The organism is Chthoniobacter flavus Ellin428, from assembly GCF_000173075.1.
Taxonomy (GTDB): Bacteria; Verrucomicrobiota; Verrucomicrobiia; order Chthoniobacterales; family Chthoniobacteraceae; genus Chthoniobacter; species Chthoniobacter flavus.
Genome location: NZ_ABVL01000016.1, coordinates 57,672 through 171,299, shown reverse-complemented (window position 1 = coordinate 171,299; position 113,628 = coordinate 57,672). Strand labels below are relative to the sequence as shown.

The following is a 113,628-nucleotide window of genomic DNA, read 5'->3' as shown; positions in this document are numbered from 1 at the left end:
TCAGCGGCAGCGCCCCGCTGGTGTTGACCGGCTACGATCAAGTCAATCACGCCTACGGCACAGATGCGATCGCGCTGACCCTCGGAGGCAACAATGCGAGCGCGACTTACTCGGCGGCCATCAGCGGACTGGGCAGTCTGGCCAAGACGGGCGGCGGGACGCTGACGTTATCCGGCACGAGCACCTTTTCCGGAGCAACGACGATCAATAGCGGCTTCCTGAACATCACCGGCGTTCTCGGCGGTGCCGGGACCTTGACCGTCAATAGCGGCGGCACGCTGGCGGGAATGGGAACCGTGGCGCGCGCAACGACCGTGGCCAGCGGCGGCGCGATCGCTCCGGGTAACGGCGGCGCCGGCACGGCGGGCACGCTGACGGTCTCCGGCGGCCTCACGCTCAATAATGGAGCGGTCGTGAACATGGATCTCACCGGCACGGGGACCTCAGACAAGATCGCGGTGAGCGGCCCATTTTCCGCGAGCGGCACGACGACGATCAATCTCAATGCGCTCGCGGGCTTCGCCGGCTCGGGCACGTATTCGCTCATCACCGGCGCCAGCGGCATTAGCGCCAGCAGCTTCGCTCTCGGCTCGACGCCCTCGGGCTACGTTTGTACCCTCAGCGCAAGCGGCGGCACCCTCTCGCTGACCGTGATGACGCCGCAGGAGAGTTGGCGGCTCGCGAATTTCGGCAGCACGGCCAATAGCGGCAACGCGGCCGACGGCGCAGACCCCGATGGCGACGGCATGACGAACGCGCAGGAATACGCCGCAGGCACCGACCCAAACAACGCCGGCAGCGTGCTGCGGGTGAGTGGCATTACGTTCAGCGGCAATGACGTCGTCGTAAGTTTTCCGACCGTGATGGGAAAAACGTATCGCCTCGAACGCTCCAACACTTTGCAGAACGCCTCGTGGACCACCGTGCAGGCCAACATCGCCGGCACCGGCGGCGTCGTGCAACTCACCGACGCCGGCGCAGCGGCACAGAGCCAACGCTTTTACAGAATCGTTACCCCATGAGTCCCCTCGACTCTTATCCCGGTTTCAGGGGCTTCCTCCTCTATCCTGCTGCTCCTCTCGGCGCACCAGCAAACGCGAACTGATCGAGCCCCACAAAGGAGACAAGCGTTACCTGCGCCGCCAACCCCGGTGGAGAATTTGGCAAGCAGGTAATGTCGGCCGGTCACAAGAGGCCGCAGAAAAATTCTGGTGAACAAATTCGTCGGGCAGATTGTCACAGGAGAAAATTCATCAAATCCATCCAGCTAGAAAGGAACCTACCTGTATGAGACCCATTGAACGTCCCGCCGCCATTCGGTGGCACATTGTAAATCGGCACCTTCACCCTGGCGTGACGGTGCGGGAAAAACTCGCTGAAAAGATCGCAGCGCTTTCTCAACTGCTCGTCCACTTTCCGCCTGACTCGATTCACCTCCAGGTGGTCTTGGACAAAATGGCCAAGAAAGGCCTCTATGAGGTCCGGCTTACCTTGCGGCTTCCGTCCAATATCCTCCACGCGGAGAAAACAGGTACGGATCTGCTCGTGACCATCAATACCGCTGTCAATGCCCTGAAGCGCGAGGTGATGAGCCTAAAGGCGGACCTGCGGGGCGATTACCGTTGGAAGCGACCGGCACGGCGAGCGGCCTTGAGGACCGCAAAGGAAGCACGGTTCGCCTCGCCACCCCCTGCGGATGGCGTATTGGGAATCCATGTCGATCTTGCCGCCCAACTGTTTGCGGCCCATCACCCCTCGCTGCTCTCTCATGCCGTACGAGTCCTGCGTATGGCTGAACTCACCGGCGACATTCCAGTCGGGGCGCTGGATGCCGGTGATGTCGTAGACGAAGTCGCACGCATCGTCATTGACCCGATCGGCGGAACTCCGAAACCAGCCCCGGTCACTTATCAGCAATGGTTTTTCCGTTTGGTGCAGGAGGAAGTTGACCGGCAGGTGCGACGCTTCGCTGAGGAAATGCGCCTTCGCGTCATTCCCCCTGAGGGCATATCCTCACACGAAGCGCAGATCTGCGAAACCCAGCCAACCTGCGACCGCTCATCCGAAAGCTTCGAAGCCGAAGAGGAATCACTCCCAGAGGACCGGGTGGTCGATGGTCAAATGCTACCACCGGACTCTGCAATCGCGGGCCGAGAGCTTGTCGAACGCCTTCAGCAGGAGGTGAAAACATGGCCTTCGCTGGAACGACAGATATTTGAGCTTCATTATCTGGTCGGACTGGAAGTGGCAGATGTAGCGAAGATCACTCACCAGCCAGAGGCCGACATTCTGGCGTTCATCGAAAAGATTCAGCCTCGCCTCCGTGACTTCCTCCGCCGAACGGTTTGTGCCCCTCGCCCCGTCGACGAAGAGCTTGGGCTCCCTGAGAACTTGCGGTCCCGTTGAGTCCGGATTGCGACCGTGTAGGACACAAAAATTAGGAGACCTTCGCATGCCTTCTTCCAAGGTCTTAATCGTCAGTCCAAACGTGCAACTGGCTTTTACATTAGAGGTTCTCCTTCGCGAGCACGGGTTCGAAGTGCGCTCTGAAGGCAGTTCAAAGGAAGCAAGTGGGGCAATCAAAGAATTTGCTCCAGACGTCCTCCTTACGGCGTGTGAAGACACAGTGTTTGTCGGTCGACGAAATGCTTCAGAAATAGAGGAACTTTCCAGGCCCGTTGACACGGAGGCGTTGCTGCGTCTTCTCCGCGAATCATCCGTGGAGTAAGCGAAGCATATTCTCCGGTGATGCTCTGGCGGGTCGATGTAGTGGTGACTGAGCCGTTTTCGCGTGGCTCGCTCGCGGAAAGAGGCGTATTGCGTCTCGATGCCATCGGCGCTTCCGAAGTGATGACCGAGTTTTCGGGCTGCCCCTACCGCGCCACTGGCGAACTGTTTATAACTATAAACGGCCAAAATCCAGAAGGACACGCGGGCCCAATTGTGGAGCGACCACGCAACCTTGGACATTTCCTTCTCCGTCTCAAACGCGGGCCGTGGCTCGAGTAACGATCATAGGGGTCATCGAATTTCGTCAAACCTTCAAGCCATTCCCATCCCTGCAAACTCAGGTCCATTCGAACTGAAAGAAAGTGCCGGCGGAGGGGGTCGAACCCACACTCCCTTTCGGGAACAAGATTTTGAGTCTAGCGCGTCTGCCAATTTCGCCACGCCGGCTTTAGGGCCGCGAAAAGTAAGGACTGCTTGGCGGGAATGCAAGCGGCAAAGAGCTTAGGCTCTTTGAATATCCAGCATTGCCCCCAACGGCACCATGGGCGTCTCGCAAAGCCTCGACTCAACATCCAATGGCGCAAGCGTAGAACGGTGGCGCTTTCCTTCATTGGGAGTTGGGGGTTGGATGTTTCCTTACCGATCTTCCACTCCGTCGTGCACGTTCTTGCCGGTGAAGAAGTTTTGCATTTCGTGGCCGCGCCTTTCGAAGCGCTTGCCGAGGCGGTGGAAGAAATCCGGCACGCTCTTGAAGGGTTCGCCGGAATGGGAATAGCCCTCGTCGGTATCGCCCCGTGACGCCTGATATGGGGGCGGGGGTGGGTTATGGTTGTCGTCGAGATACGCGTGGTCATCCTGCACCGGGCGATTGCGATCGAAATCCTTGCGCAGCACCGAACCGCTGTCCGCGGCAATGTCCACGGATCCTACGTGACCATTTTGGCCATCGAGCAGATCCAATTGCCACACCGGCGCCCCACCACCGGTGCCGGCGCGGAGCCGATAGTCCACGTGATCAAACGGCACGTTGCCCTTCTGCGCTTCCTGGTTGGCGATGGTGAAGGCGCCCTCGGAATCGAGGTTGAGCTGGTTGAAATTCATCGAACTGCTCACGCCGTGGGAGGTCGGGGTGCGTTCGCCGACGATTTTGCCGTGCTGCACTTCCACTTCGCGCACGCCGCCGCGAGCCCGGGGGTCGTCGAGCACGATCTTCCACACCGCAGGCTGGGGCGTGCCATCGTGACCGCGCAGTTCGGTGACGTGATTGAGAACTTCCTGACCATCCCGCTTGCCGAGCACACGCAAGGCGGAATAAGCCGTGTCCGCCGCGTGCAACGCGCCGAGCGGAAACAAAACGAGTGCAACGAGAAATGCTACTTTCATCTCCGTAATGATGAAACAGGGTGGACCGATTTTCCAGCGAGAATGAGCAAGGGGCAGGCATTTGCACTTTCTTCGCGCGGCATCCTCATTCAATAATCCAGTGCGATGTCGCTTTCCCCAGTCTCGCTCGAGCGCCAGTTGAAACTCTACAAAGGCTTGGTAGAGGTGAGCGCCCTCATCAATGCGATCACCGAATCCAGCGAATTGCTCCCAGCCATCCTCGAGGTGGCGCGGCGCGTCATGGAAGTCGAGGCCGCCTCGCTTTTCCTGGTGAACGGCGACGGCGAACTGGAGCTGACCTACGCGAGCGGCGGGATCATGGCCGGCACCTCGGCGCCCGAGGCGCGGATCGTGGTGCCCCGAGGGCGGGGCATCGCCGGCTGGGTACTGGAACACGGCGAGGCGCTGCTCGTGCCCGATGCGTATGCCGACCCGCGCTTTTTCAAGGACACGGACCGGCAGACCGGCTTTCGCACCCGCTCGATCCTCTGTGCGCCGATGCAGCGAAAAGGAAAGGAAATCGGTGTCCTTCAAGTGCTCAACCCCATCGGCCGCGAGGCATTCGATGAGGACGATCTGGCTGCCTTTCGGGCCTACGGCGATCTCGCGGCTACGGCGATCGACAAGCTACGCACCATCGAGCGGCAGCAGGAGCAGCAGCGCGTGGCACAGGAGTTCGCCTTCGCGCGGGAGATCCAGGCAAGCTTCCTGCCGCAATCACTGCCCTCACTTTCCCACGTGCATTTCGCCGCCACCTATCGGCCGGCGCTGAATGTCGGTGGAGATTTTTACGACGTCATCGAGTCGGGACCCGACGAAATTTATTTCGTGGTCGGCGATGTCTCCGGCAAGGGCATGCCCGCGGCGCTGCTCATGGCGCAGGCGCTGAGCATTCTGCGCCTCATCGTGAAGCCGGGCATCTCGCCTGTCGCGGCCATGGCGCGGTGGAATGCGATGATCAGCGGGCACACCATTCGCGGGATGTTCATCACCGCCATGCTCGGCCGGCTCGTGCTTTCCACCCGGGAGGTGGAGCTTTGCAGCGCGGGGCACTGCCATCCCTTTACCACGGCGCAGAGCGGCGTGAAGGAGATCAAGATTCCCGGCTCGCCGCCGCTGGGGCTGTTGCCGGAGCTGCCCTCGCGCTCGCATACGCTCACCCTCGCGCAAAATGAATGGCTCGTGCTCTACACCGACGGCCTGGTGGAATCCTTTAATCGCGAGGATGTGCCGCTGGATGGCGTGGGCGTGCAACGCTTGCTCTCGCGGGAATTTGCCAGCGCCACCGATGTCGTGGACGGCCTGAACCGCGGTGAAATAAATCATCGGCAGGGAGCCGAGCCGCATGACGACCTGACCATTCTCGTTTTTGGTTTCCAATGAAGCGCGAAATCGAATTTGCCAGCCACCCCGCAAATCTCACGCTCGTCCGCGATTTCATCCGGCAGTTCCTCAAGCCATTCGACATCCCCGAAGCGGAGAAAGACCTGGTCGTCCTCGGCCTCGATGAGGCGTGCACGAATGTCATCCGTTACGCGTATCATCATGAGCCGAATCAGCTCATCTGCCTGGTCTGCGAAGAGACCGAGGCGGGCTTCCGCTTCCGCCTGCGCGACTACGGCACGCAATGCGATCCGAGCAAACTGCAGGGCCGTCCGCTCGATCTCGTGCAACCCGGCGGCCTGGGCATTCACCTGATTCGCCGCGCCTTCAATCAGGTGGACTACAATTTAAAGAAGGAGGGCACCGAGCTCGTGCTGGAGAAGCACCTGAACCACCATCACAAGGAGTAACGGGACAGGTTACACTTTCTGGCCGTCCCGCACTTCGTCCGATTCCGCGGAGCGCTCCCGCTCCCGCGCACGCGGTCGGGGGAGCGGCTTGTACCAACCGCACTGCTGGCAACGCCAGGGACGCAGCTTGTGGTAAAACGCAATCGACACCCAACTCACCAGCCAAAGCCCAAGCGTGATGATCGTCAGAAACAGATGCACGCCATGATGGATGTGGTTCTTTTCGAACAACTGATCATGGCCACATCTCGGGCAATATCCGCGAATCCGGTCTTTGGTCATACGGACTACTCCGCATATTGGCACATTTGCGGCCTTCTGACTACATCGCTTTTTGACGTTTTCGTCGCATTTCAGGGCGCGATCAGCCCATTTCGGATGGCGTAACGGACGAGATCGGCCACCGAATCGATGCCCAGCTTGGCCATGATGCGTGCCCGGTGCGTTTCCGCGGTTTTGACGCTGATGTTCAGGGCCTTGCCGACATCACGGTTTTTCCGCCCCTCGGCGAGCAATTGCAGGATCTCCCGTTCGCGCGGGGTCAGGCCCGCCTGCGATTTCGAACGGCGCCGACGGCCCATGCCGGCAAATTCCGCCGCGTAAATGGTCGCCGCGAGGCGCGAGGCAAAGAAGGTCTCCCCGCGGATGAGCGCGTCCACGGCATTGGCCAGGTCGCGACCGGCATCGGTCTTCAGAATGTAACCGCGTACCCCGGCCGCGAGGGCTTCGCGCACGAATTGCTCGGTTTCGTGCATGGTGAGCATCAGCATGCGGCTGCGCGGGCAGTGGGCGGCAATGCGGCGCGCGGCTTCGAGCCCGTTCAGTTCCGGCATGCTCAAATCCAGAATGACAATGTCCGGGGCCAAGTCCTCAGCAAACTGCACGGCGGCGCGCCCATCGGAGGCCTCGGCGCAGATTTCCCAATCGGAGCGCAGTTCCAGCAGAGTGCGAAGGCCACGCCGGACGATGTCGTGATCGTCCGCGAGTAGAATTCGGGTCTTGAGTTCGGTAGTCATAAAATGGGGAGACGGGCGCGGACGACGGAGCCGGTAGGCTGAAGGCAAATGGAGAGCGAACCGCCGACTTGCGCAAGTCGCTCACGCATGCCGCCGATCCCCACTCCAGGTTGCTCTTCGTTCGGGGCAGCTTCGCCGCCCCCTTCGTCGCGCACCTCAATGGTGATTTCGTCAAACTGCTGTTGCAGCTTGATTTGTGCCGAAGGGCTCTTCGTATGGCGATGCACGTTGGCCAGGCTTTCCTGCACCACGCGGAAGAGCGTCAATTCCCGCTCGGAATCGAAGCGCCCGAGGTTCGGCGGCAGATCCAGATCCACCGTGATGCCGCTACGTTTGGAAAATCCTTCGGCGAGCCAGCGCAGAGCGGCAGGCAGGCCGCACTCTTCCAGCAGCGGCGGGTGCAACAAGTAAGCGTGGGTGCGCAATGCGCGGCCCACTCCATCGGCCAGGGTGAGGCTGTCATTCAACAGGCTGGCCCGCTTTTCCAACGTCAGTTGATCGCCATGCTGGCTCAGCAAGGAAAGATTCACCGACAACGCGGCGAGCGTCTGCGCCGTGGAATCGTGCAACTCTCGCGCGAGGCGCCGCCGTTCCTCGTCCTGCACGCGCAGAAGTTGCCCGGAAAGCTGGCGCAACCGGCGTTCCGCGGCCTTCTGCTCGCGAATATCGCGGATCACCGCCGAGGTTCCCGTGACCACGCCGCTGGCGTCCTGCAGGGGAAAAATGGACATCGCCACGTCGATCAACTCACCGTTCCGCGCCAGTCGCAGGGTTTCGAAGTGATCGATTCGTTCCCCTTTCCGTACGCGATGCTGGATGGCCTCCGCTTCCTCTCGGCGGTCCTCCGGCGTAATTGCCATCGTCGTTTCCCCCATCATTTGCTCGGCGATATAACCGAAAATCCGTTCGGCGGCTAGATTCCAACTCACAATCCGCCCATTCATGTCGCAACTGATGATCGCATCGGCCGAAGCGGCCACGATCATGGCCATCTTTTCCCACTCGATGAGCCGCTCCCGGACCCGCGCCTCCAGCTCCGCGCTGCACCGCTGCACTTCCTCGCGCATCCGCCGCACTTCGGTGATCTCCGTCGCCGTGGCGAGATAGCCGTTGAGCCGCCCTTGTCCGTCGCGCAATTCCATCGCCTCGCTGCACACCCAGATCGCCCGGCCATCGGCGTGCATGTAGCGAAACTCCTGGCTGAACGGCACGCCGTACTCGTTCATCCGCGCCCAAGTCTCCCGCACCCCCTCCACGTCCTCCGGATGCACGACCTCCTCCCATTCGCGCCCGATCGCCCAATCTGGCGTGTAGCCTGTCATCTGGCACCAACGCGCGTTGACGTGGGCAAATCGCCCCTTCCTGTCCGTATGAATAATGCCGATCGGCGAAAGATCCGCGAGATGCCGCAACAACTCGTTCTCACTATTCACCGGTACGCTGCCTCGCTCACGGGGACGCACCCCGGCCACTCTCGTGAGGGAGAGATCATCGGCTCCACTATCCATAAAAGCTATAACCTACTGAGAAGCGAGTCTCTGACAATACCAATTGTAAGTCTGCCGAATGCCGTCTTTCAGGGAGATGCGCGGACGCCAGCCAAGCTGGGTTAATTTGCTCGTATCCAGCAATTTACGCGGCGTCCCATCTGGCTTCGTGGAGTCAAAAGCCAGCTCCCCTTTGAAGCCCACGACTTCACAGATCAGCTCGACCAATTCCCGGATCGTCACATCCGACCCGCAACCCACATTGACGAATTCCGGCTGGTCGTAATTCTCCAGCAGGAAACGGCAGGCATGCGCCAGGTCTTCGACATGGAGAAACTCCCGGCGTGGAGTTCCGGTGCCCCAGACCGAGACCGTGGCATCTCCCCGATCCTTCGCCTCATGCACCTTGCGCAGCAACGCCGGCAACACGTGCGAGGTATTGAGATCGAAATTGTCGCCCGGGCCGTAAAGATTCGTCGGCATGGCGCTGATGAAATTGCGCCCATATTCGCGCGCGTAAGCCTGGCACAACTTGATCCCCGCGATCTTGGCCAGCGCGTAGGGCTCGTTCGTCGGTTCCAGTGCGCCGGTCAGCAGCGCGCTCTCGGGAATCGGCTGCGGCGCGAATTTCGGATAAATGCACGAGCTGCCGAGAAAGAGCAGTTTCTCCGCACCGAAATCGTACGCCGCCTCGATGAGGTTGTTCTGGATGTTGAGATTCTCGAGCAGGAACTCGACGGGAAAATCGTTGTTCGCCTTGATCCCACCCACCTTCGCCGCCGCCACGACCACCACCTGCGGCCGTTCCTTTTCAAAAAAGGCGCGCACCTTTTCACGCTGGCTCAGATCGACTTCGGCCCGCGTCCGCGTCAACAGGTTCGCATAGCCCGCACTCTGCAGTTCACGAAAAATGGCGCCCCCCGCAAGGCCGCGGTGGCCGGCAACGAAAATGGTATCGGATTTCTTCAAGCGCCGCAGGCTAGCACAGAGGGGAAGAGTGCCAAGAGGGCAGTGTGGGAAATAGTAGTCAGTGATCACTGATCACTGATTACTGATTACTGCTCCTCGCACTTGGCTCTTGGCACTTCTCCGTACATCTTCCCGCCCGCCATGCGTGCTCTGCTTCTTGTCCTCGATAGTGTCGGCTGCGGTCCGGCTCCGGATTCCGCCGCCTACGGCGACAGCGGCGCCAATACGCTCGGCCACATTTTTGCCGCGCAACCCAGCCTCACGCTGCCCGCGCTTTCTCCCTCGGCTTGTGGAAAATTCTCACGGCCGATGTCTTCGATGCCCGTTCGCGCGGCACCATCGGCAGCTTTGGCCGCATGCGCGAGCGTTCCGCCGGCAAGGACAGCACCACTGGTCACTGGGAAATGGCCGGGGCCATCCTCGACCACCCCTTCGCCACCTTCACCGAATTCCCGGCTGATTTCGTCGCCGCCATCTCACGCGACGCCAAAGTCGAATTCCTCGGCAATTACGCGCGCAGCGGCACGACGATCCTCGAGGAGCTCGGCAGCGAGCATCTCCGCACGGGAAAACCCATCCTCTACACCTCAGCCGATTCCGTCCTGCAAATCGCCGCCCACGAGCAGGTCATTCCGCGCAAGCGCCTCTATGAAATCTGCCGCATCGCCCGGCGGCATGCGGATGCCCTGCGCATCGGCCGGGTCATCGCGCGCCCTTTCCTCGGCGAGCCGGGCAAATTCGAGCGCACCACTGGACGCCACGATTTCTCCATGGTCCCGCCGCGCACCGTGCTGCACGCCATCGCCGAGACCGGCATGCGCGTGGAGGGCGTCGGCAAGGTGAACGAGATTTTCGGGGGCAGCGGCATCACCCACTCCACCACCACGACTTCGAACATCGATGGCCTGCGAGTCATCGACGAACTGTGGTCGGACGGCGGGGACGGGCTCATCTTCGCCAACCTCGTCGATTTCGACATGCTCTACGGCCACCGCCGCGACGTCGCCGGCTACGCCAGGGCCCTGTGGGATTTCGACACCTGGCTGGCCGGTTTTCTTCTCCGTTGTGAAGAGGAAGACCTCGTCATCATTACCGCCGATCACGGCAACGACCCCACTTGGAAAGGCACCGACCACACCCGCGAGGAGGTCCCGCTCATGGTCCTCTACGGTGGCCTCAGTCTCGCCCTCGGCACGCGCCGGACCTTCGCCGATGTCGCCGCCACCCTCGCCGAATTTTTCCGCCTGCGTCATAAATGGCCGGTCGGCGAATCGTTCATCACCCTCCAGCAGAGACACGTGAAAACGTATTTTCACCGGCGCTAGCGCCGTCTTTTCTTAATCTTACTCTTAATCGTAATCTTAATCTGCCTTTCGACCGTTTCGGAGGGGATTAGGATTAAGATTACGATTAAGAGTAAGAAAACGATCCCCGCGGCGTAGACTTTTATTCGATGTTGGAGGTTGAGTGTTGGATGTTGGATGTTCCACATTGACTTCCCTGCCATGCCCAAGAAACCCAAGGCCCCTCTCAAAAAGGTGAATGAACCCGCTGCTCCGGCGAAGACCGGCAACGGGGCGCATTTGTTTGATCCCATCGAAGACATCATCAAGGACATTCGCGCAGGGAAGATGGTCATCGTGACGGATGATGCCGACCGGGAAAACGAGGGCGACCTCGTCATGGCCGCGGAAAAGATCACGCCGGATGCCGTCAATTTCATGGCCATGCATGGGCGCGGGCTCATCTGCGCGCCGATCACCGAGGAGCGCGCCGAAGAGCTCGGCCTGCAGCGCATGGTCCTCGAAAATCGCGAAAGCTATCGTACCGATTTCACCGTCTCCGTCGACGCGGCCAAGGGCGTCACCACCGGCATCAGTGCGCATGATCGCGCGCGGACCATTCAGATCCTGGTCGACCCGAAGGCCACGCCACAGGATCTCGTCCAACCCGGCCACGTCTTCCCACTGCGAGCCAAAGCCGGCGGCGCCCTGCGGCGCGCGGGCCACACCGAAGCCAGCGTCGATCTCGCCCGACTCGCCGGTCTGCAACCGGCCGGGGTCCTCTGCGAAATCCTCAATCCCGACGGCACCATGGCCCGCCTGCCGGAGCTCCTGAAGTTCCGCAAAAAGCACAAGCTGAAGATGTGCTCCATCGAGGACCTCATCGTCTACCGGCGCAGCCGCGAAAAACTCATCGAACGCGAGCAGGTCATCCAGTTGCCCACGGACTACGGCGATTTCGAGCTGCACATGTATCGCTCCATCGTCGATGGCGTGCACCATCTCGCCCTGGTCAAGGGCGCCATCTCGCCGAAGAAAGTGACGCTCGTGCGCGTGCACAGCGAATGCCTCACCGGCGACGTCTTCGGCTCCATGCGCTGCGATTGCGGCAACCAGCTCCACACCGCGCTCCAGCAGATCGAAGCCGCCGGCAACGGGGTGCTCCTCTACATGCGCCAGGAGGGCCGTGGCATCGGCCTTCCGGCCAAGATCCACGCCTACAAGCTGCAGGAGGAAGGCCTCGACACCGTGGAAGCCAATCTCAAGCTCGGCTTCCCCGCCGAATTGCGCGACTACGGCATGGGCGCCCAAATCCTTTCCGACCTTGGCGTGCGCAAAATGCGCTTCCTGACCAACAACCCGAAGAAAGTCATTGGCCTCGAAGGCTACGGACTGAAAATCGTCGAAGTCGTCCCGATCAAGGCCCCGCCGAACAAGCACAACGCCAAGTACCTGGAAACCAAGCGGCTCAAGATGGGGCACCTGCTGTAAAAATTCGGAATTCGGAATTCGGAATTCGGAACAAAGAGCGGCGTCTATTCCGCACTCCGCATTCCTGCTTCCGCATTCCTTCCTTTCCCTTGCACCGCGCCCGCCCCGCACTACCATCCACCCTCTCATGTCCACCGCCATCCCATCCCGCCCCCGCCAAATCGGCGCCCGGCGTTCCTTTGCCATCGTCGCCAGCGAGTACAATAGCGAATACGTGAGTGGGCTCGTGGATCATGCCCGGCGCGAACTCGAGGCGATCTCGCCAAGCTTTAATATCTCCACTTACGAAGTGCCGGGCGCTTTCGAAATTCCACTGATCGTCCAGGAAGTCGCCTCGCGGGGTAACGTGGATGCCATCATCGCCCTCGGAGTCATCATCGAAGGCGAAACCCAACATGCCGCGCTCATCGCCAAAACGGTGACTCATTCCCTGCAGCAGGTGAGCCTGGCGCAACGCCTGCCGGTCATTCACGAGGTCCTGCTGGTGAAAAACGAAGAGCAGGCCAGGGCGCGTTGCCTCGATGAAGAAATCAACCGCGGCACCGAGGCGGCCCGTTGCGCCGCCCGCATGGTGCAAACCATGAGCACTTTGCGCAACGTACGCTAAATTCCACCCATGGGTAAACGACGCGAAGGCCGTGAAGCGGCCGTCCAATATCTCTATCAAATCGACCTCAGCGGCGAAACGCCGGTGAACGCCGAGCAATTCTGGATGCTCCGCTCCGGGCCCGGAAAGGCTCCGGTGGCGCCCAAGACGCGCATCTTCGCCGAGCAGCTCGCGCTGGGCGTGCGGAAGCATCTCGAGGAGATCGACGGGTATATCAAAAAATATACCGCCAACTACGAACTCGACCGACTGGCCGTGGTGGATCGCAACATCCTGCGGGTCGCCATCTATGAGTTGCTGCATTCGCCCGACGTGGCCCCGGTCATCATCATCAACGAGGCTATCGAGGTGGCGAAGAAATTTGGCACCGACAAATCCGGCGGTTTCGTGAACGGTATTCTCGACCGCATCAAGGAAGAGGTGGGCCGCCCCGCTCGCGAAGCGCTATCGCCAGGAAATTCGTAGCCGACGATGGCGTTCGGGTTTTTCAAATCGCTGATCCAGAAGTTCTCCGGCAAACCGGTGGACTGGGATGAATTGGAGGAGAGCCTCATCCGCGCCGACCTCGGCGTGCCGATGATGACGCGGATCATGACGGCGCTGCAGGGTCGCGAGGACGCGGAAAAGCTGACGGCGGAGACCGTGGTCAAAGTCGCGCGTGAGGAAATCATCAAGGTGCTGCCGCGTGATAGCGTCACGCTCCGCCCGCTGGCTTCCAAGACGAAGGTGATTCTCGTCGTCGGCGTGAACGGCACCGGCAAGACGACCTCCACCGCCAAGCTCGCCTATTTTCTCCAACGCAAAGGCCATAGCGTGATGCTCGCCGCGGCAGATACTTTTCGTGCGGCGGCAATCGAGCAGCTCGGCGTGTGGGCCGAACGGCTCAATATCGACATCGTCAAAGGTCAGTACAATTCCGACCCAGCGGCGCTCTGTTACGAGGCGTATCAATCCGCCGATCGCAAGAACGTCGAGTTCCTGATCTGCGACACCGCGGGCCGTCTGCATACCAAGACCAATCTCATGGGTGAACTCGGCAAGGTGAAACGCGTGCTGGCCAAGGCCGACGCGCAAGCACCGCACGAGACCCTGCTCGTGGTCGATGCGACCACTGGTGGCAACGCGTTGCAACAAGCGAAGGAATTTCACGCCGCCACCGGTTTGACGGGTGTGATCGTCACCAAGCTCGATGGCAGCGGCAAAGGCGGTTGTGTGGTCGCCATCCAGAACGAGCTCGGCATCCCGACCCGTTTCATCGGTACGGGAGAAAAGATGGAAGATCTCGCCTTCTTCGAAAGCCGCCAGTTCGTGGAGCAGATGCTGTAGATCTGCCGGTTTTCAATCGGGGTCATTCTGAGCGGAGCGTCCCGATGGTGGAGTGGCGGGACGCGCAGTCGAAGAACCCGGCCGCTCTACTGGAAATACGAACGAAGGTGTGATCGTTGTAGCCGCGGCACTCCGTTGCCGCTTGGGGGGCGACTTTAATAGGAGGCTTTTCCCTGCGCCCCGGCGGAGCGGGGTGGCCACGTCACCGCGGACTTCGATTCAGTCTTCAGTAAAGCGACCGGGTTCTTCGACTGCGCGTCCCGCCATCTTGCCACCGGGACGCTCCGCTCAGAATGACACCGATTGATAACAGACCGATTTTACCATCTCCGACGGATGCCTTTCCTACGCCCCGCTTTCGCCGTGCACCACGGCGGTATCTTTCACAAACCGCCGGGAGCTCGCGCGAAACCCGAGTTGCTCGTAAAAGGCATGCGCATCCGTCCGATGCTCACCACTGGTCACCTCGATCCGGCTGCAGCCGTGCTCCCGGGCAAATTCCTCCGCCACGGAAACCAACAAACGCCCGACGCCCAACTTCCGATGCTCCGGTGCGACGACGAGACTCGTGATGCGACCGAGGAAGCCATCGACGTGAAAAAGCGGGATGCAATGGAACGACAGCACACCGATCACGCTCCCGGCAACCTCGGCAACAAAAACCGCTGTCCCGTCCGCATTCGTGCAGGCCAGGATGCGCCGCTCGGCCTGAATGGCCAGGGAAGGGTAACCGAGCGTCGTCAAAAGATCGGCCACGGCGAACGCATCCTCCGCCCGCGCAAGGCGAAAGATGGGAGTGACGTTTTTGAGGCGGGTTTCGGTGTCCATTGTTCGGAAACGCGAGGAATGCGGTAATTCTTACAGAAATTTGTGAATCAACGGGGCTGCCGGTCCTTCGAACAGGCACCGGCCAGCCAAACAAAAAGACCCGCCGGCTCACACCGGCGGGCCCTTGTTTGTACGCTCGCTTTAAATAGGTCGGGCGACGATTACTTCTTCGTCACCGGCACGAAGCCCACCTGCTCGGCGATCTTCTGGCCTTCTTCGCTCACCGCGAAGTCGACGAAGCTCTTCGTCTCACCAGCCGGCGCGCCGTTGGTGTAGAGATAGGTCTCACGCGAATAGGGATACTTGCCGCTGCGCACGTTGGCGTCGGTCAGCTCGGTGCCATCGATAACGATGACCTTCACGCCCGGGGCCTTGGTGTAGGCGAGGCCGACATAGCCGATGCCGTTCTCGTTCTTGCCCACTTCAGCGACGATCTGCTCGTTACCGGCCATCTTCTGGGAGCTCGGGGCGTAGTCGCGCTTCTTCATCGCCATGTTCTTGAAGTCCTTGAACGTGCCCGAGGACGTGTTGCGGGTATAGATGGAGACCGCGCCGCCTTTGCCACCCACCGCGCTCCAGTCAGTGACATCGCCGGTGAAGATCTGCTCGACCTGCTTCTTGGTGAGCTTGGTCACGGGATTCTTCTCATTGACCACCACGGCGATGCCGTCGTGCGCCAACCACCGTCGGGGAAAAATTTCACGCCTTTGGTTGCGGCGGCTGCTTCTTCCGGCAGCTCGACCTTGCGGCTCGACATGCCGATCTGCGCCGTGCCGTCGATGATCGCGGCATGCCCGTGGCCGAACCTTCCGCGGCGATGTTGAAGGTCGTGTCGGGATGCTTGGCTTTAAACGCTTCGGCAAGCTGCGGAACGAATTTGGGCGCCGAGCGTGTCGGAGCCCTTTGATCACGATGCTGCCCGCAAAGACAGGCGTCGCCATGGCAAGGGCGACGGGAATGCTGAGAAGAGTTTTCAGTTTCATCATAGGTAAATAGGAGTGGCCAGAGTTGAGCCCGCCGAAGCCTCGGAGCCAAGCTGTCACATGTTACAATTGAGTGACGGCATCTCTGTAAGGAATGACGCCACATCCTCGCATCACCTTTTCCTGGATCGCCACGATGATCTTCGCTCCGTCGGCCAGCACGCTCCGAAAATACGCGTATTACTCATGAGCAATTGACGAAACTTTGACAACGCATCGGTGCTTCATCCCCATGAAATTCTGTTTCCCCCTCCTCTTCGCTTTAGTTGCTCTGCCGCTGTTCGCCGCGGACGCTCCCTTTGATTGGCAGAAGGCGCGAGAAATCTTTCAACGCGCCCAAAATGGGGCGCAATTGACGCCTGACGACCAGAAGATCCTCGATGAAGCCAAACGCCGTCATGCCGCCGGCGAGAATCCAAATGGGCAACCACAGAACCCGCAAAATCCGCAAAAAAATCAGCAACCGCTCCCCCCGCCTCCCACCAATCTCGTTCCGCTGACGGAATTGACCGGCAAGTATCAGGACCAGGATGGCGGTCTTTACGGCGGCGGGAAGAATGATCCACCGGCCGCTCTTGCGGCCCACGCGAAACAGGCCCTCGTGCAGATCCGTCCCCTCAACGCCGAAGGCAAACCTGCGGCCGATGGGAAGATCGTGATGGTGTCTCTAGGGATGTCGAATACGACGATGGAATTTTCGGCTTTCAAGCGCATCGCCGACACCGATCCGCGCAAGGCACCCAACCTGGTGATCGTCGATTGCGCGCAGGGCGGCAAAACAGCCGCCGCCTGGGCGACCAATGACCAGCCTTGGGACACCGCAATCGACCGCATCAAACAGGCCGGCGTGAGCCCCGCGCAGGTGGAAGTAATGTGGCTGAAGGAGGCGAACGCGAATCCCTCAGGAGGCTATCCAGCAGCGACCGACCAATTGCGCGACGACGTCCGGACCGACATCAAGCGGGCTCGCGAGAAGTATCCGAACCTGCGCATGATCTTCCTCGCGAGCCGCATTTACGCGGGTTACGCCAGGACGCGCTTGAATCCGGAGCCGTACGCTTACGAGAGCGCCTTCGCCATGCGCGCGGTGATCAAGGATCAACCCGCCGATGGACCGGTGATCCTCTGGGGGCCGTATCTCTGGACCAACGGTGAAAAGGGCCGCACGATCGATGATCTCAAATGGCTGCCCACCGATTGCGGACAGGACGGCACGCATCCCTCGGCCAGCGGTCAGCAGAAAATCGCCCAGCTGCTGCTCGATTTCTTCACGAAGAACCCCTATGCCAAGCCGTGGTTCGTGAAGGGATCGTAGGCGCTGGACTTTCGCCGGGGGAATGGGAAGGAGGGGAGAAATAGACTCCTCTCACTCCCATCCTTGCGATTCCTCCCATGCCCTCGCACTCGCAGGCTGTCGCAGCCGCCAGCTATATGCCCCGGAGCGCAACTACTCGCCATCCACCTGCGTTTCTACTAACGTTTCCCTCCTGCGAAAGGTCTCCTCAACAACCCATCGCCGCTTCTCCCACATGAAAAAGAACACCCTCTCTTTCGTCCTCAGCGCGCTCTGCGCCGTCACGGTTTACGCCGATAATCCTGCCTTCAACTGGCCCCAGTTCCGCGGCCCAAATCGAGATGACATCTCGAAGGAAACCGGCCTTCTCAAGGAATGGCCGGCCGATGGCCCGAAGAAATTGTGGAACTACACCAACGCGGGCAGCGGCTACTCGGGCTTCTCCGTGGTGGACGGGCATCTTTACACCATGGGGACGCGCGATGGCGGCGAAATCCTCATCTGCCTCGACGCGGATAAAGGCAACGAGCTCTGGATCGCCAAGCTCGGCAACATCCTCGATAACAAATGGGGCAACGGCCCGCGCGGCACGCCGACGGTGGACGGGGACCGCGTCTACACGCTCAGCGGCACAGGCGATCTCGTCGCGGTGCAGGCCAAGGATGGCAAGGAACTCTGGCGCACCAGTATGGAATCGCTCGGCGGCAAACGCCCGGGCTGGGGCTACACGGAGAGCGTGCTCGTCGATGGCAACCAGGTCGTCTGCACTCCTGGCGGTCCCAAGGGCGCCATGGCCGCGCTCGACAAGATGACCGGCAAGGTGGTCTGGCAAAGCGACAAGTGGACCGATGGCGCGCAGTATTCCTCGATCGTCCCGGCGGATATCAATGGGCAGCGGCAGTACATCCAGCGCAGCATGACCAATATCGTAGGCATCGCCGCCAAGGATGGCGCGCTGCTCTGGGAGCAACCGTATCCCGGCAAGACGGCGATGATTCCCACGCCGATCGTGAAGGGCAACCAGGTCTATTTCGCCAGCGGTTACGGTGTCGGCTCGATGAGCTTCGACGTCGAACCCGGCAACCAGATCAAGATGCTCTATGACGAGACCGGCGCCACGCCGAACAAGGTGATGAAGAATCATCACGGCGGCGTGATCCTCCTCGGTGACAAGCTCTATGGCTACAGTGACGGCGTCGGCTGGACGTGCCAGGATTTCAAGACCGGCCAGCTGGTGTGGAGCGAGAAAGCCAAGCTCGGCAAGGGCGCGATCTCCTACGCTGACGGCCACTTCTACCTGCTCGAAGAAGGCAGCGGCAACGTGGTGCTCATCGATGCCACGCCGAATGGCTGGCATGAGATCAGCCGCTTCAAGCTCGACCCGCAGACGTCGATCCGCAGCCCGCAGGGACACATCTGGACGCACCCGGTGATTTCCAATGGCCGGATGTATCTCCGCGATCAGGATCTGATCTTCTGCTACGCGGTGAAATAAGGAATAGGCAGAACCAGGACGGCTTCGCCGCAACATCCAACACCCAACACTCAACATCCAATGAAGAGCACGTGATCGCACGTCGCTTGCGCCATTGAATGTTGGGTGTTTCTTTTTACGTCGCGTTTGGCGCGGTGAAACGGATAACGAGATTCTCCTCCTCGGAAGTTTGCCGGTACGTCACGCCCACGGTGAAGCGCGGCAATTTTTTCACCGGATTGTTCTGCGCGCGCGCGAACAGGTCGTAGAGTTGCTCGCTCTCTTCGCGCTGGAAAAGCGGGCTCTCGAAAAAGTCTCGCGCGAGGCTCAACCCGTAGTCGCCGCCCGCGGTGAATTCCACGATCACCGCTTTCCCCTCCGTGGAGATGGCGATGCGCCAACGATCGTCCGGGGATTTCACCTCGTGATTCTCGAAGACCATCGTATTCCCCTCTCCTTTCTCCGCGGAAGTTTCGAAGGTGGAGGAAAAATACTGCACCACGTCCGCCGCAGTGAATGGGAGCGCCTCGTTTTGCGGAGCCGTCTTCCTGGGTAGCGACGCCGGCACGCCCGCCTCGGACGCACTGGGAGCGACACTGCGATCGAAATCCGCCCTCCGCGGCGGGACCACGAGCAGGATGGCGCCGACGACCAACACCGCGAGGGTCCAAATTTCCACCCGTTGCCATTCCGGCTTATGAATTTGTGCATTCATGGCCGGGCCGCCCTCCTTTCATGGCAAAGAATAGGCGCACCGTGAGGGCGCCCAGCAACACATGGCACCTTTAAAGAGCACCCACGCGTTGCAGACCCGGGGGTAAGATCTGGCGCAATAGAGAGAGCAAAGTCGATCTTCATAACTCGTCCTCCATCCCTAAGATTCGTCCCCGCCCCGCCTTGCGTCCGCACTTTTCTTGCCGGGCTTCTCCTGCTTTACATCCCGTCCCTCAAAATATTCGAAATTCCACGCACGATTTCCCCCCGCGGCGGCGTTGATCGGTTAGCATGGCTTCCGATTTCCATCTTTTCCTGTCTCTCGACCGACATGGCGTCTGCGTGGAGAAGGATGGGGAGAGCCCCCGAATGGAATTCCCTTCGCTGCACGATGCCACCCGTCATCTACGCGCCAATGGAACGGGATTCGTGGTGATCCACGACATCGATGACCGCTTCGTCAACCGCATTCCCCTGCAGTGGTCGCTGCGGGATCAGCATTAAGGACTGAGAAACAGGCGTCAGCCCCGCCCTCCGAAACCTCAGGCCTGCATCTGCTCGTTGGGCGCACCTCCGGCGCTGCCCTGTTCGGACATTTCCCGGGCGAGTTTCACGCGGTCGGCAATCCACCGAATCCAAGCCGGATGCAGTTGCAGGAATTCCGAGAGTTCGCGGCGCTCCACATCGTCACACCTGCCGGCGATGAAACGTTCGATCATCGCCACCTGTTCGGCTTCGAGACCGTTGAGACCATGACCGCACACCTCCGGTCCACAGCGGTCGAGAAATTCCAAAAGCGGAGAAAGATCGTCGTTCATGTCTACTGGTTTAGATGCTCGTTTAACACCGTTTTGCAGAAAAAGCGCATTTTCTGCAGAAAAACCTGACGCCCGCAAAAATCTGCGCGGTAATACGAATTTTTCTGCAAGGCCTCGAAAACCCCGCGTCTTAGCCGGTGGAAGCGTATGGTGCTTCCAAATGATCAGCGAACCGGCGGGCATGCGGGCGTGATGGATAAGGAGAGCTGGCGAAGCGGGGAAACAGGGTCGGCGGTGGACGATGGGTGGGGCTGCGGTGCCGGGGCGCGGGTCATAGCGGCTTGTTGCGGGAGGATGGCGCGGCCATCGGGGGGTGGCCGCGCCTCTCCTTCCGCGATGGAAACCGGGTATCCCTTCCATCCTTCCCACCTTTGCGCTCGCCCCGCCGAAAATGATCGGGAAGGATTCCAGCATGCGTCTCCTCTTCGTCCTCCTGCTGGGCCTCGCCTTGTTGCCGGAACCGCATCTCCGCGCCGCGGACGCGAAACGCCTGACGATTGGAGATTATTTCGTGCAACTCCCGGGGAGCACCTTCGAAGCTCCCGCGAAGGATTGGCTGAAGTTTCTGCACCAGCCGAAGAGCGGCGTGTATGATTCGGCCAACGGCTATCTCAGCTGCACCGGCGACGGTGCGCAGGCACCATTTGAAGCCGCCTTGTTTCGCTACAAGGACGATCGCCCGCTCCTCGCCGTCTGCCAGGGCGAACTCGAGGGCAAGAACTCGAAGTATCTCGCCTTTTATGAGGCGGCGTCCGACGGCCGGATGCTCGAAGTGCCGCGTGACATCTTCCCCATTGCCAACGAAAAGGGCTACGTCTTCGAACTCCCGCGCAAAGGCCGCACCATCATCGTCCGCACCGAAAAAGGCGGAAAACTGAAAGGGAAATACACCTGGAACGGCGAGAAATTCGTAGAAGAACGCTAAATGAATTCGGAACAAACCTGGAGTGCCGTGGACGAATACCTGGGCGATTTGCTCGGGACCGATGATGCCGTCTTGAAAGACGCGCTGGCCGCCAGCGCCGAGGGCGGATTGCCGGAAATCCAGGTCTCGGCCACGCAAGGCAAGCTGCTCCATCTTCTCGCGCGCCTGCACGGCGCGCGGCACATCCTGGAGCTCGGCACGCTCGGCGGCTACAGCACCATCTGGCTCGCCCGCGCGTTGCCCACCGATGGCCAGCTTGTCACGCTCGAATACGAACCGAAGCACGCCGAGGTAGCGCGCCGGAATTTCCAGCGCGCGGGAGTCGCCTCGCTCATCGACCTGCGCGTCGGCGCGGCCCTGGACATCCTGCCTCAATTGGAAAAGGAAGGCCGCTGCCCCTTCGACCTCATCTTCATCGACGCCGACAAGGATAACTATCCCGACTACTTCCGCTGGGCGCTGCGGCTCTCGCGGCGCGGCACCGTCATCATCGCCGACAACGTGATCCGCAAGGGTGCGGTCATCGAGCCGGATCATAGCGACCCGCGTGTGCAAGGTGTCCGTCGCTTCCTCGATCTCGTGGCCGCCGAACCGCGCGTCAGCGCCACCGCCATTCAGACCGTCGGCGCCAAAGGCTACGACGGCTTCGCCTTTGCCCTCGTCAACGCCGACGCCTGAGGCGGATTTGGCACCGGCTGGCCAGCCAGGAACGCGAAGGCCTCTATTGCTGTCGCGAGCCGACAAAACATCGCTTCCCTCCTATTAACAGAGCGCCTTGGCAAATCCGCCGAGGCGTCGTCCGGTTCTTGCTCTACATCGCTGGACATCGATGAGAATCCTCAGCAAAAGCGTCCTGATTCCCATACTCGCCCTGCTTGTCGGGTTGGGCGGCGGATTCGTTTTGGGAGGTTACGGTGAGGCAAAAAAGACCGAACCGGAGTCGAACGAGATTTTTGAAGAACTGGTCCTGTCCCACTCGGCGCTGAGCACGACGGAGTTTACCCAGTATCTCAAACTCGTCCGCCAGGGTCACGCCGACCGCCTTCCCTTCCTGCTGGAGATCCGTCTCGACTCGTCGCTCCTGGACCTGGCCCGTACTTATACGCCGGAACGGGATTCGCAGGGCATCGCCGCCCGTGCGCTGGCCATGGCTCGCGACTATCGCGCCGCTTACCCCCACCAGTCGGATACGCCGTGGGTCGCAAAGGAGGTGCAAGCGGCGCTCGCGCTGAAGACCCAGCCGGCGGAATCGCCGGCAAAGAGCTCCACCACCTCGGAATAGAGCACACCGCTTCCGCGATCAGCTCATACACCGCACTCACTGCTCCGAGCGTTTCTTTTGCTTGTCACGCTTGCCGAGTGGGGCGCGACGGGGAAAGATGGACGGCTCATGATTTCGCTCGATCCCGATAACGCCGCGACCGCGTTCCCCGAACGTGTGCGCGAGATTTTTTCGGAGACCGGCATGCTGGCCAAGGCGAAGAATTTCGAATACCGGCGCGAGCAGCAGGAGATGGCCGTCTCCGTGGCCACGGCGCTCAGTGAGCAGCGGCATGTCGTCATCGAGGCGGGCACGGGGGTCGGCAAATCGCTCGCCTACCTGGTGCCCGCGGTGCTCTGGGCGTTGGAGCACAAGAAGAAGGCGGTCGTCTCCACCTACACGATCAATCTCCAGGAACAGCTCGTCTACAAGGACATCCCCATCGTGCAAAAAGTCCTGCCGGTGGAGTTCGAGGCGATGCTCTGGAAAGGACGGGCGAACTACATTTGTCCCCTGCGGCTGGAACGCGCGATCGCCCATGCCCAGGAGCTTTTCACTTCGCCCGAGCAGGCGGAACTGCAGCGCATCTGGGAATGGGCGCAGACCACCCAGGATGGCACGCTCTCGGATTTCTCGGTGGAACCGGACTCCAGCGTGTGGGCGCAGGTTTGCAGCGAGCAGCATATCTGCACCACGAAATCCTGCGGGAATAATCCGAAATGCTTCTACCAGCGCGCGCGCAAGCGGTTGCTCACCGCGGACGTGGTGGTGATGAATCACACGCTCTTTTTCTTGAACCTCGGCGGGATCGCGGAGCAGGAGGAAAACGAGAGCGGCTATCTCTTCGCCAATGATTTCGTCATCTTCGACGAAGCGCACACCGTGGAGCAAGTGGCCGCGAAGCAGATCGGGCTGGGCGTTTCGCAATATGGGCTACGCTATGCCCTGCAGCGGCTCTACAACCCGAAGACGAAAAAGGGTCTCTTCCAGGTGCACCGCAATCCCAACGCGGTGAAGGAAACCGCGACGCTCATCGAGGAGGTAGATTCGTTTTTCGACAAGCTCGGCGAGCGTGGCGATTTCAAAAAAGGCCGCGAGTATCGCGTCCGCCAGCCGGATATCGTGATGGACTCGCTCACTGCCCCGCTGGCCAAGCTGCAGCAGATGGTCGTGGAGACGCTCCGCGGGATCGAGGACGATCTCGGGAAAGCGGAGTTGCAGGATCTCGGCCGGCGCATCCGCGATGCGCGCAGCGCCATCGCCACGTTCCTCAAGCAGGAGGCAGAGGATCACGTTTACTGGATCGAGAAGACCGGCAAGACGCAGCAGTATCACGCGCTCCACGCCGCGCCCGTCGATGTCGCGGCGTATCTGCGTGCGTTGCTCTTCCCCGAGGGCAAGTGCTGCATCATGACCAGCGCGACCTTGAGCGTCGGCAACGAAGCGCTCACCTACTTCCGCAATCGCGTGGGCGCGGATGAAGTGGAGGCGCGGCAGATCGGCAGCCCGTTCGACTACGAGCGGCAGATGAAAATCTACGTCACGCGCAAGATGCCCGATCCGCGCGACTCGGGTTACGAGGCGGCGCTGGCCGAGCAGATCGAGCATTTCGTCGGCATGAGCAAGGGCCGGGCGTTTGTGCTCTTCACCAGCTACAAGGCGATGACCAACCTCGCCTCGGCGCTGCGCGAACGACTCGACGATCTCGACTACAAGCTGCTCGTGCAGGGCGAAGGGCTGCCGCGGCATCGGCTCATCTCGGAATTCAAAAAGGACGAGCGCCACGTGCTTTTCGGAACAGAGAGTTTTTGGAGCGGTGTCGATGTGCCGGGTGAGGCGTTGTCAAATGTCATCATCACCCGCCTGCCTTTCGCGGTGCCCGATCATCCGCTCATCGAAGCGCGTCTGGAATTGATCGAAGCCAATGGCGGCGACGCCTTCGCGGAGTATTCGCTCCCGGAAGCGATCCTGAAGCTGCGTCAGGGCGTCGGCCGCCTGATCCGTACGAAACAGGATCAGGGAATCGTCGTGATTTTGGACAATCGCGTGCTCACCAAAAGCTACGGCCAGGCTTTTATGCGGGCCCTGCCGAAGTGTCCGGTGGAAGTAGTGTAACTAAGGTGCCTTGCAAAGCTCGCGCAATGATCTCCTCCACCAACTCGCTCTTGGCGCGCGCATAGGCGTTCATGTCGGGCCAATCCTCTTTCGCGAGCTTCCGCTTGAGCGCCTCGTAGCGGAGCCGGTCTTCAGCGTGGCTTTGGAGACGGTTACGAAAAGTGAGGTGCCGCGCCACCTCCACGCAACCGAGGGAGAAGATGTGGATGTGGACGTCGAGTTCCGGCGTCCGGAACATCCGATGTTCATGCCAATCCGGCTCACGAACGCGGAGCATATAGCCGGCAGCCGCCAGATCTGAAAGGTAAGCGCCCTCGTTGCTGGAATCCTCGACGAGAACATCGATGTCGATGATCGGCTTTGCGGCCAGCCCGGGCACGGAAGTAGAACCGACGTGCTCAATGACGAGCGCCTTCGGACCCAAGGCTTGTGCGACAATGGCGGCGTGTTTCTGAAACTTCCCGGGCCAGCGTGGGTCATAATCCACGATCACAACCTCCCGCTTCTCGATTCCACCAATCAATACTTCACTCATGGCATGTGGCTTCACGGTCTCAATCCCACCGTGACAGGAGACTGCAGAGGGCGGCATGACTGCTCCGCTTGAAGTTCATGTAGTCGTGCTCCTCGCCGGTGATCTCGATCCCAGCGGAGCCCAACAATAAAACCCGCGGTGAAGATGGCTGCGGCGACCATCCACCCCAACGGTTCGTATGGGATGATGGCGACGGCAACAGCAGCAAGCGCGGCGCCTCCGGAAAGGCAGAGATTGAATCGCCACTCGAGTAAAAAGGCGAGAATGTCCAAAACAACCCCAATAAATTCCAAAACGCTGAGCATGAAGTGTGTATCCTGGATATGATATGGCTAGTCACCAGCGCCCTCAAGCTCAGGGACGCACCGGAGCGGAGCGGCCTGAGCCGGTGGGTGGAAAGGTCGTGGTAGTTCGAAGCACAGGCCGTGCGCTCTGCTGGGTATTTGCGATCGGATAATTCGAGCTCCGATACCCACGGCTTCAGTGTATCGGCGGATGTGGCGGGCTGTCCCGGAAACTCTCCGAACGCTTGGTTAGCATTTGCGCCGCAAACTAATCGAAATGCGGCTGACACAAATGCAAGTAGCTGAAATTCTGGGAGTCGCATACCAGACGGTTGAGCGATGGGAACGTAATCGGACACCGATTACCAAGCGGAACCAGACGAAAATTGTCTCCTTTCTCGGTTTTAATCCCCTCGCAGAATCCCGACACCCCAGCAGCTAATTCTAGTGCTGGGAATTTGTAACCGCAAGACTCGCGGACATCAGTCTCTTTCAATTGTGTGCGTGATCGGAATTCTGCCTGCTCTGGTTTCCTCATTTGGATTGAGGGACAGAAGGCCTTTTCTACCGACTCCGTGAAGATTGATCGGCTCGTTTCCGCTTTCACCTTCTTCTATCCCCTCTGCGTCGTTTCAAGTTGTCTTATACGGCTACCGTGGGGCGCGATGGGGCTGCGATGAGAATTCTGAGCGGCCGGAATGGCTTGGTAATGAGAGAGTTTCGTCGAGGGCGACGAGGAGCGTGTCGGCGGTGAATGGCTTGTCGAGTACATCTGCCGATGTTCAGTGATTCAAGGTCTCGCTTGCGGTGCTCTTCTGCCACGCCGGTCGCGGCGATAATGCGAACCTCCCGGTCGATCATTTTCAGCGCCCGGCAGAGCGCAACGCCATCGACCAGAGGCATCGTGATATCGGTGAACACCACATCGATGCGTTCGGTCTGACGGACGAACAGGGTCAAGGCTTCCGCTCCGTCCCTTGCAAGCAGCGTGCGATAGCCATGCTGGGTGAGCGTGGACTCGATCACGTCGCGGACGGCGCTTTCATCGTCCACCACAAGGATTAACTGGCCACCTCCGTTGCGGCTGGCCCCTTTTTCCTTCGGCGCATCGCACGGCGCGTCATCCAGCACCGTGGGAATGAAGATCTCAAGGGTGGTTCCTTTCCCCGGCTCGCTGTGGACATTGAGGAATCCTTCGTGGCTCTTGACGATGCCGATCACGGTGAAAAGCCCGAGACCGGTCCCTTTGCCGAGTGGTTTGGTGGTGAAGAAGGGATCGAAGATTTTATCGATGAGGTGCGCGGGAATTCCCGTGCCCGTGTCGGAAACGCGCAGTCTTACATAGCGACCGATGCGGGCGCCGGGAGTCATGCTGGCGAAATGCGCGTCCACTGCGAAGTCGTCGGCTTCGATCCGCAATGTGCCGCCGTCTGGCATGGCGTCGCGCGCGTTGACGCAGAGATTGAGCAGCACCTGGTGCAATTGGGTGGGGTCGCCTTGGATCAACGAAAGTTCGCGAGGAATTCGCCTTTCCATGGTGATGTGACGTGGAAAGCTTCCGGCGACGATATTTTCTATCTCGCGGATCAACAGTTTGGGTTGCAACGGCAGGCGTTCGCCTTCGACGCCGCGGGCAAAGGTGAGCACCTGTTTGACCATTTCACCTGCGCGTTGCGCGCACCTCTCGACGGTGGAGAGCAGTTCCCTGGATTTCTCCGGAACTTCATTTCGCAACAAGTCCAGGGAGAGCAGGATCGGCGAGAGCATGTTATTGAGGTCATGGGCGATACCGCTGGCCAGGGTGCCGATGCTTTCCAGCCTTTGAGCGCGGAGGAGCTGCGCCTCGGCCTGCATACGCTGCTCCATTTCTGCTTTGAGACGTTGATTCATTTCGCAGCATTCGCGGGTGCGTTCCTCGAGGATGCGTTCCCTGTCGGCGAGGCAATGGCGGGCTTCCTCGGCCAATCGCCATTTTTCGCACAAGGCTGAGGCCAACTGGAGAGCCTCGACGGGAGCGAAAGGCTTCTTCAGCACCAGCAGGTGGTCGCGATGTCCAAGGCGGCCGATCGTCTCTGCCCAGGAGTAATCGGAATAAGCGGTACAGATGACCACTTGTAGTTCCGGGCACCGCTTCCAAAGCATTTCCACGGTTTCGATGCCATCGGCGCCGGGTGGCATGCCCCAGTCGACAAAAGCCATGGCATAAGGCCGGCCTTCTTCGAGTGCGCGGCTGAGAGCGCACACGCCTTCGGTTCCCTGATATGCCGAGTCGATCTCGAAGAACGGCTGTGCCTGGGTGGGCGTGATTTCGGCGAAAAGCTCCGGGTCTTCCTGGTCGATGATGCTGCGTTGAGGGCAGAGAATTTTGCAGAAGTCACCGTGAATGGCACGGTTGTCATCGATGACAAGGATACGGCGATGGGTGTGGAGGTTCATCAGATTGCTCAGCGAAATGGTAGCTCCATGGTGAAGGTCGCGCCGTGGCCGAGGACGCTGGTCAGGTTACGGGATCTTTCCCGTTGGGGCGCTCTGTTTGGGAGGCACCCAGAAGGCGGTGCATTGTCTCGCTTAACTCCAGGACCGTGCTTGGTTTCAAAATCAAGTCGCGCACTCCGATGTGGCGTGCTCGCTCGATGTCTTCCGGGCGGATGTAACCGGTTGCGATGACGATCGGGAGATCGGGTCGAATCTGGAGAGCCTGCCGAGCCAGCACCGGTCCGGGCATCACAGGCATGGACAGGTCGGTTATCATGAAGTCGAAATTGCCCGGCGCAGCCCGCAACGCCTCGAGGGCCTCCTCCGGACGGGTAAAGCCGGAGACGTGATAACCGAGGAATTTCAACGACTCCGTAACCAGATAGACAAGCGGGGCTTCATCATCCACGAAGAGAATCCGCTGGCCGGACCCGCGACGGATCTCCGGCGCGGGGATTGGAGTTTTTGGAACCCCGGACTGAACGACTGGGAAATAGAGTTGGAAGGCCGTGCCCTCGCCGGGTTTGCTGTCCACCGTGATGGCCCCATCGTGATCCATCATGATGCCGTGCACGACCGCCAGGCCGAGGCCGGTGCCCTGGCCCGGCAGTTTGGTGGTGAAAAACGGCTCGAAGATGCGTGCCAGCGTGGAGCGGTCCATGCCGCAGCCATTGTCGCTTACGGTGAGGCGCACATAGGTGCCTTCGTGCAGTTCCGCCGAGCTTCGGGCCAGAGCGGCGTCGACCGCGATCGTTTCCAAGCGAACTTCCAGGCAGCCGTTTTTATTCATCGCGTGGCTGGCGTTGATGCCCAGATTCATGACGATTTGATGAATTTGCGTGGCATCCGCCAGCACGGTAGGCACGTCGGCTTGAAAGTCGGTGCGAATTTCGATCATGGCGGGCAGTGCCACCCGCAGAAGCTGGAGCGCCTCTTCCACCACGGGTTGTAGTTTCAAGACCCTGCGTTCTTGTGGTCGCTGCCGGCTGAAGGTAAGAATGCGGTTGACCAAATCTCTGGCCCTCGCTCCGGCCTTCACGATCTCGCTCAGTTTTTTCAGGACCGGATGTCCGGAGGGCAGATCCGCCATGGCCAATTCGGCGTTACCAATGATGGCTGGAATGAGATTGTTGAAGTCATGCGCGACGCCACCGGCCAGGGTGCCGAGGGCATCCATCTTTTGAGACAGGTGAAGTTGCGCCTGGAGTTTTCGGTTCGTTTCTTCGACGCGTTTGCGTTCGGCGACTTCCTGCTCCAATTCCTTCGTCCGGGTTTCCAGTTTGATGTTCTGCGCCTCCAACTTGACCACCAGCCGCTCGCTGTATTCCTTCAAGACGTCCGTTTCCGTTAGCTGATATTTTGGACGGGCGCATTCGGTCCTTTGCAACACCTCATGCAAGGTTTCCAGAATAGCGCCGGTGGAAGCAGGCTTGCGCAAGTAGGCGTCCGCGCCGAGGTCCAACGCCAGCTTCTCATCACTCGGCGAAGTGTAAGTCGCCGTATAGAAGATGAAAGGCAGGTTGCGCCAGTCTGTGTGGCGCCGGATTTCGTAGCACAACCGGTAGCCGTCCATGTTAGGCATGAGGATGTCGGAAATGATGGCATCCGCGCGTTGCTCCGCCAGTGCCGCCAGGGCCTCCTCGCCATCGCCCGCCTCAAAGACCTCATGACCTTCCCCAGCCAGCGTTACGTGCAGCAACTTGCGATTGGTCGGGTTGTCTTCAACGATCAGGATGTTCATCGTCTTTTCCTCCCTGTTCTGGTTTCACTGTGCTTTCCCATGACATTCGGGGCGGACGGGCTCTTCCTGCCTCGCTCCCGTGACTCGTGGTGTGCGATCTTTCATCGGCTCGAGTTAGCTCACTTTTCAATCGCGTCTCTCGGGATGCAGTGCCCGATGCACGGTGTGCAGCAGCAGATCAGCGCCATAAGGTTTCCGGAGAACGGTTGCGATCCCCAGTGCTTTGAGCTCGGCCAGTCTGGCCTTCTCTCCGAGCCCGGTGGAAGCGACGACTGCCGTATTCGGTGCGATGTTGCGCAAGGCGTGGATCAAGGCCACGCCATCCATAAATGGCATCATGAGGTCGGTCAGGACGGCGGCGATCCGACCGGAGTTTTGCACAAACACCGCCAGCGCCTCGGTGCCATCTGCGGCGAGCAGCACCTCGTAGCCAAACGCCTCGAGTGCATGGCGCGCGCTCTCCCGCACCGCCGCCTCGTCATCCACGACCAGGATGAGTTCGCCATGTCCCTCGGGAATCTCCGCGCGCGCGGTATCGGCATCCCGCACCTGGGAGCACCCCGGCGAGGCGGGTAGATAAACCTGGAAGGTCGTTCCTTTGCCGGGTTCGGTGGCCACTTTGATGAAGCCCCCGTGGCTCCTGACGATCCCATGCACTGTCGATAGCCCGAGGCCGGTGCCCTTGCCGGTTTCCTTGGTGGTGAAGAACGGCTCGAAGATGCGCTCGACGACCTCCGGCGGGATGCCACTGCCGCTGTCGGCGACTTCGAGCAGCACGTATGGTCCCGGCTTCGCCTCGGGCAACATGCTGGCGTAGCTGGCGTCCACTTCGAGGTGAGTGGCACTTAACCGCAATTTGCCTCCACCTGGCATGGCATCGCGCGCGTTGACGCAGAGATTGAGCAGCACTTGGTGAAGCTGGGTCGCGTCGCCCACCACCGGCGGCATTTTTGCCACCGGCAAGCATTCGAGGGTGATGTCTTTCGGGAAGGTTTCCCGCATGATAGCCATCATTTCGTCGATCACCGCCCCGATCTTCAATGGCAGCCTCTCGCCTTCAAGACCGCGGCCAAAGGCCAGTACCTGCTGGACGATCCGCGCACCGCGCTCAACGCACGTCTCGATGTTCGAGACGACCGCGTCGAGCGTATCCGGGGGCAACTGCTGCCGCAGGAGCGGCACGGACATCATGATGGGCGCGAGGATGTTGTTCAGGTCGTGGGCCACGCCGCTGGCCAGCGTGCCGACACTCTCCATCCGCTGGGCGCGGAGGAACTGCGCCTCCATTTTCTTTTGTTCGGTAATGTCGATGTTGATCACCAGGGCCGATTTAGGCTCACCATCGTCCCCGCGCAGCAACGTGACATGGCTGCTGACCACGAGTTTCCTGCCATCCTTGGCCACATGCTGCACCTCGCCGCGCCATTCTCCCGCAGCGAGTAAATTCTCCGTGATGCGCTCCATGGCGCCGGGATCCGCAAAGAGGAAGCTTCCGTGCCGGCCCATCGCTTCGGCTGCAGACCAGCCATACAAACGCTCAGCCCCTTCGTTCCAGAAGGTGACCAGCCCCGTGTGCACCTCGCGCTCGATGATCGCTTCGTGCGCTCTCTTGAGCATCTCGGCCTGTTCGCGGATGCGTTGGTCCGCCCGCCTGCGCTCGGTGATGTCGTAGTTGACGCCGGTCACGCGCAGAGGCTGGCCGCCAGCATCTCTCACCACCTCGGCGTAGGCCTTGATCTGCCGGACGTTTCCGTTGGGCCACCGAATGCGAAATTCCATGTCGAGATCCTTTTGACCGCGCAAGGCCATCTGAACTTCCAAATCGCAACGCACGGCGTCCTCGGGATGGACGTGTTGGATCCATGTGTCGTAAGCGCCCGAAAAGTGCTCCTTTTTGAGACCGTAGAGTTCATACATGCGGTCGTCCCAGATCAGTTCGTTTTTCTGCACATCCCAGTCCCAAACCCCCAGGCCGGCGGCGTGGGTGGCCAGGTTGAGTCTCTCCACGCTCCGGCCCAGCTTTTCCGCGGCACGCTTGCGCTCGGAAATGTCGCGAGTGATGGCGAGAAGGTAATTTTCGCCCTCGAGTTCAAACCGGTTCAGGCCCACTTCCACATCGATGGGCCTTCCATCCTGGCGGCGGAGTACCCATTCGAAGAATTGGGGTTCTCCGGCGAGGGCGTTCTGCATTTTTCCCATCGCCACTTCCCGCGATCCACGCCCGTCCGGTTGGGTTTCCGGAGAAATGTCACCCGGGGTAGCGCCGATCAGTTGCTCCCGGGCTAATCCAAACATTTCCAACGTCTTGGTATTCGCGTCCGTAAAGGCACCGTCATGGAGGATGAGCATGCCGTCGTTGGCCGCTTCGAATACGCTCCGGAATTTGGTTTCGCTGGCCCGCATCGCCGCTTCTTTGCGCCGATTCTCGGTCACGTCGTTCATGACTGCGACGAAGTGGGTGATCTCACCGTCCTTCCCCCGGACAGGCGAGATCGTGTGCAAATCACAGTAGAGGCTGCCGTCCTTCCGCCGGTTGGTGAACTCTCCCCGCCAGGTCTGGCCGCTGAGAATCGTCTGCCAGAGCCGCTGGTAGAACTCCGGGTCGTGCTCGCCGGACTTGAGCAGCCGTGGGTTCTGGCCGATGGCTTCTTCCGGGGTGTATCCCGTCATCGCGGTGAAGGCGGGGTTGACCCACTGGATAATGCCTTTTTCGTCCGTAATGATGACCGCGTTGGCCGTCGTCTCCAGCACCTTCGCCTGCAACAGCGATTGAGCGCGGCTCCGTTCCAGTTCCTCCGTCCGCGCCTGGAGTTCCACATTCTTCTCCTCCAGCTTGAGAACGAGACGTTCGCTGTATTCCTTGAGTATTTCCGTCTCGCTCAAATGCACGGATGGGGGCCGATGATGGACCGCGGCCGCTTCGCTGATCGCGGCCACCAATTCGTGCGGCGAGGCCGGCTTGCGAAGGTATTTGTCCGCGCCCAGGTCCATGCACAGTTTTTCGTCGGCGGGCGAAGTGTACGTCGCTGTATAGACGACGAATGGAATATCTCTCAGCCGCTTGTTGGCGCGCACTTCATGGCAAAGCCGGTAGCCATCCATGCGTGGCATGAGGATATCCGAGACAATCACATCGACCGCTTCGCGCTCGAGTAACCGCAGGGCTTCCACCCCATTTTCCGCTTCCACGGTCTCGTAGCCCTCCGCTTCCAGAACCACCCGCAAGAGCTTCCGATTGGAAACGATGTCGTCCACGATGAGGATCTTCACGGTGTTTTTCCCATTTGAGCTTTCAAGACTTCCAATTCCGCCCGCACTCGCTTCTCACACTCCGGACAAATGCTGTGGCTGAACTGCGCCTTCGTGTGGTGGACTATGTAATCCTCGATTGAATGCCAGTAGGTCTGATCGTCGCGGATTTTTTTGCAGTAGCTGCAAATGGGCAGCAGACCGGAGAGTTCCTTCACCTCGGTGAGCGCCCGAGATAGTTCGCGATTGGCTGCTTCGAGTTCCACGGTCCGTTCGTTCACCCGGCGCTCGAGGTCGTCATTCAATTCGAGGATGCGCTGATGGGCCCGCTCCATGACCGCATAAGTGTTTTGCAACTCGGCATTTTTCTCCTCCAGCTTGTTGACCAGCGCCTGGCTGTATTGCTTGAGCACATACGACTCATCCACCTTCGGCACGATCGCGGCGGCCCGCGTCGACGATTGTCCAACCACTTCCTCCAGCGTGGCCAGCAAGAGCGCCGCGGGTGCAGGCTTGGTCAGATATTTGTCCGCACCGATATTTTGCGCCAACCTCACGTCATCCGGTGAGTTGTAGGTGGCCGTGTAAACGATGAACGGCAAGGCGTGGAACTGCTCGCTGTTCCGAATCTCGTGGCAAAGCCGGAAGCCATCCATGTTCGGCATGAGAATATCGGAGATGGCTGCGTCCACCTTTTCCCGGGCCAGCACCTGGAGGGCTTCGACGCCGTCTGCAGCCTCGACGACCTGATGCCCCTCCGCTTCGAGCACGACGCGCAGCAGTTTGCGGTTCATGACGATGTCATCAACGATGAGGACGTTCATTGTTCAGCTACCGGTTTGTGTCTGTCTCGCCTTGGCGGCTACGACCTCTTCGATTTGCCGCAACAGCGTCCGAGTATTGATCGGCTTGACGATGTAGGCGTCGCAGCCCGCTTTCATGGCCTGTTCCTTGCCGTAATCGTCGGAAAAAGCGGTGACCGCGATGATCGGAATATCATGGGTCTCGGTTCCTTCGCGGCACTGGCGGGCGACACCCGCGCCCTGGATTCCCGGCAGGCGAAGATCGAGCAGGATGACGTCTGGTTTGACGGCTTTGATCGATAGGATCGCTTGATCGGCAGAAGTCGCCAGCATGACGACGTGACCACCGGCGTGGAGCACTTCGCTGGCGAGTTTCAAACTCGTGGGATCGTCTTCAATAACGAGGATTTTCATGCTTGGGATTCTCGACCGCGGCCAACGACGGCACTAACCTGGGTGGGTAGATCCCGCGTGCTGAACGGTTTGACGAGATAGGCGTCGCACCCGGCTGCAAGGGCATCGGCTTTGGAATACTTTTCCGGGAATGAGGTAATGGCGATGACGTGGATGTCTCGCGTCGCGGGGTCGGCCTTGAGCCTGTGCACGAGAGTGAGGCCGTCCATGCCGGGCAGGGAAAGATCGAGCAGGATGACCTGGGGCCGGTCATCCTGGATGGCAGCGAAGGCTTGTTCGGCGGCTTTGGCTTCGTTGACCTTGTAGCCTGCGGCGCTGAGGACGTGGTGCGCAAGTTTCAGCTCTGCTGGATGGTCTTCAATGACAAGTACCTTCATTTTGGCCTTTCGGCAGAAGGGCTGCGGTTGGGGCCGAGAAACTCCGCGACCTGGCCAGCCAGCTTGCGAGTATCGATGGGTTTGGTGATGTAGCCGTCACAGCCTGCTTCACTGGCTTTCGCGTCGTCCCCTTTCATGGCAAAGGCGGTCAACGCCACGATGATGATATGCCGGGTTTTTTCATTGGCCTTGAGCAGGCGGGTGAGGGTGAGCCCATCCATACCGGGCAATGCGATGTCCATCAGGATGAGATCGGGTGGGTTGGCCTCAATGATTTCCTGCGCGGTCTCGGCGTCGATGGCCTTGAGGATTTGGTAACCGTCAAATTCGAGCACGTCGGAGACGAGCTTGAGATTGGTGGGATTGTCGTCCACGACGAGGATGTGGGCGGAGTTCATGGTTTTTCCTTCTGAATGACGAGGGGCAGGGTGACACTGAACGTGCTTCCCCGGCCAACGGCGCTCTCCACGGAGATGGTGCCGCCTTTCAATTCCACGATCTTACGGGTGAGTGCCAGGCCGAGCCCGGTTCCGCCGAAACGGCGGGCGTGGCCGGTTTCCAGTTGCTCGAACTCCACGAACAGGCGTTGGATGTCCTCCGGTTTGATCCCGATGCCGGTGTCACGCACCGAAAGGCAAAACCGGTCGGCGCCGCGCTGTTCGACCTTGACCTCCACCTGCCCGCCGTCGTCGGTGAACTTGATGGCATTGGAGAGGAGATTGTAGAGGACTTGTTTGAAGCGCTGTTCGTCATGCGTGATCGGTGAAAACCCAGGGGCAATTTCCACGTGCACCCCGATCCGTTTGTTGTCGGCGAGAGGCCGGACGCCCGCGCAGACCTCCTCGATGGCGTCCTCGATCCGAAAGGTTGCGAGATGCAATTCCAATTTGCCGGCCTGAACTTTCACCAGGTCGAGCATATCGTTGATGAGATGGAGCAGATGCCGGCCACCGTTCAGGATGTCTTCCAGATATTCCTTCTGCTTGCCGTTGACCGGCCCGGGCTTGCCGTCGGCAAGGAATTCCGCAAACCCGATAATGCCATTGAGCGGGGTGCGCAGCTCGTGCGACATGCTGGCCAGGAAGCGGTCCTTGGCCTGATTGGCCCGCTCCAGCTCCGCATTTTTCTCCTGCAACGATCGCTCAATGCGCTTGCGGTCGGTCGTATCGCGAATCGCGCTGGTCACAAGCAGGCCCTCGGGCGTGCGCAGCGGACTCAGGCTGATCTCCACCGGAAACTCCGTGCCGTCCTTGCGCAGCCCGTAGAGATCCATGCTGGCTCCCATCGGCCGCACGTGCGGATCGCCGAAGTAGCCGTCGCGATGACTGGGGTGATGGCCGCGGAACCGTTGCGGAATGAGAATTTCGATCGGTCGGCCCAGCAATTCTTCGCGGGCGAAGCCGAACAGCTTCTCGGTCTGGGAATTGACCAGGACGATTTCACCCGCCTGGTTGACGATGACCATCGCATCAGGCGCGGCTTCCAGCAGCTCGCGGAATTGTTCCTCTGCTTTCAGAGTCATCGGCTTCACACCCTTGCCTCCTCGCTGACCAACGGCAGGACCACGCTAAATGTGCTGCCCACGCCAACTTCACTTTCGACATTGATCGCGCCGCCTTGCAACTCGACCAGTTTCCGAGTGAGCGCCAGGCCCAAGCCCGTGCCTTCGTAGCGCCGCGACGCGCCCGATTCGAGTTGTTCGAATTCGCGGAAGAGCCGCTGGATGTCCTCCGGCTTGATGCCGATGCCGGTGTCTTTGACGGAAAGTTTGAAACGACTGCCGTCGTACGGCGTGGCGAAAATTCCCACGTTCCCGCCGTCATCGGTGAATTTAATGCCGTTGGAGAGAAGATTGTAGAGGACCTGCTTGAACTTTTGTTGGTCGAGCGTGACGCAGCTCAACTCGGGTGCGACCGTAAGGCGGACGTGGATGTGTTTCTTTTGGGCCAGGGGTTTGGCCACCGCACAAACCTCGTCGATGGCCTGGCTGAGCACGAAGCTCACCGGGGTGAGATCCATCTTGCCGGCTTCGACCTTGGCGAGGTCGAGGACGTCGTTGATGAGCTGGAGGAGGTGCTTGCCGCTGTTGAGAATATCCCCGAGATACTCTTTTTGCTTGGGGTTGAGTGTCCCCGGCTTGCCGTCCACGAGGAACTCGGCGAAGCCGATGATGCCGTTGAGCGGGGTACGCAACTCGTGGGACATATTGGCGAGGAATTCGCTTTTCATCCGGCTGGCTTCCTGCAGCGATTGCTCGAAGCGTTTGCGCTCGGTCACGTCGCGTGCCGCGGCGAAGACGCCGAGCACCCGGCCCTTGTCGTCCTTGTACACACTGGCATTGTAGAGCACGTCTGTGACGCGGTTGGTGATGTGACGGATGGCCAGCGCGTAGTCGCGTACGAACCCCTCGGAGAAGACCTTCTGGTAACCTTCGCGCGCCTTGTCCGGCTCGGTGAAGTAATCGGAAAAAACCGTGCCGATGAGCCGTTCGCGCGGCACGCCGGTCGCCTGGACCGATGCTTCATTGACGTCGGTGATTTTACCTTCGCCGCTGATCGTGACCAACGGATCGAGCGAAGCTTCAATCAAACTGCGCGCATACTGCGACGCCTGTTTCTGCACGGTGACGTCGCGCGCCGCGGCGAAAACACCGAGCACCTTGCCCTTATCGTCTTTGTACACGCTGGCGTTGTAGAGCACGTCCATGATCCGGCCGGTCGCATGGCGGATGGCCAGGGGGTAATCGCGCACGAAGCCTTCAGAGAAGGCTTTCTGGTAGCCGGCTCGGGCCTTGTCCGGCTCGGTGAAATAATCGGAGAAGTCCGTGCCGATGAGCTGCTCGCGCATGACGCCGGTGGCCTGGACCGACGCTTCGTTGACATCGGTGATCTTGCCCTGCGCGCTGATGGTAACCAGCGGGTCAAGCGAGGCTTCAATGAGGGAACGCGCGTAGGCGGAGGAGGCGCGCTGCAGTTCCTCTGCCATTTTGCGCTCAGTGACATCTCGGGCTGCCGCAAAGACGCCGAGCACGTTGTCCTTGTCGTCCTTATACACACTGGCGTTGTAGAGCACGTCCGTGATTCGGCCCGAGGTGTGGCGGATGGCCCAGCGGGTAATCTTTCACGAAGCCTTGCGAAAAAGACCTGCTGATAGCCTTCGCGCGCTTTCTCCGGCTCGGTGAAGTAATCGGAAAAGTCCGTGCCGGTGAGGCGCTGGCGTGGGATGCCAGTCGCGAGTTCGGTAGCGCGATTCACGTCGGTGATTTTACCGTCGGGGCTGATCGTGACCAGCGGGTCCACCGAGGCTTCGATCAAGCTGCGCGCATAGGCCGAGGAAGCGCGCTGCTTGGCCTCGGCCTGTTTGCGCTCCGTCACATCGCGCGCGGCGGCGAAGACACCGAGCACGTTGCCCTTGTCGTCCTTGTACACGCTGGCGTTGTAGAGTACGTCCGTGATCCGGCCCGAGGTGTGGCGGATGGCCAGCGGATAGTCGCGCACGAAGCCCTGTGAAAACACTTGCTGGTAGCCCTCGCGCGCTTTGTCCGGTTCGGTGAAGTAATCGGAAAAATCCGTACCCACGAGTTTCTCGCGCGGCACGCCGGTGGCCTCGACGGAGGTTTCGTTGACGTCAGTGATCTTGCCTTCGGGACTGATGGTGACCAGCGGATCGAGCGACGCTTCGATCAGCGAGCGGGCGTATCGCGACGCCTGCTTCTGCGCCGTCACATCGCGCGCGGCGGCGAAGACACCGAGCACGTTACCCTTGTCATCCTTATAAACGCTAGCGTTGTAGAGTACGTCCGTGATCCGGCCTGAGGTGTGACGGATGGCCAGCGGATAGTCGCGCACGAAGCCTTGGGAAAATACTTGCTGGTAACCCTCGCGCGCTTTGTCCGGTTCGGTGAAGTAATCGGAAAAGTCCGTGCCCACCAATTTCTCCCGCGCCACACCGGTGACCTGCACGGACGCTTCGTTAACGTCGGTAATCTTGCCTTCGGGACTGATCGTGACCAGCGGGTCGAGCGAGGCTTCGATCAAGCTCCGCGCGTAGAACTGCGTGGCCTTGAGTTCCTCGGTCAGCCGGATTTCGGCGGAGATGTCTTTCGAAATGAGCAGGTAGCCGATGGCCTTGCCGCTGGAGTCGCGGCGCGGCGTGATGACGACGCGGGCCGTGAATCTCTGGCCGTTCTTGCGGGCACGCACGAGCGTGCCTTCCCATTTACCGTCGCGCAGCGCGGCCGCCATGATCTCTTGATGCAGGCCCGCCTGGACGTCCTCCGGCACGTGAAGCATGGAGGAGTTGGCTTTGCCGACCACCTCCTCCGGCTCGTAGCCGTACAGCCGGCGCGCGCCTTCATTCCACAAGAGAATCTTGCCATCGAGGTCTTTGCCGATGACGGAATACTCGGTGGATGACTCGAGGATGTTGGTGATGAAATCCACCGCTTCCTGCGCATTGCCCACGATCGCACTGTCGAAGAGCTTGGCCCGGCGCAACTCCTCGGAGAATGCCACTTCGTTGGTCACATCCTTGGAGATGAGCAGATAGCCAATGGGCCGGCCTTTGCCATCGCGTCGCGGTGTGACCACCACGCGCGCCATGAATTGCTGCCCATTCTTGCGCCGCCGGGCGATGGTCCCCTCCCACTTGCCGGCGTGCAACGCCGCCTCCAGCATCTGCTGCGGTTTGCCGGCCGCTACGTCCTCCGCCGTGTGCAAGATTTGCGAGTTGGCCTTGCCGACCACTTCCTCCGGCTCGTAACCGTACAGCCGGCGCGCGCCTTCGTTCCATAACAGGATCTTGCCATTGAGATCCTTGCCGATGATCGAATACTCCGTTGACGACTCCAGGATGTTGCCGATGAAATCGACGGCCTCAACGGCGTCGCTGACGATGGTTTTGTCAAAGAGCTTGGTGCCCATGTTGGAGGTGGTTTTGGTCTTTTACCAATTACCGTAATTTTACTTACTTCATAGGCAGAAGGTGTTGGGTAGCATTTATACGCCTTTCTGGCGACGGCTGCCATGGGACGATGGCTGAGCGATTTGTAGGAATTGGCCTACAAGATGGACGGTCAGCCCTGCGGGGGTGGATTTGGCGGTCGGAACTCGCCGAGCCCGTGTTCCATCGCGTAGCGCGCCAGCTCAATGTCGTTTTTCACCCTCAGCTTTTCGAAAATGCGCGTGCGATAGGTGCTCACCGTCTTTGGGCTCACCGAAAGCTCGGCGGCGGTCTCCTTGAGCGACTTGCCCCCGAGCATCAACCGGAAGACCTGATATTCGCGGTCGGACAAGGTCTCGTGATGCGCCCGATTCCGGCTGCGTCCGAGGTCGGCAGCCAGCTTTTCCCCCAACGCCGCGCTCACGTAATGACCGCCAGCCATGACTTTGCGCACGGCCTTGACCAATTCTTCCGGTGCGGACTGTTTATTGAGGTAGCCCGCCGCTCCGGCTTTGAGCACACGAGCGGCCAGTTGATCTTCCGGCACGGAGCTGAGCACCAGCACCGGCAGCCGCGGGAAGTTTTGCTTCACTTCCTTGAGAACCTCAAGGCCGCTGGGGCCCGGCATCTGGATATCCAGCACGATCACGTCCCAGGTTTGCGCATGCAGACGCTGGATCGTTTCCGGCGAACTGGACGCCTCACCGAAATCCACGTCCGACAGTTCTTCCGCCAGGGTTTGCTTCAATCCCACGCGGACCATGGCGTGATCGTCGGCGATGAGAATTTTTAGCACGGGAGGAAATTAGGTTTGGCTGGCGGCCGACAGCGGCATCGTTACCACGACCGTCGTGCCTTTTTCAGGGATGCCATGGATGGTTACTTTGCCGCCGAAAAGCAGGGCGCGCTCGCGCATTCCCAATAGCCCGATCGAGTGCATATTGGAAAGTTCGCCCGCGGTGATGCCGCGCCCGTTGTCCCGTACGGACAATGTCAGGATGTCCGGCTCCATCCTCAAGCTCACCTCCACCAGGGTGGCGCCGGCATGCCGCATCACGTTCGTCAGCGTTTCCTGCAGGATGCGGAAAAGTCCCGTCGCGTGGTCGTGAGGCAGGCGCGGTTCCTCACCGTCAATATCCACCTGGCACTGAACGCCGGTGTGCTCTTGAAATTGCGTAACCTGCCACTCGACTGCGGCCGCCAGGCCGAGGGCGTCCAGCACCACGGGCCTCAATTCCGTGGCAATGTGTTGCACGGCGCCAATGGAGGAGTCGACCAACTCCGTCGCGGAGCGCACTTTTTCCCCGAGCGCCTGGCGCGTAGTCTCGTCGACAGACTGGGCGAGTCGCTTGTCAATCCACGACAGGTCCATTTTCAGCCTGGTCAATTGCTGGGCCAGAACATCGTGGATTTCCCGGGAGATCCGGCCGCGTTCCTCTTCACGCGCCGCGTGCAAACGGCCCGTCAACTCACGAAGTTGGGCATGCGAATTTCGTAATTGCTCCAGCGCGCGCTTTTGCTCGGTAATGTCACGCGCGATTTGCGATGCCCCCACGATTTTGCCGGCGCTGTCGTTGATGGGCGAAATCGTGGCTGAAATGTCGACACAACTTCCATCCTTTCGAATCCGAACCGTTTCAAAATGCACCACGCTTTCCGCGGCTCCGATCCGGCTTAAAATCTCCTTCTCTTCATGCACCCGGTCCGGCGGGATCAAGGTCAGCATCGATTTTCCGACGATCTCTTCCGCGCAATATCCAAACATCCTTTCGGCGCCGGGATTCCAGGTGGTGATGATCCCGTTCAGTGTCTTTCCGATAATGGCATCGTCGGAGGAATTGACGATCGCCGCCAGCCGCACTTGAGCTTCCTCTGCCCGCTTGCGGGCGGTAATGTCGTGGGTGATGCCCAGGAGCGCGAAGATCTGCCCGGACGCATTGCGCAAGGGACAAGCGTAGGTGGCAAGCCAGCGCCGCCCGCCTTTGAGCCCGACAATTTCAAATTCGAGGGTGCCTGACCCGCCCGCGAAAACCCTTTCGTTCAACTCTCGGAACGCCGGTCGATATTCCTCGGCCACGATCGGGTAAACGGAGCGGTTCTCAACCTCTTGAAACGAGTCGGCTTCGAGCATGCGCAATCCCGCCGGATTGGTCTTCAGCAACGAGCCATCGGCCGCCAGCAGCTTCACGCATTCCGGTTGCGAATCGATGATCATGCGCAACAGCGTTTCGCTTTCCCTCAGGGCCATCGCCGCCGACGCCACTTCCGTATTCTTTTCCTCGAGCTTGGTAACGAGTCGCTCGCTGTATTCCCGGAGCACCTCCGTCTCGCTCAGTGCGGTCGTCGGCTGCCGGCGTGTCGAGTTCGCGGCCTGATCGATCGCCTCCAACAGTTCTCGCGCGGAAACCGGTTTCGGCAAAAAACTGTCGGCCCCCAGCTCCAGTGCCAGGCTGGCATCGGAAGGCGAGGTGTAAGTGGCGGAGTGCACGATGAACGGCAGATGACGCAACCGTTCGTCCCGGCGCACTTCCCAGCACAGCCGGTAGCCGTCCATTCGTGGCATGAGGATGTCCGAAATAACAAGGTCCACGGACTTGCGCTCGAGCACGGTCAGCGCCTCGACACCGTCGGCAGCCTCGATGGCCGTATGGCCCGCGGCTTCCAGGACCACCCGAAGCAGCTTTCGATTGGTGCCAATGTCGTCAACGAGCAGAATATTCATCGTCCGGCGAATGCGAAGGCGCCCTCTTCGCGTGGCCCCGTCCAAAAAGGAATCCCTCCACTGAAAGCCGCCCCGAGGATCACGTCCCCGGTCGGCGATTCCACGCTGTGACCGGCAAACCGGACCGTTTCCTCGCCGATGCCGACGATAGTCTTATCGCTTAGCTTCGCTGCCATAATTCTGGAGGAATTAATTCCGTAAGGACAACGAAACCGGATCGACCGACGTCGACTGCCCCACACCGGGAGCGTAAGAGCAAAGCCGGAAATCGGGAAGCAATTAAATCCTCCGCCCATAAAATAAAGCCGGCGTATTTTCGCTTTCCCACAGCCTCGCAATCACGGTCCAAGTCCCGTCGTAGCTTCTCCACGGCTTGCCGGCCACATTCGGAAAGCTAACGACACCGTTTAAAAAAAGCCAACTCCTCGAAAGCGCAGCGTCCGAAATCGCCAAGGTCAAAGAGCAGATGCCCTGAACGCATCAGCTCTATCTCGACCAATCGATCGACCGGCTCTGGGACAGCAAGCGAGCCACCCGATGGAAGTGGGCTGAATGAAAAAATACCTCGCCCAACAGGTGAGCGAACTTAACCACTTGTTCATAACACTGGCTTTTTTTGTCCTAAACCCACGGGAGACCGGAGCCGGCGGAGGTGAATTCGGAGCAAAAATTTCGCCTTTTTCTTCCACGCCCAAAGCAGCCATTCCAACAGAGTAAATCCGGGGAATTTCCGAGGCATGGAAAGTGGGCCCGCTGATTTTCCTGGTACTCTGGCAAAGCGTTTGCTAGTGACGCGCGTCGCCCGCATCAGGGCCAGCCCTGAGGCGTGGGCAACACCTAAACCAACCAAGAAACCTCAAGAAAGACCCAACATGACCAAACACAGCATTGCAGGCTTCTGCGCGCTCACTCTGGCCGCTTTCGGTTTCGCTGCCAACGGCTTCGCCGTGAACAGCCTGACCACCGATGACGGCAAGGACGTGAAAGAAACCAAGGACATCAAGGCTCAAGTCAAGGAATCGTGCATCACCGGCGACCTCGGCGTGACCATGGCCAACGAGTACATCTCCCGCGGCCTCGTTCAAGTCGACCAGGGCGTCGTCGCTGAACCCTACCTCGACCTCTACTTCAAGCTCTACGAAGGCACGGGCTTCATCAACAAGGTCGTTTTCAACCTCGGCCTGTGGAGCTCCATCCACTCGCACGTCGAGCCGCCCGGCAACGTGTCCTCGGTCCGCAACTGGTACGAGTTCGACTACACGCCCGGCGTCGCCGTCACCTTCGCGAAGAATTTCACCTTCACCGCGAGCTACTTCGAGTTCGACAGCCCGGCGAATTCCTTCGACACCGCGCGCAGCTTGAACTTCAACCTCGCGTATGACGACACGGACCTGCTCGGCAAGTTCGCGCTCCATCCGCACTTCACCTATCTGCGTGAGATCACCGCTCCCGGCTTCGCCGGTCTCGCGCCGAATGGGCAACTACTACGAAATCGGCCTCGCCCCGAGCTGCACCTGCGGCCCGGTGACCTTCACCGTCCCGCTCACCGTCGGTCTGGGCAGCGAACACTTCTACCTGGGTGATACCTACGGATACTTCTCCGCCGGTCTCCAGGCGGCGGTTCCGCTCAGCTTCATCCCCGAGTGCTACGGCAAGTGGACCTTCACGGCTGCTTACACCTACTACAACCTGGGCAGCGCGGCTGCGGACGTGACCGCTGGCGGCCGTCGCACGCAGAACCTGTTCCAAGGCACGATCGGCCTGACCTTCTAATCCAAGGTCCAGGATACTTCGATCTCTCTGACGGCTCCTCCGGGCTTCGGCCCGGAGGAGTCCGCGAGGCCTGAAAAAGAGAGCGCGTCATCGACGCGAACGAGGCCTCAAAACCGGTTCTTTTTCAATTCGTCGACAGCCTGATTTCGGCTTAGACTTTTGGCCCGTTTTAGCGCTTCCCCTCCCCACCCTCGCGCTGGCCCGAGCCTCCCCTGTTTGGTGTTTCTCCTTTCGAGAGCAAATCAGCAACCACCACCACACCAAGCCAATGAAACTTCTCAAATCACTCGGTCTTGCCCTGCTCCTGGGCGTGACCTCCCTCAGCCTCGGCGTGCGCGCGGAGGACACCGTCAAGGTCGGCGTCCTGCACTCGCTCAGCGGCACAATGGCGATTTCGGAGACCTCCCTCCGCGACGTCCTCCTTTTCACCTTCGACGAGATCAACAAGAACGGCGGCGTCCTCGGCAAGAAGATCGAGCCCGTGGTCGTCGACGGCGCTTCGAACTGGCCGCTCTTCGCGGAGAAAGCCAAGCAGCTCCTCGAGGAAGACAAAGTCGCCGTGACTTTCGGCTGCTGGACCTCGGTGAGCCGCAAGTCGGTCCTCCCGGTCTACGAGAAAGACAACGGTCTGCTCTTCTACCCCGTGCAGTACGAGGGTGAGGAACTCTCCAAGAATATCTTCTACACCGCCGAGGCCGTGAACCAGCAGGCCACGCCCGCGGTCGACTACCTCCTCGCGCAGGGCAAAAAGAAATTTTACCTGCTCGGCAGCGATTACGTTTACCCGCAGACCACGAACCTCGTGCTCCTCGAGTATCTTCTCTCGAAAGGCGTGCCGCTCGAAAACATCGGTGGCGGCTTCAAGAAGGACGAATCCGGCAAGATCATCTCCGCCGGTAAGTACACGCCCTTCGGCCACACCGACTACCAGCAGATCGTGGCGGAAATCAAACAGTTCGCCGCGGGCGGCAAGGCTTGCGTGATCAACACGCTCAACGGCGACACCAACGTTCCTTTCTTCAAGGAATATGCCGCCGCCGGTCTCACCGCGGAAACCTGCCCGGTGTGCTCGTTCTCGATCTCGGAAGATGAATTCCGCGGCCTCCCGGCCAAGCAACTCGTCGGCCAGCTCGGTTGCTGGACCTACTTCGAGTCGATCAAATCGCCTGCGAACAAGAAGTTCGTCGCCAACTTCAAGTCGTGGCTCAAGACCAGCACGGTGCCGGGCATCGTGAAGGAAGGCCGCGTGACCTGCTCGCCCATGGTGCTGAGCTATGATGGCGTGTATCTCTGGAAAGCGGCAGTCGAGAAAGCCAAGAGCTTCGACGTGGAAAAAGTCGTGGCCGCTCTTGAGAGTGGCATCAGCTTCGATGGTCCCGGCGGCACGGTGACCACACAGAAGAATCATCACCTCACGAAGAATGTCTTCATCGGCGAAACGAAGGCCGATGGGCAGTTCAAGATCCTGAAAGAATACAAGGATGTGTACGGCGAACCCTTCCTCAAGGGTACCTTCAAGCCGAAGGACACCGCCGCCGCGAAGTGATCGCGCCGCGCCTCTCACACACATTCGTTACCTGAGCCTTTAGGGGTTTGGTTTGGAGGGGCGGGCGCCACCCAGTGCGGCCCCGCCCCTCTTTCCGTTTTCATCGGTCATTACGCACTTTTTTAAAACGCTTTATGACAGTAACTCCTCTGCTCCGGCGTACCCGCTCACGCATCTGGCTGCGCCTGCTGGTCTGGAGTTTTTACTCACTCCTCACCTTGCTGCCATTGCGCGGAGCCGACAGCGCGCGGCAGACTATCGCCAAGGCGATTCTCGAGGAGGATGCGGACAAGAAGACCGCGTTGATCAACAGCCTCATCGGGCAGTCCGACCCGGTCATTCCCGTGCTGTTGACCTCGTGGAAGGAGGACACGATTTTCTCTGCAAGATCGACGACGATCACAAGGTGCCCGTGACGTTGCTCGAGGAAAAAGATGCGGATGACAAACAAGCCGCCCTCCGCGTGGACGACGGCCAGCCGCTCAAAGACGCCGCCGGAAAGCCGGTGCGCCTCGTGGCCAGCGACCTGGATACCGCGGAGCACGACTCCAATCTCCGCGCGACGATGAAGGGCGTGCTCGACATGCTCGCGCTGAGCGATCCCGACCGCGACAAGCGGTTCACGGCGATCGGCATGCTCGGCATGTTGCAGAATCCGGAGAAATTGCCCGCGCTCTTCAAGCTGCAGCAGACGGAAAAAGACGGAAAGGTGCGGGCCGCGTTGAACGAGGCCATCGCACGCATTCAGCTCAAGGACGAAAAGCCCGAGGTGCAGATCGCCGCGGCCAAGGCGCTCGGCGCGATGGGCTCGATCGCCAGCCAGGATTCGCTCACGCAACTCGCCAAAGACAGCGCCGGCAAACCGGCCGTGGTTCAGGCGGCCAACGCGGCCGTCGCCGATATCGTTGCCCACATCAAGAGGGTGAACACCGCCAGCGCCGCTTTCCACGGGCTTTCGACGGGCTCGATTCTCCTCGTCGCGGCGATCGGCCTCGCCATCACCTTCGGTCTGATGGGCGTGATCAACATGGCCCATGGAGAGCTCATCGCCGTGGGTGCTTACACGACCTATGTCATCCAGGGACTCTTCGCCACCGGCGTCGTGTTGCAGATCCCGCTGTTCTTCACCCAGCCTTACACCCTTCGCCTTTCGGGCTTGGGTCTTCAGGGCAGCAAACTCGACTTTTACTTTCTCATCGCTCTGCCGATGAGCTTCATCGTCGCCGCGCTCGTTGGAATTTTGCTGGAGCGTTGTGTCATCCGCTTCCTCTACCGCCGCCCGCTGGAAAGTCTCCTCGCGACGTGGGGCGTTTCGCTCGTCCTCCAGCAGCTTTTCCGGCTCACCTTCGGGGCGAATAACGTGCAGGTCTACAGCCCGGCGTATCTCAGCGGCAACTGGACCATCTCCGACATCACCTTCGACTGGAACCGCGTCTTCGTCATTGGCTTCGCCGTCGTCATCATCATCGGCACGCATCTTCTGCTCACGCGCACGTCGCTCGGTCTGCTCATCCGCGCCGTGGTGCAGAACCGCACCATGGCGGCCTGCATGGGCGTGAAGACCGAAAGGGTGAACATGCTCACCTTCGGCTTCGGCAGCGGGCCTCGCGGGCCTGGCCGGCGCGTTCCTCAGCCAGATCGGCAATGTCGGTCCGAGCCTCGGGCAGGATTACATCGTCAATGCCTTCATGACCGTGGTCGTGGGTGGCGTCGGCAATCTCATCGGCACGGTGATCAGCGCGCTGGGGCATCGGGGTCATCGATCAAAGCTTGCAACAAACCCTCGGCAATCCGGTGCTCGGCAAGATCCTCGTGCTCGTCGGCATCATCCTCTTCCTGCAATGGCGCCCCGCGGGCATTTTCGTCACCAAGAGCCGGAGCCTGGAGGAATGAGCCGCGCGCTGACGATCACTCCCCTTTTCCTTCGATGAAACGCAACATCTCCAAGATCGAACTCGGCCTCGCAACGCTCATCGCGCTGATTCTCATCGTCGCGCTCCCGGCGCTGAATGCGTCCGGGGCGGTGAGCAATTTCACGATCAACCTCTGGGGCAAATATCTCTGCTACGGCCTGCTCGCGATCTCGGTGGACCTGCTCTGGGGGTATACCGGTCTGCTCAGTCTTGGCCAGTCACTCTTCTTCTCTCTCGGCGGTTACATGCTCGGCATGAATCTCATGCTCATGATCGGGAAGGATGGCCAGTACTACAAGTCGGGGAACAATCCGAATCTATTGCCGGATTTCATGGTCTTCCTCGGCCATACGTTTTTGCCTTCGTTTTGGCGGCCGTTCTATTCGTTCCCGGTCGCAGTGCTGATGGTCATCGCCGTGCCGGGCCTGCTCGCGCTGATCTTCGGGTTCTTCGGTTTCCGCTCGCGCATCAAGGGCGTGTATTTCTCCATCCTCACCCAGGCGCTCACTTACGCAGCTTACATCTTCCTGCTGCAGAATGATGTCACCATGGGCGGCAACAACGGCTTCACCGATTTCAAGCGCATCCTCGGCTACAACTTACGTGAGCCCGCCACCCAACGCGGACTTTATATCGCGACCGCGCTGCTCCTCGTCGCGGTGTATGTCTTCGCCCGCTGGCTCACGACGACGAAGTTCGGCCTCGTGCAGCGGGCCATTCGCGACTCGGAAACGCGCGTGCTCTTCTCCGGTTACGCTGCGGCGAACTACAAGCTCTTCATCTTCGTCGTGGCGGGAATCATCGCCGCGCTCGGGGGCGCGCTGTATGTTCCGCAGGTCGGGATCATCAACCCCAGCGAATTGGCGACGGATAAATCGCTCGAGGCCGTGGTCTGGTGCGCGGTCGGCGGACGCGGGACGATCGTCGGCCCCATCATCGGCGCAATCGGTGTCAACGCGCTCAAGAGTTGGGCGACGACGAAGTATCCCGATTACTGGCTGATCATCCTCGGAGTGCTCTTCATCCTCATCGTCCTCTTCATGCCGAAGGGCATTGTCGGATTGCCCGCGCAATTGCGCGGGCTGTTGAAAAAGAAACCGGCACCTCCGGAAACGGCACCGGTCGCCCCCAATGTGGAACCCGCCAACGCCAAGTCATGAAAATCGAAAGCACGCAGAAACAGTTTCTCCTCGCGGCGGAAGGCGTGAACAAAACCTTCAGCGGATTCAAGGCGATCACGGATCTCAACTTCTATCTCGATCGCGGCGAATTGCGCACCGTCATCGGCCCCAATGGCGCCGGCAAGACGACCTTCCTCGATCTCATCACCGGCCGCACCAAGCCGGACGCCGGCAAGATCGAATTCGAAGGCACGCACGACGTGACGCGGATGAATGAATACCAGATCTATCGTCTCGGTATCGGACGGAAATTTCAGACGCCCACGGTCTACACCGACCATTCCGTGTGGGAAAACCTGCTTCTCTCGCTCGAAGGCAGTCGCGGAGTGTGGTCCTCGCTCTTCCATCGCCCCAGCAGTACGGAGCGGGATCGGATGGATGAGATCCTGAAGATCATCAACCTCACCAACCAACGCGATTGGAAAGCCGGCGCGCTGGCGCACGGCCAGAAACAGTGGCTGGAAATCGGCATGCTGCTCGCGCAAAACGCCAAGCTCTTGCTCGTCGACGAACCCGCCGCCGGCATGACCGACATCGAGACGCACAAGACCGGCGAACTGCTCCTCTCGCTCGCCGGCGAACACACCATCGTCGTCATCGAGCACGACATGGTTTTCGTCCGCCAGATCGCCGCCGGCCGCAAAGTCACGGTGCTGCACCAGGGCTCGGTGCTCTGCGAAGGCGGCGTGGACGAAGTCCAAAACAACGAACGCGTCCTCGACGTCTATCTCGGCCGCAAGAAACGCCATGCGTAGGACAGTGACCGTTCTTAATCTTAATCCTAATCTTAATCTTACTCTCAAGCGCCTCGGAGGGATTACGATTAAGATTAGGATTAAGAATCACTCTCTTCGTCTCGCCGACGCCCCATTACCAAACGCGGATTACTAATCGCCTTTCCAAAAACATGCTCACCGTCCAATCCCTCGAACTCTCCATCGGCGGCAGCCGCATCTTGCGCGGCGTGGAATTCGAAGTACCCGACCATCAATGCTTCTGCCTCATGGGCCGCAACGGCGTAGGCAAGACCAGCACTTTACGCAGCATCACCGGCGTGATGAAACCCAGCGCCGGCAAGATCACGCTCGATGGCAAGGACATCACCAAACTTTCCAGCGAAGCGCGCGCCGCCGCCGGCATCGGCTACGTGCCGCAAGGGCGCGACATTTTCCCGCAACTTACCGTGGAGGAAAACCTGCACATCGGCGCCATTGCCCTCGGCAAAAAGCCCAATGGCAGCCTCGATCGGGTCTTCTCTCTCTTCCCCATTCTCAAGGAGTTCCTGCCGCGCAAGGGCGGCATGCTTTCCGGCGGCCAGCAGCAGCAACTCGCCATCGGCCGAGCGCTGCTCACCGAGCCGAAGATCCTCATCCTCGATGAACCGACCGAGGGCATTCAGCCCAACATCATCGACCAGATCGGCGAGGCCATTAAGCTGCTGCGCCGCGGAGGCCATCACAACGAGGCCGCCCTGCTCGCCACGGTGAGTCAGGCGTTGAAGCGAGCGAAGGAAAATGAGAGCGTGCTTCCATCGGCGATGCTCGATGAAGCCACGGAGACCGCCACGGTGCTGCTCAAGGAAGGCATCGAAAAACACCCCGCGCTCTTCAATCGCTTCGCCGACTGCATCGAGGCCCTGCGTAAATCCCAGTCGACCGGAACCATCCTTAGCGATGAAATCGGCAGTGCCCTGCAGCAACTCCATGGCGAAGAGAAAATCAGCATCCTGCTCGTCGAGCAGTATCTCGACTTCTGCAAAGAACTCGCCGACTCCTTCGCCATTATGGACCGCGGCGCGGTGGTCTGCGCCGGCACCGTCGACGCATTGACCGACGACGTCGTAAAAAAATATCTCACGGTCTAGGCTGAACGGGATTTAGGCGTGCCCAACTCCCCCACAGCCTTCTAACTGTCGGCCATGACCGCACCGAACCGCATCGTTGTTTTAGATGGCTACACGCTCAATCCCGGCGACCTGAGCTGGTCCGCGCTCGAGGAATTGGGGCCGGTGAATCTCCACGAACACACCGCGCCCGAAAAGGTTCTAGAACGCGCCCAGGGCGCACCGATCGTTCTCACGAACAAGACGGTTCTTACCGGCGACACGCTCCGCGCCCTGCCGGACTTGCGCTATATCGGCGTCCTCGCCACGGGGTACAACGTCGTGGACATCGCCGTCGCCGCGGAACTCGGCATTCCGGTGACGAACGTGCCGGGCTACGCAGCCGCATCGGTCTCGCAGGCCGTCTTCGCGCTGATCCTGGAACTGGCCAATCGTACCGGCGACCACGCCCGCGCCGTCTCCGCCGGGCGCTGGGCGAAGAGCCGCGACTTTTGCTTTTGGGATGCACCGTTGGTCGAGTTGTCGGGTCTGACGCTCGGCATCGTCGGCTTCGGCGCGATCGGACGCGACGTGAGCAACATCGCCCCGGCGCCTTCGGCATGCACGTGATCGTCAACTCTCGCCGCACCGTCGAGGGCGTGGAGAATGTCGCTCTCGATGATCTCTTCGCGCGAGCCGACGTCATCTCGCTCCACTGCCCACTCACGCCGGAGACCAAGGATCTGGTCAACGCCGCCCGGCTGGCGCGGATGAAGCCATCCGCTTTCCTGATTAACACGGGCCGCGGCCCGCTGATCGACGAAGCCGCCCTGGCTGATGCTCTGAATCGCGGCCAAATCGCCGGCGCCGGGCTCGACGTGCTCGCCAAGGAACCACCCGCGGTCGACAACCCGCTCTTCACCGCGAAGAATTGTTTCATCACGCCGCACATCGCCTGGGCGACGAAAGCCTCGCGTGACCGGTTGCTGACCACGAGCGTGGCCAATATCCGCGCATTCCTCGCCGGCACGCCCCAAAACGTGGTCAATCCCAAGGCATAATCGCCATCGCCAATCTGCCCTCTTTCGTTTCAAACTGAACCAACACCATGCATCTCTCCCCTCGCGATCAGGAAAAACTGCTCGTGGTGACCGCCGCCGATCTGGCGCGCCGGCGGCAGGCCCGCGGCTTGAAGCTCAACTACCCCGAGGCCATCGCCATCATTACCTACGAGATCCTCGAGGGCGCGCGTGACGGCAAATCCGTCGCCGAGTTGATGAGCTTCGGCACGACGATTTTGAAACGCAGCGATGTCATGGAAGGCGTCGCCGAAATGATCCACGAAGTGCAGGTCGAGGGCACGTTCCCCGACGGCACGAAGCTCGTCACCGTCCATCATCCAATCCGCTAACGACTTATGATCCCGGGGGAAATTATCGTCGCCAGTGAGCCCGGCGAATTGGTCGTCAACGCAGGGCTCGAAACGAAAACGCTGCAGGTCGCGAACACCGGTGACCGCCCGATTCAAGTCGGCAGCCACTTTCATTTTTACGAAGTGAATTCCGCGTTGCGCTTCGACCGCGAGGCCGCGCGCGGCTTCCGCCTGAACATCGCCGCCGGCACCGCCGTGCGCTTCGAACCCGGCGACACCAAGGAAGTCTCGCTCGTCGCCCTCGCCGGCAAACGCGAGGTCTACGGACTCAACAACAAAATCGACGGCAAGCTATGAAAATGACGCGCCGGCAGTATGCCGAGATGTTTGGCCCGACGACCGGTGACCAGGTGCGGTTGGCGGACACGGAGCTCTTCATCGAAGTGGAGCGGGACTTGATCGCCGAGGCGGGCGCGCGCGGCGATGAGGTGAAATTTGGCGGCGCCAAAGTCATCCGCGATGGCATGGGGCAATCGCCCACGGCCAGGGATGCGGAAGCGCTCGACCTGGTCATCACCAATGCGCTGGTACTCGACGCCGTGCAGGGCGTGATCAAGGCAGACATCGGCATCAAACACGGACGCATCGTAGGGCTCGGGCATGCGGGCAATCCCGGCATTCAACAGGGCATTACCCACGGACTCGTCATCGGCGCGGCGACGGAAGTGATCGCGGGCGAAGGCTGCATCATTACCGCCGGCGGGATCGACACGCATATCCATTTCATCTGCCCGCAACAAATCGAGCACGCTCTGGCCAGCGGCGTGACCACAATGATCGGCGGCGGCACCGGTCCGGCGCACGGCACTTACGCCACGACCTGCACACCCGGTAAATGGAACCTGCACCGCATGCTCGAAGCCGCGGACGAGTATCCAATGAATCTCGGCTTCTTCGGCAAGGGGAACTGCGCGACCCACGAACCCTTGCGCGAGCAGGTGCTGGCCGGCGCGGTCGGGCTCAAGCTCCACGAAGACTGGGGCACCACGCCAGGCGCGATTAACAGTTGCCTCGAAGTGGCCGATGAACTCGACATCCAGGTCGCCATCCACACCGACACATTGAATGAATCCGGCTTCGTGGAGGACACCATCCGCGCCTTCAAGGGTCGCACCATTCACACCTTCCACAGCGAAGGCGCGGGCGGCGGCCATGCGCCGGATATCATCCGCGTGTGCGGCGAAGCCAACGTGCTGCCGTCGTCGACCAATCCGACGCGGCCCTTTACAGTCAACACCATCGATGAACACCTGGACATGCTCATGGTGTGCCATCATCTCGACTCGAAGATTCCCGAAGACGTCGCCTTCGCCGAATCGCGCATCCGGCCCGAGACCATCGCCGCGGAAGATCTGCTGCACGATCTCGGCGCGTTCTCGATGATGTCGAGCGACTCGCAAGCCATGGGGCGCGTCGGCGAAGTCATCATCCGCACCTGGCAGACGGCGCATAAGATGAAGACGCAATTCGGCAAACTCGACGCACCGGTGCACACCGCCGCGGATAACTTCCGCGCACTGCGTTACATCGCGAAGTACACGATCAATCCCGCCATCTCCCACGGCATCGCCCACGAAGTCGGGAGCATCGAACCCGGCAAACTGGCGGACCTCGTCGTCTGGAAACCGGCCTTCTTCGGGGTGAAGCCGGAGGTCGTCTTAAAAGGCGGTCTCATCGCCACCGCCAACATGGGCGATCCGAACGCCAGCATTCCCACGCCGCAGCCGACCTTCTATCGGAACCAATTCGCCGCGCACGGCCGCGCCAAATACTCGACGTCGGTCACGTTCGTCAGCACCGCCTCGTTGCACTGTGGTCATCTCGGCGACCTGCATCTCGCCAAGCGCCTCGTCGCGGTGAAGAACACGCGCAAAATCTCCAAGCGCAACCTGCTGTGGAATGACGTGCTGCCGAAAATCGAAGTCGACCCGGAAACCTACACGGTGAAAGCCGACGGCCGCGTGCTGACCTGCGAGCCCGCCAAAGTGCTGCCCATGGCGCAGCGTTACTTTTTGTTCTAGCGGTGGAATTGATTTATCACGCGCTGAGCGAACAACCGGAGTCACTGCCCGTGCTGCGCATTCCTGTCGAACGCCTCACACTGGCCAAGCGGCGGTGGCGCGGCGTAGCGGAAGATGGGCAGGAATTTGGCTTCGACCTGGAGACACCGCTGGCGGATGGCGCAGCGGTTTTTCAAAGCGAGGTTGCGGTCTATGTGCTCGCGCAGAAATATGAACCGGTGTTGGAAGTGCGGACTTCGGAATGCGGAGTGCGGAATGGCGGGGATGCGGCGCGGCTCGGATGGATGATCGGGAATCTGCATTTCCAAATCGAGATCGTGGAGGACGTGGTGCGGGTGATGGATGATCCCGCGGTGCGACAGCTTTTCGAACGCGAAGGGATTATCTACTCGGCGTGCAAGCGGGTGTTTCATCCGTTGAGCGGAGGGCATCGGCATTGAAAGGATGAAGGATGAAAATCTCCATTGGCTGCCGTTTTTGTTGCAGACGGCGGATGCGCTGTTTCCCACGGGGGCTTATGCGCATTCGTTGGGGTTTGAGGAAATCGTGCGGCTGGGGTTGGTGCGCGATGAGCGTTCGCTTGGCGAATTTCTCCATCGGCAAATTATTCCGGCGCAGCGGCAGCATGAACTGCCTTACCTGCGTTTCGCCTGTGAGGCGGCGCGGGATGGGCATCTCGCCGAGTTGCGCCGTCTCGATCTGGAAATCAGCGCGTGGAAGCTGGCGGCAGAGACGCGCTCGGCCAGCGCTCAACTCGGCACGCGGCGGTTGAAGGCGCTGCGCACCATTGGCGATGCGCCGTTGCTCGGCGCTTTCGATACGCTCATCGCCCGCGGCACCTGCGCGGGGCATCACCTCGTGGTCTGCGGATTGCAGGCCAGCGTCGAGGGCGTCCCGCTCGAAGCGGCACTCGCGGCTTATTTTTACCAATCTCTCGCCGCGCTGGGCGCCGCGGCGCTCAAGCTGATCCGCATCGGCCAGGATGGCGTGCAGCGCGTCCTGCGCGCGGCCAGCATGGAAGCGAATAGCGTGACACCAGCATCGCTGCTCGTATCGCGTGCCCACGCCGGATGGTTCAATCCCCTGCTGGAAATCGCCAGCATGCGCCACGAGCGCGCCTTCGAGCGGCTCTTCATTTCCTAGGCTAAGAAAACCGCGCGCTTCCGGGTAACGACCTTGCCTTTCCCGCACTTTCTTCCGCTCCACTCGCCCTTCCAATTGCGCTTTGGGGCGAAATGAGTAAGTAGTCGGGCTTTTTTGTCTACCCCTTCTCCATGATCTCCCGTCGCGATGCCCTCCAACGTCTCACCCTCCTGCTCGGCGGCGCGCTATCCGCGCAACTCACCGCCGGCGTGCTGGGACAAGTCATCAACCTCGGCCCGAGCGTACCGATCAGCGCCGCGCAGCAGAAGCTGCTCACGGAACTCGCCGACACGATCATCCCCACCACCGACACCCCGGGCGCCAAAGCGGCCGGCGCCGAGCAGTTCATCATCCGCGTCATGCGCGACTGCTACGTGCTCGAGGATCAGGAGGCATTTTACGCTGGGTTGTCCAAGCTCGAAGACGACTGCCACCGCCTGCACAACCAGAGCTTCGTCGACCTCGACGCCCCGCGCCGCCACGAACTGGTGAAGCAAACCGCCATCAGCAACAAAGCCTTCTTCCATCGCCTCCGCGAGCTCACCGTCACCGGCTATTTTTGCTCGGAAATCGGCGCGACCAAGGCCCTCGAATATCTCCCCATCCCTGGCCGCTTCGAAGGCGACGTCCCCTTCAAGCCCGGACAAAAAGCGTGGGCCCTCTAACTTCAACTTTCGACTCTTCGACCCATGGCTAATTTCAATATCGACGCAAAAAAGGAACTGACCTACGACGCCATCGTCATCGGCTCCGGTGTTTCCGGCGGATGGGCAGCGAAGGAGCTGACCGAAAAAGGTCTGCGCGTGCTGATGCTCGAGCGCGGCAAGCAACTCGAGCACATTACCGGCTACGAAAACGCCCTCAAGGCACCGTGGGAACTGAAATACGACGGCCGCCTCACCACGCAGCAGATCGAATCGCACCCGAAGCTTTCGCGCGACTATCCGTACAATGAAATGACGGAGAAGTATTGGATGAACGACTCCGACTCGCTCTACCGCGAGAAGAAGCGCTTCGACTGGTTCCGCCCGAACATCGTCGGCGGAAAATCCATCATGTGGGGCCGGCAGTCGTATCGGTTGAGCGACATCGACTTCGAGGCCAACCTGCGCGACGGCATCGCCGTCGACTGGCCCATCCGTTACGCAGACATCGCGCCGTGGTATTCCCACGCGGAAAAATTCGCCGGCATCTCCGGCGAAAAGCTCGGCCTGCCGCAATTGCCGGACGGCGAATTCCTGCCGCCCATGGACATGTATTACCTGGAGAAGGAAGTGCGGAAACGGCTGGAGAAATCCTTCCCCGGTCGCGTCATGACCATCGGCCGCGTGGCCAATCTCTCCAAGGCCGCCGAGGAACAGCTTGGCGTCGGGCGCGGCCCGTGCCAGTTCCGCAATCGCTGCTCGTGGGGTTGCCCGTTCGGCGCCTACTTCAGCACGCAATCCTCCACCCTGCCCGCGGCGGCCAAGACCGGCCGACTCACTCTGCGCCCGGATTCCGTGGTCACGGAAATCACCTTCGACAACGACACCCAGCGCGCCACCGGCGTGCGGGTGCGCGATGCGGTGACGATGCAGGACCGCGAGTATTTCGCGAAGATCATCTTCGTGTGCGCCAGCGCCATCAGCTCCACCGCGCTGCTCATGCACTCCACGTCCGATCGTTTCCCGAACGGCATGGGCAATGATTCCGATCAACTGGGCCGCAACCTCATGGATCACCACTTCCGCACCGGCGCCAGCGGCCGTTGGGAAGGCGGCCACGATCACTACTATTACGGCCGCCGCGCGAATGGCATTTACATCCCGCGCTATCGCAACATCGGCGACGACAAGCGCGATTACCTCCGCGGCTTCGGCTATCAAGGCGGTGCGAGCCGGGGCAATTGGCAGCGCAACGTGGCCGAGCTTTCCTTCGGAGCCGATCTCAAGGACGAGCTTACGCAGCCCGGCGAGTGGACCATGGGCCTCGGCGGTTTCGGCGAAACCCTGCCCTACAGCGACAACCGCATGTTGCTCGACAAGGAAACGCGCGACAAGTGGGGCCTGCCCGTCGTCGTGTTCGACGCCGAGATCCGCGACAACGAAAAGAAGATGCGCATCGACATGGCCAATGACGCCAAGGAAATGCTCGAAGCCGCCGGCCTCAAGGATGTGAAGGCCTACGACAAGGGTTCCTTCCCCGGCATGGCCATTCACGAAATGGGCACCGCCCGCATGGGCCGCGACCCGAAGACCTCGGTGCTCAATGGCCACAACCAGATCCACGCCGTGAAGAACGTCTTCATGACCGATGGGGCGTGCATGGTCTCCACCTCGTGCGTCAACCCCTCGCTCACCTACATGGCCCTTACCGCCCGCGCCGCGGATTTTGCGGTGGAGGAGATGAAGAAGCTGAACTTGTGACGGCTATTCGAACGGCCTGGCGCTCGATCCGTAGCGCCAGCGCCTTCGTAAAAACACCGCTCCGCGCGAAAACCCGCGGAGATTGGAGGTGCTTCGACTCCGCCCGTGCTTCCCCGCTCCGCTCAGCATGACGGCTTTTTTACGGTGCTGGTGCTCCAAATTTGACGCCTTAGCTGGCGATCCCATCGCGGCAAATGGCCTAAAGACTTTCCACCGGAGGGAAGTGCGCTAGAAAAGCGGAGTGACTTCATCCAAAAAACGTGCTGTTCGAATCGGGATCGGCGGGCCGGTGGGCTCGGGGAAGACGATGCTCGTATTGCGGCTTTGCCAGTGGTTGCGCGAGGAGATGTCGCTGGCGGTGGTGACCAATGACATCTACACGCGCGAGGATGCGGAGTTTCTCGTGCGCAACGAGGCGCTGCCGGCAGAGCGCGTAATCGGCGTGGAGACGGGCGGGTGCCCGCACACGGCGATTCGCGACGATACGTCCATGAACATGGCGGCGATCGCGGAGCTCGAGAAACGGCATCCGGAGGTGGAGGTGATTCTCGTGGAGAGCGGCGGGGATAATTTGTCGGCGACGTTTTCGCCGGAGTTGGTGGAGGCGTTCATTTACGTCATCGATGTGGCCGAGGGGGACAAGATTCCGCGCAAGGGCGGGCCGGCGATTCGGCACAGCGATCTGCTGCTCATCAACAAGATCGAGCTGGCGCCTTATGTGGGCGCGGATCTGCAGGTGATGGCGCGGGATGCGAAGCTGATGCGCGGCGAACGGCCGTTTTTGTTTGCCGACTTGCGCTCGGAGAAGGGCAAGGAGGAGTTGCTCGCATGGTTACGGCGTGAGGTGTTGTTTGTGTGAGTGCGGAGGAATGTGAGGACGCGGAGACACCCCTGGTGAAATCGCGGGGTCTTTCGACTGCGTGCCCCGCCGCTTTGCCACCGGGGCACTCCGCTCAGGATGACAAACGGGGAGGACGAGGACTCAGCGGGCACTTGCGGCTGGTGTGCAGTGTGGATGAACTGGGGCGGACTTATTTACGGGAGCAGTCGTTTTGTGCGCCGGTGCATTTGAGCAAGCCGCATCTCGAAGAAGATGTGCTGGTGGTGAATGTCGTAAATCCGACAGCGGGATTGTTGGCGGGAGATCGCGTGCACTACGACGTGACCGTGGAATCGGGCGCGCGGGTGTTGCTCACCGCACCGAGTGCCAGCCGGGCGCATCGGATTGTGGAAGGCGATGCGCGGGTGACGCAGGAATTTCGGGTGGCCAGCGGCGGGTGGCTGGAGAGCTGGCCGGAGATGTTCATTCCGCAAGGTGGAGCGCGTTATCGACAGCGGACGACGGTGCGCGTGGAGGAAGGCGGCGAGGCGTTGCTCATCGAGATGATTGCGCCGGGGCGGACGGCTTCGGGGGAAGTGTTTGCCTTTACCGAGTTGGACTGGGAGACGGAGATTTTTCTGGGGACCGGGAAGATTGCCCGGGAGCGGTACGTGCTCACGCCGGAGAGCCCGACCCTCGCGGCGATGCGGGCCCCATTTCCGGAGGCGTACTACGCGAGTTGTTTTGTGATTTCACCCCACTTGCGGACGGATGCGAAGTGCTGGCAGCAGATCCATGATTTGCACGCGGAGGACGCGTGGGTGGGTTGCAGTGCGCTGGTTAAAGGTGGGTGGGCAATTCGTGTGGTTGCGGCGGGAAGCGTGGCGTTACGGAGGACGGTGGCAGCGATTCGAGCGGAGGTTTATGCGGCACTGGGCAAACAGGCGCCGGGGCTGCGACGGAATTAAAGAACCGCCCCTACCCGCGTTTGTAGAGCGCGCGGATGTTGCCGAGCCAGGTGCAGGCGGCGCAGGCCACGCAGGCGCCGAGGGACAAGCCGACGAAGAGGGGCGCGCTGGCGAGCGAGATGGCGTCGGCGATCACGCCGAGGATGGTCGCGACGAAGGTCACGCCGGAGATGCCGCCGAAGATCCACCGTCCAAGGACGGATTGATTCGTGAAGACCAGCGAAAGCGGAAAGGCGATGGCCACCCCGCCAACACCGGCGAGCATGGCCGAGTCCCAATTCAGCGCGAGGTTGAGGATGAAGCCGGTGATGCCAATGGCCAGGCAACTGGATACCGCGGCGGCTTCGATCTTTTCCGCGGGACGCAAGGCGAAGCGGGCAAAGCGGTCGGCGAGCAGCATGGCATTGCCGACGGGCCGGGCGACCCACACCCAGAGGACGAAAAGGAAATAGAGCGCGACGATGATGTAACCGCCGGGCAGATAATGCGCGACGCGAGAGCCGAAGTAGAAACCGAGAATGACGGCCCAGCGCGCGCCGCGATTCAGGCGCGCCATGGCGAAGCAGTATTTCAGATAGCCGCGATAGAGCGGCGAGCGGGCGCGGAAGCTGGAGAGCAGGCCTTCGCGGGCGTAATCGAAATCCGGATCGAGCCGTAATGCTTCGCGGAAGTGCACCTCGGCGGCGCGATGCTCTCCGCGCTGCAGCGCGGCCCAACCGGCGTTGGCGTGGGTGAAAGCGTCCTCGGGATCGCGGGCCAGCATGCCGGCGAGGTGCGCGGCATTTTCGGCCAGCTTATTTTGCAGGCGGAGCGCCTGGGCGAGTTGATTGGCCGCGCCGGAATTATCGGCGTCGAGGGCCAGCGCCTCGCGGGCGGAACGTTCGGCGAGCGGCCAGTTTTCCATTTGCAGGTAAGCCTGCGCTTCGGCGGTGTGCGCGTAAGAATCGTTGGGGTCCAGCGAGAGGGCCATCTGCGTGGAGAGGAGCGCTTCCTTTGGACGATCGAGCGCGCAGAGGATGAAGGCGCGCAACACATGGTGCTCGGCGCCATTCGGCTCGATGGCGATGGCTTGATCGATCGTCTGCAGCGCTTCCCGGCGCGCCTCGGCGATGCGCCACTGGCAGCCGGCGAGTTGATGCAACGCGAAGGCGTCATTCGGCTCCTGGGCGAGCGCTTCCTTGAACGCCGTCACGGCATCGGCAAAGCGGCCCAATTGCTTGAGCTGCAGCCCACGCATGATTTGCGGATGCGGAAAGGCGGTACTCATTTCTTGATGCCGAGGAACGTCAGCACGTCGTCGTAGAAGCCGCTTTGATTGGAATAAATCGCGTAGTTCTTGGCGCTCTCGAACCACGCTTTCGTCGAGGGCTTCACGTCCTTCGCGGATTTCAGCAGGTCGTCGGTGCCGAGCGGGATGACGCGATTTTCCTGCATGGCCCGGGCGAGCGAGCGCTCGATGGCGATGTCGAAGACGGCCTTCAAATCGGCGCCGGAAAAATCCTTCGTCTTCTTGGCCACGGCGGCGGAGTCGAGCTTGTGCATGGGCTTGTCCCGGGCCATGACCTCGATGATCGACGCGCGCGCGGGTTCATCGGGCGGCGGAACGAAGAGGATGCGATCGAAGCGGCCCGGGCGGCGGAACGCGGGATCGAGATGCCACGGGGCGTTGGTGGCGCCGAGGATGAGCAGGCCGTCGTTGCTGCCGACATTGCCGTCCATTTCGGCGAGGAATTGATTGATGAGCGTGCGACCGGCGCTGCGCTTGAGGTCGTTGCGGTCGGCGGCGAGAGCGTCCACTTCATCGAAGAAAAGCACGGCCGGCGCGTGAGTGCGGGCGAGTTCGAAAAGCTGGTGCAGGTTCTTCTCGGAATTGCCGAGATAGAGATCGAGGATCTGGTGGATGCCGATGGAGAGGAAGTTAGCCTTGATCTCGCCGGCGGTAGCGCGACTGAGGAGCGTTTTGCCGCAACCGGGCGGGCCGTAGAGGAGTACGCCGCCGCCGATCTTCTTGCCGTAAGCCTTGAAGAGCTGCGGGTTCTTTAGCGGATGGATGATCTTCATCCGGATTTCTTCCTTCACCGTTTCCATGCCGCCGATGTCGGCGAAGGTCAGGGTCGGGCGCTCGACGTCCGCGCTGTCCGGGCCGGATTTTTCCTCTTCGTCGGCTTCGGGCGTCCAGGCCGGCCCTGAGACGGTGACCTTCTCGGGCGCCGGGGGCTGCTTCGGCACATGGCCGTTGAGCTCTTTCTCCAGGGAAGGGTCCTTACCCGTCGGGTCGAGCGCCAGGGCGCGGGCGTAGCTGGTGCGGGCGGCCTCGAGATTCCCCTCCCCGGCGTGCAACCGGGCGAGGAGGAGATGGGCAGGCGCAAATTGCGGATTCTGAACGATGAGCGCTTCGGTGCGGACCACGGCTTCGCTCGTCTTGCCGCTGAGGTGCAGGATGCGGGCGATGCCTACCCGTGCCTCCGGCCGCGTGGGGTCCAGCGTCAGCACACGCTCGAAGACCGACCGCGCCTCGTCGAGCGACCATTCGTCGAGACAAGCGTGGGCAAGCAGGAGCAGCAGAGGCACGTTGTCCGGCGAAACGGCGACGGCCTGGCGGAGAGGGTCAAGTTTGGACATGCGGCGGGAGTCTCGGGTGAGGTTTGCCGCAAAACAAGCGAGAGATGCAAGGGGAAGGTGGGCCGCTGCTCTTAATCTTAATCTTGATCGTAATCTTAATCTTTCCGCCGAGGGATTAAGATCAAGATTAAGATTACGATTAAGACTCGTTGCGAAACGCGTTCCGAAAAAGAGAAGCGTTACTTGGTTTCCGCGGCTGTCTCCATGTCCTTCAGCGCCTGAGTCCCGGCCAGAGCCTGCAGAGACGCCTCGCTGGCCTGGACGGCGTGCAGGCCGTCGCCATCCGCCTGGACGATCCAGCCGAGGATGCGGGCGCCGGTTTGCTTGCGATAATGGATGCCGCGCAGGTTGCGATCGCGCCCCTTGACTTCGCCGGAGATTTCCTGCCAGCTCTGCGGAGCTGAGCTGCTGACGTTTTTGGTCGTGGTGTTTTTGTGCAAGACGACTTTGGTGGTGCTCCCTTGCAATTGTCCAATCCACCAGATCTGGACATTGATCGGACGGGGTTGATCGATACCGATGGCTCGCAGGGTCACGTCCACCGTGCGCTCGCGGTCGAAAGAGGTGTCGTAGCTGCCGTTCCGGCTGCGATAGTTGGTCGTCGGCGCTCCGACGGTGCTGGCGGTCTTCACATCCAGCACGATGGTGGCGGCGGCGGATGCCGTGGACGTGAAGCTGGAGAAGGCGAAAGCGATGGTGGCCGCCAAAACGCCCAGAATGGAGCGCAGTGGAAAAAAGGATGGCATCATGGGGGGATTCGTTGGAAGGTTTACGAAATTTAGCTTAACTAACCACTACCGACAGAGTAGGAACCTACCATGCGGCTCAGGAATATTGGAAGTTCGCTTCAGTATATTCGCTTAGAGCCATGGCATGGGCACTGCTAAACTCCTTAACTATCGCAGCCCAAAAATAAGCCATTTTATGAATTTCCTCGTTGTTGACGACAATCGGCTCCTGAACCGCTTCCTGACCACTTATCTGCGCGGTAAGGGCCATTCAGCGGCCTCGTTGACGGACAGCTCCAAGGTGGAATCCTGGCTCGATCTGAATCCGTGCGACGGGCTGATCCTCGATATCGGCATGCCGAAAATCGACGGCCTTACTCTGATTTCCAAAGTCCGCGAGAAGCATGCGAGCCTGCCGATCGTGATGTTTACCGGGCTGGGCTATGACGAAGACGCCATGCAGGCGGCGCGCAAAGCGGGCGCCAATGGGTACGTCAGCAAGGGCCTCGGGCCTTCGGAAATTTACTCGGCCCTCATGCGGGTGCTGCAGCAGCAGCAACAGCAGCAGCAACCGGCCAAAGCGTAAGGTTTTCGCTTAGATTTCGATCAATTCTGCGAGACGCGATTTGAGCAATCGCGCCTCCCATTGTCCGCTGGCGTTTGGACGGTCGAGGTAGCCGTAATTGAGGACCGAGCCGGCTTGGGCGAGCAAAAGACGCGAGATTTTGCCAAAGCGGCCCATGCCCATCACGCTGAGAGGAAGCGCATGTTTTTTCGCGAAAATACCAAGTAAATTCGCCAGTGCAGCCGGCGTCTCGGCCAGGGCGGCCAGCTTGCAAATATCCGCCCCGGCAGCGTGCGCCCGGCGAATGGACTGCTCCAATTTCGCCGTGCTGGGCATGGAATGAAAATGGTGCACGGAGGCGATGACCTTCACCTTGGCGCGCCGGGCGGCGGCGATGGTCTCGGCCAGCTTCTCGAAGGAGCGCAGCTCGATGTCGATCAAAGCCGCATGCGGCAAAAAGCGGGCGAACAACTCGCGTCGTTGCGGAAAACCGAGGGCATTCGCACCGCCCTCGGCCGGATGGCGGACGGTTACCAGAAGCGGAACCTGCAGTTTGGGCAGGGCGGCAAGCAAGGGAGCGGGAGCCGTGGCGAAATTATCGACGCGAATTTCAAGGAAATCGACCTCGCCAGGCTGAATCTTCAGGGCCGCCTGAAGGGCTCCAGGCGAATGGACCGCCCCGACAACGTGTGGCGATTTACGTAAATCTCTCGAATTCTTTGTTCGGCTCATGTTTCTTGCGATGCTTCGCGCAGCAAACCCGATGCTTGGTCGAAAACAAGAACTCAATCTTCAATTCCTTCAGATCGCCGATGGCCTCCTGATGGTCATCGCTTTCTGGCTGGCACACACGTTGCGTTTCTTCGGAACGGACCTCTTCTTTTTCAACAATAAGCCGATCGGTCCGTTTGCCGATTTCCAGTGGTTGCTCTTCGTCATTTTACCCTTCGGTCCGATCGTGCTGGAGATACAGGGCTTCTATTCCCATCTCCTGCAAAAGACGATCGGCAAATCCCTCGTCCAAATCGCCCGCGCCATCTTCTGGCTCGGGCTGATCATCGCCGCGTGTTCGTATTTCTTGCGACTGGATGTGCCCAGCCGTGCGGTCATGCCGCTCTTCGTGGTCTTCGCCCTCGTCCTGCTGCTCCTGAGGGAACATCTGAGCCTCGTCTACTACCGGAAACGTTCCCACATCGCGGATCTACGCGAGCGAATCATCCTCGCAGGCACGCCCGGCGATACGCATCAACTGCGGCACACCTTCACGCCCGAGCAGATCATGGAGATGGAAGTGGTCGAGGAGATCGACATCGAGATCCAGCCCATCAGCGACCTCATCAATGCACTGCATAAACATTCGGTGAGCCGGGTGATTTTCGCTGGAGGCCACAGCCATCTGAACCGCCTGCAGGAAGGCATTGCCGCCTGTGAAATCGAAGGGGTCGAGGCCTGGCTGGCGGCGGACTTCATTCGCACCTCCATCGCCCGGGCGGATTTCGATATCTTCGGCGACCGCCCCATGCTGGTCTTCCGCACCACCCCGGATCTTTCCTGGGCATTGACCATCAAGGGCCTGATCGATCGGACCGGCGCCTTCATCGGCCTCCTTCTCACCTCCTGGCTGTTCCTGGTCATCGCCATCGGCATCAAGCTCACCTCCCCCGGGCCGATTTTCTTCAAGCAAAAGCGGGCGGGTAAAAACGGGCGGCCGTTCACGATGTTCAAGTTCCGCTCGATGGAGACGGATGCCGAGATGCGCCAGGCGGAACTGGCCGCCTACAACCAGATGGAAGGACCGGTTTTCAAGATCGACAAGGACCCGCGTATCACTTCCTTTGGAAAATTCCTGCGCCGCACCAGCCTGGATGAATTTCCACAGCTCTACAACGTGCTCAAGGGCGACATGAGCCTGGTCGGGCCGCGCCCGCTGCCGATCTACGAAGTCGAGCAATTCGCCAGCACCGCCCAGCGCCGCCGCTTGAGCATGAAGCCAGGGCTCACCTGCCTGTGGCAGATCGCCGGCCGCAACAAAATCACCAGTTTCGACGAATGGGTGCAGCTCGACCTGCGCTATATCGACAATTGGTCGCTGGTGCTGGATTTCGAAATCATGCTGAAAACCATTCCGGTGGTGCTTCTCGGCTTCGGTGCACGGTAATTTCTGCCCGCGGGGAAGCTCCCGCGAGGTCTGCGCCCGCGGTTGTAGGATTTCTGAGGTGGAAATGACGACAAAAGATTATCTAAAGCCGTTTTCCGGCAGAATCTTTGCCTCTTTTAAGTCATTTCATTTGCAACCCGCCCGTTTCAGCCGTTAGAAGACGCGGCCCATGCCTTCCTCGCGTCCCACTTCTGTTGTCACCGGCGGCGCCGGTTTTCTCGGCTCGCATCTCACGGATCGCCTCCTTGCCGAAGGACACCGGGTCATTGGCATCGATAATTTTCTCACTGGCAACGTCGCCAACATCGAGCACCTCGCAGGCAACGAGAACTACAAGTTCATCAAACACGACGTCTCGAACTACATCTTCCTGCCCGACGACGTGGACTACATCTTCCACTTCGCCTCCCCCGCCAGCCCGATTGATTACCTCGAGCACCCCATCCCGACCCTGAAGGTCGGCTCGCTCGGCACCCACAACGCCCTTGGCCTCGCCAAGGCGAAAAAAGCCACCTTCCTCCTCGCCTCGACCAGCGAATGCTACGGCGACCCGCTCGTCCACCCGCAGCGCGAGGATTATTGGGGCAATGTGAACCCCATCGGACCGCGCGGCGTTTACGACGAAGCGAAGCGCTTCGCCGAGGCCATGACCATGGCCTATCACCGCTTCCACCAGGTGGACACGAAGATCGTCCGCATCTTCAACACCTATGGCCCGCGCATGCGCTTGCGCGACGGTCGCGTGGTGCCCGCTTTCATTGGCCAGGCCTTGCGCGGCGAGCCGCTCACCATTTTCGGTGATGGCTCCCAGACCCGCTCTTTTTGCTATTGCTCGGACTTGATCGACGGTATCTTCAAGCTCTCCCAGTCCGACTTCCACGAACCCGTGAATATCGGCAACCCCCGGGAAATGACGATCAAGCAATTTGCCGAGGAGATCATCCGCATCACCGGCGCCAAGTCGGAGATCGATTTTCGTCCGCTGCCCGTGGATGACCCGAAGGTTCGGCAGCCCGATATTACCCGGGCAAAGAACGTGCTGCATTGGGAACCTCGGGTGGACTTCGACGAAGGTATCCGCAAGACCATTGACTACTTCCGGACCCGCCTGGATTGAAGTTCAGAAGAAATCGGCAACTTTTTCCTTCCCAACCCCAAACAAATAATCAACAAGATCACCCACTTTCTCGGACGCGAAAGTCCTAAGAAATCCCTCCCATGAAAATTCTCTTCCTCTCCCTCCTCGCCGGAGGAACGTTTGCTACTCAGGTTTTTGCCCAGCAGGCGGCTGTCGGACCGGGCTCGGTGAAGCTCGCAAAAGTCGAACCCGCCGGCATCAAGTCGCCCGAGTATCAAATCACCGGCGGCCCGCAAAAACGCTACAAGGTCGGGACCTGGCTGGAAGTCGAAGTCCAATACGAGACCGCTCCCGAGGACATCGACGAACTGACCTTCAACTACACGGTCATGGTCGAAAACAAGCTCGCCGATGGCAGCGTGACCTACGTCAACATTCCGAAGGGCAAGGATCACTACGCCGTGATGTATATTCCGCCGCGGGCGCTGGAAAAACTACTCGGGGGCAAACCCATGAGCGGCGGCAGCGTCCAGAACGCCTGGGTCTCGGTTTCCCGTCAGGGCCAGATTTTGGGTCAGGCCGCGTTCAAGCCCGCTGCGATTCCGAATCTGCCCCGTGTTGCCGGCCTTCTGCTCAACAAGAACGACACTCCGTTCGCGCCGCTCTTTTACGATCGCTACGAGGCGATCAAGGCGAACCACTAGCACCAGGCCCGAGCTTTCATGGCAGCATCCACACGCATCCTCAGTCTCAGCCTAGGCACCCAAACCATCGGGCTGGCAGAGTTTAAAACCGGGCAAAACGGCGGCCTCATCCTTTCGGCCTACGAAACGCGGGAACTGCTCGCGGATCCAGCAGCCGACGCCACCCGTCTCGCTCAAACCAAGCTTGTGCTCGATGAAATCGTGCAGAAGCGCAAGCTCAAGGGCGGCAAGGTCAACTACGCCGTTTCCTCCCAGTCGGTCTTCACCCGGTTCGTCAAATTGCCGTCCGTCGGTGAAGAACAAGTCGATCAAATCGTTGGCTTCGAAGCGCAGCAGAACGTCCCCTATCCCATCGACGAGGTGGTGTGGGACTATCAGCTCGTCGACAGCGGCGACGCTTCGCAAGTCGAAGTCGTCATCGTTGCCGTCAAGGCCGACCTGCTCGACGACATCAACGATTCCGTCGAACAAACCGGCCTGAAGACGACCCTCGTGGACGTCGCCCCGATGGCGCTCTACAACGCCTTCCGCTACAATTACAGCGACGTCCAGGGGTGCTCGCTCGTCATCGATATCGGTTCGCGCACGACCAACCTCATCTTCATCGAGCCGCACAAGGTCTTCAGCCGCAGCATCCCCAATGGTGGCAGCACCATCACCGGCCAGATCGCCAAGGAATTCAGCGAAGCCTTCCAGGAAGCCGAAGAACGCAAGAAGCGCGATGGTTTCGTGAGCCTGGGCGGCGCTTACGCCGAGCCCGATGATCCGGATGTGGCGCGCGTCTCGAAGATGATCCGTAATTCGATGACCCGCCTGCACGCGGAAATCGCCCGTTCGATCGGCTTCTTCCGCGCCCAGCAGGGTGGCCATCAGCCCGAGCGCGTCTTCCTCAGTGGGGGCAGTTCCACACTTCCTTACATGCGGGAATTCTTTCAGGAAAAATTCCAGCTCCCTGTCGAGTTCTTCAACCCGCTGCGCAACGTCGCCGTCGGGTCGGGCTTGAACATCGATGAAATCGGCCGGAACGCCCATCGCATGGGTGAACTCGTCGGTCTCGCCCTACGCGGCACGAGCGACTGCCCGATGGAACTGAATCTCCGCCCGGCGAAAGTCGTGCGGCAGCATGATCTCGCGGTCAAGCGACCCTTCCTCATCATCGGTGGCATCTGCGCGTTGCTCGCTCTCGTCGCGTGGTGGCAGTATTTCGTGCAAGCGGCCAAAACCACGGTCACCGCGACCACGGCGCTGAATCCCAAGATCACTGAACTGCAGGGCTTCGAGAAGAAAATCAATCAAGCGAAGGCCGACATCAAGGCCCAGCAGGATACCGCGCAGCCTTACTTGAATGCCGTCGAGGACAAGACCTATTGGATCCAGGTTATCGATGACATCAACAGTCGTCTGCCCCGCGAATATGTGTGGGTCACGAACTTCGGCATCGAAACGCCCAAAGATACGCCGCGCAGTGCGGCTGCTCCGACCGGCTTCGGACCCAAAAAGGCTTCCGGAACTGCCGCCGCAGGGGCGGAGGCGAGAGGTCCCGTGCTCATGCTCCGGGGTCTGTATCTCTTCAACAGCCGCGGTGCCCAGGTGGTCGACGACTTCAAGGCCAAGCTGAAAGAGTCGCCCTACTACACCGTGGACGAGGAACCCTCCCACAACGTGCGGACTGCACCCAACGAGACGGACTGGGCCTACGATTGGGCCATTCCTCTCATCCTGAAACCCATCAACGCGATTGCTAACACCGAAAAATGAACTGGGTTAAAGAAAACAAATTCCTCACCGGTTACATTGCCGTCATGGTGATCGGCGTTGGCGCGTTGGGTTACGAGGTTTATGCCGCCAGTTCGGCGAACGACGAAGCCAGCGATAAGTATACCAGCCAGGCCGCGGAATATAACCGGTTGCGTCACTTGGCGCCTTTTCCGAGCCGGCAGAATCTCGAGAGTTACGATGAACAGAAAAAAGAAGCGGCGGAGGTCATCGATGCTTTCGAAGCGGATCTGGCCAAAAGGGCCTTCCCTCTCGAACCGATGACGCCCTCGGGATTACAGGATAAGCTGAAAGCTTCCGTTTCCGCTGTTCGGACAAAGGCCGAATCTGCCGGTGTCGCCCTTCCGGATTAGTTCTATCTCGCTTTCGAAAAATACGAAAGCACGCCGCCGAGCACGGAGGCCGCATCGCCTCTTGGTCGGGAACTCAAGGCCATCGAGTGGGTCGTCAACCAGTTCCTGTCCGAAACGGGCGGGAAAGTGAAAGGCATTGCCGACTTGAACCGTGCGGACCTTCCCGAAGAAGGCGGCCGCGGATCACAACGCGGCGGTCGCGGTCAGTCCACGGGCGGCCCCGGTGGGCGTGGTCCCACAGCGGGTGGCCCGGGCGGCGCCGCACGCGGCGGCACCGGGATCCCCGGTGGTAATAGCAACGATCGTCGCGGCTTGGTGAAGTATTATGGATTCGATTTTTCCGTCCTTTGCAAGCCGGATGGTCTTCGGGATGTCCTCAAGAACATTACTGCGGCCAACGCGCCGCAGTTCTATGTTCTTCGGAGTCTCAAGATCCAGAACCAGATGGAGAAAGGCCCGTCCCGTGCCGGTGATCCTAACAAACCGGAAAAAGACAAGGAACTCGCCAGCTACATCGTGGGAACAGAACTAATCGAAGTCTCTGCCCATTTTGAAGTAGTTGATTTTAGCAACCCCGGTGAGACAGTAGAATCGGAAGCTTCCCCCTCCACATCCCCCAAAACAACCCCAGCCCGGAGGTAACATATGAATTGGATTAAGAAGCGTTATGACCAGCTTCTGCTGGCCGTGCTCGCCGTGGCGTTGCTTGCCTGCGCGATCACTATTTTCCTGCGTGTTCAAAGCTTCCCGGAAAAATTTTCCGAGGCCGCTGCGACCGTTCAACCTAACAACAAGGTCCCTCCCGTTCGGTTGGAAAAGATCGAAGACGCCAAGGAAAAACTGCAGCATCCCCCGGAGTGGACGGATCCCAAAAACGCGGACGGTAAACCCGCGCGGGGTTCCCTCTTCGTCTCTGAGCTCTATATCGTCGGACCGTCCGGAACCCCGGAGAAACCCGACAAGGGTGCTCTCTACAAGGACAGCCTGACTGGCGAGCCCATCCCCAACACGTGGTTCCTCGACGCCGGCTTGCCCTTGCTCGATCCCAAAGTGCCTTTCCAGGATCCGGATAAGGACGGATTCCTCAACGAAGACGAATGGCGCGCCAAAACCGATCCAAACAACAAGGATTCCCATCCGGCCTACGTCTCCAAGCTCTTCCTCAAGCGCTTTGAGAAGGTCGCCTTCCGCCTGATTTTCAAGGCCTACGACGGTGACCCGAAGAAGACCAAGGATTACAGCAAGTTCAGCTTCCAGATCGACACCCTCGATCTCCGGCAACCCAGCGACTTCCTGAACCTCGGCAGCATGGTGCCGAACACCAAATTCAAACTGGATAAGTTTGAGTTCAAGGAAGCCTATAACGACAAGATCCAGGAGAAGGAAGACGTTTCGGAACTGACTCTGGTTGATACCGTTACGAACGACCACATCGTTCTGGTGCTCAACAAAGTCACCGACTCACCGGACGTTTACGCCAATTTCGAATACGAATGGCCCAATCCGAATCAGCCGCAAATGATCCGGGTCAAGAAGCTCCAGGAGTTCGTCTTGAAGCCGGAAGTCGACGATGCCCATCACTATAAACTGATTGACATCAACGATACGGAAGCCCAAATAAAACTTCCTGACGGCAGCGACTACACGGTGAAAAAGGATCCGCGTCACGCGGGTAAATAATTCACTGCCGTTTCACTAGATCTTTACAAGCCCAGATTCTTTGCGCTTTTTTGCTGCGCAGCGAAAAAAATTTTTATACTCTCAAACCCTACACAGCCCGCCATGATCAAACCCCCACTCGCTTCCACTATTTCTTCGCTGTTGGTCTGCACGATGATCATCACGCCGACTCTCAGCTTTGCCGCTGGCTACAACCGCGGCAGTGTGGAAGGCACCGCCGAGCGCGAAAAAGCCCGGCGCTCGGATTACGAGCGGCAGGGACGTGAGGCCATCGCCAGTGGCGATGCGGCGATGAAGGACAAAGACTACGAGAAGGCCACGGTCTTCTACAAGCAGGCCTGCGACACGATCCCGAACGCACCTTACTCCCAGTCCCTTTACGACACCGCGCTGAAAGACTTCTGCCACGCGAGCGTGAAACTCGCCGAGCAGCGCATCACCGAAGGCCGTTACGCGGATGCGGAAAGCACCCTGCATGTCGTGCTCGACGAGCGTTACGATCCCCGCTGCAAGGACGCCATCATCATCCTCGCCCGCCTCGAGCAACCCGATTACTACAACAAGACCATCGGACCGAAGTTCCGTGCGAACGTCGAGCAGGTGAAACAGTGGTTCATTGAAGCGCAGGGTCTGTATGACACCGGCCGCTTCTACCTGGCCAAGAAACGTTGCGAGCAGATTCTCAATCTCGACCCGACGAACATCGCGGCCCGCAAGTTTGAAGAGAAGGTTGACCGGGCGTTGAGCGACTACGGTGTGGCCGCCTACAACGAGACCCGTGCGGACGCCATCGCCAAGACCGACATGGCGTGGGCGCGCCCGGTGCGCCGTTTCAATGCGCCGACCGAGATCGTCGTTGAAAATACTTCGCCACAAGCCAGCACCGAGCGCATTCGCCGCAAGCTGGAACGCATCATCCTTCCCAAGCTGGAATTCCGCGAGGCGACGATTCGTGAAGCGATCGATTTCTTGAAGAAGAAGAGCGTGGAGCTCGACGATTTTTCGCCTCCCGGTGAGAAGGGCGTGAACATCGTGCTCAAGCTGGAGAACGCTGGTGGAGGGGCTCCCGCGCCCGCAGGGGCTCCGGCGGCAGCTCCGGCAATCCCCGGCATTCCCGGCCTGGACAATGGGGCAGCGGCCCCCGGTGCGGCGGCAGCTCCGGCGGCGGCGCTGGGCAATCCCGCGGACGCCCGGATCACGGTTTCGCTTACCAATATCCCGCTGATCGAAGCGCTGAAGTACGTCACCGGTCTGGCCAACTTGAAATACAAGGTCGAGCCATATGCCGTTTCGGTCGTCCCGATGACGGAGAACACCGACGTGTTGATCACCAAGGAATGGAAGATTCCGCCGGATCTGATTCCGCGCACGCCTGGTGCAGGCGGTGCGGCGGCCAGCGCTCTGGCTGCTCCGGTCGCTGGAGGCGCGGGTGCAGGTGCGGGGAGCGACGCGACCAAGGGTGGCAGCGGCATCGCCGATCGTGAATCGGCGAAGAACTGGCTGATCGCCAATGGCGTGTCCTTCAACGGCAACGCCTCGGCCATTTACATCGTCAAGAGCAGCCGGCTCATCGTCCGCAATACCCAGGATCAACTCGACCTCGTCGACACCATCATCAGTTCCGGTGGCGGTCAGGGCCCGGTCCAGGTGGAGATCGAATCCAAGTTTGTCGAAATTCAGCAGACCAACCTCAAGGAATTGAGCTTCGACTGGCTGCTTGGCCAGTTCAACGCGCCTGCGACGAAGAACGTGTTCCTCGGCGGCGGCACCTCGGGCACTGCTCCTGCGCTGAATCCCTCGGATTTCCCGTTCGTGAACGGCGGCGTCCCGGTGGGCAACAACCCTCTCACGGCGGGTAACCGGAGCGGCAACCTGGCGATCAGCGCCAATGCGATCGACGCACTGCTCTTCCCGATCAGCGGTTCGTCCCAAGTGGCGCCGGCCATCGGTGCGATCTCGGGCGTGTTTACTGATCCGCAGTTCCAATTGGTCATTCGTGCGCTCAACCAAAAGAAGGGTGTCGACCTCCTCTCCTCGCCGAAGGTCACCACCAAGAGCGGCCAGCGCGCGGTCATCGAAATCATTCGCGAGTTCCGTTACCCGACCGAATTCACCCCGCCGCAGATCCCACAGACCTTCGGTAACACCGGCGCCGGCATTCTCGGTGGCGGCGCGGCCACCACCGGCAGCTTCCCGGTTACCCCGACCACCCCGACGGCGTTCGAAACCCGGAATACCGGTGTGACGCTCGAAGTCGAACCGGTCATCGGTCCGGATGGCTACACCATCGACCTCAATCTCGTTCCGCAGGTCGTGGAATTCGAAGGTTTCATCAACTACGGCAGCCCGATTACCTCGTCGGTGACCAACCCGATCACGGGTGTGTCCACCCAGGCGGTCATTACACCAAACGTGATCAACCAGCCGATCTTCAGCACCCGCAAGGTGACGACCAGCGTGAGCGTCTATGACGGCTCGACAGTGGTCCTCGGCGGCCTCATTCGGGAGGACGTGCAGAAGGTCGAAGACAAGGTCCCGATCATTGGCGATATCCCGATCGTCGGCCGCCTGTTCCGCTCGAGCGTCGACCAGCACATCAAGCGCAACCTGATCATTTTCGTGACCGCCCGCCTCATCAATGCGGCCGGCGAACCGGTTCGTGCCGAGGATGAGAAGGAAGAAGTGGTCGACAAGATCACTCCGCCGGAAATCCAGCCGCAAGAACTGCCGCTGATGCCGAAATGATCAGGCGGCAGTGCCGGCGCTAGGCATAACGGGTGGCGTTGCGACGGGAAAATCGAGTTTTTCCGCTGCGCTCCGCCGCCATTTGCCGGCGACCTTTTTTGACGCCGACCGCTGCGCGCATGAGCTCCTCGCGAGTGACGCCGGTGTCCAAAAAGCCGTCGCGGAGGCCTTCGGCCAGGACGTGATCAGCCTTGACGGACGACCTGACCGCGGGCGGCTGCGTGAAATTGTCTTTGCCAATTCGGCCAGACGGCGTCAACTTGAGCAGATACTCCATCCCATCATCCGTGACCGCTGGATGGAGGAGGCAGAAAATGCGGCGCGCAGCGATCACTGGTTCTGCGCAGACATTCCACTGCTCTACGAGACCAACGCCCAAAGCCATTTTGCCGCGGTGATTGTTGTCGCCTGTTCGCCCGTTACCCAACGGGCCCGGCTCCGCGATCAACGCCAACTTCCAAACGACATTGCCGAAAACATCATCGCCTCGCAGCTCGACCTCACGACGAAAGTCGCGCAAGCCGACTACCTCATCTGGAACGACTCCAGCGAATCCTGTCTCGACCGACAGTCCCGACTCCTCGCCGGAGCCCTCCAACGTCGCTTCCATGGCTGATCCAGCCGACAGCACGCCGCCGCCGGAGGAAGCCGTGGCTGCCGCCGCGAACACGCCCGGCACGGCCCCGGCAGCGGTCACCGCTCCCGCTGCCATGCCCGCGGCGCCAGTCGAACCGCCCATTCCGGTTCCCGCCCAACTCTGGATCGACGAACTGCATCGCGAGACGCGTCAACCAATTGCTCGAACGCGCCACCGCGCTGCGTTTCCGCATCAATCCCGACAAGACCCGGCACCACATCGTTTTCGATCTCCTCCGCGCCTACGCCCAGCGCGGTACCGAACTCTTCGCCGACGAGCATTCTCGAACTGGCCCCGCAGGGCTCTGGCTTCCTGCGCTGGCCGCGCTACAATTTCCGCTCCCTGCCGCAGGACGTCTATGTGCCTGCCCAAGTCGAGCGCCAGTTCTTCCTCCGCAACGGCAACCGCGTCGCCGCCAGGATTCGCCCGCCCCGCGATCGTGAAAAGTTCATGACCATCGAGCGGGTTCTCCACATCGAGGACATCCCGGTGGATTCGTGGAAGGAGACCATCGAGTTCGATCGCCTCACGGCGCTGCATCCCACGGAGCGCATCATCCTCGAGAACACGCGGCACAAGTCGATCACCCCGCGCGCCATCGATCTCATCTCCCCGCTTGGCCGCGGCCAGCGGGGCCTGATCGTCGCCCCGCCGCGCACCGGCAAGACCGTGCTGCTCAAGGATATCGCGCAGTCGATTCTCGCCAATTCGCCAGAGACCCATCTCATCCTCCTGCTCATCGACGAGCGCCCCGAGGAAGTCACCGATTTCCGCCGCTCGGTGAATTGCGAAATTTACAGCTCCACCTTCGACGAAGGTCCAAACCGTCATACCCAGGTGGCCGAGGTCGTCAGCGAACGCGCCAAGCGCCTCGTGGAACTCCGCAAGCACGTGGTCATTCTCCTCGACTCGATCACCCGTCTCTCCCGCGGCTATAACAATCTCCAGGGCGGCAAGGGCCGCACGATGTCTGGCGGCGTCGATGCCAAGGCACTCGTGAAGCCGAAGAAATTCTTTGGCGCCGCGCGGAATACCGAGGAAGGCGGCAGCCTCACCATCCTTGCCACCGCGCTCGTGGAAACGAACAGCCGCATGGATGACCTCATCTTCGAGGAATACAAGGGCACCGGCAACATGGAACTGCACCTCGACCGCAGCCTCTCGGACAAGCGCGTCTTCCCGGCTATCAATATCATCAACTCGGCCACCCGCCGCGATGAACTGCTCTACCATCCGCAGGAATTCGCCAAGGTGAATGTCTTGCGCCGTCAGCTCGCCGCGCTTCCGCCCATTGAGGCGACCGAAGTGCTTATCCACGCGCTGAAGTCAACCAAGTCAAACGCTGAGCTTCTGCTCACGGGGTTGCGCGGTTAGCATGCAGCCGTTGATTGACACCGCCGAGGCTTTGCAAGCGGTGCCACCGTTGCTTGCACCGCACCCTCGCATCCCGATCGATACCGAGGCGGACAGCCTTCACTGTTATTTTGAAAAGCTGTGCCTCATCCAGATCAGTGTCCCCGGACACGATCTCCTGATCGATCCGCTCGCAGGCATCTCCCTGCAACCGCTTTTCGAGGCGTTTGCCGGCAAGGAGCTGATCATTCACGGGGCCGATTACGACCTGCGTCTGCTGCGCCGCGTGGGCTTTACCGTCACCGCACCAGTCTTCGATACGATGATCGCCGCGCGCCTTTGCGGCATCGAGGAGTTCAGCCTGGCCGCACTCATCAAGCGCTACTTCGACGTCGCGCTGACCAAGGCCTCGCAAAAGGCCAATTGGGCTCGGCGTCCGCTGTCGCCGCAGATGGCCGACTACGCCGTCAAGGACACCCACTACCTGCTCGAGATCGCCGGCATCCTCGAGGCCGAGCTCACCCGGCTCGACCGCATGGAATGGTTCCGCCAAAGCTGCGATAAGGCCGTCGCCGCATCGGCGATCACCAAGGAACGCGATCCTGAGGAAGTCTGGCGTATCACCGGCAGCAAGGACCTGCGCGGCCGCGCCTCCGCCATCCTGCGCGCGCTGTGGCACTGGCGTGAAGCCGAGGCCCAGGCCGTCGATCGCCCCACCTTCCACATCCTGCACAGCGAACAGCTCATCGAAGCCGCCGCAAAACTCGACCGCGACCAGGAAGTCGATTTCTCCCAGCTTCACGGCCCCCGGCGGCGGCGTTTCTACGAGGCCGTGGAAACAGCCAAGGCCCTGCCCGAGAGCGAATGGCCGAAGATCATCCGCAAACCGCGCCCGCGCCCCACGCGCGACGAGGAAGCCCGCTTCCGGGAACTCAAGACCAAGCGGGACGCCGCGGCCGCCGAGCTCAAGCTCGACCCGTCACTCATCGCCCCAAAGAGCATGCTCGAAAGTCTCGCCGCCAACGGCGCCGAAGCCACCGCGCGCATGCTTCCCTGGCAACGGGCCACGCTGGGGGTGTAAGTGCGCTGCTACTCCCTCTTGCGCTCCTCCGCGAGGCACATGTTCCGAAACTGATTCTGCTGCAGTTCCTCGTGCGCTGAATTCACGAGACGCTGCGCGGTCTGGAGATAGACAATGATCTTCTCCACCTGCGCGCCGCCGAGGAGCGTGTAACTCTTCGCGAGCATTTCCTCATCGTTCATCTGCTTCGCCAGGTCCGTCGAAATGCCGCAGGTGCCCACGATGCTTCCGTTCTCATTCCGCAAGGGCAGCTTGGTCGTGTAGGCATAACGGATCTTCCCATCGGGCATTGTCTCGCGCTCGATCTTTCCGAAAATCGGTTCGCCGGTTTGCATGATCTTCTTCTCGTCCTCGAGCGCGTTCTGCGCGTGCGCCGGCGAAAAGAAATCGAAATCCGTTTTGCCCACGATCTCGTCTTCGTCGTGCAGACCAAAGCGCCGGGCCAGCGAACGGCTGATGCGCATGAAACGGCTGTCCTTGTCCTTGAAAAAGATGCGGTCCGAACTGTGATCGAGGACAAATTGGAGAAGCGCATGTTCTTCGAGGTATTTGGATACCCCATCGAGTTCAGCATGGTTGGTGGCGCACGTAACGGATTCCATAGATGTTATAACTGCTATTTAATCCATATAAACCATTACAATTAGCGATGGAAACATTTTAAATTTAATAGATCGCTAGCAGACGATGCTTTTTCCGCGGGTAGAATCAATGCGTCGCCCTCGATAACTAATGCGTCCCTCGAACGATAATCCGCGACGCCAAATGCTGTTTGTTAGCGAATAATTGCGCTTTCACCCCCCACTCCACCAATCTGCTGGATCAGAACAGATAACATCGCCGCATAACTTAACTGTCTGGATCGCTGAAGGCGCCCTCGGCCCAGCCGGCTACGAGCGGAGGGCAGTTAGCGAATAGTTGCCCTTGCGCGCCCAACACCACCGAATCGCCGCCTGGTCCTCAGCGCCGGCTTGAAACGCGAATGAAGTTCCATTTCTGCTGTCCTCCGGACCGCGATGAACCACCGCGTTTCACGGATTCTGGATCGCTTTGACCAGCGCAGGGATGAACTCCTCCATTACCTTTTCGAGCGTCGCGCCGTCCTGCAAAGCCGCGGTCACGCGAATCTTAATGATATGGTCGCGCACACCGAAGATGTGGATCTCCGAGGCCGCACGCACGCCGACTACCTTCCCCTGGGCAAACGTGAACCGATATCGGGCATAGAGCATCTCCATCCCCTCGTACGTTTCCTTTCCCTCGCTGCGATCCTCGACATCGGAGTACATGCCTTTCGCCGCGGCGATCTGGATATCTTTCCGGGCCATCGTGAAACTGTCCCGGATCGCCTGATCAGCGATGCCATCCGCGATATGCTCGTGTCCTTGATCGTAGGCGTAGACAGTGATGACTACTCCGTCTGAATTGTAGGCGACGGACCATCCGAGCCGCGGGTTGCCGTAATCCCGCGCCTCTCCTCGCCCGCAACCTCCGAGCGTCTGCGGCAGCCGCTTCAAGATCATTTCCGGCAACTCCTTCGCCTCCGCCTGAACGAGCAGGCACAAAGCGACGACGGCAATAGCCACGAGGCCGCGGAGCGATTGCATCACTTGCTCAGGTGGAAGACAGTTCGCCCGTTGCCCACTTCGGAAAAGCTGCTCCACGTGTAATCGAATTTGCAATTCACCACGCGGCCGCCGTCCCATGTAAGACGCAGCGCGGCGGGACCGGTCGCTTCCCAGCGATGCGTGCCGGGAATGCCGGGCGAGGTAAACGTCTGGTCGGCATGGAACTGGATATCCGGTTGCTCGCCGAACCAGCGCGTCTCGGGCAGCCACGTGCGGAATTCGCCGGCATCCTGCGGGCAGTAAAAGCTCTCCGGCAGGATATCTTCGTTTTCATTGCGCCACTGCTCCCGACGCACGCCGTCTTTCATGTAGATGACGTGCAGGCGCTTGTTCCAATAGGGGTTCGGGTCCGCACCGAGATCTGTCGGGTTCACGGAGAATTTGTGGCGCAGTTTCTCCACGTGCTCCCGCACTTTCCCGGTGACATCGGCGTCCTTGCCGGAGATCCCGTAGATGGCGGAGAGCACTTGCACCGACCAGCGTTTGGGCTGCACTGATTTCGGCAGCACCGCGGATTCGCTCGCTTCATCCGGGCTGGCATTCGCTTCCATCGTCGTCGGCCCGACAGCGATAAACTTGATCCACGTGGAAGGCGCGCCCCCCCACAGCCCTTTGCCAGGAAAATCCTTCCCGGCATACCGCTTGATGTTCTCGTCGCCCCCACCCCATGGGACATCGATCACCCGCGCGCGATTGTTCCGGCCGGCATCGCGCCTGGAAATGAAGTCGTGCACCTTCGCGGGATCATCGCACGCACTCCATGCACCGGATGCGGGATCGGAAACGAAACCGAAACGATTTTCCGCAAGACATCCCGCGACCGCGAAGTATTTGCTTCCGCCCCAGCGCAGGCGATCCTGCACCACGTGAAAGACGAGCCAGTCGCCTTCGTGCACGGCGACCTGAATCTTCTCCGCCGTGGCCCCAAAGATTTCCGCGAGCAATTGCCGCTGCGCATCCGGCACCCTTTTTCCGTTATGATACACCTCGACGATAAAATCGTCGGCCACGGTAATGAGATAGTCGCAGCCGATCTCCGGCACCTTGGGAATGCTTTCCACGGCGACGTCGGTACTACCCAGCGGCAACCCCACGGCGTTCCGTGCCAGCCACCTGCAGGCGCAACGCCGCGAGGGGAAAGGTAGGAGCCATGGGAAGGAGCCGAAGCGATCTGCCGATGCTCATGGATGTCGAGGGCGCGCCCCGGCGGCCCAAGCGTAATCAAACTCCCCACCCACAAACACAACAGCAGCCGGCACCGGGTCATCTTCATGCCCGCAAGCTAGTCGCCCGTCGCGCCCCGGGCGAATGCAAAATCGAAGCCGCGCGCCTTCGCTGGAGCTCACTTCGCCAGCATGAGTTCGTTCATACGCTCAGCCTCCCATGGACTGACCGTCCACCACCGACACTCCAGCGCTGGCTATTAACTACTGCAGCACCGCATCCGCTCCGGCGGATGGCACGATCGTGGTACTCGGCGTGGCCTTCGGCTGGGTCAGCTTCGGCCGACGCGCCTCCCGACGGGTCTGGTCATACTGCTGATCCACCGTCTTGGGGTTGCCCCAAGTGCCTTCCGCCAATTCACGCGTGTACGGCCCGTGCACCTTCTCGTTCGAATAGAAACTGCGCCGATTCTCGAGCGTATTGCAGGCGGAAAAGGCGAAAGCAACAAACAGGGCGAGGGGGAGGAAAAATTTCACGGGCGCATCGGAGCAGAATCTTTTTGAGGTGTCAACCGGTGCACGTCCGGGTGATAAGAATTTTTCGCGATTGGACTCTTTGGACTATGGACGAAGGGCCTGATCTCCCACAATCCGAGTTCGGAACTCAGTGCTCTTACGGCCCCGGAGGAATCAAGCGCCCGGGACCGGGCATCAAGCACTCCCCATCCACCCTCCAATGTCGCCCCAGAAAACGTTTGCCCTCCCAAGCGGCCCGGCTACTGTCCTCGCCCCTTGCCATGATCATAGTCACCACTCCCGAGGCCACCGAAGCCCAAATCGCCCACATCGTCGAGCGTATCGAGGAGTGGGGCTTTAAGGTCGATATCAGTAAGGGCGCGATGCGCACCGTGATCGGTGTGATCGGCGATGACGCCGCCATCCGCGTGAAGCCCTTGGCGGCCATTCCGGGCGTCGAAAGCGTCACCCCGGTGCTCAAGCCTTACAAGCTCGTCTCGCGCGAATTCCGCGGCGGCAACCATTCACACGTAAAGATCGGCGACGTCACGATCGGCGAGGCGAACATCGTCCTCATGAGCGGCCCCTGCAGCGTGGAGAGCCGCGAGCAGATCATCGGCATCGCCAAAGAGGTGAAGAAGGCCGGCGCCAGCATCCTGCGCGGCGGCGCCTTCAAGCCCCGCACGTCGCCCTACGCTTTCCAAGGCCTCGGCCTCGAGGGCCTCAAACTCCTCGCCGAAGCGCGCAAGGAGACCGGCCTGCCTGTGATCACCGAGATCATGGACACCAAGCAACTCGAGATGGTCGAGGAATACGCGGACTGCCTCCAGGTGGGCGCCCGGAATATGCAGAACTTCAGCCTGCTCAAGGAAGTCGGCCGTTCGCGCTTGCCCGTGATGCTCAAGCGCGGCATGTCCGCCACCATCAAGGACCTGCTCATGTCGGCCGAATACATCCTCGCCGAAGGCAATTTCAAAGTGCTGCTCTGCGAACGCGGCATCCGCACTTTCGAGACCTACACCCGCAACACGCTCGACCTGAACGCTGTCCCCGTCCTCAAGAAGGAGACGCACCTCCCGGTGGTCGTCGATCCCACGCACGGCATTGGCCTGCGCGAACACGTGGCCAGCATGGCCGTGGCCGCCGTCGCCGCCGGCGCGGATGCGATCATGACGGAAATGCACAACGACCCCGAGCATGCGAAGAGCGATGGCGAGCAGGCCCTCCTGCCGCATGAGTTCCAGGATCTCGTCGCCCGCGTGAAGAAGGTCGCCGAGGCCGTCGGCCGCTCGCTGTAAGCGGGCGGGTTTATTTTTTAAAACGCAGAGACGCGGAGACGCAGAGAAGAAAGATTCGGCACGGCGATGTCGAGTTGACGCGCGTCGTTGTAGCAAAAGGCGCGTTTGCGCGCGAGCCGCTCTACCCTTCCGGTGGCAGGTCAAAGAGCTCCATCCCGCCGTTCAGTTCGCCAAAGTATTTCCGCGTCCACGCGCTGGGAAAGAGCACGCCGGGCAGGCCGGCGGCATCGTAAGCGAGGCGGCAGCCGGTGGGCAGCTTCACGGCTTTCACATCCACGCCGGCGGGCAACCAGCGGAAGGCGTCCCACGAGGCATTTTCCAAGGTGGACGGCGCGCCGTATTCGCTCTCGAGGCGGTATTGCACCACTTCGAATTGCAGCGGACCGACAGCAGCGAGGAGCGGGATCTTTTGGATCGAATCGCGCAAGTCGAAGACCTGCACCACACCTTCCTGCAAGAGTTGCTCCACGCCCTGGCGGAACTGCTTGAACTTGCCGGGATTCGGATTGTGCAGGAACGCGAAACACTCTGGCGGGAAGCGCGGGATCTCCTGGTAGCTGATAGACGGGTCGGTAGTCAGCGTGTCGCCGATGCCGAATTCCGTATGGCCCACCAGGCCGATCACATCGCCCGCATAAGCTTCGTCGACCGTCTCGCGTTCCTGGCCAAAGAGCCGGTGAGCACTGGCCAACCGCACCCGTTTGCCGGTGCGCGTGTGCGTGACTGTCATATCTCGGTTAAATTTTCCGGAGCAGATGCGCACGAAGGCGATGCGGTCGCGGTGCCGCGGATCCATATTCGCCTGAATCTTGAAAACGAACCCGGAGAAAGCCGGCGTCTCGGGTGCGATGACTTTCTCCCCCACGTGGCGGGGCTGCGGCGGCAGGGAACGCTCCAGAAAAGCGTCGAGAAGCAACTGCACGCCAAAGTTGTTCATCGCCGAGCCGAAAAAGACCGGGGTCTGCTCACCGTGATGCACCTTCTGCGCGTCGTATTCCACGCCGGCGATGTCGAGCATCTCGAGTTCCTCGACCGCGCGGTGATAATCCGAATCGTCCAGCCGTTCGCGGACAAACGGCTCAGCCAGCGAACCGACCTGCACCGGGGCGCGATAGGCGCCCTGCGGGGTGCGTTCGAAGAGGTGCACGGACTTCTGCTGGCGGTCGTAAACCCCTCGGAAGCTGGTCCCTGTGCCGAGCGGCCAGTTCACCGGAAAGGCGCCAATCCCCAGCACGCTCTCCAGTTCATCCAGCAGATTCAGCGGATCTCGGGTCGGCCGATCGCACTTGTTCATGAAAGTGAAAATCGGCACCCCGCGGCGGCGGCACACCTCGAAGAGCTTGCGGGTCTGCGCTTCGATACCTTTGGCGGCATCAATGACCATGACCACGGCGTCGACCGCAGTCAGCACCCGATAAGTATCTTCCGAAAAGTCTTTATGACCAGGGGTATCGAGGAGATTAACCCTGTAGCCATGATAATCAAATTGGAGAACGGTACTCGAAACCGAGATTCCGCGCTGCTTTTCCAGCTCCATCCAGTCACTGGTCGTGGCTCTCGCATTTTTACGTGCGGTTACGGAACCCGCCAACTGGACGGCACCGCCATAGAGGAGCAGCTTCTCTGTAAGCGTGGTCTTTCCGGCGTCCGGATGCGAGATAATGGCAAAAGTGCGACGACGTTGAATTTCCGCAATCATGAGAAAAGGGGTCGGACCATTGAGCAAATCTCGTCTAAACGCAAGTAGTTGCACGCATGCGGCATTACTTTTGCTCTCTCAATAAACTGTTCCCGTGAATACCCAGCTTCCAGCCCATGCCAACTCTTCGAATAAAGCTCCCTGACCAGAGCGAAATCACACACGAATTGACGGCTGACAAGGTCACGGTCGGACGTCGCCCGGACAATACGATCCAGGTTATCGATCGCAGCGTCTCGGCGCACCATGCGGAATTGCTCATGTCGGACGACGGGCATTACCGCTTGCACGATCTCGGCTCGACCAACCTCAGTTTCGTGGATGGCTCGCCCATTACGGATTACCATCTGCGCCAGCCCTGTCGGGTCACTTTTGGAACGGTGGAATGCGAATTCGACCCCGCCCGTGGTTCGGGATTGCCGCGGATGTCGAACGCCCAATTGGAAAAAGACATGGCCTTCCTTCGCGGAGAGAACGCGGATCTGCAAGGCCAGATCGTGGCCCTGCAACGGCAGATCGACATTCTGAGCAGCGCCCGCCTCGTCACCAAGAAGGCGGACAACACTCCTTTTGCCGCTGCCAACGACACGATGAAAACGATCGTGGCCGAACGCGACGACCTGCGCCATCTCTCCGCCGGCCTCAAGCTCGAGCTGGAAAAGCTGCGCGAAGAACTGTCCGCCACGACGCGCGAGCGCGACGCCGCCCGCCAGGCATGCGAGCTCCTGCAAGCCGAGAAAGTGACGCACAGCCGCGAGCTCCAAATGCTGCGACAGCAGGCCGGGGTCGATGTCGAAGGAGTGAACGGCAGCGCCGTGCATTTCGATTCCAGCGAACCACTGGAGTCCTCGGCCGGAGATACCGCGCCGGTCGGCTCCATGCCAGCTCCGCCCATGACGCTTCCTGCAGCGCCTGTCGCGGCTCCCGCACCGGCAGCCGCTCCCAGCACTCCCGCAAAAATAGCGGTAGCCGTGCCCGGAGAGTCTCCGACCGAAGCGACCCAGAAGATCAATCTTCCCCTCCCCCCTCACCTGCAGGCCATCGCCACTCCTTTGAAATGTCTGGCTATGGCGCTGAACCGGCTGCAGGCAAACGGTAATGATCGCGGGGCCCGGGCTCAGCTCGCGACACAAGGCGCCAAGCTCGCGCAAGCCGCTTCCACTCTCGGCAACCACCCGATCGTGCGGATCAGCCTCGCCATGGAAGCCTTGCTTCAGGAATGCATCGGCAAAGCCGACGGCCCCACAGCCGCGCAGATCCAGACTCTCACCCAAGCCACGGAGCTGATCTCCAGCCTGCTGGACCCGCGGCATCATGACCGCGCCAAAGGCCTGCCGCACCCGAAAGTCCTCGCCGTGGACGACGATAACGACCTTCTCCATACCCTGGCGGCTACTCTCGAACTCGCTCAACTGCCGACCACGACCTGCTCCGACAGTGGCACGGCCGAGCAATTGATCGACAAAGAAGACTACGACCTGCTCCTTCTCGACGTCGGTCTACCGAACGTAAACGGCCCCACCCTTTGCGACCGTCTTCGCCAAAAGGACGCCTACCGCAAGACGCCCGTCATTTTCCTGACCGTGACCAATACGCTCGACGGGAGGGCGCAGGCCAGCCTCAGCGGCGGCAATGACTTCCTTCCCAAGCCGTTTAACACTGCCGAACTGACGGTTAAAGCCGAGACCTGGATCTGGAAAAACCGGCTGGGACTTCTCTAAGCGCCCCTCCCGGTCGCTCCGCGAAAACGCGCAGTTTTTGATTGAGGCGGGAGCCAGAATCTTGTACGCCCGCGCAGAACCGTCTGGTTCTTAAGTTCTTGCCGCCCATGCAAAACCCGCTCGCTCTTTCCATTGCCGTTTGCCTCGGCCTCACCAGCTGTCAGGTATCCGAGAAATCGAAGACGTGGGACACCGTGGTGGGCGTGCGCCCCGGAGACGCATATCTCCAGGCCGACCCCTCGGCTTTTTACGCCGAAAAACTGCACGCTGTGTTGCTCGATCAGGGCGTGGAGCATTGCGTCGTCACCTACCAGTACCACTACTACACGAACCACTACGAGGAAGCCGTCGGCACGCGCACCGCGGTGGTCTATCGTGACAATGACAGTCCCCGGCTATCCGTGGTGGCTGAAGGATGACCGGACTGCGCTGCCGGTCTGGCTGCCGGCCGGCGATCTGGAGAAACAGATTTCCTTTTACTGCCGGCGCAAGGCCGAGGTCATCGAGGCGAAGCATTACCCGGCGCGTTGCGGAAGTGGCAAAGCGGTAGTGCCGCCGAAGCGTAGCGCGATGCAGGTGCAGTTCCGAAGCGAGGTCGCGCAACGCGTGCCCCAACCACAGGCGCGGGTGCATGTCGCCGAGAGGACACAACCCGCGGTGCACGTCGACGTGGCGAAACCGGTGGAAAAACAATCTGTCCTCGCCCGACTCGAGGCGCGCCTGGAAAAGCTCTTCCGTTTCCGCAATGGAACGGCTTATGACCCCGCGAGTTCGGTCGATCGCCGTAAGATGGAGCAACTCAAGCACGGGCTGACCGGGATGGAGACGACCGGAAAACGTGGTCTCGAAGACGGAGTCGACGACCCTCCGGCGTTCTAGTCGCTCCCGGAATCACGCAGTTTTCACCGGGACGCCAAGTCTGGGGGCTTGCGTTTCCCTGCTGCATCTTCATCTTCCGCGGCCATGCAGACGATCGTTATTGGCCACAAGAATCCCGACATGGATTCCATCTGTGCGGCCATTGGTTACGCCGAGCTCAAGCGACTGAACGGACAATCCGGTGTCGTCGCCGCACGCTGCGGCAACACCAACGAGCGCATCGATTTCGTCCTCAACAAATTCGGCGTCGAGGCGCCGGTGCTCATCAACGATCTCTCGCCGCGGGTGAGCGACGTGATGGAGTCGCGCGTCATTTCGGTCCGCGCCGATTCGCCGGTCTACGACGCGCTGCAGCTCATCGACAAAAAGCGCCTGCGCGGCCTGCCGGTGGTGGATGAAAAGAACCGCTGCCTCGGCCTGCTCAGCGCCTTCATGGTGAGCCATCACCTTTTCCCGCCGCGCGAGGAAGCCGGCAGCACGCGCATCGTCACCGCGTCGCTCGCGGATATCGTCACCACGTTTGGCGGCGCGCTGGTTTCCGGCTCGCTCTCGGCCAAGACCGAGGAGCAATTCCTCATGGTCGGCGCCATGGCGCAGGATTCCTTTCACCCGCGCCTCCAGCGTTACGCCAATCGCAACGTCGTGCTCTTCGTCGGCGACCGCCCGCACATCCAGGAGATGGCCATCGAGGCGCGCGTCCACGCCATCGTGGTCACCGGCGGCTTGCCGATCGACGAGGAGATTCGCGCAAAGGCGCGCGCCGCCGGCGTGACGGTGATCAGTTCGCCGCACGATACCGCCACCAGCGTGCTTCTCGCCCGTGGTGCCGTACGGATCGAGCGCATGATCGAGTCCGACTATCGCAGCTTCCAACCGGACACACTGCTCGAAGATGCGCGCCAGCTCGCCGCGCAAAGCGCCGCGTTCATTTTCCCGGTCATCGACGAGCAGGGCACACTCGTCGGCATCCTTTCGAAATCCGACTTCCTCAAGGACATCCAGCGCCAACTCATCCTCGTCGATCACAACGAACTGACCCAAGCCGTGCGCGGTGCGGACAAGGTCCCGATCATCGAGATCCTCGACCACCACAAGCTGGGCGGTTTCTCGAGCGATACGCCGATCCTCTTTTGGAACAACCCGGTCGGTTCCACGAGCAGCATCGTCACGATGTGCTATCGGCAGCTCGGGATCGGCGTTCCGCCGAACATCGCCGGGTTGCTCATGGCCGGCATCGTTTCCGATACGCTGAACCTCACGTCGCCGACCACGACGCCCGCCGACTGCGACCTCCTCAACTATCTTTCCAAGACCGCCGGGGTCGACCCGGACGATCTGGCCGAGCAAATCTTCAGCGTTGGCTCGCCGCTGCTCACGATGACGCCCGAGCAGGCGATCAACGCCGACTGCAAGCCATACGAGGAAAACGATCACCGCTTCAGCGTTGCGCAGATCGAGGAACTCTCGTTCGCCCACTTCCACGAGAAGAGCGAAGCGCTGCTCACCGCGCTCGATGCCTTCCGCAAGAAGGAGGGCCTGCTCTTCTCTGCGCTCCTCGTCACGGACATCAACGACCAATCGTCGCTGCTCCTCGTGCAAGGCGCGGACGCGTATTTGCAAAAGATCGATTACCCGCAGCGCAACCCACACGTCTGGGAACTGGCCGGCGTCGTCTCGCGCAAGAAGCAGCTCCTGCCCTACCTGCTGCACTGCCTCGCCCTCATGGACGCGAGCAAGAGCTGACGTCTTTGGAGGGCACCGCCGAGGCGGCGGCGTACGGGACAAGTGGTGGCAGGTCCTTGGGCGAGCCCCCGTCGGTGCAGCGAACAGACGTAGCCGAGGAAGCGACGGAGCGCTTCCCTCCAGCTCCAGTTCGACAGCGTCACTTCCATACCGGCGCATCCTCCGGCCCCGGTCGCCCGTGCAATAACTCATGCGGCCCATATTGCGACTTGTACGCCGTGGACGGACAACTGCTGATCCGATAGCCGAGATACAGATACGGTCGCCCCATCCGCCGCGCCCACTGGATTTCAAAGAGTATGCTGGCCACCCCTAGCGAATACGCGCTCACATCCGGATGATAGAAAAAGTAGATCGAGCTCACCGCCTTCGGCGTCACGTCGATATGCCCGATGGCTACAAGCCGCTCGCCATCGTAATAGGCCATCTCCCGGGCGCACGGATTCGGCGTGCAAAAGGTCAGCGCATATTCCCGTAGCGTCATGCTCGTCGGCTTCCAGCCGCGGCTCTCCTCACGCATCGCATGCCACGCGTGAAACAACTCCACCCGCTCGTCATTTGCCTGCGGCGGGCCCATCCGCACATGCAGGTGACCGCACTTCCGCCACGCGCGCCGCTGGCTCTTCGTCGGCCGGAACGAGGCCACCGGCACGCGCAGGGACACACATTCCAAACAGGCCGCACAGCGCGGCCGGAAATACTGCATCCCAAAACGGCGCCATCCGCGAAGGATCATCTCCTCATGCTCTTCGGTCGTGACTTCGGTGAGGATCCGGTAGTCGGTCGTCGCTCCCAAGTCCGCCAAATAGGGACAGGGCTCATCGAGCGCGGCGTGCCAGAGTTCGCGAGCCATAAGTCAATCAGCGGCTGGGCAACTCCGCCTTTTCGCCATAGACTTCACGCTTGAGCAAATCGGCTACGCCGCCCTGATTGTGCATCAGCGCCTTCATGCTCCACTGGATATTTCCGGGCTCTCCATTCGCCGGCAGGCTCTGGCGCGTGAGCTCGATCTGCCGCGCAATCTCGCCAACGTCGTAAGGTTTGCCGATGCGTTCCGTGGCGATGCCTGGCCATACAGGGCGACCCGCGGTGCTCTGCTGGCGCCACCAATTGAGCAACACGGGGAAACTCTGCTTATCCGGATGAATGCCCCAATACAATTGCGGCGCCAGGTAGTCACACCAACCTTCGGACAACCAGTAGCGCGCATCCGCGTAAAGCTGCGCGTAGGCATCGAGTTGCGCCTCGATGGTGGCGGGCACTTTCGGGCGCCAGATGCCGAACGGACTGATGCCCACCCGCACCGATGGCTTCGCGGCTTTCACTTCGTGATACATGGCCTCGACGAAGCGGTTGATATTGTCACGGCGCCAATCGGCCCGGGACTTACCGCCAGCCATGCCGTACTTTTGCCACGTGACGTCGTCGGGAAATTCGGCGCCCTTTACCGGGTAAGGATAGAAGTAGTCGTCGATGTGCACGCCATCGATGTCGTAGCGCTTCACCACATCGAGGATGACATCGAGCACATAGCGGCGCGCGTTCGGATCGCCCGGGTCGAGCCAAAGCTGGCTGCCGTAGGGTCGAATCCATTCGGGATGCGCGCGGGTCACATGATTCGCGGCGCAGGACGATCCGCCTTTGGTCCCGGCACGGAATGGATTAAACCAGGCGTGCAACTCGATGCCGCGGGCGTGCGCTTCGGTAATGGCGTAGGCGAGCGGATCGTAGCCCGGATCGACGCCCTGCTTGCCGGTAAGGAAGGTGGACCATGGCTCGCGCCTCGAGGCGTAGCAGGCATCCGACATGGAGCGCACCTGAAGCAGAATGGCATTGAGCTTGAGTTGCTGGGCACGATCGAAAATGTCTCGCAGTTGGGCTTTCTGTTCCGCTTCGGAAAGGCCAGCTTTGGAGGGCCAGTCGAGATTGAAGACCGTGGCCACCCAGGCGCCCCGGAACTCCGGCTGCGCGGCCAGGGGGGAGACCAAAAGCGACAGGACCAGCAGGCAGAGCAGCGGAATCTTCATGCGTAAGCGATGGAGTTGACTGTATGCAAAGTGCGTCGATTTTCCACCCTTCATGCCTGTCGAATCTTCCGCCAGCCCCTCCGCCTTCGCCTGGTTTGCGGACCGATATGGCACGCCGACCCCGGCGCAGGAGGCCGCCTGGCCGCGGATCGCTCGGGGCGAGAACATCCTGCTCGCCTCCCCGACCGGCACGGGCAAGACCTTTGCGGCCTTCCTCGGGGTGCTCGACGAGCTCGTGCAACTCCACGCCCGCGGTGAACTGCGCGACGCCATCCATTGCGTCTACGTCTCGCCGCTTCGCGCGCTGAGCTACGACTTGGAGAAAAACCTACTTGAGCCTTTGCGGGAGCTTTATGGCGACCAGCCTCCCATTCGCGTTCAGCTGCGCACCGGCGACACGACCTCCAGCGAGCGAGCCCGGCAATACACGAAGCCGCCGCACTTCCTCCTCACCACTCCGGAAAGCCTTTGCGTGCTACTCAGCCAGGAAAGATGGCTCGTCCACCTCTCGCGGGTGCGCTGGTTGATCGTCGATGAAATCCACGCCCTCGCGGAGAACAAGCGCGGCGCGCATCTCGCCCTCAGCATCGAACGGCTGGCGCACCATTGCGGCCAGCTTCAGCGCATCGGCCTTTCGGCTACGATCGCGCCACTGGATGAAGTCGCGCGTTTTCTCGTCGGTACGCACGGCACTTGCGCGACGCTCGATGTCTCCAGCTCGAAGAAGGTGAAGCTGAGCGTGCACACCCCGCTGCGAAAGAACCCCTATCCCGAGGCGGGCTACACCGGGCAGCGGATGATCCGCGAGCTCGGCGACCTCATCCGCAAGCACCAGACGACGCTCGTCTTCTGCAATGTCCGCTCCGGAGCGGAAGCGACGACCTATTGGCTGCGCGAGAATTTTCCCGATCTCGCGGACGTTATCGAATGTCATCACGCCTCGCTGGAACGCGATGTCCGCCGCGATGTCGAGGACCGCCTCAAACGGGGCGAGTTGCGAGCAGTGGTTTGCTCGACCAGCCTCGAACTCGGCATCGATATCGGCTCCGTAGATCTCGTGGTGATGATGTCCACGCCCAAGGGCGTGAGCAAAGCGTTGCAACGCGCGGGCCGCGCCGGACACAACATCCGTTCGATCAGCCGCGGCATCCTGATGGCCACGAACATCAGCGATCTCGTCGAGTCCTGCGCCACCGTGCTCCTTTCGCGGGCCCGCCAGCTCGACAACGTGCGCATGCCGGAATCACCACTCGATGTTCTCGCCCAGCATGTCGTGAGCATGGGTTGCACCGAGCACTGGACGCGCACCGACGCGCTGGCGCTCATCCGGAAGGCGTATCCTTTCCGCGACCTCGATGCCGGGATGTTCGACGACGTGCTCGACTACCTCGCCGGTGGCGGCGCCTCGTTGCGCCAGCGCTACAGCGAGGTCTTTGGCAAGATCGTGCTCGATGCCGATGGATTCCGCACTCGCGAGGGCCGCGTGCGCCGCGAGTTCCTGCAAAACATCGGCGTCATCCCCAATGTCGGCCAGGTGCAGGTCCGCACCAAGACGCGGCTGCTCGGCAGCGTGGAGGAATCGTTCATCCGCCAAATAAAAATTGGCGACGTCTTCATGATCGCCGGCCGGCCGGTGCGTCTGGAAAAGATCACGCAAATGGAAGCGTGGGTCACCAAGGCCGATGGCGCGCTGCCTACGGTCCCGCGTTGGAATGCCAACAAGATGCCGCTCTCCAATCGCGTGGCGCAGGAGATCAATGCCTTCCGCAAAGAGCTGCGCGCCGCCTTTGAGGAAGGGCGTAAGGACGTGGACAAGTGGATCGCGAAACGCCTCGATTGCGGCAAGGCGAACGCGGAGATCCTTCTCAAGACGCATCTCGCCCAGCATGAACTCTCGGAGATTCCGACCGCGGATTTCCTGCTCGTCGAAGAACTCGAGGACGAGGAACAGGGCGCGCTGCACTACTTCTTCCATTCGCTCATCGGCCGAACCTCGAACGATGCCCTCGCCCGAGTCATCACCCGCCGGCTCAGCGAAGCTCGCGGCGGCAACGCCATCGCCACGCCGCACGATTACGGCTTCGTGCTCACTGTGGCGAAGCGGCAACGTTTCGTGGAAGCGGACTTTCCGCGACTCCTCAGCCCCGAAGGTTTCGACGAGGCCCTGGACGAAGCGCTGCGGCAGTCGGACATGTTGAAGTATCATTTCCGCAATGCCGCCCAGACCGGCCTCATGGTTTATCGCAACTACTTCGACCGCCAAAAATCCGTCCGCAAACTGCAGTGGTCGGCCGAGGTCATTTTCAATGTGCTGCAGCAGCACGAACCCGAGCACGTGCTCATGCGAGAGGCGCGCCGCGATGCTTTGCAGACCTTCATCGATGCGGAAGGTGCCCGGGAGTTTCTCATCGCCCAAACCAGGAAGCCGGTGCGGTTGCGTCGGGTACCGATGGTGCCGCCGCTGTCCTTTGCGATGTATGCTACGAAGATCAAGGAGGCGTTGCTCGTCGAAGATCCTTACGAAACGATGGAACGACTTTATCACCAGTGGTGGGAAAAAATAGAAAATGGACCGCACCCGTCTTGAACTCGAACCGGGCGTGTGGCTCGACGCCGAGCGCGCCGTATGGCTGGAGGAATGGCGCACGCTTGCCGTGGCCGACCTGCACCTCGGCTATGCCTGGGCTCATCGCGCCGAGGGACAGCTTCTGCCGGTCGATACCGGCGAAGATTCCACCGAGCGCTTGCTGCGGCTGCTCGCGAAATATCCTGCGGAAGAAGTGATCCTGCTCGGCGATATCGTGCATCGCGCCGTCGACGTGCCCGCCTTGCACACCGAACTGCGCTGGCTGGCGCTCAATGTCGGTGAGCGGGCGCGGCTGCGGTTGATTGGGGGCAACCACGATCGGGAACTGGCCGAGACGTTAGCCACGGCAAATATCGTCCTCGAGGTCGACACTCACGCCGTCGTTGGCCCGCACCTGCTCCTGCACGGCGACGGCACAGACGAGACCACGGCGGAAGCTCGCTTGAGCGAGACCGCGGCACGGCGAGGCCGGGTCATCCTCGGTCATGAACATCCGGCCATTGGGCTTTCTGATGGTGTGGCGTCTCATGTGAAGTGCCCGTGTTTCGTGGCAGGTGAAGGTTTTCTCGTGCTTCCGGCTTTCTCACGCTGGGCGGCAGGCGGGGACATTCGCAGCTATCGGTTCATGTCGCCTTATGCCCGGCTGCGCCCGGCGGAGCGTGCGGTGGCGATCGTCGCAGGGAAGCTGTTGCCGATTCCGTTGACGAAACGCTAGCCGCTTGCGTTTTGGGGTGCGCCTGTCCTCTGGCGCTTTTCGAGAGGCGGCTCCCAAAGCGGTAGAGGACTACCACACTCCAAAACGCTGTCGCGGCTGGCGGATGCTTGCGCTGATTCGAAAATTCAGGCGTGCTAAGCGGCCTCCATGCCGCCGCTCATTCGTTTCTATCTGCCGGGGGAGATCCCGCCCGACATGCCGCAGTCGCCGGACGTATATTGGACCGGTTTTCGCGGTTACATGCGCGGCGGGGTGTATGCATGGACCGTGCAGACGTTTCAGCGGTTGCGCGATGCGGGGATGAACGTCGAATTGTCGAATCAGTTGCCGAAGGAAGGTATCCTCGTGGCGCATCGCAAGTCGGTGCCGCGGGAGTTCGTTCCGCCGCGAGGGGTGCTGTTTGTTTGTCTGCGGGCGGATGCCACCTGGCATCCGTTTGCGCACTTTCACGTCATCATCAATCGGCTCGCGGCGAATCCCTGGTATCCGTCGATCTATATGCCGCACTGGCCGCAGGCCGGGTTAATTCCTCGCGATCCGACGCGTGGCGATCGCTGGGAGAATGCGGCTTTCTTCGGCGATGACGCCTGCATTGCCGGTGAGATGCGCGGCGGCGAATGGGAGTCGATCTTGCGGGACTTGAAGCTGAACTGGAGCCATGTGCCGCCGGACAAATGGCATGACTTCAGCGAGGTCGATGTGGTGGTGGCGATTCGGGATTTCATCGGGAAGCATCGCTATGCGAACAAGCCGCCGACGAAGCTGTTCAACTCCTGGCATGCCGGTGTGCCGGCGATTTTGGGACGTGAGTCGGCCTACGAAGCGGAGCGTAAGGGTCCGCTGGATTATCTCGAGGCGCGGACGGTGCCGGATCTCATTGCGGCGTTGCGGCGGATGCGGGATGAACCGGAGTTACGACGGACGATGGTGGCCAATGGGCGAAATCGAGCAAAGGAGAGTGATCCGGCGACGATCACCGAACGCTGGAAATTGGTTTTCGATATCGGCATCTACAAGCGGTACGAAAGTTGGCGAAATGCCAGTGATTGGCAGCGGCAGTTACACCACTGGAACGGGCTGCTCAAGGCGAAGGCGCAGCACCTGCAAGAGCGGTTCTGGCATTAGAGGAACGCCCTCTTCTCGCGGTCATCCTGAGCGGAGCGCTCGTGGGCCAGTGGGGAGCGCGCAGTCGAAGGATCCGGCCGAACAACCAGCGAGGATCTCTGGTAAAGCGGCCGGGTTCTTCGACTGCGTGCCCGCCGTTTTACCTCCGGGCACTCCGCTCAGAATGACCGCGGGGAGGGAGCGCTTCCCAAGGATCCCTAAATCAGATCGCGAAGTCCTGGTACTCGGGCCTCACCGGTTCGGTAGGCGGGAGGAGCATGCCCGCGCCGACGGTCTGGTTGCTGCCTTGCTCGATGAGGATGAAGGAGCCGGTGAGACGATTCGTGGCGTAGCCGTCGTAGATGAGCGGCTTGGCGGTGCGCACCCGGATTTCGCCAATGCTGTTCATGGCGAGTTCCGCTGGTTCCGGTTCCGGCTCGAACGTTTGAATGTTCATCCGGTTATCGAGGTTCGTCACCACGGCCTGAACGGTCTGCGTGGCGTGCTTGAGGAAATACTTTTTCCCTTTCTGCAGCGGACGCGAGTTCATCCAGCAAATGTGGGCGCGCAGATCGGAGCTCATGCCGGGCAGATTCTCCAGACCCACGATCATGTCGCCGCGACTGACGTCGAGGTCATCCTGCAAGCGAATCGTCACCGACTGCGGAGCGAATGCTTCCTGGACCACACCATCGTAAGTCCAAATCTCCTTTACGGTGGTCTTGATCCCGGCGGGCAGGACCATCACCGGGTCACCGGTCTTCACCAAGCCGCGCGCGACCTGGCCGCTGAGTCCGCGGAAGTCGTGCAGCGAATGATCCTTCGGATTGTTCGGACGATTGACCCATTGCACCGGCATGCGGAAAGCGGTGAGGTCCCAGTCGCTGGCGATGTGCACCGTCTCGAGGTGGCCGAGCAAGGTCGGCCCCTGATACCACGGCGTGTGCGGCGAAGGCTCGACGACGTTGTCGCCATTGAGCGCGCTGATCGGAATGAACTTCACATCCTTGAGCACGCCGAGCTTCGGCAGAAAGGCTTCGATGTCGTCGCGGATCTCGCGGAAGCGCTCTTCGCGCCAATCGACGAGATCCATTTTGTTGACCGCGAAGACAACGTGCGGGATGCCGAGCAACGCGGCGATATAGCTGTGCCGGCGGGTCTGCTCGATCACGCCCAGGCGTGCATCGACGAGCACCACGGACATATTCGCCGTCGAGGCGCCCGTGACCATGTTGCGCGTGTACTGCACGTGGCCCGGCGTATCGGCGACGATGAACTTGCGGCGCGGCGTGGCGAAATAGCGATAGGCCACGTCGATCGTGATCCCCTGCTCGCGCTCGGCGCGGAGACCGTCAGTTAGATTGGCGAGATTGATCTGGCCACCACCGGTGATGTCGGCGGAACGTTCCAGCGCCTCGATCTGATCCTCCATGAGGTTCTTCGAGTCGTAGAGCAAACGCCCGATCAGGGTCGACTTGCCGTCATCGACGGAACCGCAGGTATTGAAACGAAGAATTTCGACGGGATGGACGGACATTAGAAATACCCCTGCTTTTTGCGATCTTCCATGGCGGCTTCACTGGCCTTGTCATCCGCACGCGAACCACGCTCGGTTACGCGCGCGGCCGCGATCTCGGCGATGATATCGTCGACCGTGGTAGCCGGGCTTTCGACGAGACCGGTGCTGATGATGTCGCCGATGGTGCGGACGCGGACCACCATCTCGCGCACTTCCTCTTTTTCCTTCGGCGGAACGATATCCGTCACCGGCAGCCACTGACCACCGCGGCGCACCGCCTGGGCGCTTGTGCGAAAAGTAAATCGCGGGCACTTCCAGCTTCTCCCGCTTGATATATTCCCAAATGTCCATCTCGGTCCAATTAGAGAGCGGGAACACGCGCATGTTTTCGCCAGGGTTCACACGGGCGTTGTAGACGTTCCAAATCTCCGGGCGCTGGTTTCGGGGGTCCCATTGACCGAACGAATCGCGGAAGCTGAAGAAGCGTTCCTTGGCGCGCGCCTTCTCCTCATCACGACGCGCACCGCCGATGGCGCAATCGAATTGAAACTCGTCGATTGCGGCGAGCAGCGTCGGGATTTGCAGACGATTGCGGCTGATCTCGCCGGGCGTCGGCACGGCGATGCCGGAGGCGATGGCGTCCTCGACCTTGCGGACGATGAGCTTGCCACCGAGCTCCGCGGCGCGGCGGTCGCGAAATTCATTCAGCTCCGGGAAGTGATGCCCGGTATCCACGTTGAGGAAGGGCATCGGGATGTCCGACGGACGAAATGCTTTTTCCGCGAGGCGCAGGAGGCAGATGGAATCCTTGCCACCGGAAAACAGGATGGTCGGCCGCTCAAATTCGGCCGCCACCTCACGCATGATGTGGATCGACTCGGTTTCGAGATATTGAAGGTGATCGAGCTGGTAGGAACTCATCTTATCAAGCACTGGCCACGGCCTTTCCACCCCACGCGGCGTGCAAGCCGCATTCGCGCTTTTCATCAGCCTTGGCGGGATCGAAGTAATCCCACTCATTCGGCAGATGGTGTTCCGTGAGGTAATTGTGCATGTCCTTGTCGTTCCAATAGAAGACCGGGCTCACCTTGAGGCTGCCGAAATTCGCATCGTGACTGACGATATCGAGGCCGGCGCGATTCGGGTTCTGGACCTTGCGCAGAGCAGTGATCCAGACGGTCGGCGCGAGTTCGCGCATGCCGCGTTGGAAGGGCTCGAGCTTCATCACCGTGCTGAAGGTTTTAATGCGCTCTTCATTCTCCGGCGTGGGCTCGGGCGCGCCACCGTGGACGGCATCGTAATGCGCGGCGGTCATCTTCGGGACGAAGCCGCGGATATCGAGGTTGAGCAGCTTCTTGAGCTCCTCGGCGTGCGTGTAGGTCGCCGGCTTGTTGTAACCATGATCGACCCAGAGCACGGGGATATTGGGCTGCACTTGCGTCACGAGATGCAGGATGACCGCTTCGTAGGGACGGAAATTCGTCGAGACGATGGCGCGGCCCCCCGCTTGCGCAATGGCCCAGCGCACGATGTCGAGCGGGGCCTTTTCGCGGAGTTCCGCGTTGGCTTGAGCGATTTGGTCGGGAGTCATGATTTAAAAGAGCAGTGGAAAAAGGGCGTGTAGCCTTCACCGGGATTCGAGGTTTTTCCACCCCAAATCCATAGGAATTGTGTCACAAGGATCCGAACCCAGCAGCAAGAGTAGCGGCTTGGAAGCCTTGAAACAAGGCGGCATGCCCGGAGATCGGAGCCCGCGAATGACACAGATAACACGAATGGGATTTGACCCATTCGCGTCATTCGAGTGATTCGCGGGCCTCTCCGTAGCGGTCGCTTAGAGGGACTTCACGGCGTCGACCACGGACTGCGCGGTCATGCCGAGCACTTCCATGACCTTGCCGCCGGGGGCGCTGAGGCCGAAACGGTCGATGCCGATGACTTTGCCATCGAGACCGACATACTTGTACCAGAGACCGGTCACGCCGGCTTCGATGGCCACGCGGCGGCGGCAGGACGGCGGGAGCACCTCGTCCTTGTAAGCCTGCGGTTGGGCGTCGAACCGGTGGAAGCTGGGCACGCTGACCACGCGCACGCCTTCGCCGAGTTGCTTGGCGGCGGCGACCGCATGCTGCACTTCGCTGCCCGCGCTGAGGAGGATGGTCTTGAGTGCGCCGGTTTCCTTCACGGCGACGTAGGCGCCCTTGAGCACGCCTTCGCGGCGGGTTTGCACCGGGACTTCATTGAGATTCGGCAGCACCTGGCGGGTGAGCGAGAGAAGCGTCGGGCCATTTGTGCGCTGGAGCGCAGCGGCAAAGGCGCCGGCAGTTTCTTCCGGATCGGCCGGACGAATGACGTCGAGATTCGGGATGACGCGCAAGCCGCTGACCGTTTCCACCGGCTGGTGGGTCGGGCCGTCTTCACCGACACCCACGGAGTCGTGAGTGAAGATGTAAATCACGCCGAGACCGCTGAGGGACGCGAGGCGGATGGACGGACGGCAGTAATCAGCGAAGACGAGGAACGTCGCGCCGCTCGGACGGAAGATGCCGTCATAAGCGAGGCCGTTCAGGATGCCGCACATGCCGTGCTCACGGATGCCAAAGCGGATGTTGCGTCCGCTCGGGTTGCCAGCATTGAAGTCCTTGCCATCATTGATGTAGTTGAGCGTCGAACCGTAGAGATCCGCGCTGCCGCCGATGAGGGACGGCACGGCCTTGGCCACCGCCTGGAGGACGTCGCTGCCCGCCTTGCGGGTGGCGATCTTGGCGTCGGCCGCGAATTGCGGGATGCGGCTGAGCAGGTCGGCCGGCACTTCGTTCTTCACCGAAGCGTCGAGCTCCTTGGCCAGCTCGGGGTTGGCCTTGATCCAGGCCTGATAGGTCTTCGACCACGCTTCGTAATCGGCGGTCAGTTGCTTGCCGTGCTCGACGAAAAACTCGCGCGTGCCCTTGCTGACAAAGAAGTGCTCGTTTTCCGGGAGACCGAGGCCCTTGCGCGCGGCATCGACGAACTTGGCGCCGCCTTCACCGTGAGCCTTGGCCGTGCCGGCGACTTCCGGGATGCCCTGGCCGATGATGGTCTTGGCGATGATGAGGTGCGGCTTGCCGGTGCCGACCTTGGCCCGCTCCAGCGCGTGCAGGAAAGCCTGCATGTCGTTGCCATCGATGGTCTGAACGGACCACTCGATCGCCTCGAAACGCCGGGCGGCGTCTTCGCTCTGGGTCTCCTTGGCCATCGCGTCGAGGGTGACGTCGTTGGAATCGTAAATGAGGATGAGGTTATCGAGCTTGAAGTGGCCGGCGAAAGCAATCGCTTCCATGGCGACGCCTTCCTGCATGCAACCATCACCGGCGAGGGCGATGATGTGGCTGTCGAAAATGGTGTGATCCTTGGTGTTGTACTTCGCCGCGGCCATCTTCTGGGAGACGGCATAGCCGACGGCATTCGCCACGCCCTGGCCGAGCGGGCCGGTGGTGGCTTCGACTCCGAGGGTTTCGTGGAATTCCGGGTGACCCGGGGTGTGCGAGCCGAGCGCGCGGAAATTCTCCACCTGCTTGACGTCGAGTTGCGGATAGCCGGCGAGATGCAGCCAGCTGTAGAGGAACATGGAGCCGTGGCCAGCACTGAGGATGAAACGGTCGCGGTTGAGCCATTTCGGCTCGTTCGGGTTATAGCGAAGGGCATGGCCCCAGAGAACGGCGCCGATTTCCGCGCAACCGAGAGGAAGACCGAGGTGACCGGAAGCGCATTTGTGAACGGCGTCCATGGCGAGGCCCCGGGCCTCGTTGGCCGCTTGCGAGAGTGCAGCAATGTTAAGTGTCATAGATTTTGAGGAGCGGAGATGCTAGGGACTGAGGGAGTTTAGTCAAGGATGGGAAGGCGGGGCATTTGGTAAAATTTCGTGACGAAAGCGACACGGCGGTGGTGGAATTCCGCCTCGGAGGGATGCGCTCCTGCACATCCGTGGTTGCCGAGCGGATTGGGGAACGCGCAGGAGCGCGTCCCTCCGTGCGTCCGCCGCCGATGTTCGCTATCGAATGCGGGGGCGGTCCCGCATTAGGTTGCCCCGGTGGAAACCACGACCGCCATTCTTTTGCGCAAGACCAAGCTCACGGAGACGAGCTTGATCGTGACGTGGTTTACGGAGGCGAATGGGAAGATCCAGACGGTGGCCAAAGGGGCGCGGCAGCCGAAGAGCCGGTTTGCCGGGTTGCTCGATCTGTTTTTCGACTGTGAGATTCAGTTTATGCGCAGCCGGAAGAGCGAACTGCATATCTTGCGCGAGGTGGTATTGCGAAATCCGCACGAAGGGTTGCGGCTGGACTATACCCGCGTGGCGCTGGCGGCGTATTTCGTGGAGCTCATTGAACTGGTGACGGAGCCAGATCATCCGGCGCGAGAGTTGCATGATTTGCTGATGCGGGCATTCGGGCACCTGAATGAGAAGCCGGCTTCGCTGAAGGCGCTGTTGCATTTTGAGTCAGAGCTGGCGCGGTTACTGGGCATCCTCGGACAGGAGAATGTCACGCCGGCGGTGGCAATCGGGCGGGCGTATCATCGGTTGCCCCAGGCACGGCCGGGGTTGCTCAAGATGTTGAAGTAAAGCCAAGAGCCAAGTGTTCCGCTGCCCTACGCAGATTGTGTCGCCACTGGGCTCCTTGGCTCTTCCGCTGAAAGCTTGACGCTGAGCGGCTGGCCCTCGACGGTCGCGCGATGCTTCCGATTTCTGGTGAAACGTTTCCTGCCACTGCCGATGAATTAGCTACCGCCTTGAAACGGGGGTTCGACGCAGGGGGCGTGACGCCTCGGGCGATCGTGGCGGAAGGCGCGTTTCCCCAACTGGCCAAACTGAGCATCGACCTCACCGGGGCGCAATTGACGCGCGATGACCGCCTCCGCTCCTTCAGCGGCGCGGACTCAGGGATCGTGTCGGCGGAGCAGTTCGAGATGTTCGGGGAGCCGCTCTATTTCGAAAAGGCGGCGGTGGAGGCGCGATTGGAGGGCAAAAGCGTGGAGATGCGCCTCACGGGCGATCCGCAGGTAGGCAGTCTCGTGCTGAAGCAGGCGGAGTCAGGCACGGTGTCGGTGAAGGCGGCGATTGAGGCTCTGGAGGGGCTGTTGCAATCGCTCGCCGCGGAGGCGGCATCGAAGCAAGGGATCGAAGTGAAGAAGACCAAGCTCACGCTCACGCAGGAAGGGCCGCGCGCGGTAGCTTTCCGCGCGGAGGTGACGGCGAAGGTGTTCATCATGAGCGCGGCGCTGGCGCTGACCGGGAAGCTGGAGATTGATGATGACTTCAATGCGCGGCTGTCTTCGCTGGGCCTGGATGGCGATGCCATGGTGACCAATCTCGCGGGGGGCTTTTTGAAGCCGCGGCTGCAGCAACTCGAGGGGCGGGTGTTTCCTCTGCTGGCCATTTTGCCGAGCGGGTTGCATTTGCGGGATATCCAGGTGGTGGTGGGTCCGGCGCTGCAGATCCAGGCGCGGTTTGGGGGCGCAGCGTAGACGGTGGGTTTCCTGTAGCTCCTATTTCTTCTATATTCCCTGTCCGCCAAGGCGGATGGCTCGCGTATCACGATAGGAGAAATAGGAAGAATGGGACCTATAGGAGGTTTAGGATGTTCGCGGGGGCGAAAGCGCCCACAAACGAAGAGAGCGAGCACTCGCGTGCTCGCTCTCTTGAAATACTGCTTTGAAAAATCCCGCCGGCCTTACTTCGCCGTGCTCGCGGTGGCCGTCTTCGGGTTGCGCGAGAGGTCGATAAGGTCGTTGAGGATGTTCAGCGTCTCGCTCTTGATCGGGTCAAAACGCTCCGACTTGTTGGTGCCGTCCTCGTCATCGGCAGCGTTGTCGTCCTCGTTGGTGGTAGCCGGGGCGGCGCCGTCAGCGACCTTCTTGTCCTTCGTGTCGTAGGTGACGAGCTGGAGGTCGGGTTTGTTGACGTTGTCGAGGGTGATGACGTAGGTCTTCGCGTCGGGTTGCTTCACCTTCTCGCGAGCGGCGGCGCGCTTGTCGCGCTTGGCCTTGTCCTCATCGATCTCGGTGCGACGCACCTGGATGTTCAGCGAGACCCGGTTTTCCGCGATGTGTTTTTCCACTTCCGCGAGATCTTCATTGATGTAGTGGAACTCGGCATCAGCGGCCACACGCGCAGCGGAACGCTGGCGGAGGTCATTCTTGAAGAGCGGACGCTCCCACTTGTCATATTCGGCCGGCGGGACGGTGTCATACGGCAGCGGGCCCTTGAGGGCGCTCTCGCCGATCTCTGGACGATCGAAGAGCGAAGGCAGGTGCACGTCGGACTCGACACCCTTGTGCTGCGTGGAGCCACCGGCGATGCGGTAGAACTTCTGGATGGTGAGCTTGAGGGCGCCGGCTTCGTTATTACCGCTGCCGAGGAACGGCATGATGCGGCCGATCTCGAGCATGGTCTGCACGGTGCCTTTGCCGAAGGTGCTCTTGTCGCCAACGATGACGGCGCGGTTATAATCCTGCAGCGCGGCGGCGAAGATTTCGCTGGCCGAGGCGCTGAGGCGATTCGTGCAGACGATCATCGGTCCGTCCCAAGCGACCGACGGGTCGCGATCCTTGGAGACGTGGATGTTGCCATTGCTATCCTTGGCCTGCACGACCGGGCCGCGCTTGATGAAGAGGCCGGTGAGGTTCACCGCTTCCTCGAGCGAGCCGCCGCCATTCTTGCGGAGGTCCATGACGAGGCCCTGGATGTGTTCCTGCTTGAGACGATTGATGAGTGCGAGCACGTCCTTGGTGGTGCTCTTCGCACCCGCGGCGCCGCTGTGCTCCATATCCGCATAGAAGGACGGGAGAATGACCCAGCCGAGGCGGATCGGATTCCCATCGGGACCCGGGCGCTCGATGATCTCGGCCTTGGCTTCCTGTTCCTTGAGCTTGATCTCGTCGCGCTTGATCTCGATGACCTTGCGGACCGACGGATCGGTGGCGCTGGCCGGAATGACCTGCAGACGGACGATGGTGTCCTTCTTGCCGCGAATCATCTCGACGACCTTGTCGAGCTTCATGTCCACGCAATCGACGAAATCTTTGTCACCCTGGGCGACGCCGGCGACTTTGTCACCAACCTTGAGGTGACCATCCTTGGAAGCGGGGCCACCAGGCACGAGTTCGGCGATCTTGGCGTAGCCGTCTTCGGAATGGAGCACGGCGCCGATGCCGACGAGCGAGAGGCGCATGTTGATCTGGAAGTTATCCAGCTCGCTCTTGCTCATGTATTCGGAGTGCGGATCGTAGGTCTGAGCGAGCGTGGTCAGGAAGCCCTTGACGATGTCTTCCTTGGTCTGCTCGTGCAGGTTGCGCAGCACCTGGTCGTAACGGCGGGTGAGCACTTTCACCGGCGTATCGGTGGCGTGCTTGTTCAGCGTCTCCTGCAGCAGTTCCCCCTCGATGCGATCGCGCCAGAGCAGATCGGCCTCCGCTTCGTCCTTCGGCCACGGGGCCTTCTGGCGATTCACCTCGACGCTACGGTTGCTGGTGAAGTCGTATTTCTGGTTGAGCAGGTCCTTGATCTTGGCGATGCGGTCTTCGACCTTCTTCTTGAAGATATTGAAAATGGTAAACGCCGGATCGGGGTTGCCGAGCAGGACGTCGTTGTTCAGCGAATTCCCGTATTTCGCAGTGAGGAGATCGACGTCCTTTTGGGTGAAGTAGAGGCGGTTGTAATCGAGACCCTCGAGATAGTATTTGAGAAAGCGCTGCGAGACCTTCTCATCGAGCTTCATCCGGCTGTAGTGGCCCTGCTCGAGCAATCGACCTACGGAGATCTCAATTTGTCCCGGATCCGGAGTGTCGGCCTGAAGGGGGGTGGCAGCGAGCGCAATGGAGAAAGCCAATGGCGCGCAAAAGGCGAAGAGATGTTTCATCGAACGGAGTTTGGTCTTGGGAAACGGCTGAACAAGGTGACAGAATCCAGCGAAAGAGCAAACCAGACTTCATAAACTTGCAGCCTGGAGCTCATTACTGCTTCGTCACGGGGCGAACTTACGGTTGTTGATAACCGTGCTTACCCATGCAACTCGACTCATTCACCGGCGGAATCTTTGACACCAACTGTTTCTTTCTGCTCAATCACGGAATTCTGATCGATGCGCCGCAAAATGCGGCCGATTGGCTGCAGGAAAAGGGCTATCGGGTGTCGACCCTTTTGTTAACACACGGGCATATCGACCATGTGTGGGACGCGGCCCGGATCCAGAAGGAGCATGAATACGTGGTGGCCTATCATGCCGATACCGAGCAGATGGTGACCGAGCGGGACTTCTTCCGGAGCTATGGGTATGCGTGGGATATTGAGCCGCTGGCCACGCCCGGCGAACATCTGGAGGAGAGTGCTTCGATGCAGATCGAAGGACGGGAATTCCAGGTATTGCTGGTGCCGGGGCATTGCCCGGGGAGTTTATGCTTTCTGGATAAGGAGGCTGGGTTGCTTTATGGCGGGGACACGCTCTTCGCCGGCGGGGTTGGGCGTTGGGACCTGCCCGGGGGGGATGGAGAGTTGCTGTTTCGGATGATCCGGGAAAAGCTCTTTAAGCTGGATGATAATGTCACCGTGCTGCCGGGGCACGGGCCAGCGACGAAGATCGGGATCGAGCGGGAGACGAATCCATACGTGGGGGAGCGGAGCGAGTTTGAGGTGTGAGGAGCGGAGCCCGCGAAGCGCTTCCAAAAAAACGGTCATCCTGAGCGAAGAGAGGGAGTTTAACGACCGAACGAAGTCGAAGGATCTCCAATATCCTTCTTCCTCGCCAGTTCCGCCAAAGCAGGACGAAACGAATAGTCGAGACACATCGACACCTATACCGCTGTATGGCTCCGCACGAAAACCCACAGAAGTCAGAGGTCCTTCGACTCCGCCCGTGCTTCCCCGCTACGATCAGGATGACATCGTTTTTTTGGGGCCGCCCTGAGAGGCGGATTTCCGTTTCGAGCGCGAGGCGAAATCAGCCTACATCCGCTCCGGCGCTTCGATGCCGAGGAGGCCGAGGCCTTGCTTGAGGACCCGGGCGGTTGCGTCGCACAGGGCCAGACGGCTGGTGCGGGTGGCGCCTTCGGATTTCAGTACGGGGCAGAACTCGTAGAAGCCGTGATAGATGGTCGCGAGTTCGAAGAGGTAATTGGCCAGCAGGTTGGGACGGTAATCTTCCAACACAAAGGGCAGGACTTCGCCAAATTGCAGCAGCTTCTTCGCGAGCGAGAGCTCAGCGGGCTCGACCAACTCGACAGCAGTGTTCCCGACCTCGAAAGCCTCCCCAGCCTTGCGGAAGATGGCCCGGATGCGGACATACGCATTCTGCAAATATGGCGCGGTGTTGCCTTGGAAACTGAGCATCTTCTCCCACGAGAAAACGTAATCGCTCTGCCGGTTCGGGAGTAGGTCGGCGTATTTCACAGCACCGAGACCAACCACCCGGGCGATTTCGCGGCGGTCTGCTTCGGAGGCTTCGGGGTTCTTTTCCGTGACCAGCGCGTAGGCGCGCTCTTCGGCTTCGTCGAGGAGATCGACGAGCTTCACGGTGTCACCACTGCGGGTTTTGAAAGGTTTGCCGTCGTCGCCGAGGACAGCGCCGAACCACACGTGGGCCAGGCGCACGGTGGCAGCGAGTTCGGAGTGCCAACGGCCGAAGATGGCGAAGAGCTGCCGGAAGTGAAGCTGCTGGCGGCCATCGGTAACGTAGACGATCTCGGTGGGAGACCAGGTCTTGAGCCGATATTCTAGGGTGGCAAGGTCGGTAGTGGTGTAGTTCGACGCGCCGTCGCTCTTCTGCACCATCGCCGGGTTATCCCGCCAGCCGTCCTTGTCCTTGATAAGGAAGGGATCGTTTTCCGGCTTGCCGACTTGGTCGCTGAAAACGCACCACGCACCTTCGCTCTCCCGCGCAATGCCTCGGTCGCGCAACTGGACGACAACATCCTTGAGCTGGGGATTGTAGAAGCTCTCACCGAGCGTGACGTCGAAGCGCACACCGAGCCGGGCGTAGACGGCATCGAACTGCGCTTGGGAGAGGCGGATCATTTCGTGCCAGAGCTGGAGGTTCTCTTCATCTCCCGACTGCAGCTTCACGAGTTCCTGCTGCGCGGCCTGAAGGGTCGCAGGGTCTGCCTTGCACCGGGCCGAGATGAGCTTGTAGATGCGCTCCATTTCCAGCAACGCGTCGGCAGCGAGGGCCTCTTTGTTCAGCTCAGTCTTCCAGCCGAGGAGGATCATCCCAAACTGCGTGCCCCAGTCGCCAATATGATTGTCGCGAATGACCTTGTGGCCGACGAATTCCGCGATGCGCGAAAGGGCGTCGCCGAGGAAGGTCGAGCGGATGTGGCCGACGTGCATCGGCTTGGCGACGTTCGGAGAGCTGAAGTCGATGACCAGCGTCCTGGCGTGCTCGGGCTGTGGGACGCCGAGGCGGGCGTCGCTGAGGAAGCCGGTAAAATGTTTCGCCAGCCATTCGGGCTTGAGGCGGAAATTGATGAAACCGGCGCCGGCGATTTCCAGGGGCGCGCACATGTCGGCGACGTCGAGCTGGTCGATGATCTGCTGGGCAACCTGGCGCGGATTGGCCTTCTGCTGCTTGGCCAGCACCATGGCGATGTTCGTCTGGTAATCGCCGAAACGGGCGTCATTCGCCGCCTGCACCCTGGCCTCCACCGGGCCGAAGCTGGCGGTGGCTGAGCGGAGTTTCGATTCGAGCAGAGCAGAGATGGTCATGGTGAATGGGGCCACGAAGGCCGGATGAGGTAGGGATGCCGCGCCGCGGCGTCCTTTGGGAGAGAGTCAAACTTTGGAGTGAGGACGGCGGCGGCGTGCCGTCCCGACCGCTCCGCACCGCGAAGACGGCTCAGGGTTTCCCAGCGCCGTCGTTTTCGAAGATGCTCAGGATTTCGCCGGCGGAGACGGCGGTGCCGAGACGCTCGCGGACGTTGCGGTCGTTCAAAAACTTGGCGATCGCGGCGAGGGTGCGGAGGTGGGTCTGGAACTGGTCCTTGGGCACCACGAAGAGGACGATGAATTTGACCGGCGCGTTGTCCAGGGAATCGAACTCGATGCCGGTCATCGAGCGCCCGAAGGCGGCGACCACCTTGTCCACGCGATCGGAGGAAGCATGCGGGATGGCGATACCGAAACCGATGCCCGTGCTCATGGTTTCTTCGCGTTGCCGCAGGGCTCCCAAAACGATATCGCGGTCGGCAGGTTTGACCTGCTTCTGGGCGACGAGGAGATCGACCAGTTCAACGATCGCGCTCCATCGTTCGGTCGACTTCATTTCCGGGAGGATCTGATCGACAGTGAGTAGATTACCGAGCGTCATTGATGAAAGAGTAGCCCTTGGGAAGGGGTGGCCGACTCTAACAATGAAGCTTTCGTTGACAAGCGAGATTTGGACGCCTGCCCGTGGGAGGGATGATCCGGTGAAGGCGGTCGGGCCCACAAGGGCGCCCCCGAGGCACTACGTCCAATCGGCAATCGCCAATCGAAAACCGGCCATGATGGACCATCGACCACCGCGGGACACCTTGGAATCGAAAATCCGAATTCCTTCTCGCCTCACGTCGGGGCTTCCGCCATTTCTCGCACGCATGAAGATTCTTTTTACCGGGAGCGAAATGGCTCCGCTCGCACGCACCGGCGGTTTGGGCGATGTGCTGGAGGCGCTGCCCGCCGCCCTGGCGGCCGATGGCCACGAGGTCAGCGTGGTGCTGCCCTGCTACCGTGGGTTGCCCGAAAGGAAGGATCTGAATGTGAAGAGCACCGGCGTGGAGATCTCGGTCTCGGTGGGCTACAAGCGGTTGCCGGCCGAGGTCCTCGAATGCTCGGTGCCCAATGGCGTACAGGTCTTTCTCCTCAAGCAGGACGAATTCTTCGATCGGACAGGGCTCTACGGGACGGAAGGGCACGATTACCCGGACAATGCGGAGCGTTTCATCTACTTTTCCCGGGCGGTAGTGGAGCTGGCCCGGCGGGCGATGCCTCCCCCGGACATCCTTCATGTGCACGACTGGCAGGTCGGGCTGATCCCGGCGCTGGTGAAAGAGAAGAAGCTGCCGTTCAAGACGGTGCTGACGATTCACAATCTCGCTTACCAAGGCAGCTTTTGGGGGCTCGATTTCGGGCTGACGAATCTGCCCGGGCACTATTTCGGCGCATCCGGCGTGGAGTTTTACGGCAACCTGAACCTGCTCAAGGGCGGCATCGTTTTCGCCGATGCCATCACCACCGTGAGCGAGCGTTATGCGCGGGAAATCCAGACGCCGGAAGGCGGCGCGGGGCTGGATGCGGTGATGCGCGAGCACGCCCACAAGCTCACCGGCATTCTCAACGGCGTGGACTACGAGGTCTGGGATCCGGCGACGGATGAAATGCTGCCGAAGAAGTATTCGGCGAAGAACCTGGCCGGGAAAGAGAAGTGCCGTGAGGCCTTGCTCGAGCAACTCGGCCTGGCGCCGGACCCCACTGGGCCGGTGCTGGTCATGGTCACGCGCCTGACCCAACAAAAGGGCATCGAACTGCTCTTCCCGGTGATTGACCGCCTGCTGGCCGACGACGTGCGGCTGGTCATTCTCGGCGAAGGAGATCTCGGCTTCGAAAGCGAGCTGATGCTGGCCAGCCGGCGTCACGCAGACCGCTTCGCCTTCCGGCCGAACACGGACGAAAAGCTTTCGCATCTCATCTACGCCGGCGGCGATGTCTTCCTCATGCCCTCGCAGTTTGAGCCCTGCGGGTTGAGCGCGATGTATGCGCTACGCTACGGCACGCTGCCGATCGCCCACGCAACGGGCGGCCTCTACGAGAGCATCCAGGATTACGACCCGACCGCCAACAGCGGCCACGGCTTCCTCTTCTACGACTACAACGCGGACGCGTTTTGGGACACGATCATGCGCATGCGCAGTTACTTCACGGACGCGGAGCGCTGGAAGCAACTTCAGTTGCGGGCGATGGCGTGCGATTTCTCGTGGGCCTCGGCCGTGCCGCGCTACGAGGAAATCTACACGCGTGTGCTGCGCGGCAAGAGCTGAGCGCTGGAGGGCGCTGCTCCGTCCTGAGCATTACCCCCATCTTTGCGCGGTGTTTAGACGTCGAGATGGCACCACTGGGAGCGGCGACTTTCCAGTCGCTGACCGAAACAACGCGCGAAACGCCACTCTTTCTCAGGGCACTGCTCCGCAGTGCAGGGCGACAGGAAAGTCGCCCCTCCCAGTGAGCTACAGCCGTATTCCCCCGGGGTCCTAAATCCGAGAAAAAATGCAGGGATTGCTTAGGTCCCTCAGCGCCCACTTCTCCATCTGCAGCGCGCCGCCATCCATATCCCCCGCCCTTCTCCATGCGCGACGAAGAGCCCTCCTTCGTCGCGGCGAAGCCTCAGGAGTATTTGACGCTCTTGCCCGGCTCCATCTCGTAATCCAGCGAGAGAGCCGCGACGGTGTTGGGCTTGATCACATCTGCCACGAACTTCATATAGATCGCCTCGTCGTGGACCATGGCCTTTTTCTCCAGGGACTCGAAATCGAGCGCGATGAAGAAAGGCCATTCGGACTTGGTATCGATATTCTTGCCGCACTTCACGCTGAGGATCTCGGGGATCTTCAGCAACGTCATGCGCGTGGAAAACATGAGCTGCTCCAGCTTGGCCGGACCGACCTCGGGCTGGAGTTTATAGAGCGTGACGGTGTGAACCATGCGGGTTGGATTTGCTCAGAAATACGCGGGCGTGGCTATGACGGAGTGCGAAAAACTTTTTCCGCACCCGCAGCCGCGCCGCGCCGGCTGGTTCAGCGCTTCCAGTCCAGCGCGCCCTTCATGATGGCATAGACATAACCCACGGTGAGCACAGCGACGAAGCTGAGCATGTACCAGAAAGATGTCCGCGCCATGATGGGCGATGTATTCACGATAGATGACCGCCCACGGATACATGAAGACGATCTCGATATCGAAAAGGATAAAAAGCATCGCCACCAAGTAGAACTTCACGCTGAAGCGCGGCTGGGCCTCGCCCACGGCGGGCATGCCACACTCGTAAGCGGAGTCCTTCGCTTTATTCCGTTTGGCCGACTTGCCGAGGATGACGCTGAAAATCAGCGCCGCCGCGGCAAAGCCAATGGCTACGATCACCTGCAAGAAGATCGGCAGATACTCTTTCATACCCTAAAATTCAGACCGGCTGTGAACGTTCTGAAAATCAGGCGGCGGCTGGAGTCGGAGCCGGAGCCGGAGGAGGAGTGGTCTGGAGCGTCGCGAGCTGCTTCGGAATGCCCTTGTACTTCTTGCCGTCCTTTTTCACCATGCCGCGGGCAACCAGGTTCTGAAGCTTTTCATAAGCGCGCAGGCGCAGCATTTCTTCACCGCCACTCGCCGCGTTGCGGGCCCGAAGATTTTCATGGACCACATCGAACAGCTCCTTAAACTCGTACTGGCTCTTGGAAGAAAGAACGGAGGCCAATTCCTCAGTCACCAGATCAGGAAGCCGACGGGAGAAAGCGGTTTTCTTGTGAATAGGCATAGGAAGCGTAGTTTAGCACATCCCGCCCGAATCACGAACGAAATTTTCGCCTTCCCGCAATTTTTGCTTATAACTGAGAGGTTGGCGCCGGGGCCGAAGCGGGTTTCGCGGGCTCAGACGGGGCGGGCGACGGCACGGTCTCAGATTCAGTCTTCGGCGGCTGATCCGTCGGCGGAACCGGCTTTGGTTGTTGTGGTTGCAACAGACTAGGATCGAGCTTTAAGCCGCCGGAAAGCGTGCTCTCGATCATCGGGTACGCCGCCACGAGCGCTCCCCCGAGGGTCACGCCAACGACCTGATTGAAGGTCAACGGGCCCACCGATTCGATGAGCGTGCCATCCGCCGAAACGGACTGCGAATAAACCGCCGGCGAGAGGTGTTTGCTGATCGCCTCGGTACCGGGCAGTTTGCCCGCGTCGAGGTACTTGCCGGAATCCGGCGAGAAGGCCAGCGACATGGCGATGAACGGTCGCAACGTTCCATAAGAGCGTTCTACAAACGCTTTAAGGTCGAGATAGCCATAACCGGAAGTGGGAGCGCTGACCGACTTCGCCGCTTGCACAAAGGCCGGCGTGGCCGCGATCGCCGCCTTGCCGCTCTTGAGCTGCGCGAGACCGGCGAGCACCGCCGGTTGGCTGAAGCCGATGACGAGGAAATGATCCGTAACCGCGACGGTCGGCGAAAACGAGAACAGTCCCTGCGGCGGCGGGCTCTGGTAGAAAGTGACGCCATCTTTTTCCTCACGAGTCCACTGTTGCGGACCGGCCTGCTCCCCCGTGAGCGCCTCGACGAAATTCTTCGCCACGCCCGCATCGCGCACATCCGCGGCGAACAGCGTGGAGGGCTGCGCGGCGCCGGCCGACCAATCGACGATCGTGCCAAATTCCGGACCGAACGCCTTGCCGAAATCGCCCAGCTTCAGCCCCTTGGCGGTGAGCGCATTTTCGAAATTGAGAAAGCCCGGGACCGCCGTGCGGAACGTGCCCATCGACGCGTCGCCCAGATCGAGCGTCGCCGGCAGCAAGGTGGAATAGGTGAGGAAGGTATCCGGATCGCTCAAGGCCAGCGAACTCTGTGCAAGCGGAGCCTCCGGCGCATTGCCCGGGCTGTAGAGGAAGAGCGTGTCGCGCATGAGCGCATCCTCGAATTTCGTCCCCATCGCGATGGCCTGGATCTTCTTCCAATCCGCCACCTGCTTCGCGTCCGGCGGCTGGCCGGCAGCGGTGAGCAGCGAGATGATGCGGTCCGAGATCGTGCCGACGCGGGCGAACATCACCAGTTCGCCATCCGCCGGCAGGTGTGTGGTGCTCTTGCGATAGAGATCGTTGGCGCCGAGCGCTTTTTCGCCGAGACCACGGCCGGCGATATCGATCGTGTGGCGCAGCAATTCCATGTCGTTCGAGACGAGATACCAGTCTTCGCAGAAAGCCTCGCCGATCGTCGTGTCCTGATAGCTGAAGGTCTCGATCTCCGTCTTCCCCTGCATGGTGACGTCGGACTTTCCCGTGGGCCAGTTCTGCTTGAGCTCTGCCCGCGGCTCGGCGAGCAGGGCATCGACATCCTTCTTGTTGCCGTGGAAGGAAAAACCGCCGATGAAACGCGGCGCATTGCCCTCGATGGAGGTGACGGCGATGAAAGCCTCACCCGGTTTCACATTCTGGAGTTGGTCGATCTTCTCGTCCCAAAGTTTCAGTTGCGGGGCATTCGCCTTGGGCTTGGCGAGAAAGGCTTTCACCTCGGGCTCGGCGCCGATCTGCGCCACCGCGGTCTTCGGCCAGCGCTCGGCGGTGCGCTTCAGGTCGGGCAATTGCGCAAAGAAAATCGTCTCCGCCGGCGCGAGTTCGGTGGCCGGCACATGATGCACTGTCTGTTTGTTGAGATACAGGAACGTCACCGTCGCGATAGCCGCGAGGACGATGACTGCCGGAATGACTTTCTTCATAAGGTTTCGGCCGCCAATGAATGCGGAAATTGTGCCGGTGCGAAGTTTATTTCAAAGGGGCTCTCACGGCGATTGATACACCCCGACGGTGCGCATCCCCTTGTCGCTGAGCTCGAAAACCTCGACGCTGATCGGCCAGGTCGATGAGTCAAAGGCGTCGAGCACCATCGGATAGTAGTCCTGGTAATTGCTGGCCAGGACCGGGAAGACGTAGGCGGTAAACCGATTGGGCACGACCAGCATCACCTTGTCGCCGAGGGTGTCGCGGAAGAGATCGAGGAACTTCGGCGCAAGCACCGCACTGCAGACAATCGGCCGATCGGAAGTGAGCTCGGCATACTGGATCACCTGCTTGCGGTCGCGATGATAGTTCGGCTTGAGCGTCGCCAGATCGGCCGCGGCCATAATCGCTCCCCGGCGCTGAATATCCGCGGGGGCGAAGTGCGACTCGTCCCAAGTCTTGCGGGATGGAAAGCGATATTGGTCCCCCTCCAACTCCACCGGCGCGATCACCGTGCGCCCTGCCCCGGGGATCTCCCAAGTGACCTCGCGGTGCATCGATTTCGGCTCGAGGATCACGCGCCAGGAATCGGCGGGAGGAGCGTCCGCCGCGAATAGGTTGCAGCTCAGGGCCAGGAGGAAAACTGCGGCGAGAATTTTGGAACATCCAACATCCAACATCCAACGCCCAACATCCAATGGCGCAAGCGCCCGCGCGGGAGCGTTTTGGAGTGCGGTGCTGCTGCACCGCTTAGGACGGGCTGCCTCACGAAACCGGAATGCCCATGCCGGCAAAAACGTCAGCAATGAAATAAACGCACCGAGGAAGGCCGGCCAGTCATTGGAGGTTGAATGTTGGATGTTGGATGTTGGATGTTCTCCCCAATGATCACCTTTCTCGAAGGCACGCTCGCCGAGGCGTTGCCCACGCACGTCGTCGTCAATGTTCATGGAGTCGGGTATCATGTGCAGATTCCTCTTTCGAGTTACGACAAGCTTCCCGCGGTGGGAGCCTCGATCAAGATTTTAACGCACCTCGCCATTCGCGAAGACGCCCACGTGCTCTACGGCTTCATGACGAACGCCGAACGCGATCTCTTTCGCCTGCTCGTCACCCACGTCAGCGGCATCGGCCCGAAGACCGCGCTCGATGTCCTCAGCGGAACAACGGTGACGAATTTCAAGGCGGCGGTGGTGGCCGGCGACGCCGGACTGCTCGCCAAGACCAAGGGGATCGGCAAAAAAACCGCCGAACGCATTATCGTGGAACTCAAGGACAAGGTCGGCATCGCCGCCGCTTGGGAAGCGGCCAGCGCCTCGCACGCGCCGACGCCGGAGGAAGCGAAGGTCACCGACGCCGTGCTCGGCCTCATCGCCCTCGGCTACAAGCAAGTCGACGCCCACAAAGCCGTGAAGCAAGTGCAGGAAAAGGGCGGGCCAGCAATGACCACCGAAGATCTCGTCCGGCAGGCGCTGAAGATTCTGATATAATCGCCGATGTGAAAATCGACAGCAGGCTTTTCGCACAAATCGCGGCGGTTTTTCTCGCGCTGCCGATTTTGTATGTGGCGGGCAGCGGGCCGCTGCTGCGCGTCAATCTCGGCCAACCGGCCCGGCCCTTTCTCGAGGCCATTTACAGGCCGCTCGATGAGATTACGACCGCCACGCACACGAATGGGCTTTGGAGAAAATACCTCGCATGGTGGGGCGGATATTACCGGCTGCAGGTCTATGATATGTCGCAGTTTGCCAAAGAGGCCGGCCCAGTGGAGTGATTGGGTGTGGCCAAAGACCGCAAGATCCTCGTCCAAACGATCGCTGTGCTCGTGACCGCACCGCTCCTGTATTTCGTGAGTAGCGGGCCCGCACTCCGCTATGTCTCTCGAGCCCAACATCCGCCGAAGGCCATCAAAGGATTTTACGATCCGCTCCTCCATTCGCGAGCGCTGCCGATCCTGTGGAGTCTTCATCAAAGCTATCTCGATTTGCGGGGTGTAAATGTCGTCTATCTTGACTC

The 113,628-nt window shown here is 60.6% G+C and carries 104 protein-coding genes, 1 tRNA gene and 6 pseudogenes (2 of these 111 running past the window's edge); 62 read left to right on the top strand and 49 right to left on the bottom strand.

Annotated elements, in window-relative coordinates; all coding sequences use genetic code 11:
• From CFE428DRAFT_RS22715 to CFE428DRAFT_RS22705, 3 genes are all read left to right on the top strand, one after another.
• A protein-coding gene (locus CFE428DRAFT_RS22715) for an autotransporter-associated beta strand repeat-containing protein (protein ID WP_042725553.1) crosses the window boundary here: on the top strand, positions 1-211 show its 3' portion. It extends 3,623 nt beyond the left edge of the window; the window shows 211 of its 3,834 coding nt (coding positions 3,624-3,834); the start codon falls outside the window, past its left edge; its stop codon occupies positions 209-211.
• A complete protein-coding gene (locus tag CFE428DRAFT_RS40795) occupies positions 120-1,022 on the top strand; it encodes a thrombospondin type 3 repeat-containing protein (protein ID WP_337442754.1) in 903 nt (300 codons plus the stop codon). Before CFE428DRAFT_RS22715 ends, CFE428DRAFT_RS40795 begins: the two co-directional genes overlap by 92 nt.
• Positions 1,023-1,287: 265 nt before the next feature.
• Positions 1,288-2,406, top strand: a complete 1,119-nt coding sequence (locus tag CFE428DRAFT_RS22705; RefSeq protein WP_006981998.1) for an HPF/RaiA family ribosome-associated protein — start codon at positions 1,288-1,290, stop codon at positions 2,404-2,406.
• A 687-nt stretch (positions 2,407-3,093) separates the two neighbouring features.
• Here the strand turns inward: CFE428DRAFT_RS22705 and CFE428DRAFT_RS22700 are convergent.
• Positions 3,094-3,177: transfer RNA gene (locus CFE428DRAFT_RS22700), tRNA-Leu, on the bottom strand.
• Between the two features lie 189 nt (positions 3,178-3,366).
• Entirely contained in the window at positions 3,367-4,113 is a 747-nt protein-coding gene (locus CFE428DRAFT_RS22695) for a hypothetical protein (protein WP_006981996.1), read from the bottom strand.
• A 105-nt stretch (positions 4,114-4,218) separates the two neighbouring features.
• Here CFE428DRAFT_RS22695 and CFE428DRAFT_RS22690 point away from each other — a divergent pair, with 105 nt between their 5' ends.
• Both CFE428DRAFT_RS22690 and CFE428DRAFT_RS22685 read left to right on the top strand, forming a co-directional pair.
• Entirely contained in the window at positions 4,219-5,496 is a 1,278-nt protein-coding gene (locus tag CFE428DRAFT_RS22690; RefSeq protein WP_006981995.1) for a PP2C family protein-serine/threonine phosphatase, read from the top strand.
• On the top strand, positions 5,493-5,906 hold the full coding sequence (locus CFE428DRAFT_RS22685) for an ATP-binding protein (protein WP_006981994.1): 414 nt from the start codon (positions 5,493-5,495) through the stop codon (positions 5,904-5,906). Before CFE428DRAFT_RS22690 ends, CFE428DRAFT_RS22685 begins: the two co-directional genes overlap by 4 nt.
• 9 nt (positions 5,907-5,915) lie before the next feature.
• On the opposite strand, the gene CFE428DRAFT_RS22680 is transcribed toward CFE428DRAFT_RS22685, so the two are convergent.
• The 4 genes from CFE428DRAFT_RS22680 to CFE428DRAFT_RS22665 all read right to left on the bottom strand — a co-directional run bounded on the left by CFE428DRAFT_RS22680 (position 5,916) and on the right by CFE428DRAFT_RS22665 (position 9,378).
• Positions 5,916-6,188: a hypothetical protein gene (locus tag CFE428DRAFT_RS22680; RefSeq protein ID WP_006981993.1), complete on the bottom strand. Its 273-nt coding sequence runs from the start codon at positions 6,186-6,188 to the stop codon at positions 5,916-5,918.
• A gap of 71 nt (positions 6,189-6,259) precedes the next feature.
• The gene (locus CFE428DRAFT_RS22675) at positions 6,260-6,922 is read right to left on the bottom strand and encodes a response regulator (protein ID WP_006981992.1); all 663 of its coding nucleotides are present in this window, start codon (positions 6,920-6,922) and stop codon (positions 6,260-6,262) included.
• Entirely contained in the window at positions 6,919-8,355 is a 1,437-nt protein-coding gene (locus tag CFE428DRAFT_RS34270; RefSeq protein WP_162145304.1) for a PAS domain-containing sensor histidine kinase, read from the bottom strand. Before CFE428DRAFT_RS34270 ends, CFE428DRAFT_RS22675 begins: the two co-directional genes overlap by 4 nt.
• A gap of 87 nt (positions 8,356-8,442) precedes the next feature.
• On the bottom strand, positions 8,443-9,378 hold the full coding sequence (locus CFE428DRAFT_RS22665) for a GDP-L-fucose synthase family protein (RefSeq protein WP_042725548.1): 936 nt from the start codon (positions 9,376-9,378) through the stop codon (positions 8,443-8,445).
• Between the two features lie 141 nt (positions 9,379-9,519).
• Between CFE428DRAFT_RS22665 and CFE428DRAFT_RS22660 the strand changes: the two are divergent.
• The 5 genes and pseudogenes from CFE428DRAFT_RS22660 (at position 9,520) to ftsY (ending at position 14,085) form a co-directional block, all read left to right on the top strand.
• Positions 9,520-10,703 (top strand): annotated as a pseudogene (locus CFE428DRAFT_RS22660) (phosphopentomutase).
• A 180-nt stretch (positions 10,704-10,883) separates the two neighbouring features.
• Positions 10,884-12,152 carry a bifunctional 3,4-dihydroxy-2-butanone-4-phosphate synthase/GTP cyclohydrolase II gene (locus CFE428DRAFT_RS22650; RefSeq protein ID WP_162145303.1) on the top strand — a complete coding sequence of 423 codons (1,269 nt, stop codon included), beginning with the start codon at positions 10,884-10,886 and terminating at the stop codon, positions 12,150-12,152.
• Between the two features lie 127 nt (positions 12,153-12,279).
• Positions 12,280-12,759 (top strand): 6,7-dimethyl-8-ribityllumazine synthase, encoded by a 480-nt coding sequence (ribH, locus tag CFE428DRAFT_RS22645; RefSeq protein WP_006981987.1) that lies wholly within the window; start codon positions 12,280-12,282, stop codon positions 12,757-12,759.
• A 9-nt stretch (positions 12,760-12,768) separates the two neighbouring features.
• On the top strand, positions 12,769-13,224 hold the full coding sequence (gene nusB / locus CFE428DRAFT_RS22640; RefSeq protein ID WP_006981986.1) for a transcription antitermination factor NusB: 456 nt from the start codon (positions 12,769-12,771) through the stop codon (positions 13,222-13,224).
• Positions 13,225-13,230: 6 nt separating this feature from the next.
• Complete coding sequence (ftsY, locus tag CFE428DRAFT_RS22635; RefSeq protein WP_006981985.1) at positions 13,231-14,085, top strand: signal recognition particle-docking protein FtsY; 855 nt, start codon at positions 13,231-13,233, stop codon at positions 14,083-14,085.
• Between the two features lie 345 nt (positions 14,086-14,430).
• Here the strand turns inward: ftsY and CFE428DRAFT_RS22630 are convergent, their stop codons facing one another.
• On the bottom strand, positions 14,431-14,913 hold the full coding sequence (locus tag CFE428DRAFT_RS22630) for a GNAT family N-acetyltransferase (protein ID WP_006981984.1): 483 nt from the start codon (positions 14,911-14,913) through the stop codon (positions 14,431-14,433).
• Positions 14,914-15,074: 161 nt separating this feature from the next.
• A complete protein-coding gene (locus tag CFE428DRAFT_RS39135) occupies positions 15,075-15,593 on the bottom strand; it encodes a phosphate ABC transporter substrate-binding protein (protein ID WP_006981983.1) in 519 nt (172 codons plus the stop codon).
• A 535-nt stretch (positions 15,594-16,128) separates the two neighbouring features.
• Here CFE428DRAFT_RS39135 and CFE428DRAFT_RS22620 point away from each other — a divergent pair.
• Both CFE428DRAFT_RS22620 and CFE428DRAFT_RS22615 read left to right on the top strand, forming a co-directional pair.
• Complete coding sequence (locus CFE428DRAFT_RS22620; RefSeq protein ID WP_006981982.1) at positions 16,129-17,211, top strand: hypothetical protein; 1,083 nt, start codon at positions 16,129-16,131, stop codon at positions 17,209-17,211.
• A gap of 214 nt (positions 17,212-17,425) precedes the next feature.
• Positions 17,426-18,685, top strand: coding sequence for a PQQ-binding-like beta-propeller repeat protein (locus CFE428DRAFT_RS22615; protein ID WP_006981981.1), 1,260 nt, complete (start codon positions 17,426-17,428; stop codon positions 18,683-18,685).
• Between the two features lie 115 nt (positions 18,686-18,800).
• Here CFE428DRAFT_RS22615 and CFE428DRAFT_RS22610 read toward each other — a convergent pair whose 3' ends face one another.
• Entirely contained in the window at positions 18,801-19,379 is a 579-nt protein-coding gene (locus CFE428DRAFT_RS22610; RefSeq protein WP_006981980.1) for a hypothetical protein, read from the bottom strand.
• Positions 19,380-19,669: 290 nt separating this feature from the next.
• Here CFE428DRAFT_RS22610 and CFE428DRAFT_RS22605 point away from each other — a divergent pair, with 290 nt between their 5' ends.
• Positions 19,670-19,882: a hypothetical protein gene (locus CFE428DRAFT_RS22605; protein WP_006981979.1), complete on the top strand. Its 213-nt coding sequence runs from the start codon at positions 19,670-19,672 to the stop codon at positions 19,880-19,882.
• Positions 19,883-19,920: 38 nt separating this feature from the next.
• Here CFE428DRAFT_RS22605 and CFE428DRAFT_RS40010 read toward each other — a convergent pair whose 3' ends face one another.
• Positions 19,921-20,379: a hypothetical protein gene (locus tag CFE428DRAFT_RS40010; RefSeq protein ID WP_237705544.1), complete on the bottom strand. Its 459-nt coding sequence runs from the start codon at positions 20,377-20,379 to the stop codon at positions 19,921-19,923.
• A 229-nt stretch (positions 20,380-20,608) separates the two neighbouring features.
• On the opposite strand from CFE428DRAFT_RS40010, the gene CFE428DRAFT_RS22595 reads away from it, so the two are divergent.
• From CFE428DRAFT_RS22595 to CFE428DRAFT_RS22580, 4 genes are all read left to right on the top strand, one after another.
• The gene (locus CFE428DRAFT_RS22595; protein ID WP_131989798.1) at positions 20,609-21,121 is read left to right on the top strand and encodes a hypothetical protein; all 513 of its coding nucleotides are present in this window, start codon (positions 20,609-20,611) and stop codon (positions 21,119-21,121) included.
• Positions 21,122-21,799 carry an O-methyltransferase gene (locus CFE428DRAFT_RS22590; RefSeq protein WP_006981976.1) on the top strand — a complete coding sequence of 226 codons (678 nt, stop codon included), beginning with the start codon at positions 21,122-21,124 and terminating at the stop codon, positions 21,797-21,799.
• Positions 21,800-21,950: 151 nt separating this feature from the next.
• On the top strand, positions 21,951-22,403 hold the full coding sequence (locus tag CFE428DRAFT_RS22585) for a hypothetical protein (protein ID WP_006981975.1): 453 nt from the start codon (positions 21,951-21,953) through the stop codon (positions 22,401-22,403).
• Between the two features lie 57 nt (positions 22,404-22,460).
• Positions 22,461-24,497: an ATP-dependent DNA helicase gene (locus tag CFE428DRAFT_RS22580; RefSeq protein ID WP_202797485.1), complete on the top strand. Its 2,037-nt coding sequence runs from the start codon at positions 22,461-22,463 to the stop codon at positions 24,495-24,497.
• Here the strand turns inward: CFE428DRAFT_RS22580 and CFE428DRAFT_RS22575 are convergent.
• A complete protein-coding gene (locus tag CFE428DRAFT_RS22575; RefSeq protein WP_006981973.1) occupies positions 24,457-25,032 on the bottom strand; it encodes a GrpB family protein in 576 nt (191 codons plus the stop codon). The genes CFE428DRAFT_RS22580 and CFE428DRAFT_RS22575 overlap by 41 nt on opposite strands.
• A gap of 540 nt (positions 25,033-25,572) precedes the next feature.
• On the opposite strand from CFE428DRAFT_RS22575, the gene CFE428DRAFT_RS41295 reads away from it, so the two are divergent.
• Complete coding sequence (locus tag CFE428DRAFT_RS41295) at positions 25,573-25,758, top strand: helix-turn-helix domain-containing protein (RefSeq protein WP_420196892.1); 186 nt, start codon at positions 25,573-25,575, stop codon at positions 25,756-25,758.
• A 200-nt stretch (positions 25,759-25,958) separates the two neighbouring features.
• Here the strand turns inward: CFE428DRAFT_RS41295 and CFE428DRAFT_RS22570 are convergent, their stop codons facing one another.
• The 14 genes and pseudogenes from CFE428DRAFT_RS22570 to CFE428DRAFT_RS22510 all read right to left on the bottom strand — a co-directional run bounded on the left by CFE428DRAFT_RS22570 (position 25,959) and on the right by CFE428DRAFT_RS22510 (position 42,038).
• Positions 25,959-27,752: a response regulator gene (locus CFE428DRAFT_RS22570; RefSeq protein ID WP_006981971.1), complete on the bottom strand. Its 1,794-nt coding sequence runs from the start codon at positions 27,750-27,752 to the stop codon at positions 25,959-25,961.
• A 61-nt stretch (positions 27,753-27,813) separates the two neighbouring features.
• Complete coding sequence (locus CFE428DRAFT_RS22565) at positions 27,814-29,532, bottom strand: hybrid sensor histidine kinase/response regulator (RefSeq protein ID WP_006981970.1); 1,719 nt, start codon at positions 29,530-29,532, stop codon at positions 27,814-27,816.
• A gap of 126 nt (positions 29,533-29,658) precedes the next feature.
• The gene (locus tag CFE428DRAFT_RS22560) at positions 29,659-32,802 is read right to left on the bottom strand and encodes a hybrid sensor histidine kinase/response regulator (protein WP_006981969.1); all 3,144 of its coding nucleotides are present in this window, start codon (positions 32,800-32,802) and stop codon (positions 29,659-29,661) included.
• Positions 32,799-33,605 (bottom strand): response regulator, encoded by an 807-nt coding sequence (locus tag CFE428DRAFT_RS22550; protein WP_006981968.1) that lies wholly within the window; start codon positions 33,603-33,605, stop codon positions 32,799-32,801. The genes CFE428DRAFT_RS22560 and CFE428DRAFT_RS22550 overlap by 4 nt, the downstream gene beginning before the upstream one ends.
• 3 nt (positions 33,606-33,608) lie before the next feature.
• Positions 33,609-33,998 (bottom strand): response regulator, encoded by a 390-nt coding sequence (locus CFE428DRAFT_RS22545; RefSeq protein WP_006981967.1) that lies wholly within the window; start codon positions 33,996-33,998, stop codon positions 33,609-33,611.
• The gene (locus CFE428DRAFT_RS22540) at positions 33,995-34,375 is read right to left on the bottom strand and encodes a response regulator (protein WP_006981966.1); all 381 of its coding nucleotides are present in this window, start codon (positions 34,373-34,375) and stop codon (positions 33,995-33,997) included. The genes CFE428DRAFT_RS22545 and CFE428DRAFT_RS22540 overlap by 4 nt, the downstream gene beginning before the upstream one ends.
• Complete coding sequence (locus CFE428DRAFT_RS22535) at positions 34,372-34,773, bottom strand: response regulator (protein ID WP_006981965.1); 402 nt, start codon at positions 34,771-34,773, stop codon at positions 34,372-34,374. Before CFE428DRAFT_RS22535 ends, CFE428DRAFT_RS22540 begins: the two co-directional genes overlap by 4 nt.
• Positions 34,770-35,897, bottom strand: coding sequence for a sensor histidine kinase (locus CFE428DRAFT_RS22530; RefSeq protein WP_006981964.1), 1,128 nt, complete (start codon positions 35,895-35,897; stop codon positions 34,770-34,772). The genes CFE428DRAFT_RS22535 and CFE428DRAFT_RS22530 overlap by 4 nt, the downstream gene beginning before the upstream one ends.
• A gap of 5 nt (positions 35,898-35,902) precedes the next feature.
• Positions 35,903-37,360: a PAS domain-containing sensor histidine kinase gene (locus CFE428DRAFT_RS39130; protein WP_202797484.1), complete on the bottom strand. Its 1,458-nt coding sequence runs from the start codon at positions 37,358-37,360 to the stop codon at positions 35,903-35,905.
• A gap of 215 nt (positions 37,361-37,575) precedes the next feature.
• A pseudogene (locus tag CFE428DRAFT_RS41565) lies at positions 37,576-37,674 on the bottom strand (hypothetical protein); the annotation flags it as partial.
• Between the two features lie 105 nt (positions 37,675-37,779).
• A pseudogene (locus CFE428DRAFT_RS41560) lies at positions 37,780-38,454 on the bottom strand (PAS domain-containing protein); the annotation flags it as partial.
• Positions 38,455-38,472: 18 nt separating this feature from the next.
• Positions 38,473-39,297, bottom strand: a pseudogene (locus CFE428DRAFT_RS41555) (PAS domain-containing protein); the annotation flags it as partial.
• Positions 39,298-39,449: 152 nt separating this feature from the next.
• Positions 39,450-40,112 (bottom strand): response regulator, encoded by a 663-nt coding sequence (locus CFE428DRAFT_RS22515; protein ID WP_006981961.1) that lies wholly within the window; start codon positions 40,110-40,112, stop codon positions 39,450-39,452.
• Between the two features lie 9 nt (positions 40,113-40,121).
• Positions 40,122-42,038 (bottom strand): hybrid sensor histidine kinase/response regulator, encoded by a 1,917-nt coding sequence (locus CFE428DRAFT_RS22510; RefSeq protein ID WP_006981960.1) that lies wholly within the window; start codon positions 42,036-42,038, stop codon positions 40,122-40,124.
• 872 nt (positions 42,039-42,910) lie between these two features.
• Here CFE428DRAFT_RS22510 and CFE428DRAFT_RS22500 point away from each other — a divergent pair.
• The 17 genes and pseudogenes from CFE428DRAFT_RS22500 (at position 42,911) to CFE428DRAFT_RS34260 (ending at position 59,062) form a co-directional block, all read left to right on the top strand.
• The gene (locus tag CFE428DRAFT_RS22500) at positions 42,911-43,621 is read left to right on the top strand and encodes a hypothetical protein (RefSeq protein WP_006981958.1); all 711 of its coding nucleotides are present in this window, start codon (positions 42,911-42,913) and stop codon (positions 43,619-43,621) included.
• Entirely contained in the window at positions 43,563-43,811 is a 249-nt protein-coding gene (locus tag CFE428DRAFT_RS22495; protein WP_006981957.1) for a hypothetical protein, read from the top strand. Before CFE428DRAFT_RS22500 ends, CFE428DRAFT_RS22495 begins: the two co-directional genes overlap by 59 nt.
• A gap of 268 nt (positions 43,812-44,079) precedes the next feature.
• Entirely contained in the window at positions 44,080-45,357 is a 1,278-nt protein-coding gene (gene urtA / locus CFE428DRAFT_RS22490; protein ID WP_006981956.1) for an urea ABC transporter substrate-binding protein, read from the top strand.
• 134 nt (positions 45,358-45,491) lie between these two features.
• Positions 45,492-45,773: a hypothetical protein gene (locus CFE428DRAFT_RS39110; protein WP_006981955.1), complete on the top strand. Its 282-nt coding sequence runs from the start codon at positions 45,492-45,494 to the stop codon at positions 45,771-45,773.
• Positions 45,716-48,430, top strand: a complete 2,715-nt coding sequence (gene urtC, locus CFE428DRAFT_RS41550) for an urea ABC transporter permease subunit UrtC (RefSeq protein WP_006981954.1) — start codon at positions 45,716-45,718, stop codon at positions 48,428-48,430. The genes CFE428DRAFT_RS39110 and urtC overlap by 58 nt, the downstream gene beginning before the upstream one ends.
• Positions 48,427-49,206, top strand: a complete 780-nt coding sequence (gene urtD / locus CFE428DRAFT_RS22475; RefSeq protein WP_006981953.1) for an urea ABC transporter ATP-binding protein UrtD — start codon at positions 48,427-48,429, stop codon at positions 49,204-49,206. The genes urtC and urtD overlap by 4 nt, the downstream gene beginning before the upstream one ends.
• Before the next feature lie 152 nt (positions 49,207-49,358).
• Positions 49,359-50,315, top strand: coding sequence for an ATP-binding cassette domain-containing protein (locus CFE428DRAFT_RS39100; protein WP_006981952.1), 957 nt, complete (start codon positions 49,359-49,361; stop codon positions 50,313-50,315).
• 54 nt (positions 50,316-50,369) lie between these two features.
• Positions 50,370-51,334, top strand: a pseudogene (locus CFE428DRAFT_RS41265) (D-2-hydroxyacid dehydrogenase).
• A 47-nt stretch (positions 51,335-51,381) separates the two neighbouring features.
• Positions 51,382-51,684 (top strand): urease subunit gamma, encoded by a 303-nt coding sequence (locus CFE428DRAFT_RS22460; protein ID WP_006981949.1) that lies wholly within the window; start codon positions 51,382-51,384, stop codon positions 51,682-51,684.
• Positions 51,685-51,690: 6 nt separating this feature from the next.
• A complete protein-coding gene (locus CFE428DRAFT_RS22455; protein WP_006981948.1) occupies positions 51,691-52,002 on the top strand; it encodes an urease subunit beta in 312 nt (103 codons plus the stop codon).
• On the top strand, positions 51,999-53,726 hold the full coding sequence (ureC, locus tag CFE428DRAFT_RS22450) for an urease subunit alpha (protein ID WP_006981947.1): 1,728 nt from the start codon (positions 51,999-52,001) through the stop codon (positions 53,724-53,726). The genes CFE428DRAFT_RS22455 and ureC overlap by 4 nt, the downstream gene beginning before the upstream one ends.
• Before the next feature lie 2 nt (positions 53,727-53,728).
• Positions 53,729-54,166, top strand: a complete 438-nt coding sequence (locus CFE428DRAFT_RS22445) for an urease accessory protein UreE (protein WP_006981946.1) — start codon at positions 53,729-53,731, stop codon at positions 54,164-54,166.
• 4 nt (positions 54,167-54,170) lie between these two features.
• Positions 54,171-54,869: an urease accessory protein UreF gene (locus CFE428DRAFT_RS22440; RefSeq protein ID WP_006981945.1), complete on the top strand. Its 699-nt coding sequence runs from the start codon at positions 54,171-54,173 to the stop codon at positions 54,867-54,869.
• 134 nt (positions 54,870-55,003) lie between these two features.
• Positions 55,004-55,534 carry a gluconate 2-dehydrogenase subunit 3 family protein gene (locus CFE428DRAFT_RS22435; RefSeq protein ID WP_042725582.1) on the top strand — a complete coding sequence of 177 codons (531 nt, stop codon included), beginning with the start codon at positions 55,004-55,006 and terminating at the stop codon, positions 55,532-55,534.
• A gap of 24 nt (positions 55,535-55,558) precedes the next feature.
• Positions 55,559-57,274: a GMC oxidoreductase gene (locus tag CFE428DRAFT_RS22430; RefSeq protein WP_006981943.1), complete on the top strand. Its 1,716-nt coding sequence runs from the start codon at positions 55,559-55,561 to the stop codon at positions 57,272-57,274.
• 307 nt (positions 57,275-57,581) lie between these two features.
• Complete coding sequence (gene ureG, locus CFE428DRAFT_RS22425; RefSeq protein WP_006981942.1) at positions 57,582-58,133, top strand: urease accessory protein UreG; 552 nt, start codon at positions 57,582-57,584, stop codon at positions 58,131-58,133.
• Positions 58,134-58,342: 209 nt separating this feature from the next.
• Positions 58,343-59,062, top strand: a complete 720-nt coding sequence (locus CFE428DRAFT_RS34260) for an urease accessory protein UreD (RefSeq protein WP_157447597.1) — start codon at positions 58,343-58,345, stop codon at positions 59,060-59,062.
• A gap of 10 nt (positions 59,063-59,072) precedes the next feature.
• On the opposite strand, the gene CFE428DRAFT_RS22415 is transcribed toward CFE428DRAFT_RS34260, so the two are convergent.
• The 3 genes from CFE428DRAFT_RS22415 to CFE428DRAFT_RS22405 all read right to left on the bottom strand — a co-directional run bounded on the left by CFE428DRAFT_RS22415 (position 59,073) and on the right by CFE428DRAFT_RS22405 (position 62,433).
• Positions 59,073-60,329: a tetratricopeptide repeat protein gene (locus CFE428DRAFT_RS22415; protein WP_006981940.1), complete on the bottom strand. Its 1,257-nt coding sequence runs from the start codon at positions 60,327-60,329 to the stop codon at positions 59,073-59,075.
• Positions 60,326-61,684: an ATP-binding protein gene (locus CFE428DRAFT_RS22410; RefSeq protein WP_006981939.1), complete on the bottom strand. Its 1,359-nt coding sequence runs from the start codon at positions 61,682-61,684 to the stop codon at positions 60,326-60,328. Before CFE428DRAFT_RS22410 ends, CFE428DRAFT_RS22415 begins: the two co-directional genes overlap by 4 nt.
• A gap of 179 nt (positions 61,685-61,863) precedes the next feature.
• The gene (locus CFE428DRAFT_RS22405; RefSeq protein ID WP_006981938.1) at positions 61,864-62,433 is read right to left on the bottom strand and encodes a hypothetical protein; all 570 of its coding nucleotides are present in this window, start codon (positions 62,431-62,433) and stop codon (positions 61,864-61,866) included.
• A gap of 175 nt (positions 62,434-62,608) precedes the next feature.
• On the opposite strand from CFE428DRAFT_RS22405, the gene CFE428DRAFT_RS34255 reads away from it, so the two are divergent.
• Positions 62,609-62,998 (top strand): response regulator, encoded by a 390-nt coding sequence (locus CFE428DRAFT_RS34255; RefSeq protein WP_049975719.1) that lies wholly within the window; start codon positions 62,609-62,611, stop codon positions 62,996-62,998.
• 9 nt (positions 62,999-63,007) lie between these two features.
• On the opposite strand, the gene CFE428DRAFT_RS36070 is transcribed toward CFE428DRAFT_RS34255, so the two are convergent.
• Positions 63,008-63,709: a type I 3-dehydroquinate dehydratase gene (locus CFE428DRAFT_RS36070; protein WP_006981936.1), complete on the bottom strand. Its 702-nt coding sequence runs from the start codon at positions 63,707-63,709 to the stop codon at positions 63,008-63,010.
• 31 nt (positions 63,710-63,740) lie between these two features.
• Here CFE428DRAFT_RS36070 and CFE428DRAFT_RS22385 point away from each other — a divergent pair, with 31 nt between their 5' ends.
• The 9 genes from CFE428DRAFT_RS22385 (at position 63,741) to coaE (ending at position 74,087) form a co-directional block, all read left to right on the top strand.
• The gene (locus tag CFE428DRAFT_RS22385) at positions 63,741-65,135 is read left to right on the top strand and encodes a sugar transferase (RefSeq protein WP_006981935.1); all 1,395 of its coding nucleotides are present in this window, start codon (positions 63,741-63,743) and stop codon (positions 65,133-65,135) included.
• 169 nt (positions 65,136-65,304) lie between these two features.
• A complete protein-coding gene (locus tag CFE428DRAFT_RS22380; protein ID WP_006981934.1) occupies positions 65,305-66,252 on the top strand; it encodes a UDP-glucuronic acid decarboxylase family protein in 948 nt (315 codons plus the stop codon).
• A gap of 101 nt (positions 66,253-66,353) precedes the next feature.
• Complete coding sequence (locus CFE428DRAFT_RS22375) at positions 66,354-66,917, top strand: Amuc_1102 family pilus-like protein (protein WP_006981933.1); 564 nt, start codon at positions 66,354-66,356, stop codon at positions 66,915-66,917.
• An 18-nt stretch (positions 66,918-66,935) separates the two neighbouring features.
• Positions 66,936-68,675, top strand: a complete 1,740-nt coding sequence (gene mul2B, locus CFE428DRAFT_RS34245) for an Amuc_1101 family PilM-like pilus complex protein (RefSeq protein WP_006981932.1) — start codon at positions 66,936-66,938, stop codon at positions 68,673-68,675.
• A complete protein-coding gene (locus CFE428DRAFT_RS40790; protein WP_006981931.1) occupies positions 68,672-69,046 on the top strand; it encodes an Amuc_1100 family pilus-like protein in 375 nt (124 codons plus the stop codon). The genes mul2B and CFE428DRAFT_RS40790 overlap by 4 nt, the downstream gene beginning before the upstream one ends.
• Before the next feature lie 126 nt (positions 69,047-69,172).
• Positions 69,173-69,688, top strand: a complete 516-nt coding sequence (locus CFE428DRAFT_RS40785) for an Amuc_1100 family pilus-like protein (RefSeq protein ID WP_006981930.1) — start codon at positions 69,173-69,175, stop codon at positions 69,686-69,688.
• Positions 69,689-69,691: 3 nt separating this feature from the next.
• Positions 69,692-70,726, top strand: coding sequence for an Amuc_1099 family pilus-like system protein (locus CFE428DRAFT_RS22355; RefSeq protein WP_006981929.1), 1,035 nt, complete (start codon positions 69,692-69,694; stop codon positions 70,724-70,726).
• A gap of 102 nt (positions 70,727-70,828) precedes the next feature.
• The gene (locus CFE428DRAFT_RS22350; RefSeq protein WP_006981928.1) at positions 70,829-73,471 is read left to right on the top strand and encodes an Amuc_1098 family type IV pilus outer membrane protein; all 2,643 of its coding nucleotides are present in this window, start codon (positions 70,829-70,831) and stop codon (positions 73,469-73,471) included.
• Positions 73,472-73,481: 10 nt separating this feature from the next.
• Positions 73,482-74,087 carry a dephospho-CoA kinase gene (gene coaE, locus CFE428DRAFT_RS36065; protein ID WP_083805289.1) on the top strand — a complete coding sequence of 202 codons (606 nt, stop codon included), beginning with the start codon at positions 73,482-73,484 and terminating at the stop codon, positions 74,085-74,087.
• A gap of 77 nt (positions 74,088-74,164) precedes the next feature.
• On the opposite strand, the gene CFE428DRAFT_RS39990 is transcribed toward coaE, so the two are convergent.
• Complete coding sequence (locus tag CFE428DRAFT_RS39990; protein WP_006981926.1) at positions 74,165-74,389, bottom strand: hypothetical protein; 225 nt, start codon at positions 74,387-74,389, stop codon at positions 74,165-74,167.
• Here CFE428DRAFT_RS39990 and rho point away from each other — a divergent pair.
• On the top strand, positions 74,304-75,482 hold the full coding sequence (gene rho, locus CFE428DRAFT_RS22335) for a transcription termination factor Rho (protein ID WP_337442753.1): 1,179 nt from the start codon (positions 74,304-74,306) through the stop codon (positions 75,480-75,482). The genes CFE428DRAFT_RS39990 and rho overlap by 86 nt on opposite strands.
• A gap of 1 nt (position 75,483) precedes the next feature.
• Entirely contained in the window at positions 75,484-76,542 is a 1,059-nt protein-coding gene (locus CFE428DRAFT_RS22330; protein ID WP_006981924.1) for a ribonuclease D, read from the top strand.
• Positions 76,543-76,550: 8 nt separating this feature from the next.
• On the opposite strand, the gene CFE428DRAFT_RS22325 is transcribed toward CFE428DRAFT_RS22330, so the two are convergent.
• The 4 genes from CFE428DRAFT_RS22325 to CFE428DRAFT_RS22310 form a co-directional block, all read right to left on the bottom strand.
• Entirely contained in the window at positions 76,551-77,144 is a 594-nt protein-coding gene (locus tag CFE428DRAFT_RS22325) for a PAS domain-containing protein (protein ID WP_006981923.1), read from the bottom strand.
• A gap of 429 nt (positions 77,145-77,573) precedes the next feature.
• Positions 77,574-78,149 (bottom strand): hypothetical protein, encoded by a 576-nt coding sequence (locus tag CFE428DRAFT_RS22320; protein WP_006981922.1) that lies wholly within the window; start codon positions 78,147-78,149, stop codon positions 77,574-77,576.
• Positions 78,149-79,264 carry a hypothetical protein gene (locus CFE428DRAFT_RS22315; RefSeq protein WP_006981921.1) on the bottom strand — a complete coding sequence of 372 codons (1,116 nt, stop codon included), beginning with the start codon at positions 79,262-79,264 and terminating at the stop codon, positions 78,149-78,151. The genes CFE428DRAFT_RS22320 and CFE428DRAFT_RS22315 overlap by 1 nt, the downstream gene beginning before the upstream one ends.
• Before the next feature lie 333 nt (positions 79,265-79,597).
• The gene (locus tag CFE428DRAFT_RS22310; RefSeq protein ID WP_006981920.1) at positions 79,598-79,870 is read right to left on the bottom strand and encodes a hypothetical protein; all 273 of its coding nucleotides are present in this window, start codon (positions 79,868-79,870) and stop codon (positions 79,598-79,600) included.
• Between the two features lie 260 nt (positions 79,871-80,130).
• On the opposite strand from CFE428DRAFT_RS22310, the gene aroF reads away from it, so the two are divergent.
• Complete coding sequence (aroF, locus tag CFE428DRAFT_RS22305) at positions 80,131-81,147, top strand: 3-deoxy-7-phosphoheptulonate synthase (protein WP_006981919.1); 1,017 nt, start codon at positions 80,131-80,133, stop codon at positions 81,145-81,147.
• Between the two features lie 121 nt (positions 81,148-81,268).
• Here aroF and CFE428DRAFT_RS22300 read toward each other — a convergent pair whose 3' ends face one another.
• Positions 81,269-82,846, bottom strand: coding sequence for a peptide chain release factor 3 (locus tag CFE428DRAFT_RS22300; protein ID WP_006981918.1), 1,578 nt, complete (start codon positions 82,844-82,846; stop codon positions 81,269-81,271).
• A 116-nt stretch (positions 82,847-82,962) separates the two neighbouring features.
• On the opposite strand from CFE428DRAFT_RS22300, the gene CFE428DRAFT_RS34235 reads away from it, so the two are divergent.
• The 4 genes from CFE428DRAFT_RS34235 (at position 82,963) to CFE428DRAFT_RS22280 (ending at position 87,189) form a co-directional block, all read left to right on the top strand.
• Positions 82,963-84,567, top strand: coding sequence for a response regulator (locus CFE428DRAFT_RS34235; RefSeq protein ID WP_006981917.1), 1,605 nt, complete (start codon positions 82,963-82,965; stop codon positions 84,565-84,567).
• Positions 84,568-84,674: 107 nt separating this feature from the next.
• Complete coding sequence (locus tag CFE428DRAFT_RS22290; protein ID WP_006981916.1) at positions 84,675-84,986, top strand: hypothetical protein; 312 nt, start codon at positions 84,675-84,677, stop codon at positions 84,984-84,986.
• Entirely contained in the window at positions 84,949-85,446 is a 498-nt protein-coding gene (locus CFE428DRAFT_RS22285; protein WP_006981915.1) for a hypothetical protein, read from the top strand. The genes CFE428DRAFT_RS22290 and CFE428DRAFT_RS22285 overlap by 38 nt, the downstream gene beginning before the upstream one ends.
• Positions 85,447-85,530: 84 nt before the next feature.
• Positions 85,531-87,189, top strand: coding sequence for a putative manganese-dependent inorganic diphosphatase (locus tag CFE428DRAFT_RS22280; protein WP_006981914.1), 1,659 nt, complete (start codon positions 85,531-85,533; stop codon positions 87,187-87,189).
• Positions 87,190-87,328: 139 nt separating this feature from the next.
• On the opposite strand, the gene CFE428DRAFT_RS22275 is transcribed toward CFE428DRAFT_RS22280, so the two are convergent.
• Both CFE428DRAFT_RS22275 and CFE428DRAFT_RS22270 read right to left on the bottom strand, forming a co-directional pair.
• On the bottom strand, positions 87,329-88,042 hold the full coding sequence (locus CFE428DRAFT_RS22275) for an arginyltransferase (RefSeq protein WP_006981913.1): 714 nt from the start codon (positions 88,040-88,042) through the stop codon (positions 87,329-87,331).
• Between the two features lie 7 nt (positions 88,043-88,049).
• Positions 88,050-89,216, bottom strand: coding sequence for a glycoside hydrolase family 10-like protein (locus CFE428DRAFT_RS22270; RefSeq protein ID WP_006981912.1), 1,167 nt, complete (start codon positions 89,214-89,216; stop codon positions 88,050-88,052).
• 52 nt (positions 89,217-89,268) lie between these two features.
• Between CFE428DRAFT_RS22270 and CFE428DRAFT_RS22265 the strand changes: the two genes are divergently transcribed.
• The 3 genes from CFE428DRAFT_RS22265 (at position 89,269) to CFE428DRAFT_RS22255 (ending at position 93,643) form a co-directional block, all read left to right on the top strand.
• Positions 89,269-91,803 (top strand): DEAD/DEAH box helicase, encoded by a 2,535-nt coding sequence (locus CFE428DRAFT_RS22265; protein ID WP_006981911.1) that lies wholly within the window; start codon positions 89,269-89,271, stop codon positions 91,801-91,803.
• Positions 91,784-92,518: a metallophosphoesterase gene (locus CFE428DRAFT_RS22260; RefSeq protein ID WP_006981910.1), complete on the top strand. Its 735-nt coding sequence runs from the start codon at positions 91,784-91,786 to the stop codon at positions 92,516-92,518. The genes CFE428DRAFT_RS22265 and CFE428DRAFT_RS22260 overlap by 20 nt, the downstream gene beginning before the upstream one ends.
• Positions 92,519-92,665: 147 nt before the next feature.
• Positions 92,666-93,643: a glycosyltransferase gene (locus tag CFE428DRAFT_RS22255; RefSeq protein ID WP_006981909.1), complete on the top strand. Its 978-nt coding sequence runs from the start codon at positions 92,666-92,668 to the stop codon at positions 93,641-93,643.
• Between the two features lie 202 nt (positions 93,644-93,845).
• On the opposite strand, the gene CFE428DRAFT_RS22250 is transcribed toward CFE428DRAFT_RS22255, so the two are convergent.
• From CFE428DRAFT_RS22250 to tkt, 4 genes and pseudogenes are all read right to left on the bottom strand, one after another.
• A complete protein-coding gene (locus CFE428DRAFT_RS22250; protein ID WP_006981908.1) occupies positions 93,846-95,159 on the bottom strand; it encodes a sulfate adenylyltransferase subunit 1 in 1,314 nt (437 codons plus the stop codon).
• Positions 95,159-96,062, bottom strand: a pseudogene (cysD, locus tag CFE428DRAFT_RS22245) (sulfate adenylyltransferase subunit CysD). The gene CFE428DRAFT_RS22250 and the pseudogene cysD overlap by 1 nt, the downstream one beginning before the upstream one ends.
• A 4-nt stretch (positions 96,063-96,066) precedes the next feature.
• Positions 96,067-96,732 (bottom strand): phosphoadenosine phosphosulfate reductase domain-containing protein, encoded by a 666-nt coding sequence (locus CFE428DRAFT_RS22240; RefSeq protein ID WP_006981906.1) that lies wholly within the window; start codon positions 96,730-96,732, stop codon positions 96,067-96,069.
• A 243-nt stretch (positions 96,733-96,975) separates the two neighbouring features.
• The gene (gene tkt / locus CFE428DRAFT_RS22235; protein ID WP_006981905.1) at positions 96,976-98,964 is read right to left on the bottom strand and encodes a transketolase; all 1,989 of its coding nucleotides are present in this window, start codon (positions 98,962-98,964) and stop codon (positions 96,976-96,978) included.
• 246 nt (positions 98,965-99,210) lie between these two features.
• Here tkt and recO point away from each other — a divergent pair, with 246 nt between their 5' ends.
• Together recO and CFE428DRAFT_RS22225 are read left to right on the top strand one after the other, a co-directional pair.
• Entirely contained in the window at positions 99,211-99,744 is a 534-nt protein-coding gene (recO, locus tag CFE428DRAFT_RS22230; RefSeq protein WP_006981904.1) for a DNA repair protein RecO, read from the top strand.
• A 167-nt stretch (positions 99,745-99,911) separates the two neighbouring features.
• Complete coding sequence (locus CFE428DRAFT_RS22225; protein ID WP_042725540.1) at positions 99,912-100,646, top strand: hypothetical protein; 735 nt, start codon at positions 99,912-99,914, stop codon at positions 100,644-100,646.
• A gap of 206 nt (positions 100,647-100,852) precedes the next feature.
• Here CFE428DRAFT_RS22225 and CFE428DRAFT_RS22220 read toward each other — a convergent pair whose 3' ends face one another.
• The gene (locus CFE428DRAFT_RS22220) at positions 100,853-103,039 is read right to left on the bottom strand and encodes a carboxy terminal-processing peptidase (protein ID WP_006981902.1); all 2,187 of its coding nucleotides are present in this window, start codon (positions 103,037-103,039) and stop codon (positions 100,853-100,855) included.
• Between the two features lie 146 nt (positions 103,040-103,185).
• Between CFE428DRAFT_RS22220 and CFE428DRAFT_RS22215 the strand changes: the two genes are divergently transcribed.
• Positions 103,186-103,815, top strand: coding sequence for an MBL fold metallo-hydrolase (locus CFE428DRAFT_RS22215; RefSeq protein ID WP_006981901.1), 630 nt, complete (start codon positions 103,186-103,188; stop codon positions 103,813-103,815).
• 306 nt (positions 103,816-104,121) lie between these two features.
• On the opposite strand, the gene argS is transcribed toward CFE428DRAFT_RS22215, so the two are convergent.
• On the bottom strand, positions 104,122-105,876 hold the full coding sequence (argS, locus tag CFE428DRAFT_RS22210) for an arginine--tRNA ligase (protein ID WP_006981900.1): 1,755 nt from the start codon (positions 105,874-105,876) through the stop codon (positions 104,122-104,124).
• A gap of 130 nt (positions 105,877-106,006) precedes the next feature.
• Complete coding sequence (locus CFE428DRAFT_RS22205) at positions 106,007-106,477, bottom strand: PTS sugar transporter subunit IIA (protein ID WP_006981899.1); 471 nt, start codon at positions 106,475-106,477, stop codon at positions 106,007-106,009.
• A gap of 268 nt (positions 106,478-106,745) precedes the next feature.
• Between CFE428DRAFT_RS22205 and glgA the strand changes: the two genes are divergently transcribed.
• Positions 106,746-108,185, top strand: a complete 1,440-nt coding sequence (gene glgA, locus CFE428DRAFT_RS22200; protein WP_006981898.1) for a glycogen synthase GlgA — start codon at positions 106,746-106,748, stop codon at positions 108,183-108,185.
• Positions 108,186-108,528: 343 nt separating this feature from the next.
• Here glgA and CFE428DRAFT_RS22195 read toward each other — a convergent pair whose 3' ends face one another.
• The 5 genes from CFE428DRAFT_RS22195 to CFE428DRAFT_RS22175 all read right to left on the bottom strand — a co-directional run bounded on the left by CFE428DRAFT_RS22195 (position 108,529) and on the right by CFE428DRAFT_RS22175 (position 112,190).
• Entirely contained in the window at positions 108,529-108,846 is a 318-nt protein-coding gene (locus CFE428DRAFT_RS22195; protein ID WP_006981897.1) for a Dabb family protein, read from the bottom strand.
• A 15-nt stretch (positions 108,847-108,861) separates the two neighbouring features.
• Positions 108,862-109,311: an NADH-quinone oxidoreductase subunit A gene (locus CFE428DRAFT_RS41545; RefSeq protein WP_006981896.1), complete on the bottom strand. Its 450-nt coding sequence runs from the start codon at positions 109,309-109,311 to the stop codon at positions 108,862-108,864.
• Positions 109,312-109,348: 37 nt separating this feature from the next.
• Positions 109,349-109,621: a hypothetical protein gene (locus CFE428DRAFT_RS22185; RefSeq protein WP_049975724.1), complete on the bottom strand. Its 273-nt coding sequence runs from the start codon at positions 109,619-109,621 to the stop codon at positions 109,349-109,351.
• A 115-nt stretch (positions 109,622-109,736) separates the two neighbouring features.
• Complete coding sequence (locus CFE428DRAFT_RS22180; RefSeq protein WP_006981894.1) at positions 109,737-111,611, bottom strand: hypothetical protein; 1,875 nt, start codon at positions 111,609-111,611, stop codon at positions 109,737-109,739.
• A 63-nt stretch (positions 111,612-111,674) separates the two neighbouring features.
• Positions 111,675-112,190: a hypothetical protein gene (locus CFE428DRAFT_RS22175; protein WP_131989783.1), complete on the bottom strand. Its 516-nt coding sequence runs from the start codon at positions 112,188-112,190 to the stop codon at positions 111,675-111,677.
• Positions 112,191-112,496: 306 nt separating this feature from the next.
• On the opposite strand from CFE428DRAFT_RS22175, the gene ruvA reads away from it, so the two are divergent.
• The 3 genes in view from ruvA to CFE428DRAFT_RS22160 are tightly spaced (at most 8 nt apart) and all read left to right on the top strand, a layout consistent with a single transcriptional unit that may run on beyond the window.
• The gene (gene ruvA / locus CFE428DRAFT_RS22170; protein WP_006981892.1) at positions 112,497-113,102 is read left to right on the top strand and encodes a Holliday junction branch migration protein RuvA; all 606 of its coding nucleotides are present in this window, start codon (positions 112,497-112,499) and stop codon (positions 113,100-113,102) included.
• A gap of 8 nt (positions 113,103-113,110) precedes the next feature.
• Positions 113,111-113,386 carry a hypothetical protein gene (locus tag CFE428DRAFT_RS22165; protein WP_006981891.1) on the top strand — a complete coding sequence of 92 codons (276 nt, stop codon included), beginning with the start codon at positions 113,111-113,113 and terminating at the stop codon, positions 113,384-113,386.
• Between the two features lie 6 nt (positions 113,387-113,392).
• Positions 113,393-113,628, top strand: partial view of a hypothetical protein gene (locus CFE428DRAFT_RS22160; protein WP_006981890.1) — the 5' portion only. The gene runs 43 nt beyond the window's last position; 236 of the gene's 279 nt are visible here — the first part of the coding sequence; the start codon lies at positions 113,393-113,395; its stop codon lies beyond the right edge, outside the window.

Excerpts from the sequence above, each read along its gene's own strand:
- CFE428DRAFT_RS22705 (WP_006981998.1), top strand. The coding sequence starts at position 1,288 with ATGAGACCCATTGAACGTCCCGCCGCCATTCGGTGGCACATTGTAAAT.
- CFE428DRAFT_RS22695 (WP_006981996.1), bottom strand. The coding sequence starts at position 4,113 with ATGAAAGTAGCATTTCTCGTTGCACTCGTTTTGTTTCCGCTCGGCGCG.
- CFE428DRAFT_RS22690 (WP_006981995.1), top strand. The coding sequence starts at position 4,219 with ATGTCGCTTTCCCCAGTCTCGCTCGAGCGCCAGTTGAAACTCTACAAA.
- CFE428DRAFT_RS22685 (WP_006981994.1), top strand. The coding sequence starts at position 5,493 with ATGAAGCGCGAAATCGAATTTGCCAGCCACCCCGCAAATCTCACGCTC.
- CFE428DRAFT_RS22680 (WP_006981993.1), bottom strand. The coding sequence starts at position 6,188 with ATGACCAAAGACCGGATTCGCGGATATTGCCCGAGATGTGGCCATGAT.
- CFE428DRAFT_RS22675 (WP_006981992.1), bottom strand. The coding sequence starts at position 6,922 with ATGACTACCGAACTCAAGACCCGAATTCTACTCGCGGACGATCACGAC.
- CFE428DRAFT_RS22650 (WP_162145303.1), top strand. The coding sequence starts at position 10,884 with ATGCCCAAGAAACCCAAGGCCCCTCTCAAAAAGGTGAATGAACCCGCT.
- ribH (WP_006981987.1), top strand. The coding sequence starts at position 12,280 with ATGTCCACCGCCATCCCATCCCGCCCCCGCCAAATCGGCGCCCGGCGT.
- nusB (WP_006981986.1), top strand. The coding sequence starts at position 12,769 with ATGGGTAAACGACGCGAAGGCCGTGAAGCGGCCGTCCAATATCTCTAT.
- ftsY (WP_006981985.1), top strand. The coding sequence starts at position 13,231 with ATGGCGTTCGGGTTTTTCAAATCGCTGATCCAGAAGTTCTCCGGCAAA.
- CFE428DRAFT_RS22630 (WP_006981984.1), bottom strand. The coding sequence starts at position 14,913 with ATGGACACCGAAACCCGCCTCAAAAACGTCACTCCCATCTTTCGCCTT.
- CFE428DRAFT_RS22620 (WP_006981982.1), top strand. The coding sequence starts at position 16,129 with ATGAAATTCTGTTTCCCCCTCCTCTTCGCTTTAGTTGCTCTGCCGCTG.
- CFE428DRAFT_RS22615 (WP_006981981.1), top strand. The coding sequence starts at position 17,426 with ATGAAAAAGAACACCCTCTCTTTCGTCCTCAGCGCGCTCTGCGCCGTC.
- CFE428DRAFT_RS22610 (WP_006981980.1), bottom strand. The coding sequence starts at position 19,379 with ATGAATGCACAAATTCATAAGCCGGAATGGCAACGGGTGGAAATTTGG.
- CFE428DRAFT_RS22605 (WP_006981979.1), top strand. The coding sequence starts at position 19,670 with ATGGCTTCCGATTTCCATCTTTTCCTGTCTCTCGACCGACATGGCGTC.
- CFE428DRAFT_RS40010 (WP_237705544.1), bottom strand. The coding sequence starts at position 20,379 with ATGCCCGCCGGTTCGCTGATCATTTGGAAGCACCATACGCTTCCACCG.
- CFE428DRAFT_RS22595 (WP_131989798.1), top strand. The coding sequence starts at position 20,609 with ATGCGTCTCCTCTTCGTCCTCCTGCTGGGCCTCGCCTTGTTGCCGGAA.
- CFE428DRAFT_RS22590 (WP_006981976.1), top strand. The coding sequence starts at position 21,122 with ATGAATTCGGAACAAACCTGGAGTGCCGTGGACGAATACCTGGGCGAT.
- CFE428DRAFT_RS22585 (WP_006981975.1), top strand. The coding sequence starts at position 21,951 with ATGAGAATCCTCAGCAAAAGCGTCCTGATTCCCATACTCGCCCTGCTT.
- CFE428DRAFT_RS22575 (WP_006981973.1), bottom strand. The coding sequence starts at position 25,032 with ATGAGTGAAGTATTGATTGGTGGAATCGAGAAGCGGGAGGTTGTGATC.
- CFE428DRAFT_RS22570 (WP_006981971.1), bottom strand. The coding sequence starts at position 27,752 with ATGAACCTCCACACCCATCGCCGTATCCTTGTCATCGATGACAACCGT.
- CFE428DRAFT_RS22565 (WP_006981970.1), bottom strand. The coding sequence starts at position 29,532 with ATGAACATCCTGATCGTTGAAGACAACCCGACCAATCGCAAGTTGCTG.
- CFE428DRAFT_RS22550 (WP_006981968.1), bottom strand. The coding sequence starts at position 33,605 with ATGAACGTCCTCATCGTTGATGACATCGTCATGAACCGCAAACTGCTG.
- CFE428DRAFT_RS22545 (WP_006981967.1), bottom strand. The coding sequence starts at position 33,998 with ATGAAAATCCTCGTTATTGAAGACGATCCCACGAGTTTGAAACTCGCC.
- CFE428DRAFT_RS22540 (WP_006981966.1), bottom strand. The coding sequence starts at position 34,375 with ATGAAGGTACTTGTCATTGAAGACCATCCAGCAGAGCTGAAACTTGCG.
- CFE428DRAFT_RS22535 (WP_006981965.1), bottom strand. The coding sequence starts at position 34,773 with ATGAACTCCGCCCACATCCTCGTCGTGGACGACAATCCCACCAATCTC.
- CFE428DRAFT_RS22530 (WP_006981964.1), bottom strand. The coding sequence starts at position 35,897 with ATGACTCTGAAAGCAGAGGAACAATTCCGCGAGCTGCTGGAAGCCGCG.
- CFE428DRAFT_RS39130 (WP_202797484.1), bottom strand. The coding sequence starts at position 37,360 with ATGGCAGAGGAACTGCAGCGCGCCTCCTCCGCCTACGCGCGTTCCCTC.
- CFE428DRAFT_RS22510 (WP_006981960.1), bottom strand. The coding sequence starts at position 42,038 with ATGAATATTCTGCTCGTTGACGACATTGGCACCAATCGAAAGCTGCTT.
- CFE428DRAFT_RS22500 (WP_006981958.1), top strand. The coding sequence starts at position 42,911 with ATGACCAAACACAGCATTGCAGGCTTCTGCGCGCTCACTCTGGCCGCT.
- urtA (WP_006981956.1), top strand. The coding sequence starts at position 44,080 with ATGAAACTTCTCAAATCACTCGGTCTTGCCCTGCTCCTGGGCGTGACC.
- CFE428DRAFT_RS39110 (WP_006981955.1), top strand. The coding sequence starts at position 45,492 with ATGACAGTAACTCCTCTGCTCCGGCGTACCCGCTCACGCATCTGGCTG.
- urtD (WP_006981953.1), top strand. The coding sequence starts at position 48,427 with ATGAAAATCGAAAGCACGCAGAAACAGTTTCTCCTCGCGGCGGAAGGC.
- CFE428DRAFT_RS39100 (WP_006981952.1), top strand. The coding sequence starts at position 49,359 with ATGCTCACCGTCCAATCCCTCGAACTCTCCATCGGCGGCAGCCGCATC.
- CFE428DRAFT_RS22460 (WP_006981949.1), top strand. The coding sequence starts at position 51,382 with ATGCATCTCTCCCCTCGCGATCAGGAAAAACTGCTCGTGGTGACCGCC.
- CFE428DRAFT_RS22455 (WP_006981948.1), top strand. The coding sequence starts at position 51,691 with ATGATCCCGGGGGAAATTATCGTCGCCAGTGAGCCCGGCGAATTGGTC.
- ureC (WP_006981947.1), top strand. The coding sequence starts at position 51,999 with ATGAAAATGACGCGCCGGCAGTATGCCGAGATGTTTGGCCCGACGACC.
- CFE428DRAFT_RS22440 (WP_006981945.1), top strand. The coding sequence starts at position 54,171 with ATGAAGGATGAAAATCTCCATTGGCTGCCGTTTTTGTTGCAGACGGCG.
- CFE428DRAFT_RS22430 (WP_006981943.1), top strand. The coding sequence starts at position 55,559 with ATGGCTAATTTCAATATCGACGCAAAAAAGGAACTGACCTACGACGCC.
- ureG (WP_006981942.1), top strand. The coding sequence starts at position 57,582 with ATGCTCGTATTGCGGCTTTGCCAGTGGTTGCGCGAGGAGATGTCGCTG.
- CFE428DRAFT_RS22415 (WP_006981940.1), bottom strand. The coding sequence starts at position 60,329 with ATGAGTACCGCCTTTCCGCATCCGCAAATCATGCGTGGGCTGCAGCTC.
- CFE428DRAFT_RS22410 (WP_006981939.1), bottom strand. The coding sequence starts at position 61,684 with ATGTCCAAACTTGACCCTCTCCGCCAGGCCGTCGCCGTTTCGCCGGAC.
- CFE428DRAFT_RS22405 (WP_006981938.1), bottom strand. The coding sequence starts at position 62,433 with ATGATGCCATCCTTTTTTCCACTGCGCTCCATTCTGGGCGTTTTGGCG.
- CFE428DRAFT_RS34255 (WP_049975719.1), top strand. The coding sequence starts at position 62,609 with ATGAATTTCCTCGTTGTTGACGACAATCGGCTCCTGAACCGCTTCCTG.
- CFE428DRAFT_RS36070 (WP_006981936.1), bottom strand. The coding sequence starts at position 63,709 with ATGAGCCGAACAAAGAATTCGAGAGATTTACGTAAATCGCCACACGTT.
- CFE428DRAFT_RS22385 (WP_006981935.1), top strand. The coding sequence starts at position 63,741 with ATGCTTGGTCGAAAACAAGAACTCAATCTTCAATTCCTTCAGATCGCC.
- CFE428DRAFT_RS22380 (WP_006981934.1), top strand. The coding sequence starts at position 65,305 with ATGCCTTCCTCGCGTCCCACTTCTGTTGTCACCGGCGGCGCCGGTTTT.
- CFE428DRAFT_RS22375 (WP_006981933.1), top strand. The coding sequence starts at position 66,354 with ATGAAAATTCTCTTCCTCTCCCTCCTCGCCGGAGGAACGTTTGCTACT.
- mul2B (WP_006981932.1), top strand. The coding sequence starts at position 66,936 with ATGGCAGCATCCACACGCATCCTCAGTCTCAGCCTAGGCACCCAAACC.
- CFE428DRAFT_RS40790 (WP_006981931.1), top strand. The coding sequence starts at position 68,672 with ATGAACTGGGTTAAAGAAAACAAATTCCTCACCGGTTACATTGCCGTC.
- CFE428DRAFT_RS22355 (WP_006981929.1), top strand. The coding sequence starts at position 69,692 with ATGAATTGGATTAAGAAGCGTTATGACCAGCTTCTGCTGGCCGTGCTC.
- CFE428DRAFT_RS22350 (WP_006981928.1), top strand. The coding sequence starts at position 70,829 with ATGATCAAACCCCCACTCGCTTCCACTATTTCTTCGCTGTTGGTCTGC.
- CFE428DRAFT_RS39990 (WP_006981926.1), bottom strand. The coding sequence starts at position 74,389 with ATGCTCGTCGGCGAAGAGTTCGGTACCGCGCTGGGCGTAGGCGCGGAG.
- CFE428DRAFT_RS22330 (WP_006981924.1), top strand. The coding sequence starts at position 75,484 with ATGCAGCCGTTGATTGACACCGCCGAGGCTTTGCAAGCGGTGCCACCG.
- CFE428DRAFT_RS22325 (WP_006981923.1), bottom strand. The coding sequence starts at position 77,144 with ATGGAATCCGTTACGTGCGCCACCAACCATGCTGAACTCGATGGGGTA.
- CFE428DRAFT_RS22320 (WP_006981922.1), bottom strand. The coding sequence starts at position 78,149 with ATGCAATCGCTCCGCGGCCTCGTGGCTATTGCCGTCGTCGCTTTGTGC.
- aroF (WP_006981919.1), top strand. The coding sequence starts at position 80,131 with ATGATCATAGTCACCACTCCCGAGGCCACCGAAGCCCAAATCGCCCAC.
- CFE428DRAFT_RS22300 (WP_006981918.1), bottom strand. The coding sequence starts at position 82,846 with ATGATTGCGGAAATTCAACGTCGTCGCACTTTTGCCATTATCTCGCAT.
- CFE428DRAFT_RS34235 (WP_006981917.1), top strand. The coding sequence starts at position 82,963 with ATGCCAACTCTTCGAATAAAGCTCCCTGACCAGAGCGAAATCACACAC.
- CFE428DRAFT_RS22290 (WP_006981916.1), top strand. The coding sequence starts at position 84,675 with ATGCAAAACCCGCTCGCTCTTTCCATTGCCGTTTGCCTCGGCCTCACC.
- CFE428DRAFT_RS22285 (WP_006981915.1), top strand. The coding sequence starts at position 84,949 with ATGACAGTCCCCGGCTATCCGTGGTGGCTGAAGGATGACCGGACTGCG.
- CFE428DRAFT_RS22280 (WP_006981914.1), top strand. The coding sequence starts at position 85,531 with ATGCAGACGATCGTTATTGGCCACAAGAATCCCGACATGGATTCCATC.
- CFE428DRAFT_RS22275 (WP_006981913.1), bottom strand. The coding sequence starts at position 88,042 with ATGGCTCGCGAACTCTGGCACGCCGCGCTCGATGAGCCCTGTCCCTAT.
- CFE428DRAFT_RS22270 (WP_006981912.1), bottom strand. The coding sequence starts at position 89,216 with ATGAAGATTCCGCTGCTCTGCCTGCTGGTCCTGTCGCTTTTGGTCTCC.
- CFE428DRAFT_RS22265 (WP_006981911.1), top strand. The coding sequence starts at position 89,269 with ATGCCTGTCGAATCTTCCGCCAGCCCCTCCGCCTTCGCCTGGTTTGCG.
- CFE428DRAFT_RS22260 (WP_006981910.1), top strand. The coding sequence starts at position 91,784 with ATGGACCGCACCCGTCTTGAACTCGAACCGGGCGTGTGGCTCGACGCC.
- CFE428DRAFT_RS22255 (WP_006981909.1), top strand. The coding sequence starts at position 92,666 with ATGCCGCCGCTCATTCGTTTCTATCTGCCGGGGGAGATCCCGCCCGAC.
- CFE428DRAFT_RS22250 (WP_006981908.1), bottom strand. The coding sequence starts at position 95,159 with ATGTCCGTCCATCCCGTCGAAATTCTTCGTTTCAATACCTGCGGTTCC.
- CFE428DRAFT_RS22240 (WP_006981906.1), bottom strand. The coding sequence starts at position 96,732 with ATGACTCCCGACCAAATCGCTCAAGCCAACGCGGAACTCCGCGAAAAG.
- tkt (WP_006981905.1), bottom strand. The coding sequence starts at position 98,964 with ATGACACTTAACATTGCTGCACTCTCGCAAGCGGCCAACGAGGCCCGG.
- CFE428DRAFT_RS22220 (WP_006981902.1), bottom strand. The coding sequence starts at position 103,039 with ATGAAACATCTCTTCGCCTTTTGCGCGCCATTGGCTTTCTCCATTGCG.
- CFE428DRAFT_RS22215 (WP_006981901.1), top strand. The coding sequence starts at position 103,186 with ATGCAACTCGACTCATTCACCGGCGGAATCTTTGACACCAACTGTTTC.
- argS (WP_006981900.1), bottom strand. The coding sequence starts at position 105,876 with ATGACCATCTCTGCTCTGCTCGAATCGAAACTCCGCTCAGCCACCGCC.
- CFE428DRAFT_RS22205 (WP_006981899.1), bottom strand. The coding sequence starts at position 106,477 with ATGACGCTCGGTAATCTACTCACTGTCGATCAGATCCTCCCGGAAATG.
- glgA (WP_006981898.1), top strand. The coding sequence starts at position 106,746 with ATGAAGATTCTTTTTACCGGGAGCGAAATGGCTCCGCTCGCACGCACC.
- CFE428DRAFT_RS22195 (WP_006981897.1), bottom strand. The coding sequence starts at position 108,846 with ATGGTTCACACCGTCACGCTCTATAAACTCCAGCCCGAGGTCGGTCCG.
- CFE428DRAFT_RS41545 (WP_006981896.1), bottom strand. The coding sequence starts at position 109,311 with ATGAAAGAGTATCTGCCGATCTTCTTGCAGGTGATCGTAGCCATTGGC.
- CFE428DRAFT_RS22180 (WP_006981894.1), bottom strand. The coding sequence starts at position 111,611 with ATGAAGAAAGTCATTCCGGCAGTCATCGTCCTCGCGGCTATCGCGACG.
- ruvA (WP_006981892.1), top strand. The coding sequence starts at position 112,497 with ATGATCACCTTTCTCGAAGGCACGCTCGCCGAGGCGTTGCCCACGCAC.